This is a genomic window from Rhodococcus rhodochrous (assembly GCF_014854695.1).
Classification (GTDB): Bacteria; Actinomycetota; Actinomycetes; order Mycobacteriales; family Mycobacteriaceae; genus Rhodococcus.
On sequence record NZ_CP027557.1, the window covers coordinates 3,147,046 to 3,259,886 of the forward strand.

The 112,841-nt window shown below is 68.9% G+C and carries 112 protein-coding genes, 1 tRNA gene and 1 pseudogene (2 of these 114 only partly in view); 40 read left to right on the plus strand and 74 right to left on the minus strand.

Going from position 1 to position 112,841, the window contains the following annotated elements:
* Positions 1-1,785, minus strand: partial view of an excinuclease ABC subunit UvrB gene (gene uvrB / locus C6Y44_RS14630; protein WP_159418119.1) — the 5' portion only. Its footprint begins 375 nt before the window's first position; only the first 1,785 of its 2,160 coding nucleotides appear in the window; the start codon lies at positions 1,783-1,785; its stop codon lies off the left edge, out of view.
* A gap of 69 nt (positions 1,786-1,854) precedes the next feature.
* Here uvrB and C6Y44_RS14635 point away from each other — a divergent pair, with 69 nt between their 5' ends.
* The gene (locus C6Y44_RS14635; protein WP_159418118.1) at positions 1,855-2,373 is read left to right on the plus strand and encodes a DUF402 domain-containing protein; all 519 of its coding nucleotides are present in this window, start codon (positions 1,855-1,857) and stop codon (positions 2,371-2,373) included.
* Positions 2,374-2,427: 54 nt separating this feature from the next.
* Here the strand turns inward: C6Y44_RS14635 and C6Y44_RS14640 are convergent, their stop codons facing one another.
* A complete protein-coding gene (locus C6Y44_RS14640; RefSeq protein ID WP_159418117.1) occupies positions 2,428-3,066 on the minus strand; it encodes a response regulator in 639 nt (212 codons plus the stop codon).
* Positions 3,063-4,163 carry a sensor histidine kinase gene (locus C6Y44_RS14645; protein ID WP_225623571.1) on the minus strand — a complete coding sequence of 367 codons (1,101 nt, stop codon included), beginning with the start codon at positions 4,161-4,163 and terminating at the stop codon, positions 3,063-3,065. Before C6Y44_RS14645 ends, C6Y44_RS14640 begins: the two co-directional genes overlap by 4 nt.
* 111 nt (positions 4,164-4,274) lie before the next feature.
* Between C6Y44_RS14645 and C6Y44_RS14650 the strand changes: the two genes are divergently transcribed.
* A complete protein-coding gene (locus C6Y44_RS14650) occupies positions 4,275-5,027 on the plus strand; it encodes an ABC transporter ATP-binding protein (protein ID WP_159418116.1) in 753 nt (250 codons plus the stop codon).
* Entirely contained in the window at positions 5,024-5,794 is a 771-nt protein-coding gene (locus tag C6Y44_RS14655; protein ID WP_159418115.1) for an ABC transporter permease, read from the plus strand. The genes C6Y44_RS14650 and C6Y44_RS14655 overlap by 4 nt, the downstream gene beginning before the upstream one ends.
* A 17-nt stretch (positions 5,795-5,811) precedes the next feature.
* Here C6Y44_RS14655 and C6Y44_RS28135 read toward each other — a convergent pair.
* The 4 genes and pseudogenes from C6Y44_RS28135 to C6Y44_RS14670 form a co-directional block, all read right to left on the minus strand.
* Positions 5,812-5,954 (minus strand): annotated as a pseudogene (locus C6Y44_RS28135) (oxidoreductase); the annotation flags it as partial.
* A 13-nt stretch (positions 5,955-5,967) separates the two neighbouring features.
* Positions 5,968-7,110, minus strand: coding sequence for an LLM class flavin-dependent oxidoreductase (locus tag C6Y44_RS14660; protein ID WP_159418114.1), 1,143 nt, complete (start codon positions 7,108-7,110; stop codon positions 5,968-5,970).
* A 97-nt stretch (positions 7,111-7,207) separates the two neighbouring features.
* The gene (coaE, locus tag C6Y44_RS14665) at positions 7,208-8,425 is read right to left on the minus strand and encodes a dephospho-CoA kinase (RefSeq protein ID WP_192378477.1); all 1,218 of its coding nucleotides are present in this window, start codon (positions 8,423-8,425) and stop codon (positions 7,208-7,210) included.
* Between the two features lie 47 nt (positions 8,426-8,472).
* Positions 8,473-8,835, minus strand: a complete 363-nt coding sequence (locus C6Y44_RS14670; RefSeq protein ID WP_192378478.1) for a hypothetical protein — start codon at positions 8,833-8,835, stop codon at positions 8,473-8,475.
* A gap of 293 nt (positions 8,836-9,128) precedes the next feature.
* Here C6Y44_RS14670 and C6Y44_RS14675 point away from each other — a divergent pair, with 293 nt between their 5' ends.
* Complete coding sequence (locus tag C6Y44_RS14675) at positions 9,129-9,341, plus strand: hypothetical protein (protein ID WP_016934979.1); 213 nt, start codon at positions 9,129-9,131, stop codon at positions 9,339-9,341.
* A 174-nt stretch (positions 9,342-9,515) separates the two neighbouring features.
* Here C6Y44_RS14675 and rpsA read toward each other — a convergent pair whose 3' ends face one another.
* Positions 9,516-10,976: a 30S ribosomal protein S1 gene (gene rpsA / locus C6Y44_RS14680; protein WP_016691436.1), complete on the minus strand. Its 1,461-nt coding sequence runs from the start codon at positions 10,974-10,976 to the stop codon at positions 9,516-9,518.
* Positions 10,977-11,195: 219 nt separating this feature from the next.
* Between rpsA and C6Y44_RS14685 the strand changes: the two genes are divergently transcribed.
* Complete coding sequence (locus C6Y44_RS14685; RefSeq protein ID WP_159418112.1) at positions 11,196-12,104, plus strand: class I SAM-dependent methyltransferase; 909 nt, start codon at positions 11,196-11,198, stop codon at positions 12,102-12,104.
* A 39-nt stretch (positions 12,105-12,143) separates the two neighbouring features.
* Here C6Y44_RS14685 and C6Y44_RS14690 read toward each other — a convergent pair whose 3' ends face one another.
* From C6Y44_RS14690 to C6Y44_RS14705, 4 genes are all read right to left on the minus strand, one after another.
* On the minus strand, positions 12,144-12,917 hold the full coding sequence (locus C6Y44_RS14690) for an amino acid ABC transporter ATP-binding protein (RefSeq protein WP_159418111.1): 774 nt from the start codon (positions 12,915-12,917) through the stop codon (positions 12,144-12,146).
* Entirely contained in the window at positions 12,914-13,900 is a 987-nt protein-coding gene (locus C6Y44_RS14695) for an amino acid ABC transporter permease (protein WP_016691439.1), read from the minus strand. The genes C6Y44_RS14690 and C6Y44_RS14695 overlap by 4 nt, the downstream gene beginning before the upstream one ends.
* Positions 13,901-13,911: 11 nt before the next feature.
* Positions 13,912-14,784, minus strand: coding sequence for an ABC transporter substrate-binding protein (locus C6Y44_RS14700; RefSeq protein WP_225623832.1), 873 nt, complete (start codon positions 14,782-14,784; stop codon positions 13,912-13,914).
* 120 nt (positions 14,785-14,904) lie between these two features.
* Positions 14,905-15,972, minus strand: coding sequence for an isocitrate/isopropylmalate dehydrogenase family protein (locus C6Y44_RS14705; protein ID WP_174247137.1), 1,068 nt, complete (start codon positions 15,970-15,972; stop codon positions 14,905-14,907).
* Between the two features lie 37 nt (positions 15,973-16,009).
* Here C6Y44_RS14705 and C6Y44_RS14710 point away from each other — a divergent pair, with 37 nt between their 5' ends.
* The 3 genes from C6Y44_RS14710 to trxA all read left to right on the plus strand — a co-directional run bounded on the left by C6Y44_RS14710 (position 16,010) and on the right by trxA (position 18,327).
* Positions 16,010-16,528, plus strand: a complete 519-nt coding sequence (locus tag C6Y44_RS14710) for a 2'-5' RNA ligase family protein (protein WP_120283060.1) — start codon at positions 16,010-16,012, stop codon at positions 16,526-16,528.
* Between the two features lie 232 nt (positions 16,529-16,760).
* Positions 16,761-17,792: a GlxA family transcriptional regulator gene (locus tag C6Y44_RS14715; RefSeq protein WP_174247029.1), complete on the plus strand. Its 1,032-nt coding sequence runs from the start codon at positions 16,761-16,763 to the stop codon at positions 17,790-17,792.
* Positions 17,793-17,955: 163 nt separating this feature from the next.
* Complete coding sequence (gene trxA / locus C6Y44_RS14720; protein ID WP_016691445.1) at positions 17,956-18,327, plus strand: thioredoxin; 372 nt, start codon at positions 17,956-17,958, stop codon at positions 18,325-18,327.
* 95 nt (positions 18,328-18,422) lie between these two features.
* Here the strand turns inward: trxA and polA are convergent, their stop codons facing one another.
* A complete protein-coding gene (gene polA, locus C6Y44_RS14725; protein ID WP_192378479.1) occupies positions 18,423-21,146 on the minus strand; it encodes a DNA polymerase I in 2,724 nt (907 codons plus the stop codon).
* A gap of 255 nt (positions 21,147-21,401) precedes the next feature.
* Between polA and C6Y44_RS14730 the strand changes: the two genes are divergently transcribed.
* Genes C6Y44_RS14730 through C6Y44_RS14745 form a run of 4 tightly spaced genes read left to right on the plus strand, consistent with a single transcriptional unit; the run spans position 21,402 to position 25,613 of the window.
* A complete protein-coding gene (locus tag C6Y44_RS14730) occupies positions 21,402-22,772 on the plus strand; it encodes a branched-chain amino acid ABC transporter permease (RefSeq protein ID WP_159418109.1) in 1,371 nt (456 codons plus the stop codon).
* A gap of 3 nt (positions 22,773-22,775) precedes the next feature.
* Entirely contained in the window at positions 22,776-23,765 is a 990-nt protein-coding gene (locus tag C6Y44_RS14735; protein ID WP_159418108.1) for a branched-chain amino acid ABC transporter permease, read from the plus strand.
* Complete coding sequence (locus tag C6Y44_RS14740; RefSeq protein WP_159418107.1) at positions 23,758-24,792, plus strand: ABC transporter ATP-binding protein; 1,035 nt, start codon at positions 23,758-23,760, stop codon at positions 24,790-24,792. The genes C6Y44_RS14735 and C6Y44_RS14740 overlap by 8 nt, the downstream gene beginning before the upstream one ends.
* A complete protein-coding gene (locus tag C6Y44_RS14745) occupies positions 24,789-25,613 on the plus strand; it encodes an ABC transporter ATP-binding protein (RefSeq protein ID WP_159418106.1) in 825 nt (274 codons plus the stop codon). Before C6Y44_RS14740 ends, C6Y44_RS14745 begins: the two co-directional genes overlap by 4 nt.
* Before the next feature lie 40 nt (positions 25,614-25,653).
* Here the strand turns inward: C6Y44_RS14745 and C6Y44_RS14750 are convergent, their stop codons facing one another.
* Together C6Y44_RS14750 and C6Y44_RS14755 are read right to left on the minus strand one after the other, a co-directional pair.
* On the minus strand, positions 25,654-26,985 hold the full coding sequence (locus C6Y44_RS14750; protein ID WP_120283069.1) for an ABC transporter substrate-binding protein: 1,332 nt from the start codon (positions 26,983-26,985) through the stop codon (positions 25,654-25,656).
* 186 nt (positions 26,986-27,171) lie between these two features.
* On the minus strand, positions 27,172-27,786 hold the full coding sequence (locus tag C6Y44_RS14755) for an ANTAR domain-containing response regulator (protein ID WP_006554018.1): 615 nt from the start codon (positions 27,784-27,786) through the stop codon (positions 27,172-27,174).
* Positions 27,787-27,893: 107 nt separating this feature from the next.
* Here C6Y44_RS14755 and C6Y44_RS14760 point away from each other — a divergent pair.
* The 3 genes from C6Y44_RS14760 to lexA all read left to right on the plus strand — a co-directional run bounded on the left by C6Y44_RS14760 (position 27,894) and on the right by lexA (position 29,260).
* Positions 27,894-27,970 (plus strand) — tRNA-Leu (locus C6Y44_RS14760).
* 79 nt (positions 27,971-28,049) lie between these two features.
* Positions 28,050-28,583 (plus strand): hypothetical protein, encoded by a 534-nt coding sequence (locus tag C6Y44_RS14765; RefSeq protein WP_159418105.1) that lies wholly within the window; start codon positions 28,050-28,052, stop codon positions 28,581-28,583.
* A gap of 14 nt (positions 28,584-28,597) precedes the next feature.
* Positions 28,598-29,260 carry a transcriptional repressor LexA gene (gene lexA, locus C6Y44_RS14770; RefSeq protein ID WP_159418104.1) on the plus strand — a complete coding sequence of 221 codons (663 nt, stop codon included), beginning with the start codon at positions 28,598-28,600 and terminating at the stop codon, positions 29,258-29,260.
* 12 nt (positions 29,261-29,272) lie between these two features.
* On the opposite strand, the gene C6Y44_RS14775 is transcribed toward lexA, so the two are convergent.
* Complete coding sequence (locus tag C6Y44_RS14775; protein WP_159418103.1) at positions 29,273-30,160, minus strand: hypothetical protein; 888 nt, start codon at positions 30,158-30,160, stop codon at positions 29,273-29,275.
* Between the two features lie 185 nt (positions 30,161-30,345).
* Here C6Y44_RS14775 and C6Y44_RS14780 point away from each other — a divergent pair, with 185 nt between their 5' ends.
* Positions 30,346-30,918 carry a hypothetical protein gene (locus C6Y44_RS14780; protein ID WP_159418102.1) on the plus strand — a complete coding sequence of 191 codons (573 nt, stop codon included), beginning with the start codon at positions 30,346-30,348 and terminating at the stop codon, positions 30,916-30,918.
* Between the two features lie 199 nt (positions 30,919-31,117).
* Here C6Y44_RS14780 and C6Y44_RS14785 read toward each other — a convergent pair whose 3' ends face one another.
* Positions 31,118-31,657: a flavodoxin domain-containing protein gene (locus C6Y44_RS14785; RefSeq protein ID WP_088898391.1), complete on the minus strand. Its 540-nt coding sequence runs from the start codon at positions 31,655-31,657 to the stop codon at positions 31,118-31,120.
* A 238-nt stretch (positions 31,658-31,895) separates the two neighbouring features.
* Here C6Y44_RS14785 and C6Y44_RS14790 point away from each other — a divergent pair, with 238 nt between their 5' ends.
* Positions 31,896-32,768 carry a universal stress protein gene (locus tag C6Y44_RS14790; RefSeq protein ID WP_174247028.1) on the plus strand — a complete coding sequence of 291 codons (873 nt, stop codon included), beginning with the start codon at positions 31,896-31,898 and terminating at the stop codon, positions 32,766-32,768.
* A 34-nt stretch (positions 32,769-32,802) separates the two neighbouring features.
* Here C6Y44_RS14790 and ppsA read toward each other — a convergent pair whose 3' ends face one another.
* On the minus strand, positions 32,803-35,088 hold the full coding sequence (ppsA, locus tag C6Y44_RS14795) for a phosphoenolpyruvate synthase (protein ID WP_159418101.1): 2,286 nt from the start codon (positions 35,086-35,088) through the stop codon (positions 32,803-32,805).
* Positions 35,089-35,221: 133 nt separating this feature from the next.
* Here ppsA and C6Y44_RS14800 point away from each other — a divergent pair, with 133 nt between their 5' ends.
* The 3 genes from C6Y44_RS14800 to C6Y44_RS14810 all read left to right on the plus strand — a co-directional run bounded on the left by C6Y44_RS14800 (position 35,222) and on the right by C6Y44_RS14810 (position 38,754).
* A complete protein-coding gene (locus C6Y44_RS14800; protein ID WP_192378480.1) occupies positions 35,222-35,764 on the plus strand; it encodes a potassium channel family protein in 543 nt (180 codons plus the stop codon).
* 138 nt (positions 35,765-35,902) lie between these two features.
* On the plus strand, positions 35,903-37,696 hold the full coding sequence (locus tag C6Y44_RS14805) for an ABC transporter ATP-binding protein/permease (protein WP_159419200.1): 1,794 nt from the start codon (positions 35,903-35,905) through the stop codon (positions 37,694-37,696).
* Between the two features lie 74 nt (positions 37,697-37,770).
* Positions 37,771-38,754, plus strand: coding sequence for a TIGR00341 family protein (locus tag C6Y44_RS14810; protein ID WP_159418099.1), 984 nt, complete (start codon positions 37,771-37,773; stop codon positions 38,752-38,754).
* 7 nt (positions 38,755-38,761) lie between these two features.
* On the opposite strand, the gene C6Y44_RS28415 is transcribed toward C6Y44_RS14810, so the two are convergent.
* Complete coding sequence (locus tag C6Y44_RS28415; RefSeq protein ID WP_301951969.1) at positions 38,762-38,878, minus strand: alkyl sulfatase C-terminal domain-containing protein; 117 nt, start codon at positions 38,876-38,878, stop codon at positions 38,762-38,764.
* Positions 38,879-39,057: 179 nt separating this feature from the next.
* Between C6Y44_RS28415 and C6Y44_RS14815 the strand changes: the two genes are divergently transcribed.
* A complete protein-coding gene (locus tag C6Y44_RS14815) occupies positions 39,058-40,470 on the plus strand; it encodes a WS/DGAT/MGAT family O-acyltransferase (RefSeq protein ID WP_225623572.1) in 1,413 nt (470 codons plus the stop codon).
* A 209-nt stretch (positions 40,471-40,679) separates the two neighbouring features.
* Positions 40,680-41,555 carry a cyclopropane mycolic acid synthase family methyltransferase gene (locus tag C6Y44_RS14820; protein ID WP_159418098.1) on the plus strand — a complete coding sequence of 292 codons (876 nt, stop codon included), beginning with the start codon at positions 40,680-40,682 and terminating at the stop codon, positions 41,553-41,555.
* A 95-nt stretch (positions 41,556-41,650) separates the two neighbouring features.
* On the opposite strand, the gene C6Y44_RS14825 is transcribed toward C6Y44_RS14820, so the two are convergent.
* From C6Y44_RS14825 to C6Y44_RS14905, 17 genes are all read right to left on the minus strand, one after another.
* Complete coding sequence (locus C6Y44_RS14825; protein ID WP_174246920.1) at positions 41,651-41,791, minus strand: hypothetical protein; 141 nt, start codon at positions 41,789-41,791, stop codon at positions 41,651-41,653.
* Between the two features lie 85 nt (positions 41,792-41,876).
* On the minus strand, positions 41,877-42,398 hold the full coding sequence (gene msrA / locus C6Y44_RS14830) for a peptide-methionine (S)-S-oxide reductase MsrA (protein WP_159418097.1): 522 nt from the start codon (positions 42,396-42,398) through the stop codon (positions 41,877-41,879).
* Between the two features lie 64 nt (positions 42,399-42,462).
* Positions 42,463-44,067 (minus strand): NADH-quinone oxidoreductase subunit NuoN, encoded by a 1,605-nt coding sequence (gene nuoN, locus C6Y44_RS14835; protein WP_192378481.1) that lies wholly within the window; start codon positions 44,065-44,067, stop codon positions 42,463-42,465.
* On the minus strand, positions 44,064-45,755 hold the full coding sequence (locus C6Y44_RS14840; protein WP_159418095.1) for an NADH-quinone oxidoreductase subunit M: 1,692 nt from the start codon (positions 45,753-45,755) through the stop codon (positions 44,064-44,066). Before C6Y44_RS14840 ends, nuoN begins: the two co-directional genes overlap by 4 nt.
* A 13-nt stretch (positions 45,756-45,768) precedes the next feature.
* Entirely contained in the window at positions 45,769-47,661 is a 1,893-nt protein-coding gene (nuoL, locus tag C6Y44_RS14845) for an NADH-quinone oxidoreductase subunit L (protein ID WP_159418094.1), read from the minus strand.
* Between the two features lie 58 nt (positions 47,662-47,719).
* On the minus strand, positions 47,720-48,019 hold the full coding sequence (gene nuoK, locus C6Y44_RS14850; protein ID WP_006554035.1) for an NADH-quinone oxidoreductase subunit NuoK: 300 nt from the start codon (positions 48,017-48,019) through the stop codon (positions 47,720-47,722).
* Positions 48,016-48,807 carry an NADH-quinone oxidoreductase subunit J gene (locus tag C6Y44_RS14855; protein ID WP_159418093.1) on the minus strand — a complete coding sequence of 264 codons (792 nt, stop codon included), beginning with the start codon at positions 48,805-48,807 and terminating at the stop codon, positions 48,016-48,018. The genes nuoK and C6Y44_RS14855 overlap by 4 nt, the downstream gene beginning before the upstream one ends.
* A complete protein-coding gene (gene nuoI / locus C6Y44_RS14860; protein WP_088898402.1) occupies positions 48,804-49,349 on the minus strand; it encodes an NADH-quinone oxidoreductase subunit NuoI in 546 nt (181 codons plus the stop codon). The genes C6Y44_RS14855 and nuoI overlap by 4 nt, the downstream gene beginning before the upstream one ends.
* Entirely contained in the window at positions 49,349-50,650 is a 1,302-nt protein-coding gene (nuoH, locus tag C6Y44_RS14865; protein WP_192378482.1) for an NADH-quinone oxidoreductase subunit NuoH, read from the minus strand. Before nuoH ends, nuoI begins: the two co-directional genes overlap by 1 nt.
* Positions 50,647-53,118 carry an NADH-quinone oxidoreductase subunit G gene (locus tag C6Y44_RS14870; RefSeq protein WP_159418091.1) on the minus strand — a complete coding sequence of 824 codons (2,472 nt, stop codon included), beginning with the start codon at positions 53,116-53,118 and terminating at the stop codon, positions 50,647-50,649. Before C6Y44_RS14870 ends, nuoH begins: the two co-directional genes overlap by 4 nt.
* Positions 53,115-55,301, minus strand: coding sequence for an NADH-quinone oxidoreductase subunit NuoF (nuoF, locus tag C6Y44_RS14875; protein WP_159418090.1), 2,187 nt, complete (start codon positions 55,299-55,301; stop codon positions 53,115-53,117). Before nuoF ends, C6Y44_RS14870 begins: the two co-directional genes overlap by 4 nt.
* The gene (locus C6Y44_RS14880; protein ID WP_088898406.1) at positions 55,298-56,602 is read right to left on the minus strand and encodes an NADH-quinone oxidoreductase subunit D; all 1,305 of its coding nucleotides are present in this window, start codon (positions 56,600-56,602) and stop codon (positions 55,298-55,300) included. Before C6Y44_RS14880 ends, nuoF begins: the two co-directional genes overlap by 4 nt.
* Positions 56,599-57,315, minus strand: coding sequence for an NADH-quinone oxidoreductase subunit C (locus C6Y44_RS14885; RefSeq protein ID WP_088898407.1), 717 nt, complete (start codon positions 57,313-57,315; stop codon positions 56,599-56,601). The genes C6Y44_RS14880 and C6Y44_RS14885 overlap by 4 nt, the downstream gene beginning before the upstream one ends.
* Positions 57,312-57,866 carry a NuoB/complex I 20 kDa subunit family protein gene (locus C6Y44_RS14890; RefSeq protein ID WP_088898408.1) on the minus strand — a complete coding sequence of 185 codons (555 nt, stop codon included), beginning with the start codon at positions 57,864-57,866 and terminating at the stop codon, positions 57,312-57,314. The genes C6Y44_RS14885 and C6Y44_RS14890 overlap by 4 nt, the downstream gene beginning before the upstream one ends.
* A 100-nt stretch (positions 57,867-57,966) precedes the next feature.
* Entirely contained in the window at positions 57,967-58,326 is a 360-nt protein-coding gene (locus C6Y44_RS14895; RefSeq protein WP_016935086.1) for an NADH-quinone oxidoreductase subunit A, read from the minus strand.
* Between the two features lie 259 nt (positions 58,327-58,585).
* Positions 58,586-58,990, minus strand: coding sequence for a response regulator (locus C6Y44_RS14900; RefSeq protein WP_080678464.1), 405 nt, complete (start codon positions 58,988-58,990; stop codon positions 58,586-58,588).
* Positions 58,991-59,070: 80 nt separating this feature from the next.
* Positions 59,071-59,352, minus strand: coding sequence for a hypothetical protein (locus C6Y44_RS14905; RefSeq protein ID WP_225623573.1), 282 nt, complete (start codon positions 59,350-59,352; stop codon positions 59,071-59,073).
* A 302-nt stretch (positions 59,353-59,654) separates the two neighbouring features.
* Here C6Y44_RS14905 and C6Y44_RS14910 point away from each other — a divergent pair, with 302 nt between their 5' ends.
* On the plus strand, positions 59,655-60,686 hold the full coding sequence (locus C6Y44_RS14910) for an iron-siderophore ABC transporter substrate-binding protein (RefSeq protein ID WP_192378483.1): 1,032 nt from the start codon (positions 59,655-59,657) through the stop codon (positions 60,684-60,686).
* A gap of 36 nt (positions 60,687-60,722) precedes the next feature.
* Here C6Y44_RS14910 and C6Y44_RS14915 read toward each other — a convergent pair whose 3' ends face one another.
* Genes C6Y44_RS14915 through C6Y44_RS14930 form a run of 4 tightly spaced genes read right to left on the minus strand, consistent with a single transcriptional unit; the run spans position 60,723 to position 64,349 of the window.
* Positions 60,723-61,391 (minus strand): methionine ABC transporter permease, encoded by a 669-nt coding sequence (locus C6Y44_RS14915; RefSeq protein WP_016696053.1) that lies wholly within the window; start codon positions 61,389-61,391, stop codon positions 60,723-60,725.
* 13 nt (positions 61,392-61,404) lie between these two features.
* Positions 61,405-62,424: a methionine ABC transporter ATP-binding protein gene (locus C6Y44_RS14920; protein WP_088898412.1), complete on the minus strand. Its 1,020-nt coding sequence runs from the start codon at positions 62,422-62,424 to the stop codon at positions 61,405-61,407.
* On the minus strand, positions 62,424-63,260 hold the full coding sequence (locus tag C6Y44_RS14925; RefSeq protein ID WP_016696051.1) for a MetQ/NlpA family ABC transporter substrate-binding protein: 837 nt from the start codon (positions 63,258-63,260) through the stop codon (positions 62,424-62,426). Before C6Y44_RS14925 ends, C6Y44_RS14920 begins: the two co-directional genes overlap by 1 nt.
* Before the next feature lie 60 nt (positions 63,261-63,320).
* The gene (locus C6Y44_RS14930) at positions 63,321-64,349 is read right to left on the minus strand and encodes an isopenicillin N synthase family dioxygenase (protein ID WP_404817755.1); all 1,029 of its coding nucleotides are present in this window, start codon (positions 64,347-64,349) and stop codon (positions 63,321-63,323) included.
* A 350-nt stretch (positions 64,350-64,699) separates the two neighbouring features.
* Between C6Y44_RS14930 and C6Y44_RS14935 the strand changes: the two genes are divergently transcribed.
* Positions 64,700-65,317 carry a type 1 glutamine amidotransferase family protein gene (locus C6Y44_RS14935; protein WP_172414967.1) on the plus strand — a complete coding sequence of 206 codons (618 nt, stop codon included), beginning with the start codon at positions 64,700-64,702 and terminating at the stop codon, positions 65,315-65,317.
* A complete protein-coding gene (locus C6Y44_RS14940; RefSeq protein ID WP_120283117.1) occupies positions 65,314-65,811 on the plus strand; it encodes a MarR family winged helix-turn-helix transcriptional regulator in 498 nt (165 codons plus the stop codon). Before C6Y44_RS14935 ends, C6Y44_RS14940 begins: the two co-directional genes overlap by 4 nt.
* Here the strand turns inward: C6Y44_RS14940 and C6Y44_RS14945 are convergent.
* The 10 genes from C6Y44_RS14945 to C6Y44_RS14990 form a co-directional block, all read right to left on the minus strand.
* The gene (locus tag C6Y44_RS14945) at positions 65,778-66,662 is read right to left on the minus strand and encodes an acyl-CoA thioesterase II (protein ID WP_060652880.1); all 885 of its coding nucleotides are present in this window, start codon (positions 66,660-66,662) and stop codon (positions 65,778-65,780) included. The two genes, C6Y44_RS14940 and C6Y44_RS14945, sit on opposite strands and share 34 nt — an antisense overlap.
* A complete protein-coding gene (gene pyk, locus C6Y44_RS14950) occupies positions 66,659-68,080 on the minus strand; it encodes a pyruvate kinase (RefSeq protein WP_060652879.1) in 1,422 nt (473 codons plus the stop codon). The genes C6Y44_RS14945 and pyk overlap by 4 nt, the downstream gene beginning before the upstream one ends.
* 91 nt (positions 68,081-68,171) lie before the next feature.
* Positions 68,172-69,137, minus strand: coding sequence for a TM2 domain-containing protein (locus tag C6Y44_RS14955; protein WP_159418089.1), 966 nt, complete (start codon positions 69,135-69,137; stop codon positions 68,172-68,174).
* A complete protein-coding gene (gene lgt / locus C6Y44_RS14960; RefSeq protein ID WP_159418088.1) occupies positions 69,134-70,135 on the minus strand; it encodes a prolipoprotein diacylglyceryl transferase in 1,002 nt (333 codons plus the stop codon). The genes C6Y44_RS14955 and lgt overlap by 4 nt, the downstream gene beginning before the upstream one ends.
* Entirely contained in the window at positions 70,132-70,935 is an 804-nt protein-coding gene (gene trpA / locus C6Y44_RS14965) for a tryptophan synthase subunit alpha (protein WP_060652878.1), read from the minus strand. Before trpA ends, lgt begins: the two co-directional genes overlap by 4 nt.
* Positions 70,932-72,194 (minus strand): tryptophan synthase subunit beta, encoded by a 1,263-nt coding sequence (gene trpB, locus C6Y44_RS14970; protein ID WP_088898416.1) that lies wholly within the window; start codon positions 72,192-72,194, stop codon positions 70,932-70,934. The genes trpA and trpB overlap by 4 nt, the downstream gene beginning before the upstream one ends.
* A gap of 112 nt (positions 72,195-72,306) precedes the next feature.
* Positions 72,307-73,116 carry an indole-3-glycerol phosphate synthase TrpC gene (gene trpC / locus C6Y44_RS14975; protein ID WP_016696041.1) on the minus strand — a complete coding sequence of 270 codons (810 nt, stop codon included), beginning with the start codon at positions 73,114-73,116 and terminating at the stop codon, positions 72,307-72,309.
* A 91-nt stretch (positions 73,117-73,207) separates the two neighbouring features.
* Positions 73,208-73,873 (minus strand): TIGR02234 family membrane protein, encoded by a 666-nt coding sequence (locus C6Y44_RS14980; RefSeq protein ID WP_159418087.1) that lies wholly within the window; start codon positions 73,871-73,873, stop codon positions 73,208-73,210.
* Positions 73,870-75,453: an anthranilate synthase component I gene (locus C6Y44_RS14985; protein ID WP_024101208.1), complete on the minus strand. Its 1,584-nt coding sequence runs from the start codon at positions 75,451-75,453 to the stop codon at positions 73,870-73,872. Before C6Y44_RS14985 ends, C6Y44_RS14980 begins: the two co-directional genes overlap by 4 nt.
* A 44-nt stretch (positions 75,454-75,497) precedes the next feature.
* Entirely contained in the window at positions 75,498-76,286 is a 789-nt protein-coding gene (locus C6Y44_RS14990) for a dioxygenase family protein (RefSeq protein ID WP_159418086.1), read from the minus strand.
* A 110-nt stretch (positions 76,287-76,396) separates the two neighbouring features.
* Between C6Y44_RS14990 and C6Y44_RS14995 the strand changes: the two genes are divergently transcribed.
* On the plus strand, positions 76,397-76,882 hold the full coding sequence (locus C6Y44_RS14995) for a MarR family winged helix-turn-helix transcriptional regulator (RefSeq protein ID WP_120283125.1): 486 nt from the start codon (positions 76,397-76,399) through the stop codon (positions 76,880-76,882).
* Between the two features lie 39 nt (positions 76,883-76,921).
* Here the strand turns inward: C6Y44_RS14995 and C6Y44_RS15000 are convergent, their stop codons facing one another.
* From C6Y44_RS15000 to C6Y44_RS15035, 8 genes are all read right to left on the minus strand, one after another.
* The gene (locus C6Y44_RS15000) at positions 76,922-78,205 is read right to left on the minus strand and encodes an acyl-CoA dehydrogenase family protein (protein ID WP_159418085.1); all 1,284 of its coding nucleotides are present in this window, start codon (positions 78,203-78,205) and stop codon (positions 76,922-76,924) included.
* On the minus strand, positions 78,205-79,338 hold the full coding sequence (locus tag C6Y44_RS15005; protein WP_159418084.1) for an acyl-CoA dehydrogenase family protein: 1,134 nt from the start codon (positions 79,336-79,338) through the stop codon (positions 78,205-78,207). Before C6Y44_RS15005 ends, C6Y44_RS15000 begins: the two co-directional genes overlap by 1 nt.
* 111 nt (positions 79,339-79,449) lie before the next feature.
* The gene (locus tag C6Y44_RS15010; RefSeq protein WP_060652983.1) at positions 79,450-79,629 is read right to left on the minus strand and encodes a tautomerase family protein; all 180 of its coding nucleotides are present in this window, start codon (positions 79,627-79,629) and stop codon (positions 79,450-79,452) included.
* Between the two features lie 87 nt (positions 79,630-79,716).
* Positions 79,717-80,079 carry a phosphoribosyl-AMP cyclohydrolase gene (gene hisI / locus C6Y44_RS15015; protein WP_088898423.1) on the minus strand — a complete coding sequence of 121 codons (363 nt, stop codon included), beginning with the start codon at positions 80,077-80,079 and terminating at the stop codon, positions 79,717-79,719.
* A complete protein-coding gene (gene hisF, locus C6Y44_RS15020) occupies positions 80,076-80,849 on the minus strand; it encodes an imidazole glycerol phosphate synthase subunit HisF (RefSeq protein ID WP_024101213.1) in 774 nt (257 codons plus the stop codon). Before hisF ends, hisI begins: the two co-directional genes overlap by 4 nt.
* Positions 80,846-81,688, minus strand: a complete 843-nt coding sequence (locus C6Y44_RS15025; RefSeq protein WP_159418083.1) for an inositol monophosphatase family protein — start codon at positions 81,686-81,688, stop codon at positions 80,846-80,848. The genes hisF and C6Y44_RS15025 overlap by 4 nt, the downstream gene beginning before the upstream one ends.
* Before the next feature lie 3 nt (positions 81,689-81,691).
* Complete coding sequence (gene priA / locus C6Y44_RS15030) at positions 81,692-82,426, minus strand: bifunctional 1-(5-phosphoribosyl)-5-((5-phosphoribosylamino)methylideneamino)imidazole-4-carboxamide isomerase/phosphoribosylanthranilate isomerase PriA (protein WP_060652869.1); 735 nt, start codon at positions 82,424-82,426, stop codon at positions 81,692-81,694.
* 72 nt (positions 82,427-82,498) lie between these two features.
* Positions 82,499-84,778: an ATP-binding cassette domain-containing protein gene (locus C6Y44_RS15035; protein WP_159418082.1), complete on the minus strand. Its 2,280-nt coding sequence runs from the start codon at positions 84,776-84,778 to the stop codon at positions 82,499-82,501.
* A 62-nt stretch (positions 84,779-84,840) separates the two neighbouring features.
* Between C6Y44_RS15035 and C6Y44_RS15040 the strand changes: the two genes are divergently transcribed.
* Positions 84,841-85,827 (plus strand): helix-turn-helix transcriptional regulator, encoded by a 987-nt coding sequence (locus C6Y44_RS15040; RefSeq protein ID WP_088898426.1) that lies wholly within the window; start codon positions 84,841-84,843, stop codon positions 85,825-85,827.
* A 112-nt stretch (positions 85,828-85,939) separates the two neighbouring features.
* On the opposite strand, the gene C6Y44_RS15045 is transcribed toward C6Y44_RS15040, so the two are convergent.
* From C6Y44_RS15045 to hisD, 7 genes are read right to left on the minus strand one after another with little or no spacing between them, the layout of a single operon-like run.
* On the minus strand, positions 85,940-86,194 hold the full coding sequence (locus tag C6Y44_RS15045; RefSeq protein ID WP_120283133.1) for a hypothetical protein: 255 nt from the start codon (positions 86,192-86,194) through the stop codon (positions 85,940-85,942).
* Positions 86,191-86,826, minus strand: coding sequence for an imidazole glycerol phosphate synthase subunit HisH (hisH, locus tag C6Y44_RS15050; protein WP_088898428.1), 636 nt, complete (start codon positions 86,824-86,826; stop codon positions 86,191-86,193). Before hisH ends, C6Y44_RS15045 begins: the two co-directional genes overlap by 4 nt.
* A gap of 10 nt (positions 86,827-86,836) precedes the next feature.
* Entirely contained in the window at positions 86,837-87,994 is a 1,158-nt protein-coding gene (locus tag C6Y44_RS15055) for an MFS transporter (RefSeq protein WP_088898429.1), read from the minus strand.
* A gap of 1 nt (position 87,995) precedes the next feature.
* Entirely contained in the window at positions 87,996-88,151 is a 156-nt protein-coding gene (locus C6Y44_RS15060; RefSeq protein WP_169823833.1) for a hypothetical protein, read from the minus strand.
* 3 nt (positions 88,152-88,154) lie between these two features.
* Positions 88,155-88,769 carry an imidazoleglycerol-phosphate dehydratase HisB gene (gene hisB / locus C6Y44_RS15065; RefSeq protein WP_006554074.1) on the minus strand — a complete coding sequence of 205 codons (615 nt, stop codon included), beginning with the start codon at positions 88,767-88,769 and terminating at the stop codon, positions 88,155-88,157.
* The gene (locus tag C6Y44_RS15070) at positions 88,766-89,893 is read right to left on the minus strand and encodes a histidinol-phosphate transaminase (protein WP_159418081.1); all 1,128 of its coding nucleotides are present in this window, start codon (positions 89,891-89,893) and stop codon (positions 88,766-88,768) included. Before C6Y44_RS15070 ends, hisB begins: the two co-directional genes overlap by 4 nt.
* Positions 89,890-91,212: a histidinol dehydrogenase gene (gene hisD / locus C6Y44_RS15075; RefSeq protein ID WP_085468370.1), complete on the minus strand. Its 1,323-nt coding sequence runs from the start codon at positions 91,210-91,212 to the stop codon at positions 89,890-89,892. Before hisD ends, C6Y44_RS15070 begins: the two co-directional genes overlap by 4 nt.
* 121 nt (positions 91,213-91,333) lie before the next feature.
* On the opposite strand from hisD, the gene C6Y44_RS15080 reads away from it, so the two are divergent.
* The 4 genes from C6Y44_RS15080 to C6Y44_RS15095 all read left to right on the plus strand — a co-directional run bounded on the left by C6Y44_RS15080 (position 91,334) and on the right by C6Y44_RS15095 (position 95,302).
* A complete protein-coding gene (locus tag C6Y44_RS15080) occupies positions 91,334-91,717 on the plus strand; it encodes a helix-turn-helix domain-containing protein (RefSeq protein WP_085468371.1) in 384 nt (127 codons plus the stop codon).
* Between the two features lie 111 nt (positions 91,718-91,828).
* Entirely contained in the window at positions 91,829-93,583 is a 1,755-nt protein-coding gene (locus C6Y44_RS15085; protein WP_225623574.1) for a PHA/PHB synthase family protein, read from the plus strand.
* Between the two features lie 109 nt (positions 93,584-93,692).
* Positions 93,693-94,118: a hypothetical protein gene (locus C6Y44_RS15090; RefSeq protein ID WP_059380999.1), complete on the plus strand. Its 426-nt coding sequence runs from the start codon at positions 93,693-93,695 to the stop codon at positions 94,116-94,118.
* A 65-nt stretch (positions 94,119-94,183) separates the two neighbouring features.
* Positions 94,184-95,302, plus strand: coding sequence for an alpha/beta fold hydrolase (locus tag C6Y44_RS15095; RefSeq protein ID WP_088898476.1), 1,119 nt, complete (start codon positions 94,184-94,186; stop codon positions 95,300-95,302).
* Positions 95,303-95,339: 37 nt separating this feature from the next.
* Here the strand turns inward: C6Y44_RS15095 and C6Y44_RS15100 are convergent, their stop codons facing one another.
* From C6Y44_RS15100 to nadA, 5 genes are all read right to left on the minus strand, one after another.
* The gene (locus C6Y44_RS15100) at positions 95,340-95,633 is read right to left on the minus strand and encodes a DUF2470 domain-containing protein (protein ID WP_016696012.1); all 294 of its coding nucleotides are present in this window, start codon (positions 95,631-95,633) and stop codon (positions 95,340-95,342) included.
* A 108-nt stretch (positions 95,634-95,741) separates the two neighbouring features.
* Complete coding sequence (locus tag C6Y44_RS15105; protein ID WP_159418080.1) at positions 95,742-97,184, minus strand: WS/DGAT/MGAT family O-acyltransferase; 1,443 nt, start codon at positions 97,182-97,184, stop codon at positions 95,742-95,744.
* A gap of 198 nt (positions 97,185-97,382) precedes the next feature.
* Positions 97,383-98,249, minus strand: a complete 867-nt coding sequence (gene nadC / locus C6Y44_RS15110; protein WP_059380996.1) for a carboxylating nicotinate-nucleotide diphosphorylase — start codon at positions 98,247-98,249, stop codon at positions 97,383-97,385.
* Between the two features lies 1 nt (position 98,250).
* Positions 98,251-99,822 (minus strand): L-aspartate oxidase, encoded by a 1,572-nt coding sequence (locus tag C6Y44_RS15115; protein WP_159418079.1) that lies wholly within the window; start codon positions 99,820-99,822, stop codon positions 98,251-98,253.
* Positions 99,819-100,850, minus strand: a complete 1,032-nt coding sequence (gene nadA, locus C6Y44_RS15120) for a quinolinate synthase NadA (protein ID WP_120283148.1) — start codon at positions 100,848-100,850, stop codon at positions 99,819-99,821. Before nadA ends, C6Y44_RS15115 begins: the two co-directional genes overlap by 4 nt.
* Positions 100,851-100,932: 82 nt before the next feature.
* On the opposite strand from nadA, the gene C6Y44_RS15125 reads away from it, so the two are divergent.
* Positions 100,933-101,643 (plus strand): NUDIX hydrolase, encoded by a 711-nt coding sequence (locus C6Y44_RS15125; RefSeq protein WP_088898435.1) that lies wholly within the window; start codon positions 100,933-100,935, stop codon positions 101,641-101,643.
* Between the two features lie 15 nt (positions 101,644-101,658).
* Here C6Y44_RS15125 and C6Y44_RS15130 read toward each other — a convergent pair whose 3' ends face one another.
* Both C6Y44_RS15130 and C6Y44_RS15135 read right to left on the minus strand, forming a co-directional pair.
* Positions 101,659-101,799, minus strand: a complete 141-nt coding sequence (locus C6Y44_RS15130) for a hypothetical protein (RefSeq protein WP_174247025.1) — start codon at positions 101,797-101,799, stop codon at positions 101,659-101,661.
* A gap of 75 nt (positions 101,800-101,874) precedes the next feature.
* On the minus strand, positions 101,875-102,504 hold the full coding sequence (locus C6Y44_RS15135; RefSeq protein ID WP_159418078.1) for a TetR/AcrR family transcriptional regulator: 630 nt from the start codon (positions 102,502-102,504) through the stop codon (positions 101,875-101,877).
* Positions 102,505-102,573: 69 nt separating this feature from the next.
* Here C6Y44_RS15135 and C6Y44_RS15140 point away from each other — a divergent pair, with 69 nt between their 5' ends.
* Genes C6Y44_RS15140 through C6Y44_RS15150 form a run of 3 tightly spaced genes read left to right on the plus strand, consistent with a single transcriptional unit; the run spans position 102,574 to position 104,790 of the window.
* A complete protein-coding gene (locus tag C6Y44_RS15140) occupies positions 102,574-103,515 on the plus strand; it encodes an SDR family NAD(P)-dependent oxidoreductase (RefSeq protein WP_216850650.1) in 942 nt (313 codons plus the stop codon).
* Positions 103,516-103,559: 44 nt separating this feature from the next.
* A complete protein-coding gene (locus C6Y44_RS15145; protein WP_088898437.1) occupies positions 103,560-104,207 on the plus strand; it encodes a maleylpyruvate isomerase family mycothiol-dependent enzyme in 648 nt (215 codons plus the stop codon).
* A gap of 16 nt (positions 104,208-104,223) precedes the next feature.
* Positions 104,224-104,790 carry a DUF488 domain-containing protein gene (locus tag C6Y44_RS15150; protein WP_159418077.1) on the plus strand — a complete coding sequence of 189 codons (567 nt, stop codon included), beginning with the start codon at positions 104,224-104,226 and terminating at the stop codon, positions 104,788-104,790.
* 30 nt (positions 104,791-104,820) lie between these two features.
* On the opposite strand, the gene bsaP is transcribed toward C6Y44_RS15150, so the two are convergent.
* Both bsaP and bioB read right to left on the minus strand, forming a co-directional pair.
* On the minus strand, positions 104,821-105,021 hold the full coding sequence (bsaP, locus tag C6Y44_RS15155; protein ID WP_159418076.1) for a biotin synthase auxiliary protein BsaP: 201 nt from the start codon (positions 105,019-105,021) through the stop codon (positions 104,821-104,823).
* Positions 105,021-106,034 carry a biotin synthase BioB gene (bioB, locus tag C6Y44_RS15160; RefSeq protein WP_088898478.1) on the minus strand — a complete coding sequence of 338 codons (1,014 nt, stop codon included), beginning with the start codon at positions 106,032-106,034 and terminating at the stop codon, positions 105,021-105,023. The genes bsaP and bioB overlap by 1 nt, the downstream gene beginning before the upstream one ends.
* 161 nt (positions 106,035-106,195) lie before the next feature.
* Here bioB and C6Y44_RS15165 point away from each other — a divergent pair, with 161 nt between their 5' ends.
* The 5 genes from C6Y44_RS15165 to C6Y44_RS15185 form a co-directional block, all read left to right on the plus strand.
* Positions 106,196-106,822: a TetR/AcrR family transcriptional regulator C-terminal domain-containing protein gene (locus C6Y44_RS15165; RefSeq protein ID WP_088898440.1), complete on the plus strand. Its 627-nt coding sequence runs from the start codon at positions 106,196-106,198 to the stop codon at positions 106,820-106,822.
* Between the two features lie 42 nt (positions 106,823-106,864).
* Positions 106,865-108,154 carry an SWIM zinc finger family protein gene (locus C6Y44_RS15170; RefSeq protein ID WP_088898441.1) on the plus strand — a complete coding sequence of 430 codons (1,290 nt, stop codon included), beginning with the start codon at positions 106,865-106,867 and terminating at the stop codon, positions 108,152-108,154.
* Positions 108,151-109,551, plus strand: a complete 1,401-nt coding sequence (locus C6Y44_RS15175; protein WP_192378484.1) for a DUF5691 domain-containing protein — start codon at positions 108,151-108,153, stop codon at positions 109,549-109,551. The genes C6Y44_RS15170 and C6Y44_RS15175 overlap by 4 nt, the downstream gene beginning before the upstream one ends.
* Before the next feature lie 149 nt (positions 109,552-109,700).
* Complete coding sequence (locus tag C6Y44_RS15180; RefSeq protein ID WP_159419196.1) at positions 109,701-110,774, plus strand: ATP-binding protein; 1,074 nt, start codon at positions 109,701-109,703, stop codon at positions 110,772-110,774.
* Positions 110,771-112,841, plus strand: the 5' portion of a protein-coding gene (locus C6Y44_RS15185; RefSeq protein ID WP_159418074.1) for a DUF5682 family protein. It continues 131 nt past the right edge of the window; only the first 2,071 of its 2,202 coding nucleotides appear in the window; the start codon lies at positions 110,771-110,773; its stop codon lies beyond the right edge, outside the window. The genes C6Y44_RS15180 and C6Y44_RS15185 overlap by 4 nt, the downstream gene beginning before the upstream one ends.

The following is a 112,841-nucleotide window of genomic DNA, read 5'->3' on the forward strand; positions in this document are numbered from 1 at the left end:
CTCGCGACGCCGTTCGGTCTCCTCGATGGCCCGCGCCATCGAGTCGGTGATCTTGTCGGCGTACATGTGCACTTCGCCGGAGACGTTGCGGGCCGCGCGGCCGATGGTCTGGATCAGCGAGGTCGTCGACCGCAGGAAGCCTTCCTTGTCGGCGTCGAGGATCGCCACCAGCGACACCTCGGGGAGGTCGAGACCCTCACGAAGCAGGTTGATGCCGACGAGCACGTCGTATTCACCCAGACGCAGCTGTCGCAGCAGTTCGACCCGGCGCAGGGTGTCGATGTCGGAGTGCAGATAGCGCACCCGGATACCGAGTTCGAGCAGGTAGTCGGTGAGGTCCTCGGCCATCTTCTTGGTGAGCGTGGTGACGAGGACACGTTCGTCGCGCTCGGCGCGTTCGCGGATCTCGTGCACGAGATCGTCGATCTGACCCTTGGTGGGCTTGACGACGACCTGCGGGTCGACGAGGCCGGTGGGGCGGATGACCTGCTCGACGAACTCGCCGCCGGTCTGCCCGAGCTCGTACGGGCCGGGGGTGGCCGACAGGTAGACCGTCTGCCCGATGCGGGCGGCGAACTCCTCCCAGGTCAGGGGCCGGTTGTCGACCGCCGACGGGAGACGGAAACCGAAGTCGACGAGGTTGCGCTTGCGCGACATGTCGCCCTCGTACATCGCGCCGATCTGCGGCACGGTGACGTGCGACTCGTCGATGACCAGGAGGAAGTCCTCCGGGAAGTAGTCGATGAGCGTCGCCGGCGCGGACCCGGCGGGGCGTCCGTCGATGTGACGGGAGTAGTTCTCGATGCCGGAGCAGAAGCCGACCTGCCGGATCATCTCGATGTCGTACTGGGTGCGCATGCGCAGACGCTGAGCCTCGAGCAGCTTGCCGCGGTTCTCCAGATCGGCCAGGCGCTCCTCGAGTTCGGCCTCGATGCTCGCGACGGCGCGTTCCATGCGCTCGGGGCCGGCCACGTAGTGGGTCGCCGGGAAGATGCGCAGGGAGTCGACCTTGCGCACGACATCGCCCGTGAGTGGGTGCAGGTAGTACAGCGCGTCGATCTCGTCGCCGAAGAACTCGATCCGCACGGCGAGTTCCTCGTAGGCGGGGATGATGTCGACGGTGTCGCCCTTGACGCGGAACGATCCGCGGGTGAACGCCATGTCGTTGCGGGCGTACTGGACGTCGACGAGCAGGCGCAGCAGCGCGTCGCGCGGCACTTCCACACCGACCTCGAGCTGGATGGACCGGTCGAGATAGGACTGCGGGGTACCGAGACCGTAGATGCACGAGACGGACGCGACCACCACGACGTCGCGGCGGGACAGCAGCGACGAGGTGGCGGAGTGCCGCAGCCGCTCGACGTCGTCGTTGATCGACGAGTCCTTCTCGATGTAGGTGTCGGTCTGCGCGATGTACGCCTCGGGCTGGTAGTAGTCGTAGTACGACACGAAGTACTCGACCGCGTTGTTGGGCAACATGTCTCGCAGCTCGTTGGCGAGCTGCGCGGCGAGGGTCTTGTTGGGCGCCATCACGAGGGTGGGTCGCTGGACGCGTTCGATGAGCCACGCGGTGGTGGCGGACTTGCCGGTACCGGTGGCACCGAGCAGGACGACGTCCTTCTCCCCCGACTTCAGCCGACGCTCGAGCTCGTCGATGGCGGCGGGCTGATCGCCGGCCGGTTCGTACTCGCTGACGACCTCGAAGCGGGCCTCGGTGCGCTCGATCTCACCCACCGGCCGGAACTCGGAGTGTGCGACGACGGGATGTTCACTTGCGAACGCCATGGAATCCAGAGTAAGCGCTCCCACCGACACACATCGTGGTCCTGCGTGCGGCACGGTTCGCCCGCTAGCGTGCATCCCGTGCCCGCGACCCCGCATCCCGTGAAGACCGAGACGTTCGACGTCGCCGCGAAGACCAACATCGACCCGAAGGGCTTCGTGCGCGCGGTCGACGAGTACCGCGTCGAGGAGTGGGGGCTGTACATGGCGCGACCGTCCGACCACCCGCAGTTCCATTATCTCGAATCGTGGTTGCTGCCGGACCTGCGCCTGCGGGCCTCGATCTTCCACTTCACCCCGGGCAACGAACGCGACCAGGACCGGTACGTCGACGTCGGCGAGTTCCGGCGCGACGGCGATGTCTGGTACTCCCACGACCACTATCTCGACCTGATCGTCCGCACCGGTCGCGACACCGCCGTCGAGGACATCGACGAACTGGTCGTCGCGGTCACCGCCGGCATGATCGACGCGGCCACGGCCGAGACCGCGATCGACACGGCGCTGCGGGCGGTGGACGGCATTGCCGCGCAGGGTCACGATCTCGACGCGTGGCTCCGCGAGCGGGGCGCGCCCGTCCGCTGGCGCTGAGCACTCGCTCTTCCGCGCCGGCACCGCGACCCCGAAGATCCGATCCTCAGATCCTCAGTGCAGGATCCCCTCCCGCAACGCGCGCAGGACCGCATTCGTGCGGTCCCGCGCGCCGAGTTTGAGCAAGATCGACGACACGTGGTTCTTCACCGTGCCCTCGGCGAGGAACAGCGCTTCGGCGATCGTGCGGTTGCCGAAGCCTTCCGCCATCAATCGCAGCACTTCGACTTCGCGTGCGGTCAAGTCCTGTACGCCGACGGTGTCGTCGGGCAGCGGGGCGGACCTGATGGCGCGCAGCAGCCGGTCGGTGATCGAGGGCGCGACGAGCGTGCCTCCCTCGTCGAGGGTCCGCACTGCACGGGTGAGCTGGTCCAAGGTCACGTCCTTGAGCAGATATCCGCGAGCACCGGCCCGCAGCGCCGCGAGGACGAGTTGGTCGTCGTCGAAGGTCGTGAGCACGAGCACAGGAATCTCGATGCCCTGCTCGCGCAGGCGGTCGAGTGTCCAGATGCCGTCGGCACCGGGCATACGCAGGTCGAGGAGCACCACGTCCGGGGATGTCACGACGATGACCTCGAGCGCGACCCGCCCATCGTCCGCTTCAGCGACCACCTCGAAGCCCGCCATCTCCAGCAGGGTGCGGATACCCTGCCGTACGAGGGTCTGATCGTCGACCACCACGAGACGGGTCACGGCGCAGGCACCCGGGCCGTCACGCGGAATCCCCGACTCCCGTCGACGGTCACTTCTCCGCCAAGCGCCTCGAATCGCTCGGACAGCCCTCGCAAGCCGTTCCCGATCACCGGCGTGCGGGCACCGGATCCGTCGTCGACGGCCGACATGGCCGTCCCCCTGCCGTCACCGGTCACGGCGACCCGGAGTTCGCGGGCGTCGGCGTGGCGGAGGGTGTTGGTGACGATCTCCTGCAACGCCCGCACGAAGGCGACGACTTCCTCGTCCCCCACCCGCACTTCGGGATCGACGGCGATCGACACGTCCAGGCCGGGGAGGTCGTGCGCCACCCGGTGCAGGGCGTCCGCGAGATCGCGTGGTTCGGCGCGCAACTCCCCCACTGTGTTCCGGACGTCGGAGAGGAGTGCGCGCGCGACCCCGGCCGCACGCTCGACGTGCTCGTGTGCGCCGTCGCCGTCTCGATGGCGAGCGGCCTCGAGTTCGAGGGCGAGCACCGTGAGCTGGTGGCCGATCAGATCGTGGAGGTCGCGGGAGATCCGCAGGCGTTCGGCGGTGCGCGCCGATTCGGCCAGCAGCACCGTCGCGGCCCGTAGGTCGACGTGGGTTTCGGTGAGTTCCCGGCGCATGCGCTGTTCCCGGAGCAGCGACACCGATCCGAAGACGGTGGCGAACTGGATCAGCAGGTAGAAGCCGACCATCAGGGGGATCTCGCCGGCCGCACCCGGGATCGCGGCGGACGCGGCGAGCACGACCGTGTTCAGCGCGACGATCGTCAGCGCCACCTGCACCGGCACCAGATAGACGCTCACCGCGGCGGTGACGACCAGCAGGATCGGAAGCAGTCCCATCGCCGGGGCGGTCGCAACGACGGCCCACGACGATCCGACGGCGACCGCGAGTGCGAAACGGGCTCTCCGCGAGCGCTGTTCGATCACCGCTGCCCAGAACAACGCCGTCACGGTGACGACGAACAGCGCGGCCCACACGCCCCTGGGGATCCTCGGGGTCGCGGCTCCGAACAACACCGGAAGTCCCACGGCCACCACGATCACGAGCATCGCCAGGCCCGACAGCTCGTCTGCAGTCCATCGACGCACATCACCACTGTAGGGCTCGGTGACCTCGTGGGGGCGTGCCGAAAGTCATGGGCGCCGATCCCGACTTTCGGCACGCGCGCCGCGGAAGCGTCCACTCGTAGCGTCGAGGACATGGACGGTCTCCAGAACGAGCAGGGCACACCGGCGATCGTCGCCGAGCACCTCTGCAAGCGCTACGGCAATACGGTCGCCGTACACGATGTGAGCGTGACGGTCGGCATCGGTGAGACCGTCGGAATCGTGGGTGTGAACGGCGCCGGAAAGACGACCACGGTCGAGACGATCGCCGGATTGCGGGCACCCGACGGCGGCAGGGTGCGCGTGCTCGGTCTCGATCCACTGCGGGATCGGACGGCGCTGCGGCAGGTGCTCGGCGTCCAACTGCAACGGGCGACCCTCCACCACGCGCTGACCGCGCGGGAACTCGTCGACCTGTACCGCAGCTTCTACCCCGACCCTGTCCCGGCCGCGGAACTCCTGGACTCGGTCGAACTGTCCGATCGGGGCGACACGCGGTTCGAGAATCTCTCCGGCGGTCAGCAGCAACGATTGTCGGTGGCACTCGCTCTCGTCGGCAGGCCTCGCGTGGTCGTCCTCGACGAACTCACCACCGGTCTCGACCCGCGAGCGCGGCGCCGGATGTGGTCGGCGATCGAACGGTTGCGCGCCGACGGCGTCGCGGTTCTGCTGGTCAGCCACGCGATGGAGGAGATCGAGCATCTGTGCGACCGGGTCGTGCTGTTGGACCGCGGACGCGTCGTCGCGGTCGGCACGCCTGCGGGGATCGTCGAGAGCGCCGGGGCCGCCGACCTGGACGACGCCTTCGTCGCACTCACCGGCCGGGACCTCGGGGAGACGCGATGACCGCCTCGAGGACTCACCGCCCGGGCGCCACGGCATGGCTGATGCTGGTCCGCTGCGAAGCGAAGATGGTGATGCGGGACACCGCCGGGCTCATCGTGCCGGTCGGGTTGCCGTTGCTGATCCTGGCGATGAGTGCGTCGACAGCGAGCACCGAGACGGTGGTGAACGAGCGCACGGTGCTCGAGGTGTTCGTCCTGCCCTTGGTGATCGCGATCGTGGTCGCCACGATCGGTCTCGTCAACATGCCGAGTTTTCTCGCCTACTACCGGCTTTCGGGCATCCTACGGAGGCTGTCCGTCACGCCCGCCTCACCCGCGATGATGCTCGTCGGCCAGGTCGTGGTCGGCGCCGTGCAGACGCTGCTCGGTGTCGGTGCGGCTCTGCTCGCGGCATTCTCGTTCTTCGGTGCTCGCCCTCCCGTCGATCCGTTCGCGGCGGTCGGAGTCTTCGCTCTGGTCATGGGAGCGATGTATGCCGTGGGGATGATCGTCGCGGCGATCGCGCCGACTCCCAACGCAGCGGTGGCGATCGGACTCGTCGTCTTCTTCGCCCTGGGAGCATGCGGCGGGTTGTTCGGCAGTCCCGATGCGCTACCCGATCCGGTCGCGCAGGTCGGGGGGTGGCTGCCCTTCGGGGCCTCCGTCGAGGCGTTGTCGGCGGCATGGGCCGGCACCGCGATCGCACCCGCGAACCTCATCGGTCTCGCCGCCGCGATCGGGGTGGGCGCGGCGGTCGCCGCGACGGTCTTCCGGTGGGATCGTTCGTGACGGCGGGCCGACCGCGCAGGTGCCGCGCGTGATCTGCCGAGCAAGTTCTTTTGCAGCTCTGCCGATTCGGGTGCTCAGCGCGGCACCGGCCCCGAAGTCCTCGATCGCGGCGAACACCCCCGTGGGCACGACGAGCGCGCAGGTAGCTCAGCAGGGGACGACGATGCGGCGGGTCATCGGGCCTCCGCCTCTTCCGGCACGAGGTCGACGCGGGCCGGGATCACCTGCCGGTGCGCCGAGTCGGCTCCCTGCGCGGCGAGCGTGCTGTGTGTGGGCGGGTCGGACGGCACGTGGGCGGGGCGACGGCGTTCGAATTCCGTTCGCAGCACGGGCACGACCTCTCGCCCGAGGATCTCGATCTGCTCGAGCACGACGTCGAGCGGCAGGCCGGCGTGGTCCATGAGGAACAGCTGACGCTGATAGTCGCCGGCGTAGTCGGCGAAACCGAGCGTGCGTTCGACGACCTGCTCGGGTGTGCCGACGGTCAGCGGTGTCATCGTCGAGAAGTCCTCGAGCGACGGGCCGTGACCGTAGACGGGAGCGTTGTCGAAATAGGGACGGAAGATCCGCTTCGCCTCGGCCTCGGTCTCCGCCATGAACACCTGGCCGCCGAGCCCGACGATGGCCTGGTCTGCGGCGCCGTGACCGTACTGCTCGAACCGCTGCCGATAGAGGGCGATCATCTGCTGGATGTGTTCCTTGTTCCAGAAGATGTTGTTGTGGAAGAAGCCGTCGCCGTAGAAGGCGGCCTGCTCGGCGATCTCGGGCGAACGGATGGAGCCGTGCCAGACGAAGGGCGGGGTGTCGTCGAGCGGCCACGGGGTGGAGGTGTAGCCGTGCAGCGGTGTGCGGAACTTGCCCTCCCAGTCGACGACGCGTTCGCGCCAGAGCCGTCGCAGCAGGTGGTAGTTCTCGATGGCGAGCGGGATGCCCTGCCGGATGTCCTTGCCGAACCACGGGTAGACCGGTCCGGTGTTCCCGCGTCCCATCATGAGGTCGACGCGGCCGCCGGAGAGGTGCTGCAGCATCGCGAAGTCCTCGGCGATCTTCACCGGGTCGTTGGTGGTGATGAGGGTGGTCGCGGTCGAGAGGATGAGCTTCTCGGTCCTCGCGGCGATCCAGCCGAGCATCGTCGTCGGCGAGGACGGGACGAAGGGTGGATTGTGGTGCTCGCCGGACGCGAAGACGTCCAGACCCACCTCCTCGGCCTTCAGCGCGATCTTCGTCATCGCGACGATGCGCTCGTGTTCGGTGGGGACCCGGCCCGTCGTGGGGTCGCGCGTGACGTCGCCGATGGTGAAGATGCCGAACTGCACGGTCGAACCTCCGTCAAGTAGTTGAACTGTCAACTACTCTAACGGACGGAGCGTCCGGAAGATTCCCGGGCGGGTCTCCGCCCGGGATCCGGACTCCCTAGGCCGACCAGCCGGTGCTCTCGGCCCACTCCCACGCGCGATGATGCGCCCGGTCGAACCACGGTGCCTTGAGCGCCGCGTAGGTCGCGGCCGCCTCGGCAGGATCCGACTTCTGTGCCGCTTCAGTGGCGGCATCGGCCTTGAGGTCGGCGTACTCGCGCCTCGCGGTGTCGACCGCGGACAGCCAGTCGCGCAGCAGCAACGCGAACTGCTGGGCGGGCCAGCCGTCCACCCGGACCGCCACCCGCGCCGGACGACCGGGATCGGCGCTGCCGTGCAACCGCATCTCCCAGACCGCCGGGTCGGTCTCTCCCCCGGCACCGTAGGACGGCTTCGGTTCGTCGGTCACCACATCGTCGATGCCCGGGAAGCCCGCAGCGGCCAGCGCGGGTGCGAGCGCGTCGGCGGCCGCGAGGTCGCCGACGGTGATCTGCAGGTCGATGACGTCGACGGCGGCCAGGCCGGGCACCGCGGTGGAGCCCACGTGGTCGATGCGCTTGGCTGCGCCTCCGGCTGCGAGGGCCAGCCGGGCGATGAGCCGCTGCGCCTGTCGATGCCACTCCTCGCGCGCGGGCACGAGCACCGGATCAACCCCGACCACCGTGCCGGTGCGCAGATTCTTCTCGAACGGCACCAGGCGGTCGTTCCACAGCGTCCGGACCTGTTCGACCAGCACCTGCTGATCACCGGTGTTGTCGAGCCACACATCGGCGACCTCGCGCCGCTGTTCCTCCGTCGCCTGCGCCGCGATCCGCGCGCGGGCGTCCGCCTCGGGCATGCCGCGCAGTTCGACGAGGCGCCGGATCCGCTCCGTCTCGTCGGCATGCACGACGGCGACGAGGTGGAAGGCCGGCGCCATCCCGCCCTCGACGAGCAGCGGGATGTCCTGCACGACCACCGCGTCGTCGGGCGCAGCGGCGACCAGCTCGGCGGTACGGCGCCCGACCCGGGGATGGGTGATGGCGTTGAGAACCGCGCGGGCATCCTCGCTGGCGAACGCTTTCGCCGCCAGGGCCGGGCGGTCGAGGGTGCCGTCGGGCTGCAGGATGTCCCCACCGAAGGCGTCGACGAGCTCGGCGAGTCCCTCGGAGCCGGGAGCCACGATCTCCCGGGCGACGACATCGGAGTCGACGATCACCGCCCCGAGTTCGACAAGCTCCTTGGCGACGGTCGACTTGCCCGCGCCGATTCCTCCGGTCAACCCCATTCGCAGCACGCTGCCCAGTCTCGCATCAGCGCGTCGCCGAGGCATCTTCGCGGTCCCTACGACGCCTCGCGCATCGTCGGTCCCGACAGCGCGACGACATACTCGCCCGTCTGCTCATCGAAGTCGACCGTGTACACCGTCGGGTAGTAGCCGGTCCGCCGGTAGGACGACGGTTGTTTCAGGACCTCCCGCGGGGACGGCTTCGTCGCCGGCCACTCCCGCGTCATCATCGGCTCGATGAAGATGAACTCCCCGTCCCACGACCCGGCAGCCGCGCCGCGCGCTCCGCGAACTCGGGTGCGGCGGCCGAGGGTGGCGCGGGCCGCGACGACCGCCGCCGCCACGAGCGCCCCCTGCAGGCCGGCGACGAAGCCCTCCGGTGACCCGCCGGGCAACAGCGATTCGGCGGACAGGAACACCTCGAGGACGATCCGTGTCGAGGTGTGTGGACCTCGGACACGGTGCACCGCGTCGCTTGGGACGAACCGGGTGCACTTCTCGGACCGCTCGGGAGTCACCGACATCTCCCCGTCGGAGCGGCCAGGGATCACACGCCGATCACGGCAGGGTCACGGGGCGGTCGCAGCACCGCTCGGGAACCGGACACACCCCCTCCTACCTGGGGCAAATGCGGAGAATTCGACGTCGTGTCCGATATCGTCGTTGCGAAGCGTCCGTCCCGGCTCGTCCGGAGCATTCGAGAAGGCAGGCCATGCGATCCTCCACCTCCACCACAGGTCGGCATCGCCTCGGCATGGAAAACGGTGTTCACTGCATCCTCATCCCCGAGGTCGCTGCCGCCCTCGCCGAGCACCGGCGGAACTGGTTCACCGCGCTGCTGACGAACGCGCGCCACAGCCACGCCGCGATGCGCAAGCGGGCGACGGCCCTGCCCGCACAGTGGGCCACTCCCGCCGTGGGGTGATCTCGCCCTGAGCTGAACGCCTGCTGTCCAGAACGAACGAAGACCGGCCCCCTCCGTTGCGGAGGGGGCCGGTCTCGTCGTGTTCCGGGAGCCGCTGCGCCCGAGCACCGATGCCGCTGTAGAACGCGGACGGCCCCGCACCGAATGGTGCGGGGCCGTCCGTGGAACCCTGTGTCAGGCGTTGCCCGACAGCTTCTCGCGCAGAGCGGCGAGCTGGGCGTCGCTCGCGAGCGATCCGCCGCCGGTCTCCGGAGCAGCCTCGGCACCCGATTCGGACGAGTAGTTGCCACCGGACACGCCGGCCGCAGCCTCGGCAGCCTCGTCGGCAGCCATCTTCTCGATCTGAGCGGTGTGCATCTTGTGGCGACGCTCGGCCTCCGCGTAGCGGGACTCCCACTCCTCACGCTGCTTCTCGTAGCCCTCGAGCCATTCGTTGGTCTCGGGATCGAAGCCCTCGGGGAAGATGTAGTTGCCCTGCTCGTCGTAGCTGTCGGCCATGCCGTACTTCGACGGATCGAACTCGGCGGTGTAGTCCTCGTTCGCCTGCTTCAGCGACAGCGAGATACGACGACGCTCGAGGTCGATGTCGATGACCTTGACCATCGCGTCGTCGCCGACGGCAACGACCTGGTCCGGGACCTCGACGTGGCGCTCGGCCAGCTCGGAGATGTGGACGAGGCCTTCGATGCCCTCCTCGACGCGGACGAACGCGCCGAACGGAACGAGCTTGGTGACCTTGCCCGGCACGATCTGACCGATCGCGTGGGTGCGGGCGAACTGACGCCACGGGTCTTCCTGCGTCGCCTTGAGCGACAGGGAGACACGCTCGCGGTCGAGATCGACGTCGAGAACCTCGACGGTGACCTCGGTGCCGACCTCGACGACCTCGGACGGGTGGTCGATGTGCTTCCAGGACAGCTCGGAGACGTGCACGAGGCCGTCGACACCGCCGAGATCGACGAAGGCGCCGAAGTTGACGATGGAGGACACGACGCCCTTGCGGACCTGGCCCTTCTGGAGCTGGTGCAGGAACTCGCTGCGGACCTCGGACTGGGTCTGCTCGAGCCATGCGCGGCGCGACAGGACCACGTTGTTGCGGTTCTTGTCGAGCTCGATGATCTTGGCCTCGATCTCCTTGCCGACGTACGGCTGGAGGTCGCGGACGCGACGCATCTCGACGAGCGACGCGGGCAGGAAGCCACGCAGGCCGATGTCGAGGATCAGGCCGCCCTTGACGACCTCGATGACGGTGCCCTTGACGGCCTCGTCCTTCTCCTTGAGCTCCTCGATCGTGCCCCAGGCGCGCTCGTACTGAGCACGCTTCTTGGACAGGATCAGACGGCCTTCCTTGTCCTCCTTGGTGAGAACAAGAGCCTCGACCTCATCGCCCACCGACACGACCTCGTTGGGGTCGACATCGTGCTTGATGGAGAGCTCGCGGGACGGGATGACGCCTTCGGTCTTGTAACCGATGTCGAGCAGCACCTCGTCGCGATCGACCTTGACGATGGTGCCCTCGACGATGTCGCCATCGTTGAAGTACTTGATCGTGGCGTCGATGGCGGCGAGGAAATCCTCGGCGGAGCCGATGTCGTTGACGGCTACCTGCGGCGAGGTGACGGTGGTGGAGGCCATGTGTTGAGTTGCTCCGGACGGGTTGATAGTCGGTTGGTCAAATTCGGTCGGGCACGTGAAACACCCACTGCGATACGGCGATGTGCGAGTCACGGCGAGTTCCTCGCTCGGCCCTGAAGCCGCGCTGCGGACACTCGCGATCACCAGGCTACGCGTCTCGAGGGGACCCGGGCAAACCGATATCGGGACCGCTCCCCCGCACCCGATAGGCTCACACCCATGTCGGGCTCCGCGAACACCCCTTTTCCAGACCTTTCGGGCGCCCCGGAGGCAACCGACGAGGAGGCCGCGCGGCACGCGGACGCCGAGACGATCCTCGGCGAGACACGACCCACCCGAACCCGCCTCGGCTCCCTCGAGAGCGAACGCGCGAACCGGGTGTGGTGGGACGCCGACACCGACGACTACCACCGCACCCACGGCGAGTTCCTCGGCGTGGACTCGGCCGCGGGCGAGTTCGTGTGGTGCCCCGAGGGCCTGCACGAGGGCGATGTGCAGTTGCTCGGCCCGGTCGCCGGCCGGGACGTCCTCGAACTCGGATGCGGTTCGGCGCCGTGCGCCCGCTGGCTCGCCGGACAGGGTGCCCGCGCGGTCGGACTGGACATCTCCATGGGGATGCTGCAGCGCGGACGCGCGGCGATGGCCGCCTCCGGTCCGACGGTTCCGCTCGTGCAGGCCGGCGCCGAGAACCTGCCGTTCGCCGACGCGAGCTTCGACATCGTGTGCTCGGCGTTCGGCGCGGTGCCCTTCGTCGCCGATTCCGCCCGGGTGATGCGCGAGGTCGCGCGCGTACTGCGGCCCGGCGGACGGTGGGTGTTCTCCGTGAACCACCCGATGCGATGGATCTTCCCCGACGACCCGGGCGAACCGGGCCTGGTCGCGATGTTCCCGTACTTCGACCGGACCCCCTACGTCGAGGTCGACGCAACGGGACGGGCGACCTACGCCGAGCACCACCGCACCGTGGGCGACCGGGTGCGCGAGCTCGTCGCCGCCGGCCTCGAGGTCTACGACATCGTCGAACCCGAGTGGCCCGAGCATCTCGACCGTGAGTGGGGGCAGTGGAGCCCGCTGCGCGGGTCGATCTTCCCGGGCACCGCCATCTTCTGCAGCCGCAAACCCCACTGACCCCGACTCACAACCCGCGCCGGATTCGGGTTTCGGTGTTCACAGCAGTCGGGACAGGAACTCCCGGGTCCGGTTCTCCTTCGGGTCGGCCAGCACCTGGCGGGGATCACCGGCCTCGACGACCACGCCGCCGTCCATGAACACGAGCTGATCGGCGACCTCCCGCGCGAAGCCCATCTCGTGCGTGACGACGACCATCGTCATGCCGCCGTCCGCGAGATCGCGCATCACCGCGAGCACCTCGCCGACGAGTTCGGGGTCGAGAGCCGAGGTGGGCTCGTCGAACAGCATGAGCTTGGGATCCATGGCGAGCGCACGGGCGATCGCCACGCGCTGCTGCTGGCCGCCCGACAGCTGCGCGGGATAGGCGTCGACCTTGTCGGCCAGCCCCACCCGCGCGAGCAGATCCCGGGCCTTGTCGACCGCCTCGTTGCGCTTGGTCTTCTTCACGAGCATCGGCGCCTCGATGACGTTCTCGAGCACGGTGCGGTGCGGGAACAGGTTGAAGTGCTGGAACACCATTCCGATGTCGCGGCGCTGTTTCGCCGCGGCCCGCGGATGCAGTTCGTACAGTTTCGAACCCCGCTCGGCGTAGCCGACGAGATCGCCGTCGACGTACAGGCGACCGGCGTCGACGCGTTCGAGGTGGTTGATGCACCGCAGGAAGGTCGACTTGCCCGATCCGGACGGGCCGATCAGGCAGGTCACCTGGCCGCGTCCGACCTCGAGCGAGATGCCCTTGAGCACCTTGACGGCGCCGAAACTCTTGCAGACCCGGTCGGCCCGCACCATCGGCGTGTCGACGGACGTCATATGCGTTCCTCCCCCGGTGCGCCGGGCTTCGGCGTCGGTTTGCCGGCCTCGGTGACCGGTGCGTTCTGTGCATCGGCGAGTGCCTGCAGCTGGCGGGCGGTGAGCTGCCGGCTCAGACCCTTCGAGTAGTGCCGTTCGAGGTAGTACTGGCCGATCATGAGCAGGCTGGTGATCGCCAGGTACCAGGTCGCGGCGACGAGCAGTAGCGGGATCGGCTGGAAGTTCGCACCCGAGATGTCGCGGGCCCGGCCGTACAGCTCGAGGCTGTAGGGCACGGCGGCGACCAGCGAGGTGGTCTTGAGCATGCTGATCAGCTCGTTGCCGGTGGGCGGGATGATCACCCGCATCGCCTGCGGCAGGACGGTGCGGCGGATGGTCTGCGACCACGACATGCCGAGCGCGGTCGACGCCTCCAGCTGCCCCTCGGGCACGGAGGTGATGCCGGCGCGCACGATCTCCGCCATGTAGGCCGCCTCGTTGAGTGCCAGACCGATGACGGCGAACAGGAACGCCGCGTTCAGTCCCTGCACGTCGATATGGACGAACTGGTGGACGAACGGGATCCCGAGGTCGATCTGCTTGTAGATCGAGGGGAACAGTCCCCACAGCACGAGCTGGACGTACACGGGGGTACCGCGGAAGACCCACAGGTACAGCCAGGCGACGGAGCGCAGCACGGGATTCGGGGACAGACGCATCACGGCGAGCACCACGCCGAGGACGACGGCGATGGCCATGGCGAGCACCGTCAGCTGGACGGTCTTCCAGGCGGCTGCGGTGATGCGGGCGTCGAACAGGTACTGGGCGTAGATGTCCCAGCGGTAGGCCTCGTTGGTCGCCGCTCCCCAGGCGAACAACCCGAGCGCGATCAGGACGATCGCACCGGAGATCCATCGTCCGGGATGCCGCAGGGGTACTGCGCGTATCGGCTCCGGTTCGTCCGGTCGCGGTTCCGCGGATCTCGCGGACGTGGACTCGCTCATGGTTCCCTTTCTCAGCTCGTCGCGCCGTTGATCTGCGAGGCGGTGATCGCGCCGTCCTCCATGCCCCAGCGCGCGGTGATCTCGTCGTACGCACCGGAGTCGATGAGGTACTGCACCGCCTGCTGCAGTACGGGACCGAAGGGCGAACCCTTCGCGACGACGAATCCGTAGGGCGCGGCGTCGAAGACCTCACCGGCCGGTTCGAGTCGTCCCTCGCTGCGGGCGATGACGTACGCCGTGACCGGTGAGTCGGCGGACAGTGCGTCCACCCGGCCGAGGATCAGGGCGTTGGCGGCCTCGTCCTGGCTGTCGTACTTGACCTTGTCGATGGGCGGCAGTCCGCGGGCGACGCACTCATCGCTCTTGGCGGGGACCTCCTCGAGGTCCTCGATGGTGGTGGTCTGCACCGCCACGCGCAGTCCGCACGCGTTGTCGGGGTCGACGGATTCGCCGGTGCGCTGCGCCCACTGCACCCCGGCGCTGTAGTAGGTGACGAAGTCGACCGATTCCTCGCGTTCCTTCGTGTCGGTGAAGGACGACGAACCCATCTCGAAGGTGCCCGCCTGGACGGCCGGGATGATCCGGTCGAAGTCGGCTTCGTTGAGCACCGCCTCGAGTCCGAGTACGTCGCCGAGGGCCTGGACGAGTTCGACACCGAAGCCGACGATGGTGCCGTCGTCGTCCTTGAACTCGTTGGGGGCGTACGGGACGTTCACTCCGACCTCGAGGGTGCCGCCGTCGGCGATGTCGGGCGGCAACTGACTCGCGATGGCGTCGACCTTCTCGACGGTGACGCGATCGCCGGGCGGGACGGTCGATTCGGTGTTCACCACGCACCCGGTCGCGAGGGCGAGCACCGCTGCTCCCGCCGCCAGCCTGCTCAGGGTCCGGACGCGACGACGCCCCCACGAGGTCGCGCGCGAGGCCGCGCGGCGGGTGTGCACTGCTCGATTCACAGTCGAACAGTATCCAACCCGGGAGGGGTCCGAATGCAAACCCGAAGCTCAGGCCTCGAGGCGGGCGACGACCGCGGCGGTGAACTCGTCCGTCGACGCGGTGCCACCGAGATCGGCGGTCGCGACACCCGCCGCGACGGTCGCGCGCACCGCGTCCTCGATGCTGCGGGCGGCCGCGGAGAACTCGATGTCCGCGCGCGCCCCGAGACGGTCGAGAAGCATGGCGGCGGAGAGGATCAGCGCGATCGGGTTGGCGCGGCCCTGCCCGGCGATGTCCGGTGCGGCGCCGTGCGCGGCCTGGGCCATGGCCTTCGTGCGCGAGGCGTTGATCGACGCCGCGGTGCCGAGCGAACCGGACAGTTCGGCGGCGAGGTCGGACAGGATGTCGCCGAACATGTTCTCCGTCACGATCACGTCGAACTCGGCGCCGCGGCGCACCAGCAGCGCGGCCATCGCGTCGACGTGCTGGTCGTCGACGGTGACGCTCGGGTAGAGGCGACCCACTTCCTGGCACACGTCCCGGAAGAGGCCGGTCGTGCGGGAGAGCACGTTCGCCTTGTGCACGATGGTCACGCGTTTGCGGCGTCGCGACGCGAGATCGAAGGCGGTGTGCGCGATGCGTTCACAGGCCGCGCGGGTGATCACCCCGACCGCGAGCGCGATGTCGGGTGTGGGCATGAACTCGCCGCTGCCGACGGCCATGTTCCGGTCGGCGTAGAAACCCTCGGTGTTCTCCCGGACGACGACGAGATCCATCTTCGGCGACACCGACGGCGCTCCCGGCAGTGCGCATGCGGGCCGGATGTTCGCGTACAGGTCGAAGTGCTTGCGGATCCGTCCACCGGGCGTGAGCTGACCCCGGAACTCCGGTGGGTACGAGGCGCTGTCGTGCGGGCCGAGGATCCACGCGTCGAGCTCGGCGAGGGTGTCGAGGGTGACCTGCGGCAGCGGGCTGCCGTGTGTCTCGATCGCGGAGGCGCCGACGGGCAGCGGCACCCAGTCGACCGCGACCCCGGCTACCGCGACGGCGGTGTCGACGATCCTGCGGGTCGCCGGCACGATCTCGGGACCGATGCCGTCCCCCTCGAGAAGTCCGATGCGGTGGGTCTGGAGCATTGCGGTGTCGTCGGTCACCCGGCCATCATTGCCTACCGTGGTCCAGTCGGTGGAACTCCTCCTCGACGCCCCGCTCGACGCGGCGGTGCGCGACGAGTGGACGCGGCTGCTCGACGCCGGTCTGCACAGTCAGGGACGGGTCCGTTCCGAATCCAACCGTCCGCACGTGACGCTGTTCGTCGCCCATGCCGTGCCGGACGAACTCGAGGACGCGCTGCGGACCGCCATCGCGGTCCGGCGGATCACCCTCCGGCTCGGTGGCGTGGTGATCTTCGGTGGCCGATACGCGACGCTCGCCCGCACGGTCGTGCCGTCGATCGAGCTGCTCGAACTCCAGGCGCGGGTGTTCGAGGTGCTTTCGGACTGCCCCGGGATCCCCGCGCACATCCGGCCCGGCGAGTGGACGCCGCACGTCACCCTCGCGCGGCGGGTGCCTGCCGCGCGGGTCGGTGCGGCGGTCCTGGCGGCGCAGACGCCGGAGCGGCAGCTGACCGGGTCGAGTGCGGGTGTGCGGCGCTGGGACGGCGAGGCCAAGCGGGAGTGGCTGCTCTCCTGAGCGGGCGGCGGTGAGCGGTTCAGAAGCGGTAGTCGCCGAACTGCGTCACTTCCATATGGGTGTCGGGCGTGCGTCCGGTGAGGGCCAGCACGTCGAGCAGGAGGAAGACTGCCAGAAGTACGAGGACCAGCAGGATCATGCTTCGAGCCTGCCGCGCCGGGAACCGGCCCGACAGTGGCAGAGCCGTCGGAGAACATCGATTTTCTGCCACCGCGGTGTCACACTGGATGCCGTGTCCGGAACACCTGGAACCACCGGCCGCCTCGAGAAGGTGGTCGTCCCCGTCCTCCCCTACGTCGAGACCTTCGAACTCGGCGTGGCATGCGAGGTGTTCGGGTTCGACCGCTCCGACGACGGCCTGCCCACCTACGACTTCCACCTGGTCGCCGCGACCTCCGATCCGGTGCGCACCCGCTTCGGCTACACCATCGAGGTGCCGCACACGCTCGATCTCCTCGACGACGCCGACCTGATCCTGCTGCCGGCGGTGAACAGCGAGGGCATCGCGCTCGACGACGAACGCCTCGAACCGTTGTTCGCGAAGTTGCGCGCCGCCGTCGACCGCCGTGCGCGGGTGGCGAGCATGTGCACCGGGGCGTTCATCCTCGGCGCGGCCGGGTTGCTCGACGGGCGTCGCTGCACGACCCACTGGATGCACGCCGACCGACTCGCCCGGACCTATCCGACGGCGCAGGTCGACCGGGACGTGCTCTACGTCGACGACCATCCGGTTCTCACGGCTGCAGGCACCGCGGCCGGCATCGATCTGTGCCTGCACATCGTCCGCTCCGCCCAGGGAGCCCAGGTCGCCAACACGATTGCCCGGCGCATGGTGGTGCCACCGCACCGCGACGGCGGACAGGCTCAGTACGTCGCGATGCCGCTGCCCGAATGCAAGGACGAATCGCTCGCACCGTTGCTCGACTGGATGAGCGAGCACCTCGATCAGGAACTTCCGGTGGCCGCACTGGCGCAGAAGGCGCACATGTCGGCGCGTACTTTCGCGCGGCGGTTCGTCGCCGAGGTCGGGGTCACGCCCGCGCGCTGGCTCCGCGACCAGCGGGTTCTGGCCGCGCAGCGCCTGCTCGAGGAGACCGACCTTCCGATCGACGTGGTGGCCGACCGCGTCGGTTTCGGTACCGCGGCGGTGCTGCGCCAGCATTTCCTGCGCCTGCGGCAGACCACGCCGCAGGCCTACCGACGGACCTTCCGGCGGTCCGTCGACCCGGTCGGCGTGGGACGCCACGAGCCGGTCGGCGTGTGACGCATCCCTCGATCGACACCTCCCGACGGCGCCCCCGGAGCAGGCACGTCACGTAGCGTGGCGGAAGGAACCCCGTCACGAGGCGTGGCGGAGGGAACGAACGGGAAGAAACAGCGGCGGCCGGATGTTGGACCCGTCGACACGCCCGACCGAAAGGATTTCCGTGGCAACCAAGGCTCTCACCCAGCAGGACTTCGACGAGGTCGTCACGAGCAACGACATCGTGCTCGTGGACTTCTGGGCCGACTGGTGCGGCCCCTGCAAGCAGTTCGCCCCCACCTTCGAGGCATCGTCGGACAAGCACCCCGACGTCGTGCACGCGAAGGTCGACACCGAGGCCGAGCAGGCCATCGCGGCGGCGGCGAACATCCGCTCGATCCCCACGATCATGGCGTTCCGCGAAGGCATCCTCGTCTACAACCAGGCCGGCGCTCTTCCGCCCGCCGCTCTCGAGGATCTCGTCTCGCAGGTCAAGAACCTCGACATGGACGATGTACGCAAGCAGATTGCGGAGGCTCGCGCCGAGCAGGGCTGACCCACTCGCGTCGACGGCGCCCGTCCCCGGCATTCCGGGGGGCGGGCGCCGTCGTCTGTACAGCTCCGTGTACTTGCGGCCGGTGTGCCTGCGACTCAGTGCGCCGCGGCGTCCCAGCTGCGGCCGTAACCGACCGAGACCTCGAGCGGCACCGACAGTTCGATGACGGAGTCCATCTTGTCGCGCACGAGCGCCTCGACCTGTTCGCGCTCGGCCTCGACCACTTCGAGCACGAGTTCGTCGTGCACCTGCAGCAGCATCCGCGACCGCAGTCCGGCCTCGCTGAGCGCCTTCTGCACGTCGATCATCGCGACCTTGATGATGTCGGCGGCCGTGCCCTGGATGGGGGCGTTGAGCGCGGCGCGCTCGGCGATCTCCCGGCGCTGCCGGTTGTCGCTGTTGAGGTCGGGCAGGTACCGGCGGCGACCGTAGAGGGTGGAGGTGTAGCCGACCTTGCGGGCCTCCTCGACCACGTTGTAGAGGTAGTCGCGCACGCCGCCGAAGCGGGTGAAATAGGCCTCCATCTGCTCGCGGGCCTCGTCGGTGGAGATCTTCAGCTGCTGGGCGAGCCCGTAGGCACTCAATCCGTAGGCGAGACCGTAGGACATCGCCTTGACCCGGCGCCGCAGCTCCGGGGTGACCTCCTCGAGCGACAGCCCGAACGCCCGCGACGCCACGAAGGTGTGCAGGTCCTCGCCCGTACGGAAGGCCTCGATGAGCCCCTCGTCGGCGGACAGGTGCGCCATGATGCGCATCTCGATCTGGCTGTAGTCGGCGGTGAGCAGCACGTCGAAACCGTCGCCCACCACGAACCCGTCGCGGATCCGGCGACCGGCTTCCGTCCGCACCGGGATGTTCTGGAGGTTCGGCTCGGTCGACGAGAGCCGGCCCGTCGCCGCGACGGTCTGGTTGAAGGTGGTGTGGATGCGACCGTCGTCGGCGATGGACTTGATGAGCCCGTCGACGGTGGTCTTCATCTTGGTGTGCTCGCGGTGCGCGAGCAGATGTTCGAGGAAGGGGTGGCCCGTCTTGTCGAACAGGTTCTGCAGGGCGTCGGCGTCGGTGGTGTAGCCGGTCTTGGTCTTCTTCGTCTTCGGCATCTCGAGCTCGTCGAACAGCACCACCTGCAGCTGCTTCGGCGAACCGAGGTTGATCTGCTTGCCGATCACCTCGTAGGCGGCGTTCGCGGCGGCGGCGACCTGGGCCGCGAACTCGGACTGCAGGTCGTGCAGGTGCGTCGAGTCGACGGCGATGCCGGTCGCCTCGAGATCGGCGAGGACCTCGAGCAGGGGCAGTTCCATCTCGGTGAGCAGGCGCACCGACTCGATCTCGCCGAGTTCGGTGTCGAGGGCCGCAGCGAGGTCGACGACGGCGCGCGCCGCGAGGATCTGCGCCTCGGCCGCCTGCGCGTCGGCGGCGTCCTCGTCGTCGAGCAACGAGAGTTGTTGCGCGCCGGTGTCTTCCACCCGCAGCTCACGCTTGAGGTAGCGCAGCGACAGGTCGTCGAGCTTGAACGAGCGCTGCCCGGGCCGCACCAGATAGGCGGCGAGCGCGGTGTCGCTGGTGATGCCGGCGAGCGTCCAGCCGCGTCCGCGCAGCGCGTGGATCGCGAACTTCGCCTCGTGTACGGCCTTCTCCACGGCGGTGTTCGCGAGCCATGCGGCGAGGGCGTTCTCGTCCTCGGGCGTGAGCGCCACCGTGCTCACATAGGCGCCCTCACCGTCGGCCCCGGCGACGGCGATCGCGGTCGCGTCGCCCCCGTAAGGAGTGCCGGTGCCCACCACGGCGAGGCCGTGGCGTCGGCCCGCCGGGGCGTGTTCGGCGAGCCAGTCGCCGAGGGCACCCGGCTCGACGATCCCGCCGCGCACCTCGAAGCCCTCCTCGGCCTCGGGTTCGGCCGACGAGAGCGTCTCGAACAGCCGGTCGCGCAGCACCTTGAACTCGAGATCGTCGAACAGGCGGTGGATACGGTCGCGGTCCCACGGTGCGAGGGCGAGCTGTTCGGGGGTGTACGGCACGGCCACGTCGCGCACCATCTCGGTGAGCTGGCGGTTGAGCAGCACGTTGGACAGGTTCTCGCGCAGCGCGTCGCCGGTCTTGCCGCGCACCTCGTCGACGCGGTCGACGAGTCCGCTCAGACTTCCGTACTCGCGGATCCATTTCGCGGCGGTCTTCTCGCCGACGCCGGGGATGCCGGGCAGGTTGTCGCTCGGGTCGCCGCGCAGCGCCGCGAAGTCCGGATACTGCTCGGGGGTGAGCCCGTACTTCTCCTCCACCGCCTCGGGGGTGAAGCGCGTCAGGTCGGAGACGCCGCGCCGCGGATACAGCACCGTGATGTCGCCGTTGACGAGTTGGAGCGCGTCGCGGTCGCCGGTCACCACGAGCACCCGGAAGCCCTGGGCGTGCGCCTGCGTCGCGAGCGTGGCGATGATGTCGTCGGCCTCGTAGCCCTCGATCGCCATCACCGGGATCCCCATCGCGCCGAGGACGTCCTTGGTGAGGTCGATCTGACCCTTGAAGTCGTCGGGTGCGGCGCTGCGCTGGGCCTTGTAGGCGGCGAACAGTTCGGCGCGGAAGGTCTTGCGGCTGACGTCGAATGCCGCCGCGACGTGCGTGGGCTGCTCGTCGCGCAGCAGGTTGATGAGCATGGAGGTGAACCCGTAGACCGCGTTCGTGGTCTGCCCGCTGTGGGTCTTGAAGTTCTCGGCGGGCAGCGCGTAGAACGCGCGGAACGCGAGGGAATGGCCGTCGAGGAGCAGCAGGGTCGGGCGGTCGTCGGAGGCCGCGGTGGACGTCGCGGAAGTGGATGCACGGGTCACGCGTGCCAGTCTAGGGACCGAGGACGACAGCGTCGGCCACACCGCCCGACCAGTGCCTCTCCGGTATGTGCGAACACTCGTTGTCCGAAGAAACGAGACCGAAACGTCCGGGTGATCCAATTTTTCCCGTGGACGTGCGATCCAGCCGCTAGAGTCCCCTGTCACGACACCGTAGTCCGGCGTCATCGCAGTTGACGATGATGCCCCGGGCGCAGTGCCGCGCTCGATGACAGCGCACCAACCGGGAGGACCTGCGTGGCCCCTACCTCGGGATGTCGGCGACGACCGACCTCGACCCTCCACCGATCGGTCCGCGCCGCACTCGTCACGCTCGCGAGTGTCCTGTTCGTCCTCGTCGGCACCGGCCTCGCCTCCGCCCAGGATCCACCGGACCCACCCTCACCGCCCGCGAGCACGGCACCGGCCGCACCCGACGAGGAGTCCGCGGAGGGGGTGACCGTCCGCGGAACGCTCAACAATGCCGGCGAGCGACTCGACGGTGTCGTCGTCCGTGCGACCACCGAGGGCGGCGAGGTGGTCGCGGAAACCGAATCGGCCGACGGTGGGCGCTGGGAGCTCACCGTTCCGCCGGGTACCTACGTCTTCGAGGTCGACACCGAGAGCCTGCCCGACGACGTCACCGTCCAGACCTCGGTGACCCGCGACGTGGCGCCGGGGCGGGCGAACACCGTGATCTTCTCGTTCGGGGAGGCGCGCACCGGGTCGACGGTGGCGTGGGGCGAGACGCTGGTGCGCACCATCGTCGACGGTCTGCGGTTCGGTCTGGTCATCGCGATCGCCGGAGTGGGCCTGAGCCTCATCTTCGGCACGACGGGGCTGACGAACTTCGCCCACGGCGAGCTGGTGACCCTCGGCGCGGTCGCGGCCTGGATCTTCAACGTCACCCTCGGTGTCCAGCTGATACCGGCGACGATCCTGGCGGTGATCGTCGGCATCGTCATCGGCCTGCTCAACAACGCACTCATCTGGGCGCCGCTCCGGCGCCGCCGCACCGGCCTGATCGCCCAACTCGTGGTGTCGATCGGGCTCGCGATCTCGTTGCGCTATCTCATCCTGGCCTTCTACTCCGACCGCACCCAGCCGTTCGACGACTACCAGGCACAACAGCAGCTCGTGTGGGGGCCGATCGCGATCACCCCGGTCAATCTCGCATGCATCGTGATCAGCCTGGTGGTGCTCGTCGGCGTCGCCCTGCTGCTGCAGCGCACCCGGATCGGGAAGGCGATGCGCGCCGTGGCCGACAACCGCGACCTCGCGGCGTCGTCGGGGATCGACGTCGAACACGTCATCCGGTTCGTATGGGGGCTCGGTGGTGGGCTCGCCGCGCTCGGTGGCGTGCTGTTCGGCCTGTCGGAGCTCGGTGGACGCGTGCAGTGGGAGATGGGATTCAAGCTGCTCCTGTTGATGTTCGCCGGCATCATCCTCGGCGGCCTCGGCACCGCCTACGGCGCGCTGGTCGGCTGCGTCGTGGTGGGTCTGCTGGTCCAGCTGTCCACCCTCGTCATCAATCCGGACCTGAAGTACATCGGCGGTCTGCTCGTCCTCATCGTCATCCTGGTCATCCGCCCCCAGGGCATCCTCGGCAGTCGGACAAGGATCGGGTGACCCATGGATATCGTTGCGGTACTCCAGGTTTCCTTCGCCCAGCTCATAGGCCCGTCGGCGATCTTCTACGCGCTGCTCGCGATCGGCCTGAACCTGCACTACGGCTACGCCGGTCTGCTGAACTTCGGCCAGATCGGGTTCGCGCTGCTGGGCGGTTACGGCGTGGGCATCATGACCGTCACCTACGACCAGCCGTTGTGGGTGGGCATCCTCGTCGGCCTCGCACTGGCAGGTCTGCTCGCGCTCGTCCTCGGCATCCCCACCCTGCGGTTGCGGGCCGACTATCTCGCCATCGCGACGATCGCCGCGGCGGAGATCCTGCGGCTGGTGTTCCGCTCGACCGCGTCCGACTCGGTGACCGGATCCACCCGCGGCCTGTGGGGATTCGCCGACCCGTTCACCTCGCTGAGCCCGTTCGATTCGAGTCGCCAGTACAACCTGCTCGGCATGCGGTTCTACGGCGACGACCTGTGGGCGATGGTCGTCGGCTGGACGCTCGTGCTGTTGCTGTGCGGACTGATCTACCTCCTCTCCCACAGCCCGTGGGGGCGGGTCCTCGAGGCGGTGCGCGAGGACGAGGACGCCGCCCGCGCGCTCGGCAAGAACGTCTTCGCCTACAAGATGCAGGCCCTGGTGCTCGGCGGCATGATCGGCGGTCTCGGCGGCATCTTCAACGCCCTGCAGACCAAGTCGATCAACCCCGACTTCTACTCGACCGCGCAGACCTTCTTCGCGTTCGGCGCACTGATCCTCGGGGGTGCGGGAACGGTCTTCGGACCGGTGCTCGGCGCCATGGTGTTCTGGTTCCTGCTCACCCTCCCGGACGCCTTCCTCCGCCAGGCGATCGCCGGACCCGACCCGCTGCTCCCCCTCACCGAACAGCAGGTCGGCGCGATGCGGTACGTGCTGCTCGGCATCCTCATCGCGGTGATGATGGTCTTCCGGCCACAAGGCATCCTGGGAAGCAAGCGGAAGGTGCAACTCGATGCCTGACACGATCCGACCCGACCCGACACCGCCGCGCACGGTCCTCGGCGCGGACGAACGCGCCGCACTGTTCGCCGGCGTCGACCGCACTCCCGGCGCCGCCAAACCCGACCCGATCCTCGTCGTCGACGATCTGTGCCGCACGTTCGGAGGCCTCAAGGCCGTGGACGTGGCCCACCTCGAGATCCAGCGCTCGTGCATCACCGGCCTGATCGGCCCGAACGGCGCCGGCAAGACCACCCTGTTCAATCTCCTCACGGGCTTCGACCGGCCCGACACCGGCACCTGGGCGATGGACGGCGTCCCGCTCGGCCGGCTCCATCCCCATCAGGTGGCGCGGCGCGGGATCGTGCGCACCTTCCAGCTCACCAAGGCGCTGTCGAAGATGACGGTCCTCGACAACGTCCGTCTCGGCGCCCGGCACCAGACGGGCGAGCGCATGGTCGGTGCACTTCTGCCGTGGACATGGCGCCGGCAGGAACGCGAGATCACCGAGCGCGCATACGAACTGCTCGACCGCTTCGGTCTGGCCGCGAAGTCCGACGACTTCGCCGGTTCACTGTCCGGCGGTCAACGCAAACTGCTCGAGATGGCCCGTGCCCTGATGACCGAACCGACCGTCGTCATGCTCGACGAGCCGATGGCCGGTGTCAATCCGGCGCTCACCCAGAATCTGCTGGGACACATCAAGACCCTGCGCGACGACGGGACGACGGTGGTGTTCGTCGAGCACGACATGGACGTCATCCGCGACATCTCCGACTGGGTGGTGGTGATGGCACAGGGTTCGGTGATCGCGGAAGCACCGCCGGACGCGCTGTCGTCCGATCCCGCCGTGGTCGACGCCTATCTCGGCAGTCACCACGACCAGGCACTCGAGTTCGACGACGAGGGCAATCCCGTGGGTGCGACCGCCGAACTCGCCGACGCCCTCGCGGACGCGGAAGCGCAGACCCTCGAGGCCGGAGGCGACCTGTCCGATCCCGATGCGACGTCGACGGACGCGACGGCCACGACACTGGAGAAGCCTTGAGCGACAACATCACTCCTGTGCCCACCGGGACGACGCCGGCGGAACGTGCCGCTACCCCGGAGGAACATGCCCGCCTCGCGACCGGCGCCCTCCTGCGCGCCGACGATCTCGTGGCCGGTTACTTCCCCGGGGTCGACATCCTGCGCGGCTGCAATTTCTACCTGCGCGACGGTGAGATCGTGGGCATCATCGGCCCGAACGGAGCCGGCAAGTCGACCCTGCTCAAGGCGTTGTTCGGTCTCATCCCCATCCGCAGCGGCACCGTCACACTCGGCGGAGACGAGATCACCTCGGCACCCGCACACATCCTGGTGCGCAAGGGCATCGGCTACGTGCCACAGACGCAGAACGTGTTCCCCTCACTGACCATCGAGGAGAACCTCGAGATGGGGATCTATCTGCGTCCGAAGGACTTCGAGAAGCAGTTCGAGCGGGTGGCGTCGTTGTTCCCGCTGCTGGCCGAGCGTCGGAAGGTCAAGGCGGGAGCGCTCTCCGGTGGCGAGCGGCAGATGGTCGCGATGGGCCGCGCGCTGATGATGGAACCGTCGGTACTGCTCCTCGACGAGCCGTCGGCGGGACTGTCGCCGATGTTCCAGGACGAGGTCTTCATCCGCTGCAAGAAGATCAACGCGGCGGGGGTGTCGATCATCATGGTCGAGCAGAACGCGCGTCGCTGCCTGCAGATCTGCGATCGCGGATACGTCCTCGACCAGGGCCGCAACGCGTACACCGACACCGGCAGCACTCTCATGCACGACCCGAAGGTCGTGGAACTGTATCTCGGTACGCTCGCGGGCAGCCGGGAGAAGCGGAAGGGGTGACCGCCCACCGGCGATCACCCCTTCGCTCACGACCTGCAGGTCACTCCCCCACCACGATGTAGTCCTCGGTGGTCAGGGTGTTGTCGGGGCCGAACACGAGCCGGCCGTACGAGCCCACGCCGGGTTCGCCCGCGTCCACGAAGGTGAGTTCGCCGGTGGCACCGTCGTAGTCGATGTCCTCACCCGCACCGAGAAGGTCGAGGCACTGCTGGTAGCTGGTGCACTTCTCCCCGTCACGGGTCACCGAGTTGATGTTCGCAGCGATGTCCACACCTGCCGTCGACCCCGCCTGTTCGGCGGCCAGCGCCGAGACGATCACGGCGTCGTAGGACTCACCGGCGTAGTTGAAGTCGATCAGACCCGGATCGACACCGAGCAGTCGCTGCTGGAACTCCTCACCGGTGTCGGTCAGCGGCGTGGTCCCGGCCATGCCGTCGAGCAGTCCTTCGGCGACGTTCTCGCCCAGCGCGTTCCCCATGTTGCCGTCGACACCGAAGACCGCCATGCCGTCGGACGGGCCGATGCCCACCTCGTGCATGCGGGTGATGATCTTCGCCGACTCCTCGAAGCCGATGAGCGCCACCGCGTCCGGTGCGAAGTTGGCCACCTGGTCGACCTCCGCGTTGAACGACTGCGCGTTGGGGTCGTAGATGATCTTCTGGATCTGATCCTCCGGGATACCGGCGTCGACGAGGTTGGTCACGGTGTTCTCCGCGAGACCGGTGCCGTACGGGTCGTTCAGCGCCAGGATCGACACACGCTGCGCCCCGTCCTCGGCGATCAGCTGCGCGAGCGCCTGCGCCTGGAGCACGTCGGTCGGGGCGGTGCGGAAGTACAACCCGCGGTCGGCGTAGCAGACGAACTGATCGGAGGTGTTCGCCGGCGAGAACTGCACCACGCCGGCACTGACGATCTTGTCGATCACCTTGAGCGAGACCGAGGACGAGGCGGCACCGACGATCACCTGGGTGCCGTTGGCGAGATGTCGGTCCACGGTGGTGTTCGCGGTGTCGGTCGTCGTGTCCCCGGAATCGCCCGGGAACAGTTCGACCGGCTGGTCGAGAACACCGCCCGCGGCGTTGATCTCGTCGACGGCGAGCCGGACGGCAGCGACCTCGGGCGGTCCGAGGAAGGCGAGGCTGCCGGTCTCGGGAAGGATGGTGCCGATCTTCAGCGGTCCCGTGGCGGGAGTCGCCCCTGCTGTGGCCTGCTGCGGTTCGCAGTCGGTCTCGACGGTCGTCGCGGCCGCCGACCCCTCGTCGCCGGCCGACGTACCGGATGCCGAATCGTCGCCGTCCGAACCACACCCGGCGAGGGCGAGCGTCGCAGCACCGAGTACCGCTACGGCGCGGACCAGAGTCCGTCTTGCCATTCAACTCTCCTTCGAACGCCTGACACCGCATCCGGCGGATTCCGGATGTGGTCGAAACATAGCGGTCGGAAGCACCCCGCGAACCGGGCCGAAATCCTTGTGATACGACCGTTATCTGCGGGGCGGAGATTTGATGTGGCGGTAACGCGTCGGGGCGCCGTGAGCACCCGAAACCGGTTCGCGCGGCTAGCCGGCGGTGTCGCTTCCGAGGGTCTCGAGGACGACCACCGCGACCTGCTTCATGGTGGTGCGGCGGTCCATCGCGGCGCGCTGGATCCAGCGGAACGCCTCCGGTTCGGTCATCGCATGCTTCTCCATGAGCAGCCCCTTGGCCCGGTCGACGAGCTTGCGGGTCTCGAATCGCTCGTTGAGCCCTTGCACCTCGCGCTCGAGTTCGCGCAGCTCGGAGAAGCGGCTGACGGCCACCTCGATAGCGGGCACGAGGTCGCTCTTGGAGAACGGCTTGACGAGATATGCCATGGCGCCTGCGTCGCGGGCGCGTTCGACGAGTTCGCGCTGACTGAAGGCTGTGAGAATAACCACAGGGGCGATGCGTCGTTGCGCGATCTCGGAGGCGGCGTCGATGCCGTCGCGGCGCGGCATCTTGACGTCCATGATCACCAGGTCGGGCCGGAGTTCCTCGGCGAGTTCGACGGCACGCTGTCCGTCGCCGGCCTCACCGACCACCTCGTAGCCCTCCTCGCGCAGCATTTCGACGAGATCGAGCCTGATCAGGGCCTCGTCTTCCGCTACGACGACCCGACGAGGAGTTGGTGTGCTGTCGTGCGGCGCGGAGGTCATGGTCGGGCCTTCCCCTCGGTACTGGCGGTCCCCGGTGCAGGGTGGAACGTAAGAAGGGTACCGGTGCGCGCCCGCTTCGCCCGATCCTCTACAGTGGTGTCCGCAACGCCCCCGTATCCCAATTGGCAGAGGAAACGGATTCAAAACCCGTCCAGTGTGAGTTCGAGTCTCACCGGGGGCACCACTTTTCGGCCCGCGCCACACGGTCGGAGCACGCGTTCCGCATCCCGCCGATTCCCGCTCCGCTGTCGTAATGTTCCGGCGTGAGCATCTGGGTTCCTGTCGTCGTTGCACTCGTCACCGGTGTGGTGTCGTGGGCAGTCGTTCGCCTGTCGCGCGAGCTGTCCCGCCGAAACCTCCGGACCCGGATCGCAGCCGATCTGGCCATCTACAACGGACTCGGCGACGAGTTCCGGAAGCGTCCCCTGCGGGAGAGCGTCGATGCCCGGCTGTGGCAGCTCGCGGCCCAGTCGATGCCGTTACCTCCGGGACCACGCCCGAAGCCCCGGATCCGCCGGATCCTGGCCCTGATCGCAGTGGTGCTCGTCGCCGTCGGAGCGCTCGTCTTCCTCGAACTCGTCCTGGACATCCGGGAGGGCGACTCGGCGCGGGTGGCTCTCGCGCTGGTGGCAGGTGCGCTGGTCGGATTCTCGATTCCCGGCCTGGCCGCCGATCCGGCGGAGTTGCAGGAGCGGCAGCTCATCCGGGCATTGCGGGAGCGGCGGGCCATGGAACAGCTGCAGAACGGGCAGAGCTCCTCCGCAGGTACTCCCCCGGACCTTGCGGAGACCGCGTAGCTACGATTCTCCGGGTGACCGGTTACGACGAGTTCGACATGTTCGGGGGCCTCGATCCCGCGTCCCTGCCGCTGCGCCAGCAGCAGATCCTGGCCGCGATCCGCGATTGGATCGTTGCGCAGGGATCGTCCCCGAGCACTCGGCAGATCGCCGAGTCGGTGGGTCTGCGGTCGACGTCGACGGTCTCGAAGCATCTGAAGAGCCTCGAGGACAAGGGTTTCCTCCGCCGCGGCGCCGCTGTGGCGCGCCAGCTCGATGTGCGCCCCTTCCTCGGCTCGTCCGGCGGTGAACGGGCGTCCGACGACACCGTGACGGTGCCGATCGTGGGCGACATCGCCGCGGGCGCACCGATTCTCGCCGAGGAGCACACCGACGACCTGCTCACCCTCCCCCGCGATCTGGTCGGCTCCGGCACCGTTTTCGCGCTGCGCGTGCGCGGCGACTCGATGGTCGACGCGGCGATCTGCGACGGCGACACCGTGGTGGTGCGGCGGCAGCACGAGGCCCACTCCGGTCAGATCGTCGCGGCGATGATCGACGGCGAGGCGACGGTCAAGGTGTACCGGCGCCGAGGCGGCCACGTCTACCTCGAACCCCGGAATTCCGCCTATCCCGTCCTCGACGGCGACGAGGCGGTGGTGCTGGGCACCGTCGTGTCCGTCATGCGCCGCATCTGATCCCTGCCGAGATCAGCGGCAGATCGGATCGGTGACGACCGGCGGTAGTCCGTCGAGGAGATCCTGCGCGGGCGGCCCGAGGAGCGGATCGCCGGCGAGCCGGCCCAGCGGCGGGCAGTCCTGCAGGAGCGGGCCGGTCTCCGGTCCGGGTCGAAGAGGACCGGTCTCCGGTCCGGGTCGAAAAGGACCGGTCTCCGGTCCGGGCGGCATCCCTTCGGTGAACGCGCCGAGGACGTGTTCGGAGAGCTGCCCTGCCGATCCGTAGGTCGACGCCGCGACGGAGAAATCGGGACCGAACGAGGCGGAGGCGTGGAACGAGCGGTCGTCGCTCCATCCCCACTTCGTCCCGATGACACCGGCGATCAGCGCCGTCCCGTAGTTCTGCGGATATCCGTCGGCTGCGGTGTCGTAGGCCCTGGCCATCGCAGCGAGCACCGGCGAACCGGGATCGGTGCGCTTCTTCGTCTCGAGATAGGTGACCATGTCGTGCGTCGACGTGGTGCCGACACCCCAGTAGCCGGGCACGTAGGTGTCGGTGAGCCCGAACTCCGCCGCGGTCGACGAGATCGCCTGCGGGTATTTCGCGTGCAGGCGGTCGGCGATCGCGTCGTTCGACGACCGGATCATCTCGGTCGCGTCGGCGTGGTCCGCGGGGTCGCCGTAGGTGAGGACGTACTCGGCCAGATACATCTTGACGATCGACACACCGGCACGGGACTCGTGTTCGTTCGCGGTGCCGGCGCGCACACCGGTCGGGGTGTGCGCGAACGAGATCTGGGTACTGCTCGGAGCAGCGATCGCGCCGGTGTCGTCCACGATCGGCGCGGGTGCTGCGGAGGCGATGTGACCGCCGAGGGCGGTGAAGGTGGCTACGGCGAGGGCTGTCGCAATCGGGCGCATGCGGACGGTTACCCCGAACCGGACGCGCGTAACGGCCGCGACCTGCACCCGACCGTTCCTGTCGGTGCTCGCCACTACAGTTCGGCCGTCCGGGGATCGCTCCGGACCCAGCGACACGAAACGGATCCACCATGTCGATGCCCGCCACTCCGCCCACTCGTCGACCGTGCCGATCTTCCGTCCCGGTGCGTCCCGCTCGCGGACCGAGCGGCCGGGCCGTCGCGTGCCGGACGACGATCCCGTTCGGGCGCGACAACGACGGCACGCCCGTCTCGTGGGATCTGTCCGCCGGCCGACACCTGTTGATCCGACGCGACGAGCGCCGCTCGTCGCCCAGCGTGTCGCTCGACCTGATCGCGATGACGACCCTGACCGGCGGCACCCACGACCTGGTGGTCGTCGATCCGCATCGTCGGCATCGCTGGCTCGGCGGATCCGCCTCGCTCCCCACGGGGCCGTGCTGTTGGGCCACCACCGCCGAACAGATCACCGGCGTGGTCGCCGAACTCGACTCCCCGGTCGTCGGACCCCCGCGCGTGCTGCTCGTCGCCGATCTCGCCGCGACCGTCGCAGCGCTCGACGACGAGGGGCGCACCCGGCTCGCCCGGGTCGCCGCGGACGCACGCGAGCACCAGTTGCTGCTAGTCGCCACCACCGCCGACACGAATCCCCGCTGGTATCCCGAGGGGCTGATCGACGCGTTCGACGACATCGTCGCGCGACGGCACGAGGAGAGACCGTCCTTCGGCCTCCGATGATCGCTCGATCGGCCGAGGGAGTACTCGATCGACACCCGGCAGTACTCGATCGACACCCGGCAGTGCTCGATCGACGCCGAAAAAACTGATCGAACCGCCGCGATTGGCGCATTCGTCCTGGGGTGGTTCTTCGTCGTCCAACGCGCCGCCGGTTTCATCACCGATCCCGAGGGGACCCTCCGGACTCGGACGCACGCGATCAACCCTGATCACGCGGTGTTTCGACGAGACCTTCCCGGATCCGTTCCGTCCACGCGTCGACGTCGACCCAGTCCCGGGCATCGCCGTAGTGTCCGCCCATCAGCCGGAAGACGATCCGCCCGATTCCGGCCCAGTCGCCCGAAGCGATGACACCGGCGAAGAAACGGTGATCACGCACGTCGGCGACCGAACGGAGGTTCTGCACCGCCCGAGGTTCCGGGGTGACCCGCCGCAGATATGCGGCCACCCGGGGCGAGAGGATCGTGCTGGTCGCTCCGACCGACGAGACGGAGAACGCCCACACCGGTCGTCCTACCGGCTCGGCGCATAGCCGATGGATCGCATCGGAAGCCTCGGGGAGCCACTGGCCGTTGTGGATCGCGCTTCCGACGACCAGCGCCTCGTACGTTCGCACCGACGCGATATCGCCGAGCGCGCGGAGTTCCACGGCACCGCGGCTTTCCAGTCCCGCAGCGATGCGTTCGGCGATTCCCCGCGTCGACCCTCGGGCGGTCGCGTAGCCGATCAGGACGGACATGGCGGAGCCTTTCGGCAGTGGGTGACGGCGCCGGGTGCAGTCTCCAGTGTGAGGAGCGGCGTGCGCGGCACACGAGAGTCTTCGGTCACTTCCTGCGGGCAGGTCGGGACCGTCGACTCTTGTGCGACCGACCGGTCCGAGCGTGTACTGGCAGGGTCCCGGAACGGCAGGATCCCGGAAACAGCAGTGTCCCGAAACGGCCGTGCCCGCAGCTCGGACAGGCAGCGAGGTGATCGTGATGACAGCACACCACCCCATCGTCGCCGGAGTGGACGGATCGAGAGCGTCCCTGCAGGCCGTGGGCTGGGCAGCTCGCGAAGCGGAACGTCGCCGGCTCCCGTTGTCGTTGGTCACCATAGTGTCGGTCCGCAACACCTTCGGTGTCCCGATCGGCATGCCCGCAGGATTCTTCGAGCAGGAGGAGTCCGAGGGACGCGACATGCTCCTCGACGCCGCCGAATACGCGCGCCGCGCGGCGCCCGAGGGTGAGCTGGACATCGAGACCCACCTGTGCACCGGTTCCCCGTCGCTCGAACTGGTGGACCGGTCGAAGTCGGCGTCGATGGTGGTGGTCGGAGCCGGAGACAACCGGTTCGGCTGGGAGCGATTCGGTTCGGTCAGCCGAGCGGTGGTGACGCACACGCACGCCCCTGCCGTGGTGGTCCGCAAACTGCCGCACGTCGACGTCAACGACATCTCCGGTCCTGTGGTCGTCGGCGTCGACGGTTCGGAGCACAGTGTGCGCGCGGTGTCCGCGGCGTTCGAGGAGGCTTCGCTGCGCGGCACCGACGTGGTGGCCGTCCACGCGTGGTCGGACCTCGATGTGCGCGGCCCGTTCCGATTCCGGATCGACTGGGACAGCGTGGAGAACAAGGAGCGGGCGTTGTTGTCGGAGAGTCTCGCCGGGCACGGCGAGGCGTTCCCGGATGTGCGGGTGTACCCGGTGGTGGTGCTGGACCAGCCCTCCCACTATCTTGCGTCGCACGCTGCCGATGCGCAGTTGCTCGTTCTCGGCCGTCGCGGTCGAGGCGGGTTTCCGAGCCTGATGCTGGGATCCACCACATGGGCGCTGCTGCACACGGTGACCTGCCCCGTGATGGTCGTCCCGTAGTGCGCGACCTACAGTCGGCGGTGATCCCCGCCGGTCACGTCCCGTCGCTCCGGGCGCGGTCGAGCAGGATGCGTTGTTCCGCTCGCGCCACCGTCCGTCTCGTCTGCGCCGCGGCGTCGGGCGCGACCGACACGGAGGTGATACCGCGCCGGACGAGATGTTCCGCGAGTTCGGTGCTCGTCGACACGGCCTGACCGCACAGCGACGTCGTCAGTCCCGCGGCCGAGGCCCGCTCGATGATGTGATCGATCGCGTCGAGCACCGCGGGGTCGAGGGTGTCGAACAGGTCCTTGCACACCTCCGAGTCCCGGTCCACCCCGAGCATCAACTGCGTGAGGTCATTGGTTCCGATGGACACACCGTGGATGCCGAGCTTCGCGTATTCCGGCAACCAGTAGACGACCGACGGGACTTCGGCCATGATCCAGCGCTGCAAGCGCTGGTCGGAGCCGAGCGGATGCCGGTCGAGTTGGGCGAGGCAGTCCCGCAGTTCCCAGCGGGTGCGCACGAACGGGATCATCAGGTGCACGTTCGGGTGCGCGCTCCGAACCCGGTGCAGCACATCGAGATCCAGGGAGAACAGTTCCGGATCCCGAATGTACCGGAAGCATCCGCGGTAGCCGATCATCGGGTTCTCTTCGTGGGGTTCGACCTCACCGCCCTCGAGGTCGGCGAACTCGTTGCTGCGCAGGTCGATCGCGCGGTACACGACCGGACGCGGTGCGAACGCCGCCGCGATCCGCGCGAGGCCACCCGCCATCTTCTCCACATATTCGTTGCGACGGCCCTGCGCGATCATGTGCGAGGGATGTTCCCCCGCGAGCGCTTCGGTGATCATGAACTCGGCGCGCAGCAGACCGACGCCGTCGACATCGGTCGCGGCGACCGCCTCCGCGGCGTCGGGGGTGGCGAGATTGACGTAGACCGCTGTGGCCGTGACAGTCTCGGCGGAGAGAGTCGATGTCGCCGGCGCGGAGGTCGTCGCCGCGGGCCGCTCGGCGGTGTGGACCGCCCCGTCGAACACCACACCGACGTTGCCGTCCACGGTGATCAGCTGCCCGTCGTGCAGATCGGTGGTGGCGGTACGTGCACCGACCACGACGGGCTTGCCGAGTTCCCGTCCGACGATGGCCGCGTGGCAGGTGATGCCACCGCCGTCGGTGACGATGCCGCCGGCGCGGCGCAGGATCGGCAGCCAGTCCGGCCGGGTCATCGGTGCCACGATGATCTCGCCGTCGCTCAGGCGCTTCCCGTCGACGAGTTCGTGCAGCACCCGCACGCGGCCGGTCACCGTCCCGGGGCCCGCGCCGAGACCGGTCAGCAACGGTCGTGCCTCGCCGTTGCCGGACGGGGCGGGAGCCGCCGGTTGGTCGAGTGTGGTGATGGGGCGGGTCTGCACGATCCACAACTCGTCGTCGGCGAACGCGAACTCGAGGTCCTGGGGATGCCCGTAGTGTTCTTCGACTCCGGCGGCCAGCCGTGCGACGCGCAGGAGTTGCTCGTCGTCGAGGACCCGGGTGCGGCGCTCGGGGTCGAGGGCGACACGGCTGTCCCCGCTGTCGGTGGAGGTGATGCGGAATTCCTGATGACCGAGGTGCACGTCGAGCACCTCGAAGCCGTCCTTCGCCACGACGTACGTGTCGGGTTCGACCTGCCCGCCGACGACGACCTCACCGAGACCGAGCGCTGCTTCGACGACGATCCGATCGAGTTCGCCCGTGCGCGGGTCGGCCGTGAACGCCACGCCCGACGACTCGGACTTCACCATCACCTGGACCACCACCGCGATGGACGGTTCGTCGGTCACCCCGCGCAGCCCTCGGTAGGTGCGGGCGCGTTCGGACCACAACGAGGCCCAGCACGCCTGCACCGCGCGGATCACCGCGTCGGCGCCGATGATGTTCGTGTACGACTCGTGGATACCCGCGAACGAGGTATCCGCGGCGTCCTCCGCGGGAGCGGACGACCGCACCGCGACCGGCACATCGGGACCGAGGCTCTCGTAGGCGGAGACGATCGCCGCGCGCATCCCGGCCGGCACGGTCGAATCCGTCACCAGGGCGGCGAGCTCGGCGGAGGTGCGTATCAGGGTGGCGTCGTCGATGTCGGCGGCAGGTGCCGCCTCGGCTGCCAGCCGGGATCGGACACCGGCTGCGTCCATCGCGTCGAGATACGCATCGGTGGTGACGGCGAACGCCGGCGGTACCGGAAAGCCTGCGCAGGTGAGTTCACCCAGATTGGCGGACTTGCCACCGACCGTCGGCGCGTCGGCGGCGCCGACCTCCGCGATCGGTCGTACCCACAGTTCGTGTTCGGTCATCGACGACTCCCCACACTCCCCGCCCCGCGTCGACCTTTCGGGCAGGGGGGCGGATACTCGATCTTCCCATCGTCACCCCCGGCCCGATCGATACCCTAGGGGCAAAAGTCATCATTCCGGGACGGGGACGACCGTGGCCGATCCTCCGCGCACACCCGATCCGCGGGAGCGGAGACGGTTGATCGTGTCTGCGGTCGCGCGACCCGCACTCACCGCGCTCGTCCTGGTCAGCGTGTATTTCGTCGTTCCCCTGGATCAGGTCACCGGCGTGTCCGACGTGTTGTTCCTCGTCGGGGGTGGCGTAGTGGTCCTGCTCGTCGGAGGGTGGCAGGTCCACAGAATTCTCGCCGCGGAGTATCCGGCGGTGCAGGCGATCGAGGCGCTCATCAGCGTCGTGTCCCTGCATCTCGTGCTGTTCGCGACCGTCTATCTGCGGATGTCCGTCGTCGCCCCGGACGACTTCTCCGAATCGCTGTCCCGGATCGATGCGATCTATTTCTGTCTGACGGTTTTCGCCACGGTGGGCTTCGGGGACATTTCCGCCGAGTCCGAGCCTGCGCGCGCCGTGGTGTCGGTGCAGATGGTTGCGAACCTGATCTTCTTCGCGGTCGGGGTCCGGTTGCTCGCGGCCGCGGTGCAGTGGCGTCGGCGCAGCCGCGGTGACGACGAGGCGTGAAAGATCCGGGTTCGGTCCACCGGATTCCACGACTTCGCATTCCCACTGCAGGCTGCGGGGTGATCCTTGTAGGGATGCGACTGTAGGGATGCGACTGTAGGGATGCGACTCCACTGACGCCTGTCGGAGGCCGACATGTTGGATTGGGGAACCGTCGTCGTCGACAGCATCGTGTGGACGGCGAAAGCGTTTGCGATCACTGCCCTGGTCTTCGTCGCCGTGATCGCCGCGCTCGTGCGGTTCACGCGTTGGGGTCGCCAGTGGTGGCGCATCGCCGCGTCCTTCTTCGACCCGCGCAACGGCGCCGGCGGCCTCGCCCTCGCCGCGATCGTGTTGCTGCTGACGGTGTTCGCCGTGCGGATGAGCGTGCTGTTCTCCTACTGGTACAACGACTTCTATACGGCGATCCAGAATCTGGACGAGTCGGCCTTCTGGCGGTTCATGCGGGTCTTCGCGATCCTGGCGACGGTCCATGTGGTGCGTGCGCTCGTCGACTACCTGCTCGCGCAGACCCTCGACATCCGGTGGCGGACACATCTGAACGAACGCCTCGTGGACGACTGGCTCGAGTCGGGGTCCTTCTACAAGGATCGGTTCGTCTCGTCGCCGGTCGACAATCCGGATCAGCGCATCCAGGTGGACATCACGAGTTTCGTCACTACCACACGGGTGCTGTCGATGGGGGCGGTGACGGCGGTGCTGTCGATCGTCAGTTTCACGGGAATCCTGTGGGATCTGTCGGGACCGATCACGATCTTCGGCACCGAGATCCCCCGCGCGATGGTCTTTCTCGTGATCGTCTACGTGCTCGTCACCACGGCGGTCGCCTTCTGGATCGGCCGTCCCCTGATCATGCTCAACTTCCTGAACGAGAAGCTCGGCGCGACCTACCGGTACGCGCTCGTGCGGGTGCGCGAGTACGGCGAATCGATCGCGTTCTACCGGGGTGAGGGCGTCGAGCGGGGTGGGCTGCTCGCGCGGTTCGCCGCGGTGATCCGCAACTGGTGGCACATCGTGTTCCGGACGCTGAAGTTCAACGGTTTCAACCTGGCGGTCAACCAGACCGCGGTGATCTTCCCGTTCCTCGTGCAGGGGCCCCGTCTGTTCGCCGGCCAGGTGACCCTCGGCGACGTGATGCAGACGAGCAACGCGTTCGGGCAGGTGCACGACTCGCTGTCGTTCTTCCGCGAGTCGTACGACGAGTTCGCGGCGTTCCGCGCGACCACGATCCGCTTGAACGGATTGCTCGACACCACGCATCAGGCCGCCGAACTGCCCTCGGTCTCGGTCCGGGTGCAGGAGGATCGGCTGGAACTGGCGGATCTGTCGGTGGAGACCCCAGCGGGTGACCCGCTCGTCACCGACCTGTCGCTGGGTGTCGATGCGGGCGAGGCGCTTCTGGTGCGCGGAGTGTCGGGCAGCGGGAAGACCACCCTGCTCCGCACGATCGCGGGACTGTGGCCGTATGCGCGCGGTGAGGTCGACCGGCCGGCCGGTGACGGATTGTTCCTGTCCCAGCACCCTTACCTCCCGCTGGGCACCCTGCGCGATGCCGTCACCTATCCCCGCGCGGCGGACCACGACGACGCGGCGATCCGCACGGCGCTCGAGACGGTTGCGCTCGGGCATCTCGCCGAACGGCTCGACGTGGAGACCGACTGGGCGCGCACCCTCTCCCCGGGCGAACAGCAACGGCTCGGGTTCGCGCGCATCCTGTTGTCGTCCCCGGCGATCGTGTTCCTGGACGAGGCCACCGCCGCGGTCGACGAAGGTCTCGAACACGCGCTGTACCGGACGATGCGGGAAGCGCTGCCGGACGCCGTGATCGTGAGCGTCGGGCATCGGAGCACTCTCGACGCCTTTCACGACCGCGTCCTGGAACTCCGCGGCGAAGGACGCTGGGTGGTCTCCGACCTGCAGAAGTCGCGATGATCCCCGCCCACCACCCGCCGGTACCGCGGTGTCGGGTCCGGCCGGACCCGACGACTCTTCCGGGAGGTGCTTGAATGTTCGACACTCTTGTGCCCGATTCCCAGCGACGCAGCCTGACGGAACTCGACGAGCGTCTGGATCTGTCGGTCGGTGACCGGCAGGCGAAGCGGTCGGCGTTCTGGACGATGCTCACGCTCTCGGCGGTCATCGCCGTGGCGGGGGTGGTCAGTGATTCGACGGCCACCGTGATCGGGGCGATGATCGTCGCGCCGTTGTCCACTCCGATCCTGGGCGTCGGTCTGGGAATCGCGGTCGGACGCGGTGTGTTGATCGCGCGCAGCGTCGCCCGGATCCTCGGCGGCATCGTCCTGGTGGTCGTCCTCGGGGTCGTCTTCGCCCAGGTGCTCGCGAATCCGGGCAATGTCCTGTCGAACTCGCAGGTCCTCGGTCGCACGTCGCCGACGTTGATGGATCTGACGGCGGCCATCGCGACCGGACTGGTCGGGGCGATCGCGGTGACACGCCGCGATGTCGGAGACGTCCTGCCCGGGGTCGCCATCGCGATCTCGCTGGTGCCTCCGCTCGCGGTGGTCGGTGTCTGCCTCGGCTCCGGCGCACCGACCCTCGCGCTCGGCGCCTTCGTGCTGTTCGCATCCAACGTGGTCGCGCTGATCATCACGGCCACAGTGGTTCTCGTCGCCGCAGGTTACTCCCGGGAGGCGGCGGAGACGGTCCGAACCCGGTGGCGACGGGCCTATGCCGTGCTGGCGGTGGCGCTGGTCGTCGTCGCGGTGCCGATGGTCGTCAACTCGATGGCGTCGTTGTGGGCACGGCAGATCTCCGCGCAGGCCACGCAGTGGCTCGACGGGACACCCGGCGCGGAGGTCACCGGGGTGGACTGGCACGGCACCACGGTGGTCGTGTCCGTGCTCGGTCCGGCCGAGCTACCACCCCTGGACGAGCTCGACGCCGCGGTCGATGCGGTCCTGCCCTGGGATCCCACCCTGCAGGTCGTCCATACCGTGGGCGCGAACATCGAACGGGTCGACTCGGAGTGAGGGAAGGTCAGGGGGTGGCGATCGCGAAGTCCGGATCGGGTTCGTCCAGCACACTCACCAGTGTGGCGAGCACGCCGGCCGTCCCGTCGACATCGAGCCCCCTCGGAGTTCGCAAATCGGACAACAATTCTCGTTTCGGCCGGAAATCGGACGTCCGGACTTGGCGATACGGCCCGGCATCGCGTATTAGTTGTGTCGCGTCATAAACCTGTGACGGGGGTCATGGTTTGACGCACATGTCGGCGGGGCAGCAGGGGGCCTCGCCACGAACTGCCCGGCGATCCGGGCGGAGGAAATGTGCCGATGCGTCCACCCATGTCGCCCACCGATTCGATGTTTCTCCTCGGGGAGTCCCGTGATCATCCGATGCATGTGGGCGGACTGATCCTTCTCCGGCCTCGCGAAGGCACGACCGCCGCGGATCTGGGAGCACTGTTCACTGCCGCCGCGGCGGACGGCGAGGTCGCCCCGCTGTGGCGCAAGCGTGCGGCCCGTTCCCTGGGCAGCTTCGGTCAGTGGGCCTGGGAGGAGGATGCGAACTTCGACCTGAGCTACCACGTGCGACGCAACGCATTGCCGCAGCCCGGCGGGCTCGACGAACTGTGGGATCTCGTCTCCCGGCTGCACAGCACGCTGCTCGACCGGAGCCGGCCGTTGTGGCAGATACACGTCATCGAGGGTCTCGCGGACGGCCGTCTCGCCGTCTACACGAAGATCCATCACGCTCTCGCCGACGGCGTGGGGGCGATGAAATTGCTGCGTCGCGCCCTGAGCCCGGACTCCGAGCGGACCGACATGCCGGCGCCGTGGGCGCCCTTCGACACGCCGAGCCGTCCTCATTCGCCCGGGACCGCGCTCGATCTTCCCGAGGCCGCGATGCAGGCGGTGCGGACCGCGACGGCCGAGGTCACCGGCTTCGTGCCCGCGCTGGCGGGCACCGTGAACAGGGCACTGCGCGGTGGAGGCGGATCGTTGTCGCTCGCCGCACCGAACACCGTGATCAACGTGCCCATCTCGGGTACGCGCCGGTTCGCCGCGCGCTCGTGGCCGCTGGCCCGCCTGCGCGCGGTGGCCAGGGCGGCCGACACCACCGTCAACGATGTCGTGCTGGCCATGTCGTCAGGAGCACTGCGCGCCTTCCTGATCGAGCAGGAGGCGTTGCCCGACAGGTCGCTCGTGGCCATGGTCCCGGTGTGCCTTCTACCCGACAAGGACTGTGCCGGAAACGAACTCGGTGTTCTGATGGCGGATCTGGGTACGGATATCGCCGATCCGGCCGACCGGCTGTCCAGGGTGTCTGCGTCGACGACGGAGGGCAAGAGCTCCATGCAGGGGATGTCCTCCCTGTCCCGGCTGGCGGCCAGCGCACTCGGCGTCGCGCCGCTGGCGGTAGGGATCCTCACCCGCAATCGTGCGCTCCCGCGACCGCCCTTCAACGTCATCGTCTCGAACGTGCCGGGATCGCCGGATCCGTTGTACTGGAACGGCGCTCGTGTGGATGCGGTGTATCCGCTGTCCGTGCCGGTCGATGGTCAGGCACTGAACATCACGTGCACGAGCACCGACGACGCCATCGCTTTCGGTCTCACTTCATGCAGTCGCAGCCTGCCGCAACTCCAGCCGCTGCTCGACCACTTCGACGCGGCCCTCGAAGCACTCGAGGACGCCTTCGACCTCGCTCCCGTCGACCGGCAGGAAGCCGTGCGCGCGGGCTGACGCCACCGGGTAGCCGTCCGTGCGGCCTGACGCATGGGATAGTCGCAGTGCACTCGTGTGCCCGAGTCGGACAACTGCCCCAGGAATCGCCGTTCTCGTGTGAGAAAGCACTCCGCCGGAGCACTATCGACCGATAGCGGTGTGCCCCCGGGATGCGTCGACGCCGACACGGCAACTCGCGTCCCACTCCTCGCGGAGAGCAGGTCCGAATGCAGAAGCTGACGCCGTTCTACGAGCAGGTGCAAACCCACTACGACCTGTCCGACGACTTCTTCGAACTGTTCCTCGACCCCACGCGCACGTACAGTTGCGCCTACTTCGAGCGCGACGACATGAGCCTCGAGGAAGCCCAGATCGCGAAAGTCGATCTTTCTCTCCGCAAGTGCGATCTCCGACCCGGGATGACACTGCTGGACATCGGCTGCGGTTGGGGCTCGACGATGATGCGGGCGGCGGAGCGATACGACGTGCACGTCATCGGTCTGACGTTGAGCCGCAACCAGTACGAACACGTGTCCGGTCTGCTCTCGGCGATGTCGTCCGGCGGCCGTACCGCGGAAGTGCGTCTACAAGGCTGGGAGGAATTCGACGAGCCGGTGGACCGCATCGTCAGCATCGGTGCGTTCGAGCATTTCCGCCGACAGCGGTACGACAGCTTCTTCGACCGCGCCTCCCGCATCCTGCCCGACGACGGCAGGATGTTGCTGCACACCATCGTCGGTCATTCCCGCGCCCAGCTCGAGGCGATGAAGGTGCCGGTCACCCGCGAGGACGCACTGTTCCTGCGTTTCATCATGAGGGAAATCTTCCCCGGAGGGCAGCTCCCCGACCGGGACCTGGTCATCACCGGCGCACAACGCAACAGTTTCTGGGTGCAGAACATCGAGTCCCTGCAACCCCATTACGCCCGCACGCTCGACCTGTGGGCGCGAGCCCTCGAGGCGCGTCGCGACGACGCGGTGCGGATGGCCTCGGAGGAGGTCTACCAGCGATACATCAGATACCTCACCGGGTGCGCAGCGAATTTCCGGCGTCGCCTCATCGACGTCCAGCAGTTCACCCTCGTGAAGCAGCCGCACCGCTGAGGCTCGGTCCCGAGCGGGACCGGAGGCAGAACGAATCCGGTGAGCCTGCACGCCGATCCGCTGCCCGGGTGGACAACGGATCGGCGAGAGGCAGATCAGTGCGAGCCGCGGCGCTTCTGCTGCAGCTTGGTGAGCATCTCCTTGGCCTTGCGCTGATTCTCCGGCTTGGCCGCTTCGCGTCGGACGACCTGGATCGCCTTGACCACGGCGGCGCTCTTCATAGCCTTGCCGAACATTCCCATCGAGCACTCCTCCGCAGTGGCGTCACAACCTGTACCTCCACGATACGGATCCGCGGAAGGAACCACCCGTGCGCGTGATTCAGTTCGTCGCGTCGGCGATGCGACTGTTCGGCAGCTTCCAGCCCGGCCGCGGGAAGTGGCAGGTGTACCCGTTCGGGTAGTGCTGGAGATAGTCCTGGTGCTCGGGTTCGGCCTCCCAGAAGGTGCTCGCGGGAGTCACCTCGGTGACCACCGTGCCGGGCCACAGGCCCGATGCCTCGACGTCTGCGATCGTGTCCACCGCGACCTGCTTCTGCTCGTCGTCGAGGTAGAAGATCGCAGAGCGGTAGGACGCCCCGACGTCGTTGCCCTGCCGGTTCAGGGTGGTCGGGTCGTGGATCTGGAAGAAGAACTCGAGCAGTGCCCGGTAGCCGGTGCGTGCGGGGTCGTAGACGATCTCGACGGACTCCGCGTGCCCCGGATGGTTGCGATAGGTGGGGTGATCGTTCTGCCCACCGGTGTAGCCGACCCGTGTCGACACCACCCCGGGCTGCCTCCGGATCAGCTCCTCCATACCCCAGAAGCATCCGCCTGCCAGAATCGCCTTGCGTGTATCGGTCATTACGCCTCCTCGGGAGGTGGAACCGATACGAGGGCCGCGGCATTCCCACCGCGCACGTTCGTGGTCAGAGCACGAACACCGCCGCCCGCTCGGCGAGGTCGAGGACGGGTTGCGGCAGGATGCCGAGCAGCACCGTCGCCACCGCCGCGAACGCGATCGCCGCGCTCGTCGCCACGGTCGAGGTCGCGAGCCGCGGGGCGTCGTCGGTCGGGTCGGTGAAGAACATCAGCACGATCACCCGCACGTAGAAGTACGCGGCGATCGCGCTGATCAGCACGCCGACGATCACGAGCGGAGCCGCACCGCCCTCGATCGCCGCGCCGAAGACCGCGAACTTCGCGATGAACCCGCTGGTGAGCGGAATGCCCGCCAGCGACAGCAGGAACAGCGCGAACGCCCCGCCGAGCAACGGGGAGCGTCGCCCGACACCGGCCCAGCGCGACAGCTCCCATGCCTCGCCGTCCGGGTCGCGCACCAGAGTCACCACGGCGAACACACCGACCGTCCCGATCCCGTAGACGAGCAGATAGAACAGCGTCGACGAGATCCCGGACGCGGTGCCGGCCACGACGCCGGTGAGCACGAATCCGGTGTGGCTGATCGCCGAGTACGCGAGCATGCGCTTGATGTCGTTCTGCGTCACCGCGAGGACCGCGCCGACGACCATCGTCGCGATCGCGACGGCCCACAGGATCGGCCGCCACTGGTCGGCGGAACCGGGGACCGCGACGTAGAGCACGCGCAGCAGTGCACCGAAGGCGGCGATCTTCGTGGCGGCGGCCATGAACGCCGTCACGGGGGTCGGTGCGCCCTGGTAGACGTCCGGCGTCCACGAATGGAAGGGCACCGCCCCGATCTTGAAGAGCAACCCGACGGCCAGCAGACCCACCCCGACGAGCGCGGTGGTCTCGCTGCCCGCACCGGTGTCGATCGCCAGGGCGATACCGCCGAAATGGACGGTCCCGGCATAGCCGTAGAGCATCGCCACCCCGTACAGGAAGAACGCCGACGAGAACGCGCCCAGCAGGAAGTACTTCAGTGCCGCTTCCTGGGAAAGCAACCGGCGGCGCCGCGCCAGACCGCACAGCAGATACAGGGGCAGCGACAGCACTTCGAGCGCGACGAACATCGTCAGCAGGTCGTTCGAGGCCGGGAAGACGAGCATCCCGCCCACCGCGAACAGCATGAGCGGGAAGACCTCGGTGCGCGCGCCACCCGCCGCGAGCGCCTGCCGTTCGGCCGCGGTGCCCGGAATCGCCGACGCCTGGGGCGCGAAAGCGTCGAGATGCGCACCGACCGCGGCGCGGGAAACCGATTGCGTGCGAACCTGTTCGATACTCCGTTCCGCGACGAGCGCAACCGACAGCACCGCCACGATCAGGACCGATCCCTGCAGGAACAGCGCCGGTCCGTCGATCACGACCGCCCCCGACAGGGTGGTCGCACGGGTTCCCGCGAGCATCACGACGGCAACGAACGCCGCCACGAGCGCGCCCGTCGTCAGGAGCACGTGGGCGAGATAGCGTGCCGAGGCCGGCGCGAAGGACTCGACCAGCACACCGACGACGGCCGCGGCGAAGACGATGAGGATCGGTGCGATCAGTCCGTAGTCGATCGCCGGGGCGGGAATCGACGCGGCAAGAACGACGATGCCCTCGGAGGGGTTCATTCGGCTTCACCTTCCTCGGAACCGTGGGCGGGAACACCACTCTCGGCGACGGGTCGCTCGGCGGGCACCACCGGTTCCGGCCGGGAGATCTCGATCGAGACGAGCGTGTCGTCGACCGCGGGGGTGATGACGTCGAGCGCGGGTTTCGGGTAGATCCCCAGGATGAGCAGCAATGCGATCAGCGGCGCGACCACCGCGACCTCACGAGGCACGAGATCGGAGAGCCTGCGGGCGTGTTCGGCACCGTCGTTCCCGTCGTCACCGTCGTCCCCACCGGGCAGGCGCACGGGTCCGCCCATCATGCGCTGGTAGAGCCACAGCACGTAGAGCGCGGACAGCACGAGCGCGAGTGTCGCGATCACCGCGGCCACCTGGTAGCGCGGATAGGTGCCGACGAAGACGAGGAACTCGCTGACGAACGGCGCGAGCCCGGGCAGGGACAGGGTCGCCAGTCCGGCGACGAGGAAGGTCCCGGCGAGGACCGGAGCGACCTTCTGCACCCCGCCGTAGGCGGCGATGGTGCGGTCTCCGCGCCGCGAGACGAGGAAACCGGCGATGAGGAACAGTGCGGCCGTGGAGATCCCGTGGTTGACCATGTACAGCGTCGAGCCGGCCTGCCCCTGCGAGGTCAGGGCGAAGATGCCGAGGACGATGAACCCGAAGTGCGAGATCGAGGTGTAGGCGATCAGGCGCATCACGTCGGTCTGACCGATCGCGAGCACGGCGCCGTAGACGATGCCGATGACGGCGAGGGTCACCACGACCGGTGCGAAGGTCACCGAGGCGTCGGGGAAGAGCTGCAGGCAGTAGCGCAGCATGCCGAAGGTGCCGACCTTGTCGACCACGGCCATCATGAGCACCGCCGCGACCGGCGTGGTCCGCACCGCCGCGTCGGGTAGCCACCCGTGCAGCGGCCACAGCGGGGCCTTCACCGCGAAGGCGACGAGGAAACCGAAACACAGTGCACCGAGCACGGCGGGGGTCGCGTCGAGGTCCCCCGAGACGGCGGCGGCGGTGACGGTCCGGACGTCGAAGGTGCCCACACCCGCGGTCTCCCCCAGCCCGGATCGGGCAGTGACCACGTACAGCCCGATCAACGCGGCGAGCATCACCAGTCCGCCGAGCAGGTTGTACAGCAGGAACTTCACGGCGGCGCGTGCCCGGTCGGCGCGCGGTGTCCTCGGCGAACCGAACCCGCCGATGAGGAAGTACATCGGGACGAGCATCGCCTCGAAGAAGACGTAGAACAGCAGGATGTCGAGGGCGGTGAACGACACGAGCACCATCGACTCGACGAGCAGGATCAGCGCCACGTAGGTGTGCGCGGAACGCGGGCGGGCCGCGCCGGCCTCCTCGTCGGCGGCGCGGTGATCGTGCCACCCGGCGGCCAGGAGCAACGGCACGAGCGCGGCGGTCAACAGGACCAGCACCAGGGCGATGCCGTCGACGCCGAGCCGGTAGCCTGCGCCGAACGAGGGGATCCAGTCGTGCGATTCGACGAACTGGAAACGCTCTCCCCCGCGGTCGAATCCGACGGCGACGATCACCGCGACCACGAGAACGGCGATCGACACCGCGAGGGCGATCGACCGGACGGCGGAACCGAAGCGTGCGGGCAGAGCCATGATCGCGGCGGCGCCGAGCAGCGGGAGCACCCACAGGATCGTCAACCAGGGAACGGTGGTCATCAGTACACCCCCATCACAGCGTCACCAGGACGAGCGCACCGACCACGACGGTCGCGCCGGCGAACATGTACAACGCGTACGAACGGACGAAGCCGGTCTGCAGCAGGCGCAGTCCGCGCGAGAGCGCACCGATCCCGGTGGCGGCACCGGTGACGGAGCCGTCGATGCCGGTGGATTCCACGGCGCCGAGGGCGCGCACCAGACCCTGACCGGGACGCATGAACACCGCTTCGTTCACGGCGTCGCCGTAGAGGTCGCGACGTGCGGCGACGGTGAGCACCGACACCGCCTCGGGGGCCGTCTCCGGGACCGGTGCGCGCACGTACTGCCGGTACGCGACGGCGACACCGGCGAGCACGACCGCCAGCGTGAGGGTGGTGACGAGCCAGACGGGCAGACCACCTTCGTGATGGTCGTAGCCGACGACGGGTTCGAGCCAGTGCTGCAACGCGCCACCGAGCACCAGCAACCCGCCGGCACCGACCGAGCCCACGGCGAGAGCGATCATCGGCCAGGTCATCGAGGCCGGCGACTCGTGTGGGGTGGCGTCGGGCGCCCATCGCCGGTCGCCGAAGAAGGTCAGGATCATCACGCGGGTCATGTAGAAGGCGGTCAGCCCCGCACCGAGCAGCGCGACGAGACCGAGCACGATGCCTTCGACACCGCCGGCGGCGAAGGCCACTTCGATGATCTTGTCCTTGGAGAAGAACCCGGCGAACGGCGGGATGCCGATGATCGCGAGGTAGCCCAGCCCGAAGGTGGCGAAGGTGATCGGCATGACCGCGCGCAGTCCGCCGTAGCGGCGCATGTCGGTCTCGTCGTTCATCGCGTGCATCACCGAGCCGGCGCCGAGGAACAGTCCGGCCTTGAAGAAGCCGTGGGTGAGCAGGTGCAGGATCGCGAAGGCGTACCCGGCGGGGCCGAGTCCGGCGGCGAGCACCATGTAGCCGATCTGGCTCATGGTCGACGCGGCGAGCGCCTTCTTGATGTCGTCCTTGGCGCAGCCGATGATCGCGCCGAAGAGCAGTGTCGCGGCGCCGACGATCACCACCGCGAGTCGTGCGGCCGGTGCGGCGTCGAAGATCGCGTTCGCGCGGACGACGAGGTAGACACCGGCGGTGACCATCGTGGCGGCGTGGATGAGCGCGGAGACCGGGGTGGGGCCCTCCATGGCGTCGCCGAGCCACGACTGCAGTGGCAGCTGGGCGGATTTCGCGCACGCGGCCAGGAGCAGGCACAGGCCGATCGCGGTCACGGTGCCCTCACTCGCCGCGGGTACCGCGGTGAAGACCGTGTCGTAGTCGAGGCTGCCGAAGGTCGCGAACATGATCATGAGGGCGACGAGCAGCCCCATGTCGCCGACGCGGTTGACGACGAACGCCTTCTTCGCGGCGGTCGCGGCGGTGGGCTTGTACTGCCAGAATCCGATGAGCAGGTACGAAGCGAGACCGACGCCCTCCCATCCGAGGTACAGGACGAGGAAGTTGTCGGCGAGGACGAGCACCAGCATCGCCGCGAGGAACAGGTTCAGATAGGCGAAGAACTTCCGGCGCTCCGGATCGTGTGCCATGTAGCCGACCGAATAGAGGTGGATCAGCGAGCCCACGCCGGTGATGAGCAGTACGAAGCAGATCGACAGCGCGTCGAGCCGCAGTCCGAGATCGACCTGCAGTTCTCCGACCGGCACCCAGGTGAACACGGTCTGCTGCGCGAGTCTCTCGCTCGCGTCGAGTCCGCGCAGTCCGGCGAACATGACGACGCCGACGACGAACGAGGCGATCGCCGTGGCGCATCCGAGCAGATGTCCCCAGCGGTCGCTGCGACGCCCGAAGAGCAGCAGAACGAACGCGCCGGCCAGGGGCAGTGCCGGTATCGTCCACAGCGCCGAGTTCAGGAACGAAGTCATGCCGCGTGTCCTCTCGGTTCGTCGTGGGCTCTCACACTCACCGTCCTCGTAGGGGTCGTCAGTACTTGAGCAGGTCGGCGTTGTCGACGGAGGCGGATCGCCTCGTCCGGAAGATGGTCACGATGATCGCGAGGCCGACGACGACCTCGGCGGCCGCGACGACCATCGTGAAGAAGGCGAAGACCTGTCCGTGGAGGTTGCCGTGCATCCGCGCGAAGGTGACGAAGGCCAGGTTGGCGGCGTTGAGCATCAACTCGACGCACATGAACACGACGATGGCGTTGCGGCGCAGGAGGACTCCCACAGCGCCGATGGTGAACAGCAGTGCCGACAGGTAGAGATAGTTCTCGGGGTTCATCGCCGGTCCTTCCTCGCGTCGTCGTCGGGTTCGCGCAGGCCGAGTTCGGTGTGGTCCCAGTCGCGTCCGATGCGGCCGAGCAGCTCACCGACCGACAGTTCGGAGAACGATCCGTCCGGGAGCAGGGCCGGGACGTCGGCGGCGTTGTGGCGGGCATAGACGCCCGCGGCCGGCAGCGGTGTGACCCGCTCTCCTTCGCGGAATCTGCGTGCGGCGAGTTCGCGTTGGGTCTGCCTCGGCTGCAGTCGTTCCCGGTGGGCGAGCACCATCGCACCGACGGTGGCGGTGATGAGCAGCGCTCCGGTGAGTTCGAACGCCCAGACGTAGTCGATGAACAGCAGCACCGCCAGGCCCTCGACGTTGCCGCCGGCGTTGGCGGCGTCGAGTCCCGCGAAGCCGGAGACCGCGGTGTTCCCGATGCCACCGATGAGCATCACCGCGAAGCCGATCGCCACGACGATCGCGAGAACGCGCTGTCCCTTGATGGTTTCGACGAGGGAGTCGGCGGAATCGATACCGACGAGCATGAGCACGAACAGGAACAGCATCATCACGGCGCCGGTGTAGACGACGACCTGCACCACACCGAGGAACAATGCGTCCTGCGCGATGTAGAAGACGGCGAGCACGATCATCGTCATCGCGAGGAACAGCGCCGAGTACACGGCCTTCGGGGCGATGACGACACCGAGCGCCCCGAGTACCGCGACGGCACCGAGGATCCAGAACTGCACGGCCTCCCCGGTGGAGGTCGTGGTGAGTTCGGCGGCGAGCAGCGCGGTGGTCACCGGTGTTCCTCCCCGTCGGCGGCGGACGCGTATTCCGGGACGGGGATCGTGCCCCGGTAGTAGTCCTCGTCGGTGGCGCCGGGTGCCATGGGATGCGGGGGTGGCTGCATCCCGGGTTCGAGCGGCGCGAGCAGGCGGTCCTTCTCGTAGATCATGTCGGTGCGGTTGTCGGCAGCCATCTCGTACTCGTTCGTCATCGTCAGCGCGCGGGTCGGGCACGCCTCGATGCACAATCCGCAGCCGATGCACCGCAGGTAGTTGATCTGGTAGACGCGCCCGTACCGTTCGCCGGGCGAGTACCGCTCCTCGTCGGTGTTGTCGGCGCCCTCGACGTGGATGGCGTCGGCGGGGCAGGCCCACGCGCACAGTTCGCAGCCGATGCACTTCTCGAGTCCGTCCGGATACCGGTTGAGCTGGTGGCGTCCGTGATAGCGGGGGGCGGTGGGTCTCTTCTGCTCCGGATACTGCTCAGTGTTGGGCTTCTTGAACATCGTCGTGAGCGTCACACCGAAACCGGCGAGCGGGCCGCGGAATTCGACCATCACGATCCTCCTGGGAGACGACCCGCCGGGGCGGGCGGACTCGATCGGGTGCTCGACCGAGCAGGTAGTGGCGGCACGGGGAAGCCCCCGGCCATGGCGTCGAACTCCTCGTCGACGCCGGCGGGTGGTTCCGTCGCCTGTGCGATGCGCCGGGTCCGCCGCCCCTGCAGGGTGAGGTAGGCGAACAGCAGAGCGGTGGACAGCACCCCGGCGACGATGAGGCTCGCGGTGCCGGGCAGGACGTCGTCGGTGTCGAGGATGCGCAGCGCGGCCACGATCATCACCCACACCACCGAAACGGGGATGAGCAGTTTCCAGCCCAGGGCCATGAACTGGTCGTAGCGCAGTCGCGGCAGGGTGCTGCGCAGCCACACGAAGACGAACAGCACGACCCACACCTTGATCACGAACCACAGCAGCGGCCACCAGCCCGAGTTCGCGCCGCTCCACAGCGTCAGCGGCCACGGCGCGTGCCAGCCACCGAGGAACAGGGTGGTCGCGAGCGCGGAGACGGTGACCATGTTGACGTACTCCGCGAGCATGAACATCGCGAACCGCAGCGACGAGTACTCCGTGTGGAAACCGCCCACGAGTTCGCCCTCGGCCTCGGGCAGGTCGAAGGGAGCGCGGTTGGTCTCCCCCACCATCGACACCGAGTACACCAGGAAGGACGGCAGCAGCAGCACGACGAACCACAGGTCGTTCTGCGCGGCGACGATGCCCGAGGTCGACATCGTGCCCGCCTGCAGGAAGACCGCGGCGAACGCGAGTCCCATCGCGATCTCGTAGGAGATGACCTGCGCGGTCGAGCGGAGACCACCGAGCAGCGGATAGGTCGAACCCGAGGCCCAGCCGGCGAGCACGATCCCGTAGACGCCGACGGAGGTGATCGCCAGGACGTAGAGCACCGCGACGGGAAGATCGGTCAGCTGCAACGGCGTCCGGTTCCCGAGGATCGACACCTCCGGCCCGAAGGGAATGACCGCGAACGCCATGAACGCCGGGGCCGTCGCGATGATCGGGGCGAGCATGTAGATCGGCTTGTCGACCCCGGTCGGGATGATGCCTTCCTTGAGCGCGAGTTTCAGACCGTCGACGACGGTCTGGAACAGTCCCTTCGGTCCCACCCGGTCGGGTCCGACCCGCATCTGCATCCAGGCCATGATCTTGCGTTCGGCGAGGATCATCACGAGGGTCGTCAGGACGAGGAACGCGAAGATCGCCACGGCCTTGACGACGACGAGCCACCAGGGGTCGATGCCGAACATCGACAGGTCCACGGGCTGGGCGGTGACGCTCATCGCGGATCCTCCTCGGCCGATCCGGAGCCCGTCGTGGCGGTGGCCCGGATCCGCACCACGTCACCGGCGGTGACACCGAGATCGACGTGCACCATCGATCCCGGCGAGGCGGTGGGCAGCCAGACGACACGGTCGGGCAGGTCGTCGACCACCAGCGGCAGCGTGATCGAGCCGCGCTCGGTGGAGACGGTGAGCGAATGATGGTCGGCGGCGCCGATCTCCGCAGCAGTTGCGGCCGACAGACGGGCGACGGGTTCGTGCGCGGTTCCGGCGAGGTGCGGTTCGTCGTCCTGCAACCGGCCCGCGTCGAGGAGCATCCGCCAGGTGGCGAGGACCGCTTCCCCGAGAACGGGACGTCGTGGGGGTCGCGGGGACACTCCCGGCGATTCGGGAACGGTGCCCATCCATCGTCCGAGTTCCGCGAGTTCGTGACGCAGGGTCTCGACGTCGTGGGGGCCGGGATCGTCGAGGCCTCCGTCGAGGTCCATCGCGTCGGTGATCGCCGCGAGCACCCGGTGGTCGGGCAGTGCTCCGGTGTCGCGGAGGGCGATCGGGAAGGCACGTTCGCGTCCCTCCCAGTCGAGGAAGCTCCCGGCCTTCTCGACCACCGGCGCGACGGGGAAGACGACGTCGGCGCGGTCGGTCACCGCGCTGCGTCGCACTTCCAGACTCACGACGAAGCCGGCACCGTCGAGACCCGCGAGTGCGGCATCGGGGTCGGGCAGGTCGGCGGGGTCGACGCCGGCGACCACGAGCGCAGCCACATCACCTTCGGCGGCCGCGGAGAGGATGGCGTCGGTGTCGCGGCCCGCCTCCGACGGCAGGGTGTCGGCCGGTAGACCCCACGCCGACTCGATGTCGCGCCGGGCCTGCGGGTCGCCGATCGGGCGACCACCGGGCAGCAGGGTCGGGAAGGCGCCGGCTTCGAGTGCTCCGCGATCACCGGCGCGGCGCGGGATCCACGCGAGGCGGGCTCCGGTCTCGTCGGCGAGGGCCGCAGCGGCGGACAGCGTGCCGGGCGATGCTGCGGCCCGCTCCCCCACCAGCACGATCGCACCGGGAGTCCCGAGCGCCGCCGCGGCATCGGCGGATGCGCCGGTGCGGATCGCGTCGAGCGCGCGTGCCTCGTCGCCCGGGACGCACTGTTCGACCCGGCCCGACAGCTTGTGGACACCGCGCGAGGCGAACGGTGCGATCGTGAAGACCTGCAGCCTGTTCCGCCGGACCGCCTTGCGCAGCCGCAGGAAGACGATCGGCGACTCCTCCTCCGGCTCGAATCCGACGAGGAGCACCGCCGGCGCGCGGTCGAGGTCGCGGTAGGTGACGTCGAGGCGCCGTCCGGCGACCCGCGAGGTGAGGAAGTCCGTCTCCTCCCCCGACAGGGCTCGACTGCGGAAGTCGATGTCGTTGGTGCCGAGCGTCGTTCGCGCAAACTTCGCGTACGCGTAGGCGTCCTCGACGGTGAGCCGGCCACCGGTGAGGACCCCGGCCCTACCGCGCGCCGCAGCCAAGCCGCGGGCGGCGACGCCGAGCGCCTCGATCCACGATGCGGGAACGAGCGCTCCGGTGTCGTCGCGGACGAGCGGCGTCGTGAGGCGGTCGTCGGCGGTGGCATAGGTGAACGCCCACCGCCCCTTGTCGCAGTTCCATTCCTCGTTGACCTCGGGGTCGTCCCCGGCGAGGCGGCGCAGCACGACTCCGCGACGGTGGTCGGTGCGTTGGGCGCAGCCGCTCGCGCAGTGTTCGCACACACTCGGTGTGGAGACCAGATCGAACGGGCGGGCGCGGAACCGGTAGGCGGCGCCGGTGAGCGCACCGACCGGGCAGATCTGGACGGTGTTGCCGGAGAAGTACGACTCGAACGGTTCCTCGGTGTAGATGCCGACCTGCTGCAGCGCCCCGCGGTCGAGCATGTCGACGAACCGGTCGCCCGCGACCTGGTCGGCGAAGCGGGTGCAGCGCGCGCACAGCACGCAGCGTTCGCGGTCGAGGAGCACCTGCGAGGAGATCGCGATGGGTTTCGGGTAGGTGCGTTTGGTGTCCTCGAAACGGGATTCTGCGCGTCCGTTGGACATCGCCTGGTTCTGCAACGGGCACTCGCCGCCCTTGTCGCACACCGGGCAGTCGAGCGGATGGTTGATGAGCAGCAGTTCCATCACGCCGCGCTGGGCCTTGTCGGCCACGGGTGAGGTGAACTGGGTGCGCACGACCATCCCGTCGGTGACCACCGAGGTGCAGGAGGCGAGCGGTTTGCGCTGCCCCTCGACCTCGACGAGGCATTGGCGGCACGCGCCGACCGGTTCGAGCAGCGGGTGGTCGCAGAACCGCGGGATCTGGACCCCGATCAGTTCGGCGGCGCGGATCACGAGAGTGCCCTTGGGCACGGCGATCTCGGTATCGTCGATGGTGACGTTCACGAGGTCGGTGGTCTCGGATTTCTCCGCTCCGGCACCGGACACGGCGGTCATCGCTCGCCTCCTTCCGCGGGGGTGTCGGCGGCGAGCGTCGACAGGTGCGGGTCGAACGGGCAGCCGCCGTGCTCGAAGTGGGCGACGTATTCGTCGCGGAAGTACTTCAGCGACGAGGTGATCGGGCTGGTGGCGCCGTCCCCGAGGGCGCAGAATGCCCGGCCGAGGATGTTGTCGGAGATGTCGAGCAGCTTCTCCAGGTCGGCTTCGGTGCCCCGCCCGTGTTCGAGCCGCTCGAGGATCTGCACGAGCCACCAGGTGCCCTCGCGACACGGGGTGCACTTGCCGCAGGATTCGTGGGCGTAGAACTCGGTCCAGCGCAGCACCGTGCGGACGACGCAGGTGGTCTCGTCGAAGATCTGCAGGGCCCGGGTCCCGAGCATCGACCCGGCGGTGGCGACGTTCTCGTAGTCCAGGGGGACGTCGAGGTGTTCGTCGGTGAAGATCGGGGTCGACGAGCCACCGGGTGTCCAGAACTTGAGCCGGTGGCCGGCGCGCACACCTCCGGCGTAGCCGAGCAACTCCCGCAGCGTGATGCCGAGCGGGGCCTCGTACTGGCCGGGGGTGGTGACGTGCCCGGAGAGCGAGAACATCGCGAATCCCGGTGATTTCTCGGTGCCCATCGAGCGGTACCAGTCCACACCGTTGCGGATGACGAGCGGGACGTTCGCGATGGACTCGACGTTGTTGACGACGGTCGGGCACGCGTACAGGCCGGCGACGGCGGGAAAGGGTGGACGTAGGCGTGGTTGGCCGCGGCGTCCCTCGAGGGAGTCGAGCAGCGCCGTCTCCTCACCGCAGATGTACGCGCCCGCACCGGCGTGGACGACGAGTTCGAGGTCGTATCCGGAGCCGAGGATGTCGCGTCCGAGATAGCCGGCCTCGTAGGCCTCCGCGACCGCGGCGTGCAGGCGCCGCAGCACCGGGACGGCCTCCCCCCGCAGGTAGATGAACGCGTGCCGGGCGCGGATCGCGTAGGCGGCGATGATCACGCCTTCGACGAGGGCGTGCGGGGTGGCCAGCATGAACGGGATGTCCTTGCAGGTGCCCGGTTCGGATTCGTCGGCGTTGACGACGAGATAGTGCGGCTTGTCGTCGCCCTGGGGGATGAACGACCACTTGGTGCCGGTGGAGAATCCGGCGCCGCCGCGACCGCGGATCCCGGAGTCCTTCACCGCGGCGATGACCGTATCCGGGTCCATCCCGAGGGCGATGGGCAGGGCTTCGTATCCGCCGTGCCGCCGGTAGGCGTCGAGGGTCCACGCCTGGTCCTCGTCCCAGTAGCGGGTGAGTACGGGGGTCAGACCCGTCGGTGATTTCCCGACGGCGACGACGACCTCGTCCTTCTCCGGTGGTTCCGGTGCCCGCATGTCGTGCTTGCGGGCGACCTCGAGCCCGGCGAGGGAGGCCGGTCCGGCGGTACCGGCGGCCTCGAGCGCACCGGGCCGGTCGTCGGGGATCCCCGCGAGCAGGCGCGCGGTGTCGCGGAAGTTACGCAGCGGGGCGCCGCGCGTCGGTGTGGGTGTGCCGCCGGCGAGCAGGTCGTCGACGAGTTCGATCGCGGAGTCGACGGTGCGGTTGTCGAACAGTTCCCAGTCGACGGTCATCACCGGGGCGTAGTCGCACGCCGCGTTGCATTCGATGTGTTCGAGGGTGATCGCGCCGTCGGCGGTGGTTTCGTCGTGTCCGATGCCGAGCCGGGTGCACAGGGCGGAGAAGATCTCGTCGCCGCCCATCGTCGCGCACAGCGCGTTCGTGCACACCCCGACGTGGTGGCGGCCGGTCGGCGAGCGGCGGTACATGGTGTAGAAGGTCGAGACGGCGGCGACCTCGGCGCCGGTGAGTCCGAGCCGCCGGGCGCAGAACTCGATGCCGGCCGGCGTGATGTACCCGTCCTCCGCCTGCACGAGGTGCAGCAGCGGCAGCAGCGCCGATCGGGGCTGCGGGTAGCGCGCGACGATCCGGTCGGCGTCGGCGTCGAGGCGGGCACGCACGTCGTCGGGATAGCGGCGCGGTGCGTCGGGTGGGGTGAGATAGGTGTCCTCGTCGGGTCGCGGCCCGAGCGGGACGAGGACGGGTTCGCGTCCGGCCGGTTCGGTCATCGGCACGGCGGCGGTGGTCTCGCTCGTGGCCGCGGTGCCGGTGGTCTCCGCACCCGCGGCGCGCACGAATTCGGTGCTCATCGGTCCACTCCCCCCATCACCGGGTCGATGCTGGCGACGGCGGCGATCACGTCGGAGACCATGCCGCCTTCGCACATCGCCGCGACGGCCTGCAGATTCGTGAACGACGGGTCGCGGTAGTGCACGCGGTAGGGGCGTGTGCCGCCGTCGCTGACCATGTGGACGCCGAGTTCGCCGCGTGGCGATTCGACGCCGATGTAGACCTGTCCCGCCGGGACGCGGATGCCCTCGGTGACGAGCTTGAAGTGGTGGATCAGGCCCTCCATCGACTCGCCCATGATGTGACGGATGTGGTCGGGCGAGTTGCCGAGTCCGTCCGGTCCGAGCTGCAGTTTCGACGGCCAGGCGATCTTGCCGTCCTGCACCATCACCGGTCCGGGACGGAGCCGGTCGAGGCACTGTTCGACGATCTTCAACGATTCGCGCATCTCCCCGATCCGGACGAGATAGCGGGCGTAGCAGTCGGATCCCTCGGCGGTGACGACGTCGAACTCGTAGGTCTCGTAGCCACAGTAGGGTTCGGCGCGACGCAGGTCGTAGGGCAGGCCGGTGGATCGCAGGATCGGTCCGGTGACGCCGAGGGCCATGCAACCGGTGAGATCGAGGCAGCCGATGTCGCGGGTACGCGAGATGAAGATGGGGTTGTCGGTGAACAGGGCTTCGAGGTCGGCGAGGCGGCCGGGCAGCAGGGCGAGCAGGTCGCGGATCATCGGCACGGCCTCGTCGGGCAGGTCCTGGGACAGTCCGCCGGGCCGGATGTAGGAGTGGTTCATCCGCAGTCCGGTGATCGTCTCGAAGACGTCGAGGATCAGTTCGCGTTCGCGGAAGCCGAACAGCATGGGCGTGGTCGCACCGAGTTCCATGCCGCCGGTGGCCAGCGCCACCAGGTGTGAGGAGATGCGGTTGAGTTCCATGAGCATCACCCGCACGACCTGCGCGCGGTCGGGGACGAGATCCTCGATGCCGAGCAGTTTCTCGACGCCGAGGCAGTAGGCCGTCTCGTTGTGGAACGGGGCGAGGTAGTCCATGCGGGTGACGAAGGTGACGCCCTGGGTCCAGTTGCGGAATTCGAGGTTCTTCTCGATTCCGGTGTGGAGATAGCCGATTCCGCAGCGGGCCTCGGTGACGGTCTCGCCGTCGATCTCGAGGATCAGGCGCAGTACTCCGTGGGTGGACGGGTGCTGGGGTCCCATGTTGACGACGATGTGGTCCTCACCGCTGTCGCGTACGGCAGCGGTGATGTCGTCCCAGTCGCGTCCGACGGCGTCGAAGACGGTCTCGGTCGCGGGTTCGCTCGTCACGTGTACGCCCTCCGTTCGTCGGGTGGTGGGATCCGGGCGCCCTTGTACTCCACCGGGATTCCGCCGAGAGGGTAGTCCTTGCGTTGGGGATGTCCGCGCCAGTCGTCGGGCATCTCGATGCGGGTGAGCGCGGGGTGCCCGTCGAAGACGATCCCGAAGAAGTCGTAGGTCTCGCGCTCGTGCCAGTCGTTCGTCGGGTAGATGCGGTAGAGCGACGGGACGTGCGGGTCGCTGTCGGGGATCGCCACCTCGAGCCGCATCCGGCGGTTGTGGGTGATCGAGACGAGCGGATACACCGCGTGCAGTTCGCGGCCCGTCTCCTGCGGATAGTGCACCCCGCTGACCCCGAGGCACAGCTCGAATCGGAGGTCCGCATGGTCGCGCAGGGTGCGGGCCACGAGCGGCAGATGTTCGCGGCGGACGAAGACGGTCAGCTGGTGCCGGTGCACGACGACCTTCTCGACCGCCTGCGCGTAGCCCGTCCCGGTGTCGCCGGACCGCTCGTCGAGGACGTCCTCGAGCGTGTCGACGAGGTCGTCGAGGTACCCCCCGTAGGGACGTTCGGTGCTGCCGGGCAGCGTCACCCGGCGCACGAGACGGCCGTAGCCGCTTGTGTCGCCGGATCCGCGCACACCGAACATGCCGCGCCGCACGGCGATCACCTCGTCGGCGCGGTCGTCGTGGTCGGATCCTGTCCGTTCGAGATCGGTCATCGCGGCGGCACCGTCAGTTCGATGAGGGGGCGTTGGGCCAGGGCTGCTTCCTCGGCGGCGCGGATCGCCTCGACCCGGTTCACACCCAGGGGCATCTGCGCGATCTTCTCGTGCAGGGCGAGGATGGCGTGCAGGAGCATCTCGGGCCGGGGCGGGCAGCCCGGGAGGTAGATGTCGACGGGGACGACGTGGTCGACCCCCTGGACGATCGCGTAGTTGTTGAACATCCCGCCCGACGAGGCGCACACGCCCATCGCCAGCACCCACTTCGGTTCGACCATCTGGTCGTAGACGCGGCGCAGTGCGGGAGCCATCTTCTGGCTGACGCGGCCGGCGACGATCATCACGTCGGCCTGTCGCGGCGAGGCCCGGAAGGCCTCCATGCCGAAGCGAGCGATGTCGTAGCGGCCGCCGGCGGTTGCCATCATCTCGATGGCGCAGCACGCGAGCCCGAAGGACGCCGGCCACAACGAGCCCTTCCGTGCGAAACCGGCGAGGGTCTCGACGGTACTGAGCAGGAAACCGCTGGGGACCTTCTCCTCGATGCCCATCGTCCTCACCTCCCCCGGAATCGGACCGGGCACCCGATGCCCGGCCGTCCGCTCGCGGAACCCCTTCGTATGCAGGACATCCCGCTGTGCATGCGGGTCGTCAGTCCCATGTCAGGCCTCCTCGTTTCCACTCGTAGGCGTAGGCGACGAAGACGTTGAACATGAACAGCGCCATCGCTGCCAGACCGAAGACGCCGAGTGCGTCGAAATGGACCGCCCACGGGTACAGGAAGACGATCTCGATGTCGAAGATGATGAACAGCATCGCGGTGAGGTAGTACTTCACCGGGAAGCGGCCACCTCCCACCGGCTGGGGTGTGGGGTCGATACCGCACTCGTACGCATCGAGCTTGGCGCGGTTGTACCGGCTCGGGCCCGCGAGGCTCGCCACCGCGACGGAGAAGACGGCGAAGGCAAGCGCGATGCCACCGAGTACCAGGATCGGTACGTAAGCGTTCATGCGACCTCCGGTTGCTCGCGCGAATCCGGCCGCGGGTCTGCTCGTCGCCCGCGAACCCACCCCCGCCGTGCACCGGGCGGTTCCACCCCGGCTCCGGGTTGTGAGTTACGGCACACACTAGTGCTGTTCGCGTCGGACTTGTCGCGATTTCACGCCCTCGATTCGGGGCGGCGTGTCGGGCTGCTCCACAACCGGAAGGAGAGTAGATTCTCCGGCCCCGCATACGAGTTCGCGGCCGGGCGGTCGCGCGCCGGAAGGGTCAGGAGGGGCGGGAGCGAGGGGTGAGCAGAGCGAGGACCTGGCGGCCGAGCCGGATCGGGTCGACGGGATGACGCAGCGCCACCTCGGCGCCGGACCAGCGGGCCAGCCATTCGTCGTCGGCCCGGGCGATCAACACGATGATCGGTGGGCACGAGTCGAGTTCGTCCTCGAGTTGCTTCGCGAGACCCATGCCGCCGGCGGGGGCGGCCTCACCGTCGAGCACGGCGAGTGCGATGTCGCCGGCGTGCATGCGTTCGACGACGACCGGCGGTGTCGCGACCTCGACGTAGTCGAGGGGAGGCAGATCCGGGTGCAGGCGGGTACCGAGGGCATCACGAACCTGTTGCCGCACGGTCGCATCGTCGCTGTAGACGAGGATGCGCAGCGAGTCGGTCACGGGCAAGATGCTAACCGAGCACACCCGCCCGTCCGGGGAACCCGCGTGTCGCGGTGGCGCCGCGACATCGGCGGGCCGGGACGAGCTCAGGATCCGCTACCGAGCGGATGCCACCGCTCGCGGATCTCGGGACGGATGGCCGTCTCCGTCTCGTCGTCGTGGATGATCGAGGCGGGCGCGATCATCAGGTGCGCCAGCACGATGCACGCGCCGGTGAGCATGGCGAATGCGGCACCGATCAGATACGACCCGGTGAACACCGCAGCCAGGAATCCGATCGTGAGCATTCCCGTGAGCGCGATGATCGCGAGAATCCGCCGATTCGAGCGTGGCACCGAATCGGACTTCTTGTCCGTGGATGCAACCATGAGCATCTCCGTTCCTCCCCGGAACGACGCATCCCGTACCCCCGCATCCACTCATCGTTCCCGGTCGACGAATCGTCGGTGATGAGCGAACCCCCGCGGTGGCCGAGTGCGGCCGTCCCCCCTCCCGCTCGGGCCGTGAGCGGTTTCGATAACAGAATACTATCAAATGTGACATCCGTCTCGTGATCTGTTTGTGGGACATCACGAAGTTGGGGACCGCCCCGAAATCTGTCGGTAACCCGCCGCCCGGCCGGAAGGTTAGGCTCACCTCTCGACATGGCCCCCATCACTGAGAGGTACTCATGAAATTCCGATCCCAGCGCCGCGGGCCGCGCGCGGTAGTCGTACTCGTCGCCGCCGCCGTCGCGCTCACCGCGTGCTCGGCCGGCAGTGGCGACGACTCGAACGGCTCTCCGACAGGCGACTTCGAACCCGTCGCGACCGAGCACGCACTGGGCACCGCCGAGATCGACGCGCAGCCCCAGAGGGTCGTGACGCTCGGGATGGGCTCGGCCGAGACGGCGATCGCCCTCGGCGTCACCCCGGTGGGGATGGAGGAATATCCCTGGGGCAGCGACGAAACGGGATACCTGCCCTGGATCCACGAGGAACTGACCGAACGCGGCGAGCCGCTGCCCGAGCAGTTCACCGGCGGCACCGAGGTGGACGTCGAGGCGATCGCCCGACTCGCCCCGGATGTCATCCTCGCGCCGTGGTCCGGGATCACGCAGGAGCAGTACGACCTGCTGTCGGCGATCGCTCCGACCGTCGCCTATCCCGAACTGCCGTGGACGATCACCTGGCAGGACCAGATCGAGACCATCGGCACCGCGCTCGGCAAGCACGACGAATCACTGGATCTGATCACCGGGATCGAGGACGCCTTCGAACGCACTGCGGCCGCGCACCCCGAATACGCCGGCGTGACGTTCTCCTATATCTACAACACCGGCCCCGGCACGCTGGGCGTGTTCATGCCCGACGAGCAGCGCGTGGCGATGGTTCGCGGACTGGGGCTGACGGTCGACCCGGTCGCGAACACTCTCGAGGAGACCGAGGGCACCGACTCGGCGGTCATCGGGCTCGAGAACGCCGGACTGCTGAAGGACTCGGATCTGATCTTCACGTTCTATTCCGACCCGGCGAACCGCGCGGAGATCGAATCGCAGCCCGTCTACCAGCAGATTCCGGCGATTGCGCGCGGGTCGCTCGTCGCGCCGGAGGAACAGCCGTTCGTCACGGGATCGTCGATGATCAATCCGCTCACCGTGCCGTGGTCGATCGACCGCTACGTCCCGCTCGTCGACGAGGCGATCGCGAAGCTCGACCGCTGAGCCGGACGCACCGGTGGTGCGCCCGGCTCTCGGGCGTCACCGCCGGTGCGCGAGCCTGCGGACCATCAGATCACCGATCGACTGCATGATCTGCACCATCACGATGAGGACGACCACCGCGAGCAACAGCACCGGCGTGTTGAACCGCTGGTAGCCGTAGACGATCGCGAAGTCGCCGAGACCGCCACCACCGATGACACCGGCCATGGCCGAATAGCCCACCAGCAGCACGAGGGTGAGGGTGGCACCGGCGATCAGCGGGGACAGCGCTTCGGGCAACAGCACCTTGCGCACGATCTGCGCGTTGGTGGCTCCCATCGCCTGGGCCGCCTCGACCCGGCCCCGGGGCACCTCCCGCAGAGCGGATTCGACGATCCGGCCGAAGAACGGGATGGCACCGATGGTCAACGGCACGATCGCCGCGGTCGGCCCGATCGCGGTACCCACGATGAAGCGGGTGAACCCGATCAGCGCGATCAGCAGGATGAGGAAGGGAAGCGACCGGAACAGGTTGACGATCACGCCGAGGACGGTGTTGAGCGTCCTGCGGGGCCACAGCCCGGACGGTGACGTCAACTGCAACACGATCCCGACCAACACACCACCGACGACGGTGAGCACGAAGGACACCGCAACCATGTAGAGCGTCTCGAGGGTGGCTTCCCACACCTCCGGGAAGGCGTCGTACCACTGCAGTTTGTTCATCGCGCCTGCACCGTCATTCCGTGAGTCCCTCCAGTTCGGCTTCCGTCCCCCACGCCAGGCTCAGATACGGGCGTTCGGCCACGAAGCCCTCGATGAGTGCCCGATCGGTGCCCGCCGTGAACCGCAGGCGCATCCGGCCCACGGTGACGCTGCCGACCTGTTCGACCCGGCCACCGACCACAGCGATGTCGGCGTCGATCGCGCGGATCATCTCCGCGAGCCACGGACCGTGCGCGGCATCACCGATCGCGGTGACCAGAGCCGTGTCGGCACCCGAACCCGTCGACGGGTCGGTGCCGACCGGGACGAGCGCGTGCCCGAGCGCCGACTCGGGATCGGCGACGAGATCGACGATCCGGCCCGTCTCGACCACCTGTCCGGCATCGAGCCGAGCAGCCGAGCTGCAGATCCGGCGCAGCACCCCGAGTTCGTGGGTGATCACCACGACCGTGACACCGAGTCGTCTGTTCACCTCGGCGACCAGATCGAGGACCTGATCGGTGGTGTCCGGGTCCAGGGCGCTCGTCGCCTCGTCGCACAGCAGCACCTCGGGTTCTGCGGCGAGTGCGCGAGCGATGCCCACGCGCTGCTGCTGACCACCGGACAACTGCGAGGGGTAGCTCTCCCCCTTGCCGGCCAGGCCGACGAGATCGAGCAGCTCGAGCGCCCGCGTGCGGCGCTGTTCCTTGCCGATCCCGGCCACTTCGAGGGGGAACTCGACGTTCCGGATCACGGTGCGCGAGTGCAGCAGGTTGAACTGCTGGAAGACCGTCCCGATCCGTCGACGGGCCGCGCGCAGTTCCGCACCGGACAGGGTCGACAGGTCGTCCTTACCGAGCAGGATCCGTCCCGAGGTGGGCCGCTCGAGCAGGTTCAGGCAGCGCAGCAGCGTGGACTTGCCGGATCCGGACGGACCCACGATGCCGTAGATCTCGCCGTCCGGGATCTCGAGCGACACCCCTCGCAGCGCCGCGACCTCCCCGGAGCGTCCGGCTCCGGGGAAGGTCTTGACGAGGTTCTCGACGACGATCATCAGTTCGTCGGGTGGACCGGCAGCACGGCGCCGGAGTAGGTCTCCTCGATCCAGGCAGCCGTCTCGGGCGACTCGAGGGCCTCGGCCAGGGCGGTCACGGCCGGGTCGTTCTCGTTCTCGGCCCGCACGACGAGCAGGTTGGAGAAGGGGTTGTCCTCGACCTCTTCGGTGACGATGGCGTCCTCGGCCGGGTTCAGTCCGGCTTCGAGCGCGTAGTTGGAATTGATCACGGCGGCGGTGATCTGTGCGTCGTCGAGCTGACGGGCGAGCTGCGGACGCTCGATGCCGACCAGGTTGAGGTTCTTCGGGTTGGCGGTGATGTTCGATTCGGTGACCACCGACAGGTCGGCCTCCTCGAACGGCACGTCCATCTCGAGCAGACCGGCCGATTCGAGCAGGTACAGCGCGCGAGCGTAGTTGGTGGTGTCGCGCGGCACGGCGACGGTGTCGCCGTCCTTCAACTCGTCGAGCGAGGCGATCTTGTTCGAGTAGAGCCCGATGGGCTCGAGATGCACGTCGGCGACGGCGACGAGGTCGTCGACACCCTTCTGTTTCTGCCAGTCCGTCAGGTAGGGCTCGTGCTGGAAGAAGTTCGCGTCGACGTCGCCGGCCTCGAGCAGTTCGTTGGGATCGACCTCACCGGTGATCTCGACGATGTCGAGTTCGTAGTCGCCCAGCGCCCCGGTGCTCACGATCTGGTCGAGGATCTCGACGTGCGGGGTGGACGACGCCGAGATCCGGAGGGTGGTGTCGTCCCCTTCGGACGACGAGCAGGCCGCGAGGCCCGCAGCGAGGGTGAGCGCGGCGGACGCGACGACGATACGACGCAGTGACATCGGGTGGATACCTTCCGTTGGAAATGCGGGGACGTTGGACATGCGGGACGGACAGATCGATTATCGGGGTGCGGCGAAGCGGGCGAGGAGATCCGCGTGAAAACGCTCCGCCACGTTCGGGTGTGCCCGGAGGCGGGACTTGAGTGCGTTGAGGCCGTAGACGGCGTGCAGCGTGCCGCCGTGCGCGTCGGGGCCCACGCCACGGGCGACCGCGGCGAGGTCCGCGGGCAGCTCCACCGGTGGGAGTTCGCGGTCGAGACCGGGATTGAGGAAGAAGGGCAGCGACACGCGGTCGGTGCCCGCCGGGGGCGGCAGCACGCGGTGGACGGTCGCCTGGAGGTAACCGCCGGTGGCGACCTCGAGGAGTTCGCCGATGTTGACGATGAAATGCCCTGGGAGCGGGTCGATGTCGACCCACCGGCCGTCGCCTTCGACCTGGAATCCGGTGCTGCCGGGTTCGGGGTAGAGCAACGTCAGCGCGCCGACGTCCTTGTGGCTGCCGACTCCCTGATCGGTGACCGAGCGGTCGTGGCCGGGATACCGTGCGATCTTCAGCAGCGGGTCGGGATCGGCGAAGGCATCCTCGAAGTGATCGGCGGGGGCGCCGAGGGACTCGGCCCATGCGCCGAGCAGTCGGCGCCCGACGTCGCCGGCCTCGTCGATCCAGCGCAGGGCCAGTTCACGCAGTCGGGGGACCTGCTCGGGCCACAGATTGGGGCCGTGCAGCACCTCCCAGGGGCGGTCGGGGTCGATCTCGGCGACGGCGTCGCGTTCCGGGCCGATGTCGAGTTGTTCGCGCCAGTCGACGTAGCCCTGGGTGCGTTCGCCGCCGACACGGGTGTAGCCGCGGAAGTGGGGTGAGCGGATGTTCTCGATCGCGAGCTTGTCCGCCTCGGGGAGGGCGAAGAACTCGCGGGCCGCCGCGACCAGTTCGTCGGCGAGCGCGGGATCGATCCCGTGACCGGCGAGATGGAAGAACCCGGTCTCGTGGGTGGCCTCCCGGAGACGATCGAGCAGGGCGTTGCGCGTTGTTTCGTCGCCGTCGAGATCGGACAGATCGATGACGGGCAATACCGCCGAATCGGACATGATGTGCCTTTCGAACCGCATCGGATGCGAGGAATTCCCGGTCACCGCCGGATCGTCGGTCACAGCGGACTCAGGGGAATCGTGAGAGCAGTGCGAGAAGCCCCGGACAGGGGGCGATCAGCGGCAACGACAACACGCAGGAGCCACGGCGCGTCGAGCGCGTGTGCTCACAGTCTGCGTGTGGGTGTTGCCCATGTTCTCCTCCGATGAGGTCGCATGCGACCTTCGACGACAGTGCCACGACGTGGTCCTGATCAAGGCTAATCGCCTCCGCGACCACCCGGCAAATCACCCTGGATCGACGATTCGACACCATTGACAGCATGCTGCTTTTTTGCCAGCATGCTGTCATGACCGAAACAGTTCACGTCGCCGTGTACGACACCCTGGCGGACTGGGAGATCGGATACGTCACGCCGCACATCGCAGATCCGGAATGGCAGCGCAGTCCCGGCCGGTATCGCGTCCGCACGGTCGGAGCCACGCCGGAACCGGTCACGACGAAGGGCGGACTCCGCATCCTCCCCGACACCGTGCTCGCGGACGTGACGCCGGAGAACAGCGCGATGCTGATCCTCGCGGGCAACGACATCTGGCCGACCGACGCCTACGCCCCCTTCGTCGACAAGACCCGGCAGTTCCTCGACGCCGGCGTTCCGGTGGCTGCGATCTGCGGCGCGACCGGGGCGCTCGCGGCAGTCGGCCTGCTCGACGAGCGACCGCACACGAGCAACGCTCTCGAATTCCTGCAGGGCATCGGCTACGGGGGCGCCGATCTGTATCGGGACGAACCTGCGGTCACGGACGGCGATCTCATCACCGCGAGCGGCATCGCCCCCGTCGACTTCGCCCGCGCGATCCTCGCCCGCCTCGACATCTACGAACCGCGCGTGCTCGACGCCTGGTACGCCCTCTACGGCGAGCGCGACCCGCGCGGCTACTACGAGCTCATGTCCTCCGGCTCGTGACAGAACCGAACGCGGCCGAGCAGCACCCGGCCGAGGCCGAACTGCTCAGCGCGGCCGCACTGACGGCCTTCCGGCTCAACGGCCAGTTTCTCGCGCTGGCCGAGACCCTGGCGCGTCCGGTGGGCCTGACCGCGGCCTGGTGGCAGGTCCTCGGCGCGGTCTCCCCCGCTCCGCTGCCGGTGTCCGCGATCGCCCGCGAGATGGGCATCACCCGGCAGAGCGTGCAGCGCATCGCCGATCTCCTCGTCGACAAGGGCCTGGCGGAGTACCGCCCCAATCCGGCGCACCGTCGCGCCAAGCTCGTCGCGATGACACCGGCCGGCCGCGACGCGATCCGTGCCATCGGCCCCGCCCACACCGACGCCGCGCGGGCACTGTGCGAGGAGACCGGATCCGAGAACCTGGCGCGGATCGTGGAGGGCATGCGCGCGTTGTCGGCCGCCCTCGACCGATCGGCCGATCAGCTCCCCGACGGACGACGCGGCGGGAAGTGACGGATGAGCCCTTCCTGCACGACGGTGGCGACGAGTTCGCCCTCGATGGTGAAGTAGCGGCCCGTCGCCATCCCGCGAGAACCGGCCGCCACCGGGGATTCCGTGGCGTACAGGTGCCATTCGTCGAAGCGGAGCGGACGGTGGAACCAGATCGAATGGTTGACCGTCGCAGCTACGATCCGGTCGAGTCCCCACGAGAGGCCGTGCGTGGTGAGGATCGAGTCGAGGACGGTCGTGTCGGACGCGTAGGCCAGCGTGGCGACGTGGAGCAGCGGAGCGTCGGGTAGTTGCCCGTCGGCGCGCATCCACACGCGGTTGTGGCCGAGCTTCTCCCCCGTTCCCCGCAACACCCAAGCGGGGTCGTTGGCGTACCGCATGTCGATCGGTTTGAGTGCGCCGACGAAATGCGGCAACTGCTCCTCGAAGCCACGCAGACGTTCGCCGATCGGCGGAAGTGCTTCGGGCAGCGGAACATCGGGAACGGTCACCGAGTGCTCGAGGCCCTTGCCCCACCGCTGGAAGGCGGCGAGCATGACGAACAGTTCCTGGTCGTCCTGGTACGCGGTGACCATCCTGTTCGCGAAGTCGCGGCCGTCGCGGTGGGTGACGACGTGGTAGTCGATGGGCCGCTTGACGTCGCCGCCCCGGATGAAATGGGCGTTGATCGCGTGCACGGGTCGATCACCGACGGTGCGCCCGGCCGCGATGAGCGCCTGCGCGACGAGTTGACCGCCGAAGGTGCGGCTGCCGACCTGTGCGGGATGACCGCCACGGAAGACGTTCTCCTCGACCTGCTCCAGGTCGAGCAGTCCGAGGAGAACGTCGAGATCCGTTGTGTCCGACAGTGTCACCGGGTGTCTTTCTCACCCAACCGGTGCACGTGGATGAGGTTGGTCGAACCCGAGCGTCCCGGAGGCGCTCCGGCGACGATCACCACGAGGTCGCCGCGCTGGTACCGGCCCAGCGACAGCAACGCCGCGTCGACCTGTTCGACCATCTGGTCGGTGGTGTCGACCGGCTCGACCGAGAAGGTCTCGGTGCCCCACGTCAGCGCCAGCTGGTTGCGGATGTGCGGGACGGGCGTGAACGCGAGCAGCGGCAGCGGGGTGTGCAGCCGTGCGAGTCGTCGCACGGTGTCGCCCGACTGGGTGAACGCGACGAGCGCCTTGGCGTCGAGACGCTCGCCGATGTCGCGGGCGGCGTACGAGATGACACCGCGCTTGGTGCGCGGAACGTGCGTCAGCGCAGGTACTTCCGTCGAATCCGACTCGACGGCGGCGATGATGCGCGCCATCGTGCGGACCGTTTCGACGGGGAACTTGCCGACGGAGGTCTCACCCGAGAGCATCACGGCGTCGGTGCCGTCGAGCACGGCGTTGGCCACGTCGGAGGCCTCGGCGCGGGTGGGACGCGAGTTCTCGATCATCGATTCGAGCATCTGCGTCGCGACGATGACGGGCTTGGCGTTCTCGCGTGCGATCTGGATCGCGCGCTTCTGCACGAGTGGTACTTCCTCGAGCGGAAGTTCGACGCCGAGGTCGCCGCGCGCCACCATGACCGCGTCGAAGGCGAGGACCACGGCCTCGAGATTCTCGACGGCCTCGGGCTTCTCGAGCTTGGCGATCACCGGCACGTGCCGCCCGACGCGGTCCATGACCTCGTGAACGAGTTCGACGTCGGCCGGTGACCGCACGAACGACAGGGCGATGAAGTCGACACCGAGGCGCAGGGCGAACTCGAGATCCTCGATGTCCTTCTCCGACATGGCCGGAACGGAGACGTTCATCCCCGGCAGGGAGACACCCTTGTTGTTGCTGACGGGTCCACCCTCGATGACGCGGCAGACGACGTCGTTGCCCTCGACCGCCTCGACGACGAGACCGACCTTGCCGTCGTCGACGAGCAACCGGTCGCCGGCGACGGCGTCCTGGGCGAGTTCCTTGTAGGTGGTCGAGACGCGGTCGTGGTCTCCGACCACGTCGTCGACGGTGATGCGGACCACTTCACCGTGTTCCCACACGGTGCGGTCCTCGGCGAATCGTCCGAGCCGGATCTTCGGCCCCTGGAGATCGGCGAGGATGCCGACGGCGTGCCCGGAGGCCTCCGACGCAGCGCGGACCCGGTTGTAGTGGCCCTCGTGGTCGGCGTGTTCACCGTGGCTGAAATTCAGGCGGGCGACGTCCATTCCGGCGTCGACGAGATTCCGCAGGACATCGGGGTCGGCGGTGGCCGGCCCCATAGTGCAAACGATCTTGGTGCGTCGGGTCACGCTTCGAGCCTAGCCTCCGAGCCTGCGACCCTCCATCCCAGCACCCCGGTGCGTGTCGCCGGGGTGCCGATGGGACGGAGACGTCGGGATGTCACGGACGGAGCTGGCGTCCGTTCTTGTCGCGGACCTTGCCGGTGAGCATGAGGATGCCGTCGATCAGCGGCCAGATGCCCCCGATACCGCAGGTGAGCCACGTGACGGCGATCTGCGCGACCGCCGTACCCGGCTGGTCGAGATAGAAACGTCCGGCACCGAAGGCGCCGAGCAGGATCTCCAGCACACCTGCGGTGACCTTGCTCTTGTCGGAGTACGGCTCGCCGGTGTAGGGATCGCGCCCGAAGGGCGCTGCGGCGTCGCGACCGTACGGGTTCGACGGGTCGGGGTAGCCGTAGGCGGGCATCACCCCGTAGCCGGGCGGCGGACCGTATCCCTGTCCGCTCTGCGGCGGCGGACCGTATCCCTGTCCGCTCTGCGGCGGCGGGCCGTAACCCTGCCCGCCCTGCGGCGGCGGACCGTAACCCGGCTGCTGCGATCCCTGCGGACCGGTGTACCGGCCCTGCGACGGGTCCTGCTGCGGGGACCCGATCGGGTAGTGCGGATCGGGTGTCCCGTAGACCGGTCCGGTGCCGGTCTCGGGCCGGCCCTGATGCTCGCCGTAAGGGTAGTCGCCCGGGGACGGATAGTCGGACTCGTGCTCGGCCGGTGGCGGGTAGCTGGGCGTGGTCCCCCAACCCGGTCCGTTGCCGACACCCGAGTAGGTGTCCCATCCCGGTCCCGGAGTGCCGGTGGAACCACCGAGGGAGTCGAGGGTGGGCGGTTGAGCGGACAACGAGGCCTGCGCGGTGGCGTCGTAATCGAACGCGCGTCCGAGATCGGGAGGCGGGGTGTGCTCGCTCTCCGAGGACCGCTCCGGCGTGTCGGCGCCGGAGGCGGACTCGCTCCGCTTCGTCAGGTCGGGCTTGGCAGGCTCCGTCGTGTCGGGCTCCGGCTTGGCAGGCTCCGGCTTGGCAGGCTCCGAATCGGATGCTCCCGAAGTTCCCGGGTCCTGTGTGGTCACGAGTGATCCCCTTTGCTGTCTCCGGACGTCGCTTCGTCGACTCTACCGGCGGCGGACGACGAGCTGTCCGACTCGACGCCCGTCCCGCCCTCGCCCTGTGCGGCCGGCTCTCCCCCGGCGCCCGCGGCGGCGGGGTTCAGCGACGCGGGGTCCTCGCGGCCCTTGCGGGCGAGGACGAAGTAGGCGACCGCGAGCACGAACACGATGCCCGAGGTGAACGAGTTGATCCGGATACCCGCGATCTGGGTCGCCGCGTCGGTGCGCATGAGCTCGATCCAGAACCGGCCCGCGCAGTACCCGGCCACGTAGAGGGCGAACAGGCGTCCGTGGCCGATCGTGAACTTCCGGTCGACGAACACCAGCAGCAGCACGACGGCGAGGTTCCACAGCAGCTCGTAGAGGAAGGTCGGGTGCACGACGAAGGCCACCTCGCCGGTGGACACGCCGTCGACCAACCCGGGCGCGACCTGCCCCGCGTCGTTGCGCCGTTCGTAGATCTCGAGTCCCCACGCCACCGTGGTCTCGCGACCGTAGAGTTCCTGGTTGAACCAGTTGCCGAGGCGTCCGATGGCCTGCGCCAGCAGGATCGCCGGGGCGAGGGCGTCCCCGAAGGCCGGCAGCGGGATCCCCCGCCGACGGCACCCGATCCACGCACCGAGCGCACCGAAGGCGACCGCACCCCAGATGCCGAGGCCGCCCTCCCAGATCTTCAGGGCGTCGACGGGGTCGTTGCCGTCTCCGAAGTACTTCTGCCAGTCGGTGGCGACGTGGTAGAGCCGCCCACCGATCAGGCCGAAGGGCACCGCCCACACGGCGATGTCGAGGACGGTGCCGGCCTGTCCGCCGCGTGCGACCCAGCGGCGGTCGCCCCACCAGATCGCCACGACGATCCCGACGATGATGCACAGGGCGTAGGCGCGGAGGGCGAAGGGTCCGAGATACCAGACGCCCTGCGGCGGACTCGGCAGATAGGCCAGAACAGAGGCAGTGGATGTCACGAGTGCACGTTAGCGGAGCGAACGCCCTTCGCGAGATCCCGAGTCAGTGCGAGCAACGCGTCGTGTCCCTCGGCCACGGCGGAGACCAGCGCGGAGCCGACGATCACGCCGTCTGCGTAGCCCGCGATCTCCGCGGCCTGGGCACCGTTGCGCACACCGAGACCGACACCGACCGGGATCTCGGAGTGCGTGCGCACCCGGGCGACGATCTCCGGTGCGCGGTTGTCGACGCTGTCGCGGGCGCCGGTGACACCCATGGTCGAGGTGGCGTAGACGAAGCCGCGGCACTTGTCGAGGGTGGTCGCGAGGCGCTCGTTGGTCGACGACGGTGCGACCAGGAAGATCCTGCCGAGTCCGTACTTGTCGGCCGCGGCGATCCATTCCTCCGCTTCGTCCGGGACGAGGTCGGGGGTGATGATGCCGAGTCCACCCGCGGCCGCGAGGTCACGGGCGAAGTTCTCGACGCCGTACTTGAGCACGAGGTTCCAGTAGGTCATCACGACCGCGGCGCCACCGGCGGCGGTGATCGCCTCGACGGCCGGGAAGACGTCGCGAACCCGGACGCCGTTGGCGATCGCCTCGAACGCCGCGTTCTGGATGGTGGTGCCGTCCATGACCGGGTCGCTGTAGGGGATGCCGACCTCGATGAGATCGCAGCCGCCCTCGACGAGGGTCTTCATCGCCTCGACGGAACGCTCGACGGTGGGATAGCCGACCGGCAGGTAGCCGACCAGTGCGGCGCGGTTCTCGGCGCGGCAGGTCGCGAAGATCTCGGTCAGGCGTTCGTGCGGGGCGCTCACTGGGCTGCTCCTTCGGTGCCGGTCCGGTCGGCGGACTCGTCGGTCGGCAGGTAGCCGAACCACTTGGCGGCGGTGTCGACGTCCTTGTCCCCGCGGCCGGAGAGGTTGACCAGGACGATGGCGCCCTTTCCGAGCTCGGGGCCGAGCCTGACGGCACCGGCGACGGCGTGTGCCGACTCGATGGCGGGGATGATGCCCTCGGTGCGGCACAGCAGCGCGAAGGCCTCCATGGCCTCGCTGTCGGTGACGGCGCGGTACTCGGCCCGGCCGGTGTCGGCGAGCCAGGCATGTTCGGGGCCGACGCCGGGATAGTCGAGACCGGCGGAGATCGAATGCGATTCGATGGTCTGGCCGTCCTCGTTCTGCAGCAGATACGAGAACGCGCCGTGCAGGGCACCGTGGGTGCCGCCGCCGATGGTGGCGGCGTGCCGTCCGGTCTCCACCCCGTCTCCCCCGGCCTCGCAGCCGACGAGCTTGACGGACGGGTCGTCGATGAACGGGTGGAAGATGCCGATCGCGTTCGATCCGCCACCGACGCAGGCGACGACGGCATCGGGCAGACGACCTGTGAGCTCGCGGATCTGGGCGCGCGCTTCGAGGCCGATGATGCGCTGGAAGTCGCGGACCATCGCCGGGAAGGGATGCGGGCCGGCGGCGGTGCCGAAGCAGTAGTAGGTGTTGTCGGCGTTGGTGACCCAGTCGCGCATCGCCTCGTTGATCGCGTCCTTGAGGGTGCGCGATCCGGTCTTGGCGGCGATGACCTCGGAGCCGAGCAGACGCATGCGCGCGACGTTGAGGGCCTGCCGTTCGGTATCGACCTCGCCCATGTAGACGCGGCATTCGAGACCGAGCAGCGCGCATGCGGTGGCGGTGGCGACGCCGTGCTGGCCGGCGCCGGTCTCGGCGATCACGCGGGTCTTACCCATGCGCTTGGCGAGCAGTACCTGCCCGAGCACGTTGTTGATCTTGTGTGAGCCGGTGTGGTTGAGATCCTCGCGCTTGAGGAAGATGCGCGCTCCGCCGGCGTGTTCGCTCAGGCGGGTGGCCTCGTAGACCGGAGACGGGCGTCCGGTGTAGTCGCGCTGCAGGCGGTCGAGTTCGGCCAGGAAGCCGGGATCGACGCGTTCCTTCTCGTAGGCAGCGGTGACCTCCTCGATCACCGCCATGAGCGCCTCGGGCACATAGCGGCCACCGAAGACTCCGAAATGGCCGCGGACGTCGGGTTCGTGCGCGGTCGGAGTGGCGAGGGCTTCGCTCATCGAAGGAAGCCCTCGGCCCTTGGCGGAAAGTGCGGAATCGTCTGCAGTCACGCGTCCAGTCTGCCCCACCACGCGACGCGGATCACGTGGGGGTCCGGACCGGCCGGGACGGTCAGCGTGCCGGCTTGGGGCACGACGGATGCGTGCCCACCGTCACCAGTTCGGCGACTGCCTGGCGCGGATCCCCACTGGTCACCAGTCCCTCTCCGACGAGCACCGCGTCGGCGCCCGCGCCCGCGTACGCGAGCAGATCGGCCGGGCCGCGAACACCCGACTCGGCGATCTTGAGCACGTTGCTGGGCAGGCCCGGCGCGATGCGCGAGAAGGTCGTCTTGTCGACCTCGAGGGTCTTGAGGTTGCGGGCGTTGATCCCGATGACGGTGGCACCGGCTTCGAGGGCGCGGTCGGCCTCCTCTTCGGTGTGCGCCTCGACCAGCGCGGTCATGCCGAGCGACTCGACGCGGTCGATCAGCGCCGTCAGCACGGTCTGCTCGAGTGCCGCGACGATGAGGAGCACGATGTCGGCTCCGTGTGCCCTCGCCTCGTGGATCTGGTAGGGACCGACCACGAAGTCCTTGCGCAGCACGGGAATGCGGACAGCGCGACGGACTGCGTCGAGATCGGCGAGGCTGCCGTGGAATCGGCGTTCCTCGGTGAGAACGCTGATGGCGCGAGCGCCTCCGGACTCGTACGCTGCAGCGAGCTCGGCGGGATCGGCGATGTCGGCGAGAGCACCCTTCGAGGGGCTGGCGCGCTTGACCTCGGCGATGACCGCGATGCCCGGTTCGCGCAGCGCGGCCTTGGCGTCGATCGGCGGGGGCGCGGCCGCGGCCGCAGCCTTGACGGAGGCGAGATCGAGGGCCGCCTCACGGGCGGCGACGTCTGCTCGCACTCCTTCGAGAATCGAATCGAGAACTGTCATCGTGGCTCGAGTCCTTTCCCACCCTGCTCAATCCCGATGTGATCAAGCTCATCGGATCTGTCTAGAAGAGTAGTGAAGTGGTTTACAGCGGTCACCGGCGGGTGTCCGTATCACCCTCGTCACCGTCGTCCGTGGGATCCTCACCTGCATCCAGCGCGTCCCACAGACCGCGTTCGGACAGGGGTTCGTCGTTCTCGGCGCGCCGGGCGACCGCCTCGCGACGTGCTGCCGGGGCGTCGTACTTCGACGACAGTCCGGCCGCCTCGCGCGGGGTGCGCCACAGCGTCACCGCCGCAGCGAGGGCCGCGACGGCGCCGACGATCGCGAGGACGGCCGGCAGCGGATAGGTCTGGACGGCGGTCACGGTCGCGCGGTCGGGCAGCGCGGCGACACCGGCCGCGGTCTCGGGGTCTGCGTCGACGGTGAGCAACCGGACGGCGGGGATCGCGGCCGCGACGGCGACGACCGCGACCACGAGCGAGACGAGACGCAGCGCGAGTCCGCGCACCGCGAAGACGGCGGCGACCGCCGCGAGCAGCACGAGAGCGAGCGGGGTCAGTGCCGCCGCCCAGCGGCCACCCTCGAGGTCGTCGACGCGGTCGATCCCGAGTCCGTCGGACGAGACGGCGGTGACCCACGTCATCCGGCTCGATGCCCACAACAGGGCTGCACCGACCCCGAGCAGCAGGGCGGCGATCACGGTCGGCCGGCGCCGGCGTCCGGTGGTGGGGCCGGCGTCCGGCGTCTCCGCGGTCACCGTGCGTCACCGCCGTAGGTGGTGAGGGTGGACGCGGCGGCCACTGCGGCGAGGGCGGACATGGCCTTGTTGCGGGCCTCGGTGTCCTCGGCCTCCGGATCGGAGTCGGCGACGATGCCGGCACCCGCCTGCACGTAGGCGACGCCGTCCTTGACGAGCGCGGAGCGGATCGCGATGGCGGTGTCGGCGTCGCCCGCGAAATCGAGATAGCCGACGATGCCGCCGTAGATGCCGCGGCGGGTGGGTTCGAGTTCCTCGATCAGTTCCATCGCGCGCACCTTCGGCGCCCCCGACAGGGTCCCGGCGGGGAAACACGCCGTGACGGCGTCGAGGGCGTGCTTGCCCTCCGCGAGTCGCCCGGTGACCGTGGAGACGAGGTGCATCACGTGGCTGTACCGCTCGATGTGGCGGTAGTCGTGCACCTCGACGGTGCCCGGCGTGCACACCCGGCCGAGATCGTTGCGGCCGAGATCGACGAGCATGAGGTGCTCGGCGTTCTCCTTCTCGTCGTGGACGAGGTCCTTCTCGAGCAGGATGTCCTCCTCCTCGTTCGCGCCGCGCCACCGGGTCCCGGCGATGGGATGGGTGGTGGCCACCCCGTCCGAGACCGTCACGAGCGCCTCCGGGCTCGATCCGACGATCGAGAAGGCCGTCTCGCCGTCCGGGCCGGGGATGTGGAGCAGGAACATGTACGGGCTGGGGTTGGAGGCGCGGAGCATCCGGTAGACGTCGATCGGCTCTGCGTCGCAGTCGATCTCGAAACGCTGCGAGAGCACCACCTGGAAGGCCTCACCGGCCTCGATGTCGCCGATCAGTTTGCGGACGTCCGTGCAGAACGACTCGGTGGTGCGCTGACGGCGGTAGTCGGGTTCGGGCCGCGAGTAGGTCGCGACGGTGGCCGGCGCGGGCGCGGCGAGCGCCGCGGTCATCCGGTCGAGGCGGGCGACGGCGTCGTCGTAGGCCTCGTCGACGCGCTCGTCGGAGCCGTCCCAGTTCACGGCGTTGGCGATGAGCCAGATCATGCCCTCGTGGTGGTCGACGGCCGCGAGGTCGGTGGCCAGCAGCATCACCATCTCGGGGATCTGCAGATCGTCCTCGGCGAGCGTCGGCAGCTTCTCGAGATGACGGACGACGTCGTAGCCGAGATAACCGACCATGCCGCTGGTGAGGGGCGGCAGTCCGTGGATGCGATCGGTGTGGAGCAACTGGAGGGTCTCCCCGAGGACGTCGACGGGGTTGCCACCCGTGGGCGCGCCGGCCGGGACGTTGCCGTACCAGGCGGCGTCGCCGTCGACGACGGTCAGCGCTGCCGGGCTCCCGGCGCCGATGAACGACCACCGCGACCACGACCGGCCGTTCTCCGCCGACTCGAGCAGGAAGGTCCCGGGGCGGTCGGCCGCGAGCTTGCGGTAGGCCGACAGCGGGGTCTCCGCGTCCGCGAGCACCTTGCGGGTCACCGGGACCACGCGGTGCTCGGCGGCCAGCTGGCGGAACTGCTCGCGGGTGGTCGTCGAATCGGAACGGCCGCCACCCGAGGAGTCGGTGGTGGCTGCGGGAATGGTGGTGGGCTCGCCGGACATGGGCCCCATCATCCCAGGGACCTCGTCCGGCTCTGCAGCCGCCGTCAGGCGACCTGGAACGAGCGCTTGGCCAGGCCCATCCAGAAGCCGTCGACGACCTGGTCGATGCCGCGGCCGGGAGCGTCGGAGGCACCGAGGGTGACGAACAGTGGGGCGAAGTGCTCGACCGTCGGATGCGCGTAGGGCATGCCCGGTGCGCGGTGCCGGAAGTCGAGCAGCGCGTCGACGTCGCCGCGCGCGAGCTGCTCGGCGGTCCAGTGGTCGAACTCCGCGGACCAGCCCGGTGCGGGCGCCTCGGGGCGCGGGTCGCGCAGGAAGGGCAGACCGTGCGTGGTGAATCCGGAACCGATGATGAGCACACCCTGCTCGCGCAGCGGCCGCAGTCGTGTGCCCAGGTGCAGCAGGCGTTCCGGATCCAGTGTAGGTAAGGAGATCTGCAGCACCGGGATGTCGGCATCCGGGTACATGACGGTCAGCGGCACGTAGGCACCGTGGTCGAGTCCGCGGTGGGGTTGCTGCACGACCGGTTCGTCGTCGGGCATCAGTGCCGCGACCTGCCGGGCCAGTTCGGGCGCGCCGGGGCTGGTGTAGGTCACCTCGTAGAAACGGCGCGGGAATCCCCCGAAGTCGTACACGAGCGGGGTGCCGGTGGTCGTCGAACCGATGGTCAGCGGAGCGGATTCCCAGTGCGCCGAGACCACGAGGATCGCTGTGGGTCGCGGCAGGTCGGCCGCCCAGCGCTGCAGCTGTGACACCCACAGTTCGCTGTCGACGAGCGGCGGGGCGCCGTGACTGAGGTACAGGGCGGGCGTGGTCGCGGAATCGATGGTCATGACATCCCCTCAAGTTGAAGCTTCAAGTATCATAGAGGAGAACCCGTCGCGCGGCCATGTTCATTCCCCGGCCGGGTGCGACAGCGAGACCGAACGAGCGAGGAGCAGGCATGAGCAACGAGGACCCGCGGTGGCTCGATCCGACGCAGCAGAACGCCTGGCGGGCGCTCGTCTCCGTCGTCACGCGACTGCCGGCCGCGCTCGACACCCAGATGCAACGCGACTCCGACATGACGCACTTCGAGTACTTCGTCCTCGCACTGCTCTCCGAGAACCCCGAGCGCCGACTGCGTCTCAACGCCCTCGCCGCCGAGGCCAACGCGTCGCTGTCGCGGCTCTCGCACGTCGTCACGCGCCTCGAGAAGCGCGGCTGGGTTCGACGCGAACCGGTTCCGGGCAGTCGCGGTTCGTACGCCGTGCTCACCGATGCCGGTTACGACACCGTCGTCGAGGCGGCACCGAGCCACGTCGAGGCGGTGCGCAGGCTCGTGTTCGACGGCCTCGACGACGACCAGGTGCGCGCGCTCGCGCGCCTGGGCTCCGCCCTGGTCGAGCAGATCGACGAGGGGATCGCCGGCGGTATCGGCAAGGCGTGAGCCGCCGCCTCACCCGGCCCACGACCCTCCCGCGCCCCGTCACGTGGCGGGGCGGCTCCGTGGCACGTCCCGGAACGGGATGTTCGGGTCGTGGCTGCGCTCACGCGGCATGCCGAGCACGCGTTCGCTGATGGCGTTGCGCGCCATCTCCGTCGTCCCGCCCGCGATGCACCACACCTGCCGCATCAGATGGTCGACGCCACGTTGCGCGACCGCTCCGTCGGCCTCGTCCCAGGCGGCACCGTTGGCATCGGTGAACTCGTAGCCGATGGTGACGAGCCGGCTCTCCACGACACCGGACATCAGGCGGGCGATGCTCGCGGCCTGGTCCGACATGGTCCGCGTGGCCACGCCCGTGGACACCCGCTGTTCGAGGGACTGCTTGACCAGTTCGAGCATCCGCGCCTCCCCGAGCAGGTCGCGGGCGAGCGGGTCGTCGAGCCGGCCGGCGTCGCGGGCCACGGCGAACAGCTCGGGCATCCGCGAGGCGCCGCGCGAGACCCCCGCCGGGATCGTCGTGTACGGCGAGTTCCGGTACATGCGTTCGTGGAACATCCAGCGGGTGCCCACGGTCCAGCCGTCGTCGACCTCGCCGAGCCGGTCACTGTCGGGGACACGCACGTCGGTCAGGAATTCCTGGCAGAACTCCTTCGAGCCGCTGAGCATCTCGATGCGATGCACCTCGACCGACGGTTGTTTCAGCGGCACCATGAAGACGGTCAGACCCCGGTTCTTCGGGACGTCCCAGTTGGTGCGGGCCAGGCACAGCGCCCAATCCGACCACCATGCACCGGTGGTCCAGATCTTCGATCCGTTGAGGATCCAGTCCTCACCGTCGCGGACCGCGGTGGTGACGGCGGCGGCCACGTCGGATCCGCCGCTGGGTTCGGAGAGCATCTGCATCCACAGTTCCTCGCCCTTCAGGATGGCGGGGATGTGGCGGCGCTTCTGTTCCTCGGTCCCGAATTCGAGCAGCACCGCGGCGCACGGCACGAAGGTGGGTACCTGCAGGCGGGACGGATATTCGTAGCCGGCGAGTTCCTCGTCGAACACCTGCTGATAGGCGCGCGGCAGCCCCTGCCCGCCGTACTCGCGGGGAAAGCAGATGCCGGCGAAGCCCGCGTCGAACATCGCCCGCTGGATGTCGCGCTCGCGCCGGACGAGGGCCAGTTCCTCCTCGTCGGACGCTTCGGGGCGGAGCACCCCGATGTAGGCCGCGGAGTCGGAGCGTTCCAGGTTGGCGTCGATCCACGCCCGTGCCCGCGCCCGGAACTCGTCGAGCGTCTCGGTCACGTCGGCCCTGTCCGAGGTGTCGAGGGTCATCAGGATGCCTCCCGGAGTTCGACGATGTCGGCGAGACGGGCACGATGTTCGGCCGGGGTGCCGAAGCCGGAGCGGTTCGCGGCCGCGCGTCGCGCATAGAGGTGCAGATCGTGTTCGTAGGTCACGCCGATCCCGCCGTGGATCTGGATGCAGTCCTGTACCAGCTCGCTGCCGTACTGCCCTATGTAGGCCTTTGCGGCGCAGAGGAGTTCGTCCGCATCGGGGCTCGATGTCGCGACCGCTCCGGCCGCCCGGTCGGCGATGGCATGACTCGCCTCGAGCCAGGTCTTCATGTCGGCGAACCGGTGCTTGAGTTCCTGATAGGACGCGAGCGGGCGACCGAAGGCATAGCGGTCGAACACCCACGCGACGGTGAGGTCGAAGACCGCTTGCAGCGCTCCGACGGATTCGGCGGCGGAGATGACGAGCGCGGTCCGCCGCGCGCGGGCGGCGTCGTCCGCTCCCCCGCCGGGTTCGCCGACGACGGAGCTCCGCGGCACGCGCACCTCGTCGAAGTGGACCGCGGCGTAGCGCCGCGTGACGTCGATCGACTGCAGTGGTGTGACCGTCACTCCGTCCGTGTGGCGGGGCACGAGCACGTTCGTCACGTCCTGCCCGGTCCGACCGGTCACGAGCAGGAGCTCGGCGGTGGCACCGGCTTCGACGGGGCGTTTGGTGCCGGTGACGACCACCTCGTCGCCGTCGATCCGGATCTCGACGGGCGCGGTGGCGGTCCGGCTGCCGGCGTGCGGTTCGTCCAGGCACCAGGCTGCGGTGGCGCTGCCGGCGAGCAGCGCCACCAGCGCTTCCTCGTGGTCGTTCCCGTATCGGCCGAGCATCTCCGCGGCGACGTTCGTCGGACACAGCGGGCCGGGGGCGGCGTGACGCCCGAACTCATGCGCGACCAGCGTGAGATCGACGAGACCGAGACCGCTCAGCGATCCTCCGCCGTGGTCCTCGTCGACGAGCAGACCGGTCCATCCGAGTTCGGCTCCGGCGCGCCAGTAGTCGGCTGCGAAGCCGTCCGGATCGTCGCGGAGGCGGCGGATCCCGTCCGGCGGCACCTTCTCTGCGAGGAACCGTGCCGTGGTGTCGCGGAAGAACTCCTGATCCGGATTCGGATCCAACAGCATGCGTGCCCCTTCACCCCGTCGTCAGAACATAGCGCTCTCGATACAGAGAACACTATTCTCATCGGATGCGGAAGGGGTACGCGAGGACGGACTCGGGTGGACCGAGTCGGTTCAGCCGAGCGGAGTTCCGCCCACACCCCAATTCTCGCGGGGCACCTCGGTGATCGTCACCCACACCGACGACGGATTCTTGCCCGATGCCTCGGCGTACGCGCGGGTGACCGCGGCGATCACCTCGGCCTTCTGCTCGTCGGACAGGCCCGGCGTCTGACTGATCTGGATGAGAGGCATGCGGGCATTCTCGCAGCCCGTCGCACGGCCCGCCGATCGGTCCTGCCGTCCGCCCCACGAGATGTCGTGCGAACGGACGACCTCGGGTTACTCGGCGATCTGCGGTGCCTCGAGCAGGATGTCGGTGTCGAAGCAGGTGTGCGTGCCGGTGTGGCAGGCGGCGCCGACCTGGTCGACGACGAGCAGCACCGTGTCGCCGTCGCAGTCGAGGCGCACCTCGTGCACGTACTGGGTGTGCCCGGACGTCTCGCCCTTGACCCAGTACTGCTGCCGCGACCGCGAGTAGTAGGTGGCCTTGCGAGTCGCGAGGGTGCGGGCGAGCGCCTCGTCGTCCATCCACGCCATCATCAGCACGGCGCCGGTGGCCCGCTCCTGCACGACGGCGGCGAACAGGCCGTCGTCGTTGCGCTTGAGCCGGGCGGCGATCGCCGGATTCAGGATGCCGCTCATCGGACCGTGATCCCTTCCACGCGCATCGCGTCCTTGACCTGACCGATGGTCAGCTCCCGGAAGTGGAAGACGCTCGCGGCGAGCACCGCGTCGGCGCCGGCCTGCACGGCGGGTGCGAAGTGCTCGACGGCACCGGCACCACCGGAGGCGATGACGGGCACGTGCACATCCTTGCGCACGGCCTCGATCATCTTCAGGTCGAAACCGTTCTTGGTGCCGTCGGCGTCCATCGAGTTGAGCAGGATCTCGCCGACGCCGAGTTCCTCGCCGCGCCGGGCCCACTCGACCGCGTCGATGCCCGTCCCGCGACGACCACCGTGCGTGGTGACCTCCCAGCCGCTCGGCGTGGGTTCCTGTCCTGCGGGCACGGTGCGCGCGTCGACCGACAGCACGATGCACTGCGACCCGAACCGCTCGGACATCTCGCGCAGCACCTCGGGCCGGGCGATGGCCGCGGTGTTCACCGAAACCTTGTCGGCGCCGGCGCGCAGCAGACGATCGACGTCCTCGACGGTGCGGACGCCGCCTCCGACCGTGAGCGGGATGAACACCTGCTCGGCGGTGCGCGTGACGACGTCGAGCATGGTGCCGCGGTCGCCGCTCGACGCCGTGACGTCGAGGAAGGTCAGTTCGTCGGCGCCCTGTTCGTTGTAGAGGGCGGCGAGCTCGACCGGATCACCCGCATCGCGCAGGTTCTCGAAGTTGACACCCTTGACCACCCGCCCCGCATCCACGTCGAGGCACGGGATGACCCGCACGGCCAGCGTCATGTTCGATCTCCTTCGGAACCCAACTGCTCGGCCACGGACTGTTCCGTCGCCGACTGCACAATCTCCAGTATCTCGCCGTGCACTCCGGGCGCTGCAGCGACCACCGATCCGGACCCGATCCGCCAGGGCCGGCCCGCGAAGTCGGTGGCGATGCCCCCGGCGGCCCGCACGAGTGCGACACCGGCGGCGTTGTCCCAGGGGTGGTGGCCGAACACGACGGCACCGCCGATCGCGCCTCCCGCGGTGAACGCGAGGTCGGCGCCGGTGGAGCCGTGCATCCGCAACCGGGCGACGCGCCGGCTCAGCTCGGTGATGACGGCGAGACGCCGGGTGCCGGGCACCCGACCGCGACTGTCGATGTCGAAACTGCCGACCGCGATCATCACGTCCTCGAGCCGCGCCGGCTGCAGCGGTGCGGTGGGCTCGCCGTTCACGAGCAGCGGCCCGTTGGCGATTCCCGCGAAGCGCTGATTCGTCAGCGGCAGCCACGTGAGGCCGAGGATCGGTTCGCCGTCCTCGACGAGAGCGAGGAGGATCCCGGCCATCGGCAGCCCGGCGGAGTAGTTGATGGTGCCGTCGATCGGGTCGAGCAACCAGACGGTGCCCTCCCCCGCGGACGGGCCGCCGAACTCCTCACCGTGCACGGGGATACCGGTGCGCTCGGCGAGGGCACCGGAGATCCGCCGTTCGAGTTCGAGATCGAGATCGGTCGCGAAGTCGTTCGGTCCCTTGTCGACGGAGCGCGGCGCACCGTGCCCGGCGACGAACCGTTCCGCGACCTCGTCGAGTACACCGCTCGCGACGGCGAGCAGCCGGTTCAGGTCTGCGGGATCGGCCATGGGTCAGCGCGAGACGGCGTCGAGCGCCTCGGTCAGCGTGAATCGGCCCGCGTAGAGCGCCTTTCCGATGATGGCGCCTTCGACGCCCTCGTCGGTGAGCGTCGCGATGGCACGCAGGTCGTCGACGGTCGAGACGCCGCCGGAGGCGACGACCGGAGAGTCGGTGGCCGCGCACACCTCGCGGAGCAGGTCGAGGTTGGGGCCCGAGAGGGTGCCGTCCTTGGTGACGTCGGTGACGACGTAGCGCGAGCAGCCGTCGCGTTCGAGGCGCTCGAGCACCTCCCACAGATCGCCGCCGTCGGAGACCCAGCCGCGGCCGCGCAGCCGCCACTGGCCGTCGAGAAGCTTGACGTCGAGCCCCACGGCGATCCGGTCGCCGAACTCGCCGATGACGCGCGAGCACCACTCGGGATTCTCGATCGCGGCGGTGCCGAGGTTGACGCGGGCACAGCCGGTCGCGAGGGCCGCGGCGAGGGTCTCGTCGTCGCGAATGCCGCCCGACAGCTCGACCTTCACGTCGAGTTCGCCGACGACGTCGGCGAGAAGCGCACGGTTGTCGCCGCGGCCGAACGCCGCGTCGAGATCGACCATGTGCACCCATTCGGCGCCGGCGTTCTGCCATTCGAGGGCGGCGTCACGGGGCGAACCGTAGCCGGTCTCGCTGCCCGCCTCTCCCTGAACGAGGCGAACTGCTTCACCGTTGACGACGTCGACTGCGGGCAAAAGGACCAGGCTCACTGCGTACACATTAGTGCCTGTACCTGTGACATCACCAAACGCGTGGCCGGGGCGTCAGGAAAGCGCCGTGCGTCATGCCGACCGTGCCGCGTCGAGGGCCCGGCAGGTCGGGGTCGGACGGCCGGCGTACTCGTCGACGGGACCCTCGTACAGCACGGTTCCGCCGTGCCGTCCCGGTCCCGGTCCGAGGTCGACGATGTGGTCGGCGTGCCGGATCACGTCGAGGTGGTGCTCGATGACGACGACGGTGTGCCCTCGGTCGACGAGGTCGTCGAAGACGTGCAGGAGGGTGCCGACGTCCTCGGCGTGCAGGCCGGTGGTCGGCTCGTCGAGGACGTAGAGGGTCGGCGTCTTCGCTCGTCCGAGTTCCTTGGCGATCTTCACCCGTTGACACTCGCCACCGGAGAGCGTGTCGAGCGACTGTCCGAGGCGGAGGTAGTCGAGGCCCACCCCGGCGAGCGCACTCAGTCGACGCGCGATCTCCGGGTGCGGCAGTTCCTCGAGGGCGCGACCGACGGTGAGGTCGTCGACATCGGCGATCGACAGGCCGTTCACGGTGTGCCCGAGCACCTCGGCGGTGAACCGGCGGCCGTGGCAGGTGTCGCAGACGACCTCGCGTCCGTCCATGAAGGCGAGGTCGATGTACACGACACCGGCCCCCGTGCAGGTCGGGCACGCACCCGCCGAGTTCGCGCTGAACAGGCTCGCCGGCACACCGCTGTGTTCGGCGAACATCCGCCGCAGGGTGGGTGCGATTCCGGTGTAGGTGATCGGGGTGGAGCGGCGATTGGCGCTCACCGGCCGCTGGTCGATCACCGTGGCGTCGTACTGATCGACGAGTTCGGCTGCGAGACTGGACTTTCCCGACCCAGCGACGCCGGTGAACACGGTGAGCACGCCGGTGGGGATCCGCACCGTCAGGTCGCGGAGGTTGTTGCGACACGCATCGGCGATCGTGAGACGACCGGTCGCCTCGCGGGCGGGGTGACCGCGGCCGATGGCGCGCCGCAGCGATCGGCCGGTGGGAGTGTCGGCCGTTCGGAGCCGGTCGAAAGTGCCCTGGAAGACGAGGCGACCACCGGACGAGCCCGCACCGGGACCGATCTCGATCACCTGGTCGGCCCGGGCCATCACGCTCGGGTCGTGTTCGACGACGAGGACGGTGTTGCCGCTGTCGCGGAGCCGTTCGAGGAGGTCGATCATCGTCTCCACGTCGGCTGGATGCAGACCGACCGTCGGTTCGTCGACGACATAGGTCATCTCCGTCAGGCTCGACCCGAGGTGCCGGACCAACTTGATCCGTTGCGATTCGCCGCCCGAGAGCGTGGTGGTCGCCCGGGCGAGCGCGAGATAGCCGAGGCCGATCGTCACCATCGCCTCGAGACGGCCCACCAGTGCGGACACCACAGGTGCGGCGCGCGAGTCGTCGATCGTGCGCACGAATTCGAGCAGCTCGATGATCTCGAGGCGGGACAGCTCCCCGATCGTGCGGCCGCGAAGGGTGACCGCCCGCGCGGCCGCGTTCAGCCGTTCTCCGGCGCAGTCCGGGCACGTCTCGGCGCGGGTGAAACGTCGGATGACGTCCTGTTTGCGTTCGGAGAGGTTGTCGGAGGTGTGCAGGTGGATGCGCTCGAATCTCTCGACGACGCCCTCGTATCCGTCCGGCGGTTTGTGGCCCAGCGCCGCTGCGGCCTCGCCGCCGTAGAGCAGTGCCTCCCGCTCGGCGGGCTTCCACTCGCGCAGGTGTGTGTCCGCGTCGAAGGAACCGATGTCGGCGTACTGGGAGTACCAGTACCCACCGTTGCCGAAGCCGGGCACCAGGATCGCGCCCTCGGCGAGGGACCTGTCGAGATCGAGGAACCGCTCGACGGCACTGACGACGATCTCGCCGAGCCCGGAGCAGGTCGGGCACATCCCGGTGGGGTCGTTGAACGAGAAGCGGTTCGACTCCCCGAGGACGGGTGTGCCCACCCGGGAATACAGCAGCCGCAGATAGGTCCAGGTGTCGGTGATGGTGCCGACCGTCGAGCGGGCGTTGCCGCCGAGGCGGCGCTGGTCGACGACGATCACCGGCGTCAGACCGTCGATGTGGTCGACGTCGGGTCGTGTCCACTTCGGCAACCGATTGCGCGTGAACGGCGGGTACGTCTCGTTGAGCTGGTAGCCGGCCTCCGCGGCGATCGTGTCGAAGACGAGCGACGACTTCCCGGAGCCGGACACCCCGACGATCACCACGAGCCGGTTGCGCGGAACGGTCAGATCGACGTCGGCCAGGTTGTGGGTGCGGGCGCGACGGATCGTGATGGCGCGGCCTCGCACTGCCGCCTCGGTGGTCGTGACGGTGGTGGTCATGGATTCGACGCTACGACCGGTTGCGGCCGGATCCTGACCGCAACCGGTGGGAGGATGACGGCATGGCGGACGTCACCGAGCGGATGCTCGCGTTGTTGTCGATCCTGCAGACCGGACGCGCGATCGGCGGGGACGAGCTGGCCCGGCGGCTGCAGGTGAGCCGCCGGACGCTCCGCCGCGACGTCGACCGGCTGCGCGGCTACGGATATCCCGTCGAAACCCGCTCCGGGCCCGGCGGTTTCTACCGTCTCGCGTCGGGACGTTCGATGCCGCCGCTGGTGCTCGACGACGACGAGGCCGTCGCGGTGCTGCTGGGGCTCGGCGCTCTCGCCGCGACCGGGCCGGCCGAAGGCGGACTGGACGACGCTGCCACCCGCGCCTACGGCAAGCTCGACCAGTTCCTGCCCGCGCGGCTGCGCCCGCGGGTCGCGGCCGTCCGCAGCGCGGTGGAGACGAGTGCGCTGCAGGCGCCCAGCGTGTCGGCGGAGCTGCTCGGCTCCGTGGCGGAGGCGATCGCGCGGTGCGACACGTTCACCTTCGACTACGTCGACGCGCAGGGCTCGCCGACCTCGCGCAGGGTCGAGCCGTACCGGCAGGTCCACCACCTGCTGCGGTGGTACCTCCTCGGATGGGACGTCGATCGCGAGGACTGGCGGGTCTTCCGCCTCGATCGTGTGCGCGACCTGCTCCGCACCGGCCGACGGTTCGCACCCCGCCGACTTCCCGCCGGGTCCGCCACGGAATACCTGCGGCAAGGACTCCGGCAGGGGCGGACACCGGTGCACCTGGACGTGGCGGCCTCGGCCACGCACGTCGCCGACGCGCTGAAGTACCAGGACGCCGAGATCCGGCCGACGGGTGACGGCCGGACCGAGGTGCACCTCGCGGTCGAGTCGTGGCAGTGGCTCGTCCTCACGCTCGCCACCCTCGACGCCGACGTCCGGATGCGCGCGGACCCGGAGATCGTCCGGGCCTGCGCGGTGTTCGCCGATCGTCTGCGCGCGGCGGCGCAGGACGTCGTCGTCCCCTCCGAGGAGCGCGCGAGGTGAATCAGGGCGCGGCAGATCGATTTCGAGTCCGCACAGCTGCGTTACGAAGCTCCTCGCGCGCCCGACTGGGGTTCGCTACCGCAACACGCCGGGCGAAGCCCGGTTCGGCGCGTCAGCTTCCGGGACGGTCGTCCTCGGCGGGACCGAAGGCCCGGCGGGCCGACCGCGTCGATACGACACCCATGGCCACGACGGCCGCCACGATGCCGACCAACGCGATGACGAGCCCGACGACGGGCGTGGGCCGGACCGCCACCACGATGATGGCGGTGACGAGCAGGACGACGGTCGCCGTACCGACGGACAGCAGCGCGTGACGGCCGAAGGAGAACTCTCCGCTCGGCCGTCCGCGCCGCGGCCCGGTCACAACGAGTTGACCCAGTTCTGCAGCAACTGTGCGCCGGCGTCGCCGGACTTCTCCGGGTGGAACTGGGTGGCCGAGAGCGGACCGTTCTCGACGGCAGCGACGAAGCGGCTGCCGTGCTCGGCCCAGGTCACCTTCGGCGGCGCGAGACGCTCGGGAGCGTCGAGTTCCCACTTGCGGGCGGCGTAGGTGTGGACGAAGTAGAAGCGGGTGTCGGCGTCCATGCCGGCGAAGAGCACCGAATCGGCGGGGGCCTCGACGGTGTTCCAGCCCATGTGCGGCAGCACCGGCGCGTCCAGACGCTCGACCGTGCCCGGCCACTCGCCGCAGCCCTCGGTCTCGATGCCGTGTTCGACGCCGCGTTCGAACAGGATCTGCATGCCGACGCAGATGCCGAGCACCGGACGACCGCCTGCGAGGCGGGTGCCGATGATCTTGTCTCCGCCGACGCTGCGCAGGCCCTTCATGCACGCATCGAAGGCACCGACGCCGGGGACGACGAGTCCGTCGGCGGCGAGCGCGATCTTCGGGTCGGCAGTGACCTCCACATGCACGCCGGTACGGGCGACTGCCCGCGTGGCGGAGTGGAGATTGCCCGAGCCGTAGTCGAGGACGGCGACCGTGGTTGCGCTCATGATGTCGATTCTATGTGGTGGGACGGGGACGTTCCGACGGCCCGGCCAGTCGGGCCAGCAACGGCAGCGCCGGGACCAGGACCGCGGCGGCGGCGAAGGCCGCCGGGTATCCGGCCGCGGCGGCCACCGCGCCGAGGGCGAACGAACCGGCGCCGGTGCCGGCGTCGAAGCCGATGTTCCAGGCGGCGCTCGCCGACCCGGTGTTGCCCGCGCCGGCGCGACGGAACGCGACGAGCAGCGCCTCGTTCTGCACGACACCGAAGCCGAAGCCGAAGGCGATCGCGGCGACGATCAGCAGCACCGCTCCCCCTCGGTCGTCGGCGACGAGCGCGAAGGGAATCATCGCCAGGCCCGCGAGCCCGAGACCGACCGGCAGCAATTTGCCGGCGCCGATCCGGTCCGCGACGGAACCGGCCGCGTACCGCCCGATCAGCGAGGACGCGCTGAGCACGGCCAATGCCGCCGCGACGGGCAGGCCGGCGACCGCGATGCGCAACAGCGAGGTGAGACCGCCGTAGGCGATCGCACCCGCGCCCACCGCGACCAGCGGGAACAACAGCACGACCGGAGGCACCCGTCGCGCCGTCCGGGATTGTTTCGCGGTCAGCCGCGGCAGACGGATCGCGGCGAGCAGACCGGCGGACGAGATGATCGCGCCGAGCACGAACACCGGCGTGGTGGAGAACCGCTCGGCGATCGCCAGGCCGGCGGGCAGGCCGATCGTCTGGGACGCGGCGATGGCGATGCCGAGCATGCCGGTGGCCCGGCCGAGCAATCGCGGCGGCGCGAGTTCGCCGACGAGGGCGGCCGCCGCCACGGTGATCATGCCGAAACCGATACCGCGCAGCGCGGAGATGCCGAGCACCGGCGCCGGAGCCATCGATACGAGGAACAACAGCGACGGCGGCCCGAGGAACAGGCAGCCGGCCGCGAGCGTCGCGCGGTGACCGAACGCGCGCAGCAGTCGCGGCATCGCGAGCTGGGTGAGGACGGTGGTGAACATGAACACCGCCGTCACCGACCCGGCGAGCGTGTCGCTGCCGCCGGCCTCGGCGATCGCCCAGGGCACGACCGGCAGCAGCAACGAGAAGCCGCCGAAGGCCGCCGCGGACGTCGACCACGCCGGGATCAGACCACGAACGGTGAACAGTCCTTGTTGTTCCGCCACGTCAGAGCAGCCGGAAGACGCCCGCGGCGACGGCCAGCACGGTCAGAGCCAGCAGCACACCCGCGAACAACGTGTTGCGCGCCTTCCACATCGACCACGTTCCGCCCGCGGCGAATCCGGCCACGATGAAGCACAGGTAGGTGAGGACGACATCCATATGTCAGAGACTGCCCTTCGTCGACGGGATGCCGGTCACACGCGGGTCGGGTTCGACGGCCTCACGCAGCGCGCGGGCGACCGCTTTGAACTCGGCCTCGGTGATGTGATGCGGGTCGCGGCCGTAGAGCACCCGCACGTGCAGTGCGATGCGGGCGTGGAAGGCGAACGACTCGAACACGTGCCGGTTGATCACCGTCGAGTAGGGCACGCCCGGATATCCCCCGATCACCGAGTGCACCATGTAGTCGGGCTCACCGGTGAACACGCAGTAGGGACGGCCGGAGACGTCGACCGAGGCGTGCGCGAGGGTCTCGTCCATCGGGATGAAGCAGTCGCCGAAGCGCCGGATGCCACGCTTGTCGCCGAGGGCCTGACCGAAGGCCTGGCCGAGGACGATGGCGGTGTCCTCGACGGTGTGGTGGGCCTCGATCTCGATGTCGCCCTGCGCCTGCACGGTGAGGTCGAACGAACCGTGCTGGCCGAGCGCGGTGAGCATGTGGTCGTAGAACGGGATCCCCGTGGAGATCTCGGTGCGACCGGTGCCGTCGAGGTCGATCTCGACGGTGATGCTCGATTCCTTGGTGGTGCGTTCGACGCGCGCGATGCGGTCGCTCATCGGGTTTCCTCGATTTCCGTGGCCGCGAGCTTCTCGCTCACTCGCAGCAACTCGTCGTTCTCGTGGGTCAGGCCGATCGTGGTGCGCAGGTAGCCGGGGATCCCGACGTCGCGGATGAGCACACCCTCGTCGAGATACCGCTGCCAGGTGGCAGGGGCGTCCGCGAAGCGGCCGAAGAGGATGAAGTTGGCGTCGGAGGGAATCACGTCGTAGCCGAACCGGGCGAGTTCGGCGGCGACGCGGTCGCGCTGGGCGGCCAGTTCCGCAACCGACGCGAGAGTTTCGTCGGCGTGCCGCAGGGCCGCACGCGCGGCGGCCTGGGTGACGACCGACAGGTGGTAGGGCAGGCGCACGAGCAGCAGCGCCTCGATCACCGCGGGGGCGGCGGCGAGATAACCGAGCCGTCCGCCGGCGAAGGCGAACGCCTTGCTCATCGTCCGCGAGACGACGATCTTCGTCGGGTACTCGTCGATCAGCGACAGAGCGCTCGGCTGCGAGGAGAACTCGACGTACGCCTCGTCGACGATCACGATGCCGGGGGCGGCGTCGAGGATCACCCGCAACTGGTCGAGCGGGATGCTGTGTCCCGTCGGGTTGTTGGGGCTGGTGACGAAGACGACGTCGGGCCGCCGCTCCCGCACGGCGGCGACGGATGCCTCGACGTCGAGGGTGAAGTCGTCGCGCCGGTAGGTGGACAGCCACTCGGTCTGGGTGCCGTCGGCGATGATCGGGTGCATCGAGTACGACGGCACGAAGCCCATCGACGTGCGCCCGGGGCCACCGAAGGCCTGCAGGAGCTGCTGCAGGATCTCGTTGGAACCGTTCGCGGCCCAGACGTTCTCGACGCCGAGGGGAACACCGGACGCCTTCGTCAGATAGGCGGCGAGGTCGGTGCGCAGCGCGACCGCGTCGCGGTCGGGATAGCGGTGCAGCTGCGTCGCCGCCTCACGCACGGCCTCGGCGACGTCGTCGACGAGCGCCTGCGTGGGCGGGTGCGGGTTCTCGTTGGTGTTGAGCTGGACGGGCACCGTCAGCTGGGGTGCACCGTAGGGCGACTTGCCGCGCAGGTTCTCGCGCAGCGGCAGGTCGGCGAGGGTGATGCGGGAGCCGGGGATCTGGGTCACTTCAGCGCCTCGAATCGCAGACGGACGGCTTCACCGTGGGCGGGCAGGTCCTCGGCGTTCGCGAGGGTGATGACGTGACCGGAGACGTCCTTCAGGGCCGCCTCGGTGTACTCGACGACGTGGATGCCGCGAAGGAAGGTCTGCACGCTCAGGCCCGACGAGTGCCGGGCGCAGCCGGCGGTGGGCAGCACGTGGTTCGATCCGGCGCAGTAGTCGCCGAGGGAGACCGGCGCCCACGGCCCGACGAAGATCGCACCCGCCGAACGGACACGCGCGGCGACCTCGGAGGCGTTCTCGGTCTGGATCTCGAGGTGCTCGGCGGCGTAGGCGTTGACGACCTTCAGGCCCTGGTCGATGTCGTCGACGAGGACGATGCCGGACTGGCTGCCGGACAGTGCGGTGGTGACGCGCTCGCGGTGCTTGGTGAGCTCGAGTTGCGCGGCGAGCGCGGTGTCGACGGCGTCGGCGAGGTCGGTGCTGGTGGTGACGAGCACCGAAGCGGCCATGACGTCGTGCTCGGCCTGACTGATCAGGTCGGCGGCGACGTGCACCGCGTCGGCGGTGTGGTCGGCGAGGATCGCGATCTCGGTGGGACCGGCCTCGGCGTCGATGCCGACGACCGCGCGGCACAGCCGCTTGGCGGCGGTGACGTAGATGTTGCCGGGGCCGGTGATCATGTCGACCGGGGCGAGTTCGGCGCCGTCGGTGTCGGTGCCGCCGTAGGACAGCAGTGCGACGCCCTGGGCGCCGCCGACGGCCCACACCTCGTCGACGCCGAGCAGGGCCGCGGCGGCGAGGATCGTCGGGTGCGGCAGTCCGCCGAAGTTCTTCTGCGGCGGCGAGGCGATGACGAGCGATTCGACGCCGGCGGCCTGCGCCGGGACGACGTTCATCACGACCGACGACGGATAGACCGCGTTGCCACCGGGCACGTAGAGGCCGACGCGTTCGACCGGCACCCAGCGTTCGGTGACGGTACCGCCGGGGACGACCTCGGTGGTGACGTCGGTGCGACGCTGAGCCGCGTGCACGACGCGCGTGCGCGCGATGGCCTCCTCGAGGGCGGCACGGACGGCGGGGTCGAGTTCGGCGAGCGCTCGGTCGAGTTCTGCGGCGGGAACACGCACGGACGCCGGGCGGACCCCGTCGAACTTCTCGCAGTAGTCGAGCGCAGCCTCGGCGCCGCGGTCGCGGATGTCGTCGACGACGGGACGGACCTGATGGAGCACCGCGTCCACATCCACTCCGCCGCGGGGCAGTGCGCCCCTGAGCTCCGCAGTGGTGGGAGTACGACCGCGCAGGTCGGTGCGGGCAAGCATGAGGTGTCCTCTCTCGTCGAACAGGGATCACCCTCTACTATCCCGCATCCCCCGACGACGTTCGAAGTCGCGCCCGCGTGAGGATGCTCTCGGCACGGATCACCGTGCTTATGCTGTCGGCATGGACGAGGACGAGTCGCGCCCGAGCACGTTGGGCGAGTTGATCCGCCGCCAGCGTGAACTCGCAGAACTGCCCATGCGTCAGCTCGCGGCGATGGTGGGCATCTCGAATCCGTACCTGTCGCAGATCGAACGGAACCTGCGGGCGCCGAGCGAGCGTGTGCTGCAAGCGATCGCCGAACAGTTGCACCTGTCCGCGGACACCCTCGCGGCCCACGCGCAGGCCGACGACGGAGCGGAGTCCGCCGTGCTGCGGGCGATTCGCGAGGATCCCGACCTGACCAATCCCCAGCGGCGTTCGCTCGAGGAGATGTACGAGGCGTTCCGGGAGGTCACCGTCGCGCGTCGTCGGCGTGGCGGAGGGCGCGAACCCGGCGAGGAGTGAGCATTCTCACAATCGCCACCAGGCGGGTTCGTGCGTCACGCAGCAGCCGAGGTCAGCCCGATTTCGTCACGTCGTCGGCGAACATGCAGGTAGCACGTACCTGGGGGTAAGGTGCGCGCCTCCGTCGGCGGCGTCAACATCGGCTCCGGACCATTCACCCAGTTCTGGAGTTGCTCGGTGCTCAACCATCTGCAGAAGAAGCTCACCTCCTCCCTCGACCCGATCGGGTGGGGACCGGCCGTCGCATCCGTCGCCGGCCGTGCAGTGAAGAATCCGCGGGCCGTGGCCGGCGCGACCACGGAGTACGCCGGTCGTCTGGCGAACATCCCGGCGGCGGCGACACGCGTGTGGAACGCCGCCGATCCGCAGCCCCCGGTGCCGCTGGATCCGAAGGACCGCCGGTTCTCCGATGCCGCCTGGAAGGAGAATCCGGCCTACTTCTCGCTGCTGCAGAGCTATCTCGCCACCCGCGAGTACGTCGAGGACCTCGCCGACGCCGGCTCGGGCGATCCCGTGCAGGACGGCAAGGCCCGTCAGTTCGCGAACCTGATGTTCGACGCGCTCGCCCCGTCGAACTTCCTCATCAACCCGGGTGTGCTCGTGCGCGCACTCGACACCGGTGGCGCTAGCCTGTTCCGCGGCGCGAAGTACGCCATCGAGGACGTCGTGCACCGGAAGGGCCTGCCGCTCAAGGTCGATCGCGAGGCGTTCACCCTCGGCGAGAACATGGCCGCGACCCCCGGCAAGGTCGTCTTCCGCAACGACCTCATCGAGGTCATCCAGTACGCCCCGCAGACCGGTGAGGTGCACGAGATCCCGATCCTGGCGGCGCCGCCGTGGATCAACAAGTACTACATCCTCGATCTCGCGCCGCAGCGCAGCCTCATCGAGTGGGCCGTGCAGCACAACCGCACCGTGTTCGCGATCTCGTACCGCAACCCGGACGAGTCGATGCACGAGATCACGATGGACGACTACTACCGCCAGGGAGTCTCCGCGGCGCTCGACGTCGTCGAGGAGGTCACCGGCTCGTCGCGCATCGAGGTGCTGTCGATCTGCCTGGGCGGCGCGATGGCAGCCATGGCCGCGGCGCGCATGGGCAAGCTGGGCGACAAGCGCATCAGCGCGTTCACGATGCTCAACACGCTCCTGGACTACAGCGAGGTCGGCGAGCTCGCGCTGCTGACCGACCCGGCGACGCTCGACCGTGTCGAGTTCCGGATGAGCAAGCAGGGCTTCCTCTCGGGCAACGAGATGGCCGGCAGCTTCGACATGATCCGTGCACGCGATCTGATCTTCAACTACTGGGTGTCGCGGTGGATGAAGGGCGAGAAGCCCGCCGCCTTCGACATCCTGGCGTGGAACGAGGACAGCACCCGCATGCCGGCGAAGATGCACTCGCACTACCTGCGGTCGCTGTACGGCCGCAACGAGCTCGCGCGCGGCGTGTACGAACTCGACGGCGAGGTCCTCGACCTGTCGGACATCACGTGCGACACCTACGTGGTGGGCGCCATCAACGACCACATCGTGCCGTGGACCTCGTCGTACAAGGCGACGGGCCTGCTCGGCGGGTCGGTCCGGTACGTCCTGACCAGCGGTGGCCACGTGGCCGGCGCGGTCAATCCCCCCAACCCGAAGGCCTGGTTCGAGGCCGTCGGAGCGCCCGACTCCGAGAAGCTCCCGAAGCTGCCCGAGGACCCGAAGGCGTGGTCGGAGAAGGCCACTCGCACCGCAGGGTCGTGGTGGGAGGACTGGACCGCATGGTCGACGAAGCGGGCCGGTGAGCTCGTCGCTCCCCCGGCGATGGGCAGCGCGCAGCATCCGCCGCTGTGCGATGCCCCGGGAACGTATGTCTTCGGGTGACATTGCGTGTTAGCTATCATTTTGCTAACTTGCTAACAGCGCTGATCCGAGCGCACCCCCACAGGGGAAGCCCCGCTCCTGTCACGAGCGCCCACGGAAGGTACACACCATGACCGCACCGACCAAGACCACCGCCGCCAACGCCAAGGCCACCGATGCCGCGGCCAAGGCGACCGAAGCCGCCACGAAGGCCGCCGCCGAGGCCACCGCAACGGCCCAGCAGTCGGCCGAGAAGCTGACCTCGACGGCCGCTGCGGTTGCCGACAAGGCCGCGACCGAGTTCACCAAGACCGTCGACGAGGCCACCGAGCGCTTCCAGGAGTTCAACGCGAAGTTCGTCGACGCCGCGAAGCAGAGCGGAAACCTCGGTGTCGACACCTACGAGAAGGCCGTCTCGAGCCTCCTGGATCTGCAGGAGAAGGTCGCCGACGCCACCCCCGTCGAGTGGGTCGCCGATCTCGCCAAGGCGCAGGTCTCCTTCGCTCGCGAGCTCACCACCACCGTCACGAGCACCGCTCGCGACCTGCTGAAGTAATCGTCGACTCACTCGATGCAGTCGATACCGAACACCGCATCAGCGGACGTTCTCCGGTGCAGTGCATGCTGACACCGACACCAGCCCGGATCGCCGCGGCCCCGTTTCGTCTCGGGACCGCGGCGATCGCGGGCTGGAGCGGCTATCTCGCCGGCCTCGTACGACGCGGCGCCACGCCGTGCACGCTGGTCTCCGACGCGAACCGGTACAGCCGCGCCCTGACCTCGGCCACGCCGCCGCGCTGGACCACGGACTGGCCGGTGGAGTGCCGGTGGTCCCTCGGAGCTCTGCGTGATTGCAGCACCCCCGATCCCGCACGCGACGAGATCCCCACGCTGTTGCTGCCGCCGCAGGCCGGCACCCACTCGTGCATCGTCGACCATTCCGCCGACCGCAGCCAGGTCGAAGCCCTCAGGGCCGGTGGTCTTACCCGCCTGCACTGCCTCGACTGGGCACCCGCGACTCCCGCGACGGACGACTGCTCGATCGATGAGCACCTGGCGGTCGTCACCGAGGCCGTCGACCATCTCGGTGGCCGGGTGAACCTGATCGGCGACAGCCAGGGCGGGTGGCTCGGCACGATCTACACGGCACTGCATCCCGAGCGCGTGCACTCGCTGACCGTGGCGGGAGCACCCATCGACTTCCACGTCGACCAGCCGGCGCTGTCGGTGCTCGCCCACGCGCCCCGCGGGGCCGCGGCCACGACGATCGACTTCTGGTACGGGGCGGCGCGGGCCGTCGGAGTGCCGACCACCGATCCGATCGGTGAGATCGAACGAGCGATGACACTGCTCGGCCTGCTCCACGATCCCGACGAAGTGGCGCGCTGGGAGGCCGAACGGCACTGGTTCACCTGGAAGCAGGAGATCCCTTCGGCCTTCCGCGAATGGATCATGCGGCACCTGTTCGTGGGCAACGAACTCGTCGCCGGCACACTGAAGGCCGAAGGACGCGTCGTCGACCTCTCGGCCGTCGAGTGCCCGGTCCACCTCATCGCCGGGTCCGCCGATCCGATCGCAACTCCCCGGCAGGTCACCGCGCTGGCCGAGCACGTGTCGACCCCGCCGGAGAGGATCACCACCACGATCGCCGATGCCGGCCACATCGGGCTGTTCATCGGCCGCCGTGCGCTCACGGAGGTGTGGACGCCGCACGCCCGTCGCGTCGCGGCGTCGGCGTGATCGTGCTGTCCCGGCCGCAGCGCGGTCGGGACAGCGATCAGGACGGGGTGTCGACCCCGAGGCGCGTACACGCCGCCTTGTAGAGGTCGACGACGGCCGTGCGGAGTCCCGCCCGGTCGGTCACCGGCTCGAGCCACGGGATACGCACGGTGTGATCGCGACCGTCGATGACGACGACCCACTCCCCCGCCTCGCGGTCGACGCCGGTCATCCGAGCCTCGACGGCACCGGGCTCGGCGAAGGCACGCACGATGAGCAGGCTGTCGGCCGCGTGGTCGTCGTTCATGTGGGCAGTCACAGCCGCCACCACCTGGCTGTCGAAGTCGGTCACGGGCGCTCAGCGTAGCCAATCGGGGCGGGCGACGGGCGTGTCGGTCCCGGTCGCGACCCCGCCCTGTCCGTTCGGTGATGCGGCGCAACGATTCTCGAAACGACGCGGTCAGCCGTGTTCGGCGTCGCTCTCGCCGCTCACCTCGTCGTCGATCTCCACCCGGACGCCGAGGGCGGATTCCAGCGCCTCGAGTTCCTCGTCGAAGTGATCGAGCAGCCGGACGAGATCCGGGACCGTGCGACCGCAGGCCGTGAGACCGAAGGCGATCTCGTCGTCGGTGCTCGTGCACGTGATGTTCAGCGCCTGCCCGTCGACGGGCACCGACAGCGGATACAACGCGTCGACGCGCGCACCGTTCCAGTACAACGGCGCATCAGGGCCCGGCACGTTCGAGACGATCACGTTGAACGGCGGCCGCGGCAGCGCCCGGTTGCCGGTGAGTACTCCCACCGCCAGGGGCGCCACACCCACCGCGCTCGTCGCGAGACGACCGAGCTTCGACATCGAGTTCATCGCGTGCTTGCCCTCGATCATCGAACCGCGCACGCGCGCAAGACGTTCCACCGGGTCGGCGCACTGCGTCCCGAGTGTGCACATGAGGATGCCGATCTCGTTGCCCGACGAGCTCCCGCTCCGACGCAACGAGACCGGGACCATCGCCACCAGCGAATCCTCCGGCAGCGCATCGTGTTCGGAGAGATACGTCCGCAGCGCCCCACCGGACAGTTCGAGGACGACGTCGTTGAGCGTCGCGTCGGCCGCCTTGGACACCATCCGCAGTCGCTCGATCGGCCAGGACCGGGCCGCGAATCTGCGCGATCCGGAGATCTGCCGGTTGAGGATCGTGTTCGGAGCGCCCAGCGACAACGAACCACCGCGATTGTGCAAAGCACGGTCGACGGTGCCGACGAGCGCCGGAACCAGAGCGACCGCCTCGGACACGACGTTCACTGCATCGTTCACCGCACCGGTCGCCGCGCGGACGACGGCGCCGGGGAACCCGATCGCGGTACCCATCGCCGAGCGGCTCGACGACTGCGCGTCGGCGACCGCCCACGGGGCCGGCATGTCGGTGCGGTCCGGGTCGGTGCTGAGCGCACGGCGCAGCAGGCGCATCGCCCCCACCCCGTCGGCGACCGCGTGGTGGATCTTCACGTAGAGGGCGTAGCGACCGTCGGACAGCCCTTCGATCAGGTGCATCTCCCACAACGGGCGGGTGCGGTCGAGCAGCGACGCGTGCAGGCGGGAGACGAGTTCCCACAGATCGTCCATCGTGCCCGGGGACGGCAGCGCGTTGAACCGGACGTGGTAGTCGATCGAGAAGCGCGGATCGTCCTCCCATGCCCACTGCCCGAGGGTGAACAGCGAGCGGGTGGGCCGCTTGCGCCACAGCGGCCCGGCGGGTTCCTCCCGGGCGAGCGCCTCGGCGAACATCGACTTCAGGTCGCTCGCGTCCTTGCCCTCCGGCGGCTGGAACAGCAGGAGACCGCCGACATGCATCGGGTGGTCGCGCGACTCGCCGAGCAGGAACATCGAGTCGGTCGGTGACATCGGTAACCGCATCGTGTTCTGTCTTCCTCCCCCACCCGGCACCGGCGACAACCGGAGCACCGCCCCTACGTGACCGGTACCGGCACGTCGATGTGCTGTCAGTTCTACCCCAGAAAGCGCACGTGCGGGATCGTCTCACCGACGGATGTTCCGGTGGCGCGTCCGATTCGTCCCTGCCGTGACCTGCGACCTACACGCTCACATGTCGAGGCCGAAGTCCAGGACGGTCACAGAGTGGGTGAGCGCACCCACCGCGAGGAAGTCGACGCCCGTGCGCGCGTAGTCGGCGGCGACGTCGAGGGACAGGCCGCCGGAGGATTCGAGTCGTGTCTGCGGCGCATGGGTGTTGCGCCGCTGCACCGCGATCTGAGTCTGCCACAGCGGGAAGTTGTCGAGCAGGATCAATTCCACGTTCTCGGCGAGCACCTCGTCGAACTGCTCGAGGGTGTCGACCTCCACCTCGCACGCGATATCGGGAGCGTGTTCCCGGACGGCGCGCAGCGCCGCGACCACCGAACCGGCCGCGGCGACGTGATTGTCCTTGATCAGCGCCTCGTCGCCGAGTCCCATGCGGTGGTTGACGCCGCCGCCCATCCGCACCGCGTACTTCTGCAGTGCGCGCATCCCCGGCAGGGTCTTGCGGCTGTCGCGGATCTTCGCCTCGGTGCCGGTCACGGCGTCGACCCAGTGCGAGGTCGCCGTGGCGATGCCCGACAGATGGCACAGCAGGTTGAGCATCGTGCGCTCGGCGGTGAGCAGGCCGCGGGTCGGCGCCTCGACGGTCAGGACCGAATCCCCGGGCAGCACGCGCGTGCCGTCGGACCTGCGATCGAGCACGCGGTAGTGATCAGCACCGATGACCTCGTCGAGGACGAGCAGACCGACATCGAGACCGGCGAGGGTGCCGGCCTGCCGCGCGACCACCGAGGCAGTGGCGACGGCGTCGGCGGGCACGGTGGCGTCGGTGGTGACGTCCGGTCCGTAGCGCAGGTCCTCGTCGAGCGCCTTCCGGACCAGCTCGCGGGTCTCGGCGAGGTCGAGTCCGTCGGGCAGCGCGGTGGTCATCTCAGTTGACTCCTGTCAGTTCCGGGGTGGTGAAGGACAACTCGCCGTCGTCGTCGATGCGCAGTTCGAGGCTGCGTGCCTGCGTCGGGTCGGTGTCCGGACGGTCGCTGCGGGTGTGGCATCCCCGCGATTCGGTGCGGCGCTGCGCCGCGAGCAGCAGGGCCCGCGCGGTGACGGTGAGGGCCGAGTCCTCGAGCCGATCGGCGTCGGTACAGGTTGCGACGACGCTCATCCTGCCGAGTTCGACTGCGGCAGCGGCCAGTCCGTCCGCGTCGCGCACGACCAGCGCGTGCCGGGTCATGAGCTGCTGCAGCACCGTCCGATCACAGACGGTCGAGGCGACGGCGGGAATGCCGTCCGTCCCGACACGCGTTCCGGCCCGTTCGATCGCCGCGGCCGTCCCCGCGCGCTCGCCGAGGACGAGCCCTTCGAGAAGACTGTTGGAGGCGAGCCGGTTCGCGCCGTGCAGGCCGGTACGTGCCACCTCACCTGCCGCGTACAGACCGGGGATGCGGGTGCGGCCGTGCACATCGGTGACGACACCGCCGCACGAATAGTGCGCGGCGGGAGCAACCGGCAGCAGATCACGGGCCGGATCGAGACCGGCGTCGGCACACATCGCCGTGATGGTCGGAAAACGCGTGGCGAAGCCGTCGAGGTGGCGGGCGTCGAGGTACACGTGATCCTCACCGAGTGCAGTGAGTCGCTCGGCGATGGCCCGCGAGACGACGTCGCGGGGTGCGAGGTCGCCGAGCGGATGCACACCCTCGGTGATCGATCGGCCGCGGGAGTCGACCAGTCGTGCTCCCTCCCCGCGCACCGCTTCGCTGATGAGCGGCCGACGTCCGGTGCCGCCTTCCGCGAACAGCACGGTCGGGTGGAACTGGACGAATTCGAGGTCGGCGACACCGGCGCCGGCGGCCAGGGCCAGCGCGATGCCGTCGGCCGTGGCGCCGGGCGGATTCGTGCTGCACGCGTACAGCTGCCCGAGGCCACCGGTCGCGAGCAACACGGCCGGGGTGTGGACGACGCCGAACCCGCGCTCGTCGAGGACGAGCAGTCCGGTGACGCCCCGCGCATCGGTGAGGATCCGGGCGGCAGCGGCGCCGAACAGGACGGGCAGACCCGCCGCGCCGAGGGCTCGCTGAACCTCGGCGCCGGTCGCGTCGCCACCGGCGTGGATGATGCGGCGGGTACTGTGCCCGCCCTCGCGGGTGCGGGCGATGTCGCCGTCTCCGGCGGTGTCGAACACCGCGCCGAGATCGCGCAGGGCGGTGACGGCGTCGGGGCCGGCCGTGACGATCGAGCGCACCGCGTCCTCGTCGCACAATCCCCCGCCTGCGGCAAGTGTGTCGGTGACGTGGGCGTCGACGCTGTCGCCCACCGGGGCCACCACCGCGATACCGCCCTGGGCGTACTGGGTGGCCGTGTCGGTGGGGCCGCCCTTGCTCACCGTGAGCACCCGCGCGCCGCGCCGGGAGGCGGCGCGCGCGGCCGTGAGACCGGCGACGCCACCCCCGACGACCACCAGGTCGGCGTGGTCCTCCCACGCGACCGTGATGGCGGTGGTCACTCGCCGCTGCCCGGGTTGCCGATGGCGATCATGCGCTGCACCGACAGGCGGGCCCGCTCGGCGACGTCGGCGGCGACGTGGACCTCGTCGTGTCCCTCCTGCAGGCAGCGGAGCAGGGCGGCGGGGGTGATCATCTTCATGTAGGGGCACGATGCGCGGTCGTTGACCGCCTGGAAGTCGATGCCGGGCGCAGCCTTGCGGAGCTGGTGCAGCATGCCGACCTCGGTGGCGACGAGGACCTGCTTCGCGCCGGTCTCCCGCGCGGCGTCGATCATGCCGCCGGTGGACAGGATCCTGACCTTGTCGTCGGGCACGAAGCCCTCCCCGGCGAGGTAGAGCGCCGAGGTGGCGCAGCCGCACTCGGGGTGGACGAACAGGTCGGCGTCGGGGTGCGCCTTGGCCTGCGCGGCGAGCTCGTCGCCGTTGATACCGGCGTGCACGTGGCACTCCCCCGCCCAGATGTGCATGTTCTCGCGGCCGGTCACGCGCTTGACGTGGGCGCCGAGGAACTGGTCGGGCAGGAACAGCACCTCACGGTCGGGGTCGATGGACGCGACGACGTCGACGGCGTTCGACGAGGTGCAGCAGATGTCGGTCAGGCCTTTGACCTCGGCGGTCGTGTTGACGTACGAGACGACCACGGCGTCGGGGTGGTCGGCCTTCCACTCGCGCAGCTGGTCGGCGGTGATCGAATCGGCGAGCGAGCAGCCGGCGCGCTCGTCGGGGATGAGCACCGTCTTGTTCGGGCTGAGGATCTTCGCGGTCTCGGCCATGAAGTGCACGCCGCAGAAGACGATGGTGTCCTCCTCGGCCTCGGCGGCGATACGCGAGAGCGCGAGCGAGTCGCCGACGTGGTCGGCGACGTCCTGGATCGCGGGAAGCTGGTAGTTGTGCGCGAGCAGCGTGGCGTTGCGCTCACGGGCCAGCCGACGGACCTCCTCGGCCCATTCCGGCGTCGCCTCGACGCCCGTGTATCCGCCGGGGCCGTCGACGATGGTGGCGGCTCCCGCCCACTCGGTCGTGGTCATGGCCTAGCTCCTTCGAGGGTGTCATCCCGGCGGGTTGTACCGGAATTGCCGTGTTCGAGGTTTTCGACTTAGGATCGAAAACATGCCACATGGTAACACCCGTCACGAAGTGCTCATCGCCGTGTTCCAGGTTCGCCGCTTTCCGGACACCTCGGGAACCCTCCGCGAAGAACCCGAACTCGGGGTGCTGCTGTGGCAACGGGCCCTCGATCCGCAGGTCGGCACGTGGTCGCTCCCCGGCGGGCAACTACGCAACGACGAGGACCTCACGACGTCGGCGAGGCGGCAACTCGCGGAGAAGGTCGACGTCCGCAAGGTCGCACATCTCGAACAGCTGTCGGTCTTCTCCGACCCGGATCGGGTGCCGGGTCCACGCACGATCGCGGCGACCTATCTCGGCCTGATCCCCCTGACCTCGGATCCCCAGCTGCCGGCCGATACGGCCTGGCATCCGGTCTCGGACCTTCCCGAGATGTCCTTCGACCACGGGGTCATGGTGGCGAACGCCCATGCACGCCTGGCCGCGAAGCTGTCGTACACGAACATCGCGTTCGGCCTCGCGCCGGCGGAGTTCTCCATGTCGACTCTGCGCGACATCTATTGCGCTGCACTGGGATACGAGGTGGACGCTACCAATCTTCAAAGAGTGCTGGCGCGCCGGAACGTACTCACCCGCACCGGCAACACCGCACCGTCCGGAAAAGCGGGAGGCCGCCCCCCGGCGCTCTACCGCTTCACCGATTCCCGGCTGCGCGTGACGGACGAATTCGCCGCCCTGCGACCGCCGGTGTGAACCTCCCCGAGGAGGTCAGAAGGGCCGACCCATGATGACCTCGAGCAACTGCAGCGGCATCGTCAGGAAGGCCGAGCCGACGAACAGCGCCGAGCGCAGCGGATCGCCTGCCAGATAGCCCTCGCTGATCCATTCCAGAATGTCGACCGAAACCATGCCGCCCCTCCCCGTTCGTCGTGCACAGATCGTCATGCGATTCCGATGTGTGTGTCGGACACGAGGAGTCGCGCGTTACATGCTCGCGGACCGAACGCCCTCGGCCGAGCGCGTCAGGCCGTCGAGGACGGTCTCGACCAGCGTGCGGACGTAGTCGTCCGACGGGGGTTCGCCCGTGGCCGACCACTTCTGGGCGACCGGTGCGAACAGCAAGTCCACGGCGACATCGAGATCGAGGTCGTCCGGCAGTTGCCCCGCATTCTGCGCGGCCCGGAGTCGGGCCTTCTTCATCTCCCGCATCGGTGTGTCGAGCCGGTGTTCGTATTCCGCTGCGAGTTCGGGGTCTTCGAGTACCGCCACGGTCAACGCGCGCAGCGGGACGGCGAACGTCGGATCACGCAGCTCCGCCACGGTGGCCTGCAGCACCGCGATGAGGTCCGCGCGCAGGTCGCCGCTGTCGGGTAGTGCGGCCTCGCCCCCGGCGTCGCCCTGCGTGCGCGCCAGGTACGCATCGAGGAGCACGGCTCCCTTCGACGGCCACCAGCGATAGATCGTCTGCTTCCCCACGCCGGCCCGGGCGGCGATCGCCTCGATACCGAGTTTCGAGTAGCCGACCTCGGCGACCAGTTCGAAAGCGGCATCGAGGATCGCTTTCCGCGAGGCAGGGTTCCGCCGGGAGTGTCCGGTTTCGGGGCGTGCGGGCATGAGACGACGATACCGCACCGAGACGAGACGTTGCGTCTTGACAGACAGTCCTCCGTGGATCATTCTCGAATGAGCGAGACGGACCGTCTCGTCTCATCCAGGAGGTGTCCATTGAAGACCCAACCGACAATCCCATCCTCTGTCACCCCCGGCGCGCGTCCCCGCACCTGGTTGATCACCGGCGCGAGCCGCGGCCTGGGCAGGGAGTTCGTCCGTGCCGCGCTGTCGAGAGGTGACAACGTCGTGGCCGTCTCACGATCGATCGAATCGGCCGATCTCCCCCGGGATCCGGAGCGTCTCCTCCGACTCCCGGCCGACGTCACCGACCGCACGGCGGTGTTCGCCGCTTTCGACAGGGCACGCGAACATTTCGGAGACCTCGACATCGTCGTCGACAACGCGGGCACCATGACCTACGGATTCGTCGAGGAGTTCACCGAGGAGCAGGCGCGTGCACAGTTCGAGACGAACTTCTTCGGAGCGATGTGGGTCAGCCAGGCCGCCATGGCGGCCTTCCGGAGCCGAGGACGCGGGCATCTCGTGCAGCTCTCGAGCATCGGGGGCGTACTGAGCGGGGCCGGCACAGGGCTGTACAGCGCGAGCAAGTTCGCCCTCGAAGGACTCAGTGAAGCACTGGCCGTCGAGGCCGCGCATTTCGGCATCGACGTCACGATCGTCGAGCCGGGCGGCTACTGGACCGATCTCTACACCACCATGACGGTGAGCACTCCGCAATCGGACTACGACTCACTGCGAGCCGAGATCGAGGAGCAGAGCGCGTCCACGAGCATCGACAGCCACCCCACCCTGGCCGCGCGGGCACTCCTCGAGGTCGTCGATGCCGACCGACCGCCGCGACGCATCGTCCTGGGCAACGCCGTGCTGGATGCGGCCGTCGCCGCCACCCGGGAGAAGATCGACATCTGGCTCGAGTGGGAGTCGGTGAGCCGTGCCGCGGAGGATGCCGTACCGGCGCCGGAATCCGTGGGTGGGGAGCGATCCGCGATCTAGAATGAGCGGATCGCGTGTCCGGCGGACCCAGGTCAGGTGATCCCATGAACGTCGACGACATCTGGAACACGATCGACGAGCAGCGCGCACGAACCGCCGACCTGCTGGAACAACTGACCGACGACGAGTGGCGTCGGCCGTCGCTGTGCGAGGGCTGGACCGTGCGCGACGTCGCCGCGCACCTCACGCTGCAGCAGCTCACCGTGGTCGATTTCGTCCGCATGGTCGTGCGTCATCGCGGCGGGGTCAACACGATCATCCGCGAGTCCTCTCGCGACCGTGCCCGGCGACCGACACAGGAGTTGATCGCGGACCTTCGGGGAATGATCGGCTCCCGGCGGCACAACGTGGGCATCACCCCGCTCGAGGCCATGATCGATCTGCTCGTCCACGGCCAGGACATCGCGGTACCGCTGCAGCGCGACCTGCCGATGCCACCGGATGCCGCCGCGGCCGGCGCCACTCGGATGTGGTCCACCCGCGGCACCGGCAAGGCCCGGGTCTTCGCCGACGTCCCGCTCGACGGATTCCGTTTCAGTGCAACCGATACCGAGTGGTCCTCCGGTTCCGGACCCGAGGTGCGGGGACCGATCTCCGCGATCCTGTTGCTGCTCGCCGGCCGTCGTGCGGGGTTGTCCCGGTTGGAGGGCGACGGCGCCGAGGAACTACGCCGACGGGTGGCGCCCGCGTGATGGGACGATGGGTGCCATGAGTGCCGACTCCCGCGTCCTGTGGACCATCGGCCACTGGACGTGTCCGCAGTCCGTCCTGCTCGACACGCTGACCTCGGCCGACATCGAACTCGTCGTCGACGTACGGAAGATGCCCGGTTCGCGCCGCAGCCCGCAGTTCGACGCCGACGAGATGCCGTCCTGGCTCGACAGTGCCGGGATCGGCTATCTGCACCTCACCGAACTCGGTGGCAGGCGGCCGAAACAGAAGGGTATCGATCCGGCCCTCAACGCGGGCTGGAAGAACGCGAGTTTCAAGAACTACGCCGATTACACCCTCACCGACGACTTCGAGGCCGGATTGGAGCGCCTCACCGAACTGGCCGAGCACCGGCACGTCGCGATCATGTGCGGTGAGCCGATGCCGTGGCGCTGTCACCGGCTGTTGATCGCGAACATCCTCGCCGCACGGGGATGGACCGTCGTGCATCTCGTCAACAACGCGAAGCCTCGACAGCACGTGCTGGGACAGTGGGGCGCGACGCCGTCGGTGGATTCCGACGGGGTCGTGACCTATCCGGGCGATCCCGACGACGATGGGTAGAACCCGCCGGCCGTCGAATCGGGTCGGTGCTCAGCGCTGTTCGCTCATCAGCGAATCGACGGTCCCGTGGCGCGAACACCGTGCCCACCACCCGTCCGGCGCGATCTGGACGATCATCCGCCGACCGCACCGAGCGCAGAACCGTGGCGGTTCGAGTCCGAGTTGCACTGCTGCGGAATGGGTCCGGACCGTCCCGTCGACGATCGCTTCGCCGGTGAACGGATCGAACATCAGATCGTCTCGCCGAGGGCCTTGATCGGCATCTTCAGTTCGCCGAGCAGATCGAGGTCGGTCTCCGCCGGCCGGCCGAGCGTGGTGAGATAGTTGCCGACGATGACGGCGTTGATCCCGCCGAGGATCCCCTTTTGTGCGCCGAGATCGCCGAGCGTGATCTCGCGGCCGCCGGCGAACCGGAGGATGGTGCGCGGCAACGCCAATCGGAAGGCCGCCACGGCCTTGAGCGCCTCGGTGGCGGGCAGCACCTCGAGGTCACCGAAAGGGGTGCCGGGGCGCGGGTTGAGGAAGTTGAGCGGCACCTCGTCGGGCTCGAGCGCCGCGAGGTCGGCTGCGAATTCGGCTCGCTGCTCGACGGTTTCACCCATCCCGAGGATGCCTCCGCAGCACACCTCCATACCTGCCTCGCGGACCATGCGCAGCGTCTCGAAGCGCTCCTCCCAGGTGTGGGTGGTGACGACCTTCGGGAAGTGCGAGCGGGCGGTCTCGAGGTTGTGGTTGTAGCGGTGCACGCCCATCGCGACGAGCCGGTCGACCTGGTCCTGGGTGAGCATGCCGAGCGAGCACGCGATCTGGATGTCGACCTCGTTGCGGATCGCCTCGATACCGGCCGCGACCTGCGAGAGGAGGCGCTCGTCGGGTCCGCGTACGGCCGCGACGATGCAGAACTCGGTGGCTCCGGTCTTGGCGGTCTGCTTCGCGGCCTCGACGAGCGACGGGATGTCGAGCCGGGCGGCACGCACCGGCGAGGCGAACAGGCCGGACTGCGAGCAGAAGTGGCAGTCCTCGGGGCAGCCGCCGGTCTTGAGGCTGATGATCCCCTCGACCTCGACCTCCGGTCCGCACCATGCCATGCGCACGTCATGGGCGACCGCCAGCAGGTCGTCGATGCGGTCGTCCGGCAGCTGCAGGACCTCGAGGGTCTGGTCACGGTCGAAGCCGATTCCGCGACCCAGCACCTGGTCGCGAGCGATTTCGAGGATGTCGGTGCGGGCGGGCGCCTGGGTCACTGCCGTCTCCTGGGGTGGCGAGAACTTGAACATCGTTCAATTGAACAGCGTTCAGGTTAGGGCGAAGCGTCCGATAGTGTCAAAGGCACGAATCCTTCGGTTCGGATCCCCCGTGGCGTGGTACCGCCGCGGGCAGCAGGAGAAGCGGGAGCGAAGAAGCAGTGCAGTTGCGACGCGGCGACGTCCTCGACGGCGCCATGGCGATCCTCGACGAGTACGGGCTCGGCGACCTGACGATGCGCAAGCTCGCGTCGTCGCTCGGCGTCCAGCCCGGCGCGTTGTACTGGCACTTCCCGAACAAGCAGACCCTGCTCGGCGCCATGGCCGACCGCATCCTCGACGGTGTCGACGAACCGCCCGCGAGCGACGCCTGGGACGAGGCCCTTTCAGAGCTCGCGCACCGTTTCCGTGCCGCACTGCTCGCCCACCGCGACGGCGCCGAACTCGTCGCCTCGAGCTACGCCTCCCGGCTGACCACCTCGTCGGCCCGCGACGCCTTCGTCGGCACCGCGGAACGCGCGGGTCTGTCGCGGGCGTACGCCGAACTCACCGGCTACGCGCTGTTGCACTACGTGCTCGGCCACACCGTCGACGAGCAGTCCCGCGCGCAGCTCGAGGAACTCGGCGCGCTCACGCGCGCACCGCTGTCCCCCGAGGTCGCGACCGAGCAGCCGGCCGAGGCCGACGACGACCTGCTCGACGGCGACCCCGCCGTCCGGTTCGAATTCGGTCTGCGGTTGTTCGTCGACGGCATCCGCGCACGTCTGGAGACCCGTGCGACATCCTGATCCCACCGTTCCTGTCGGACCCGCCTCGTACCTTCGACGCTCGTGACCGCCCCCTGGACCCTCCAGCAGATCAACGCCGTCGCGCCCGATCCGTCCTCGATGACGGCTGCGCGCGGCGTCGCCTCCGCATGGCTCGAGACCGGTCACGACATCACCGCCCTGTGGGGACTGTGCCGCGGACGCGGCACCACGCCGTACCGCACGGCGATCGACCCGAGCGCTCCCGCCTACACGTGCACGTGCCCGAGCCGGAAACTGCCCTGCAAGCACGCCCTGTCACTGCTCGTGCGCTGGTCCGAGGGTGCCGTGCCGGCCGCGCAGGCACCCGACTTCGTCACCGGATGGCTCGCCGCCCGCGTCGCGTCCACCACACTTCCCGCCCCGGTGGACGAGCCGGTCAAGGCGCCCGATCCGGTGACCGCCCAGCGCCGCGCCGAGCGGGTCGCGGCAGGACTCGACGACCTCGACCGCTGGCTGACTGACCGCATCCGGCACGGCCTCGGGGCGGTGGATCACGGCTACGACACCTACGAGACGATCGCCGCCCGCATGGTCGACGCCCAGGCTCCCGGCGCGGCGTCGGCACTGCGCACCCTGGCCACCGTCGTGAACGACGAAACCGATTGGCCTGCCAGGCTGCTCGCCGAGTACGCGCGCCTGCACCTGATGACCGTGGCGTACCGACAGCGCGACGATCTGCCGAGGCCGCTCCTGCGTTCGCTGCAGACCCATCTCGGTTTCAGCACCCGTAGCGAGGAGGTCCGCGCCGAACCGGCTGTGCGCGACCGCTGGCAGGTCCTCGCCGTGCGCGTCACCGAGGAGAGCCGGATGTTCACCCGCAAGACGTGGCTTCGGGGGCGGTCGAGCGGACGCTGGGCGATCCTGCTCGACTTCGCTCACGGAACAGCACGTTTCACCACGCCGCTCCCCTTCCCCGGTTCGCTGGTCGACGCCGATCTGCACTTCTACCCCGGCGCGGCCCCACTGCGAGCCGTGCTCGGCCGACAGCACGGGGAGACGGAGCCGTTCACGACCCTGCCCGCCACCGGACTCGACGCTGCGCTGGACGAATACGCCCGCATGCGCGGAGCAGATCCGTGGTTGCGCACCTGGCCCGTCCTGCTCGACGCGGTCACCCCCACCGACAGCGAGGACGGCTGGTACGTCGTCGACCCGTCCGGACGGGCACTGCCGCTGGCCGGTGACGACGACAGCCGCTGGCGGCTGCACGCCGTCGCGGGAGGTCGTCCCGTCACGGTCTGCGGCGACTGGGACGGAACCGCTCTCGCTCCCGTCTCACTGTTCACCGAAGGACAGGTGATGACCTGGTGACCGCCCTGCCCGAATCGCTTACGACCGCAGCACTTCTCGGCACGGCACGCTCCGCGCCGGAGTTCGACACGCTGCACACGGCCGACGCTGCGCGCGAACTCGCCGGAGACCCCGCCGCGACGCTGCTCGCCGCCGCCGCACTGGAGACGACCTTCCTCACCGCCGCGACCGTGCCCGTGGTCCGCGAACTGCCGTCGCCGGCCCCGGACGACGACCGTCCCGTCCTCCCCGGCGCGGCTGCCGAACGCCTGCGCGCGCTGCTCGCCGTCCGCTCCCCGCTGCTCGACGAGTGGTTCGAGGTGGCGGCCCGATTCCGCGCGTCGCACGACATCGTGGTCGACCTGCTGACGGTCGCGACCACCGACGCGGTGCACCGCGACCGGCTGGTCGCGCTCACCGGTTCCCGCGGACGCTGGGTGGCAGCGCGCAACCCGGAATGGGCCGATCTGCTGCCGCCCGACCCGCTCGACGACACGCCCTGGCACGCCGGTCCGCCCGCCCGGCTACGCCGATGGTTCGAGGCGCTGCGCGCGCACGACCCGGCCGCGGCGACGGCGACACTCGCGGCGTCGTGGGGTGCGCAGACCGCGGCCCAGCGGGCCGAGCTCGTCGCCCTGCTCGCGGTCGGTCTCGGTCCGCACGACGAAGACCTGCTCGAACGCGCCCTCGACGACCGCAGCCGCAAGGTCCGTGCCGTGGCACTCGACCTTCTCCCCCGCCTGCCGGACTCCACGTTCGCGCGGCGCATGGCCGAGCGGGTGCGGCAGTGGTTGCTCGTCGACGGCTCGACCGTTACGCTCGCTGTTCCCGACCGGCCGGACGAGGGCGCACTCCGCGACGGTCTCGTCGACGATCCGGCCCGCGATCTGCTGGTGGCGGCGGTCGCGGCGGCTCCGCTGTCGATGTGGCGCGAGCACGCCGGAGACACGGTGCTACCGGAGTTCGACGTCGACGACACCGTCCGCACGGCACTGACGGAGGGGTGGGGCCGCGCGGCGGTCCGGCAGCGCGACGGCGACTGGGCTGCGGCGTTGCTACGACGCGACGGCACCGTCGACGCGGCGGTCGCGCAGGTCGTGCCCCGCGACATCCTGCTCACGCACCTGCGCGATGTGTCGCCGTCCGCGGTTCTCGACGACACGCTGCTCGCCGCGCTCCCGGCGCCGTGGCCGCGCGATGTCGCCGAGAAGGTGCTCACCGCGCTGTACACGAAGCTGACGACCACCCGCGTGGTGCGCGACGTGCTGACGTTGCTCGCCCACCGGGCACCCTTCGAGTTGGCCGACCTGCTGGCCGACGCCGCGAACCGCACCGACGATCTCGGTCGCCTGCACCTGTTCGCGAGCGCAGCCGACACCCTGACCCTCCGCAAGACGATCCACGAGGAGCTGAGTTGACCGACTTCGAGTCGACCCCTGCAGTTGTCGGCACCGATGAGGCCGAGGCGTCCGATACCGGCACGTTCGAGACCGGCGGGCCCGACGAATCCGGCGCATCCGACACCGCCGGGCCCGACGTATCCGACACTGCCGGGTCCGGCACCGACCTGCTGCGCCCGCACGCCGAACAGCAGTACGCGGACGAACTCGCAGCACTCGCGCGACTCGACGACCGGCCGCGCCCGCCGTCGTGGCAGCTGTCGCCGTGGGCCGTGGTGACCTACCTGCTCGGCGGCGAACTGTCCGACGGCACCGTCATCACCCCGAAGTACGTCGGCCCGCGCCGATTGATGGAGGTCGCCGTCGCGACCCTGGCAACCGACCGGGCACTGCTGCTGCTCGGTGTGCCGGGTACCGCGAAGACCTGGGTGTCGGAGCATCTCGCCGCCGCGATCAGCGGTTCGTCGACCCGGCTCGTACAGGGAACGGCGGGCACGACCGAAGAGTCGGTGCGGTACGGCTGGAACTACGCGCGGCTGCTCGCCGAAGGGCCGAGCGCCGCCGCGCTGGTCGCCTCCCCGGTCATGACCGCGATGCGCGACGGCGCCGTGGCCCGTATCGAGGAACTCACCCGCATCCCCGCCGACGTGCAGGACGCGCTGATCACCATCCTGTCGGAAAAGATGCTTCCCGTCCCCGAACTCGGCATCGAGGTGCAGGCGACGAAGGGGTTCAACGTCATTGCCACCGCCAACGACCGCGACCGCGGGGTCAACGACCTGTCGTCCGCGCTGCGTCGACGGTTCAACACCGTCGTGTTGCCGTTGCCGGCGAGCGAGGAGGACGAGGTCTCGATCGTCACCCGCCGCGTCGAACAACTCGGCGCCGCACTCGAACTGCCGGCCGTGCCCGCGGCCGCGGAGGAGATCCGCCGCGTCGTCACGGTGTTCCGGGAGCTGCGCAGCGGTGTCACGACCGATGGCCGGACCAAGCTGAAGTCCCCGTCGGGCACGTTGTCCACCGCCGAGGCGATCTCGGTGGTCACGGGCGGTCTGGCCCTGTCAGCGCACTTCGGCGACGGGGTGCTGCGGCCCTCCGACGTCGCGGCCGGAATCCTCGGATCGGTGGTCAAGGACCCCGTCTCCGATCGCGTGGTCTGGAACGAATATCTCGAGGCCGTCGTCCGGGAACGCGGCGACTGGACCGATTTCTACCGGGCGTGCCGGGAGATCACCGGGTGACCGACGTTCTCTTCGACCGCGCGGCTGCGCCCGCGGAGATCCGGGTCTTCGGAATCCGGCACCACGGGCCGGGTTCGGCGCGCGCGGTCCTGCAGGCACTCGCGGAGTTCGAACCCGACACCGTCCTCATCGAGGGTCCGTCGGACGCCGATCCGGTGCTCGCGCTCGCCGCGGCCGACGACATGGTTCCGCCGGTCGCATTGCTGGCCTACGCCCGCGACGAACCGGCGCAGGCCGCGTTCTGGCCGTTCGCGGCCTTCTCGCCCGAGTGGCAGGCCCTGCGGTGGGCGTACCTGCACGACGCCGACGTGCGGTTCTGCGATCTTCCGGCGGCGATGTCGCTCGCCGCCGAACGCGAGGTCGGCGACCGCGCGACCGACGATCTGCTCGGCATGCTCGCCCGCGCCGGCGGCTACGCCGATTTCGAGCAGTGGTGGGATGCGGTGGTCGAGCACGGCACCGCACAGGCCTTCGACGAGATCACCGACGCGATGCGGGCGCTGCGCGAAGATGTCGGGATCGACGACCACACCGCGCGACGCGAGGCGCACATGCGGCAGGTGCTGCGCGCGACGGTCAAGGCCGGGGCCCGCGCGATCGCCGTGGTGTGCGGGGCGATGCACGCGCCCGCACTGACCGGCCGACTCGGACCGGCCGCCCCCGACGCGCGTCTGCTCAAGGGCATGCCCAAGGTCAAGACCACTCTCACGTGGGTGCCGTGGAGCCACTCCCGGTTGTCGCTGTCGTCGGGCTACGGCGCCGGCATCACCTCGCCAGGCTGGTACCACCACCTGTTCACACAGCCCACGGACACGACCGCACGCTGGTTCACCCGCGTGGCCCGTGTCCTGCGCAAGGAGGATCTGCCCGTCTCGAGCGCCCACGTCATCGAGGCGACGCGCCTCGCCGACACGCTCGCGGCACTGCGCGGTCGCGCGGTGGCCGGACTCGACGAGGTCGTCGAAGCGACCCGATCGGTGCTGTGCGACGGCGACGACGTCCTGCTCGACCTCGTCACACGGCGGCTCGTCGTCGGCGAGGCACTCGGTTCGGTCTCCGAGGACACCCCCACCGTCCCGCTCGACACCGACCTGCAGCGGAATGCGAAGTCGTTGCGTCTCAAGCGGTCCGCCGAAGCGAAGAACCTCGATCTGGACCTGCGCCGCGAGATCGACGTCGCGCGGTCGCGACTGCTGCACCGCCTGGCGCTGCTCGGGATCGACTGGGGCACGCCCACGGAGAGCGAGGTGCGCTCGACCGGCACGTTCCGCGAGACCTGGACGCTGCGGTGGGAACCCGAGTTGTCGGTGGCGATCGTCGAGGCGTCCCGGTGGGGCACGACGGTGGAATCCGCGGCGGGTGCCACGGTGGGCGACCGTGCCGCACGCTCCGGGATCGCGCTCGCCGACCTCACCGAACTCCTCGAACGGGCGTTGCTCGCCGACCTGCGGACCACGATCCCGTCGCTGGTGACGGCGATCGATGCGGCGGCCGCTCTCGATCACGATGTGCTGCACCTGATGAGCGCACTGCCGACCCTCGTGCGCACCGTCCGGTACGGCGATGTGCGAGGCACCGATCTGTCCTCCCTGGAACACGTCTGCGACGCCCTCCTCGCGCGGGTGTGCGCCGGTCTCCCGGCGGCGGTCACCGGCCTCGACCACGACGCCGCCGATGCGCTGCGCACCGCGATCGACGATGTGCACCTCGCTCTCGCACTGCGCGAGGACCCGAGCGCGACCGGTCGATGGCTCGACACACTGACGTCGGTGAGCGAGCGCGACGACGTCGACGGGCTGCTCGTCGGCCGCACCACCCGGATGCTGCGCGACACCGGCCGACTCGGCGAACACGACGCGGCCGTGCGGGTCGCGCGAGCGTTGTCGGTGGGGTCACCCGCACCCGCGAAGGCGCGCTGGATCGACGGTTTCCTCGGCGGGGGCGGGCTCCTGCTCGTCCACGACAGCGCACTGTTCGACCTCGTCGACGAATGGATCAGCGGCCTCACCGACGACGATTTCGTCGACGTCCTACCCGTCCTCCGACGCACCTTCGGGTCGTTCGCCT

Excerpts from the sequence above, each read along its gene's own strand:
- C6Y44_RS14650 (WP_159418116.1), top strand. The coding sequence starts at position 4,275 with ATGGACGGTCTCCAGAACGAGCAGGGCACACCGGCGATCGTCGCCGAG.
- C6Y44_RS14655 (WP_159418115.1), top strand. The coding sequence starts at position 5,024 with ATGACCGCCTCGAGGACTCACCGCCCGGGCGCCACGGCATGGCTGATG.
- C6Y44_RS14675 (WP_016934979.1), top strand. The coding sequence starts at position 9,129 with ATGCGATCCTCCACCTCCACCACAGGTCGGCATCGCCTCGGCATGGAA.
- rpsA (WP_016691436.1), bottom strand. The coding sequence starts at position 10,976 with ATGGCCTCCACCACCGTCACCTCGCCGCAGGTAGCCGTCAACGACATC.
- C6Y44_RS14685 (WP_159418112.1), top strand. The coding sequence starts at position 11,196 with ATGTCGGGCTCCGCGAACACCCCTTTTCCAGACCTTTCGGGCGCCCCG.
- C6Y44_RS14690 (WP_159418111.1), bottom strand. The coding sequence starts at position 12,917 with ATGACGTCCGTCGACACGCCGATGGTGCGGGCCGACCGGGTCTGCAAG.
- C6Y44_RS14695 (WP_016691439.1), bottom strand. The coding sequence starts at position 13,900 with ATGAGCGAGTCCACGTCCGCGAGATCCGCGGAACCGCGACCGGACGAA.
- C6Y44_RS14705 (WP_174247137.1), bottom strand. The coding sequence starts at position 15,972 with ATGCTCCAGACCCACCGCATCGGACTTCTCGAGGGGGACGGCATCGGT.
- C6Y44_RS14735 (WP_159418108.1), top strand. The coding sequence starts at position 22,776 with ATGGATATCGTTGCGGTACTCCAGGTTTCCTTCGCCCAGCTCATAGGC.
- C6Y44_RS14740 (WP_159418107.1), top strand. The coding sequence starts at position 23,758 with ATGCCTGACACGATCCGACCCGACCCGACACCGCCGCGCACGGTCCTC.
- C6Y44_RS14750 (WP_120283069.1), bottom strand. The coding sequence starts at position 26,985 with ATGGCAAGACGGACTCTGGTCCGCGCCGTAGCGGTACTCGGTGCTGCG.
- C6Y44_RS14755 (WP_006554018.1), bottom strand. The coding sequence starts at position 27,786 with ATGACCTCCGCGCCGCACGACAGCACACCAACTCCTCGTCGGGTCGTC.
- C6Y44_RS14775 (WP_159418103.1), bottom strand. The coding sequence starts at position 30,160 with ATGCGCCCGATTGCGACAGCCCTCGCCGTAGCCACCTTCACCGCCCTC.
- C6Y44_RS14785 (WP_088898391.1), bottom strand. The coding sequence starts at position 31,657 with ATGTCCGTCCTGATCGGCTACGCGACCGCCCGAGGGTCGACGCGGGGA.
- C6Y44_RS14790 (WP_174247028.1), top strand. The coding sequence starts at position 31,896 with ATGACAGCACACCACCCCATCGTCGCCGGAGTGGACGGATCGAGAGCG.
- ppsA (WP_159418101.1), bottom strand. The coding sequence starts at position 35,088 with ATGACCGAACACGAACTGTGGGTACGACCGATCGCGGAGGTCGGCGCC.
- C6Y44_RS14810 (WP_159418099.1), top strand. The coding sequence starts at position 37,771 with ATGTTCGACACTCTTGTGCCCGATTCCCAGCGACGCAGCCTGACGGAA.
- C6Y44_RS14815 (WP_225623572.1), top strand. The coding sequence starts at position 39,058 with ATGCGTCCACCCATGTCGCCCACCGATTCGATGTTTCTCCTCGGGGAG.
- C6Y44_RS14820 (WP_159418098.1), top strand. The coding sequence starts at position 40,680 with ATGCAGAAGCTGACGCCGTTCTACGAGCAGGTGCAAACCCACTACGAC.
- C6Y44_RS14825 (WP_174246920.1), bottom strand. The coding sequence starts at position 41,791 with ATGTTCGGCAAGGCTATGAAGAGCGCCGCCGTGGTCAAGGCGATCCAG.
- msrA (WP_159418097.1), bottom strand. The coding sequence starts at position 42,398 with ATGACCGATACACGCAAGGCGATTCTGGCAGGCGGATGCTTCTGGGGT.
- nuoN (WP_192378481.1), bottom strand. The coding sequence starts at position 44,067 with ATGAACCCCTCCGAGGGCATCGTCGTTCTTGCCGCGTCGATTCCCGCC.
- C6Y44_RS14840 (WP_159418095.1), bottom strand. The coding sequence starts at position 45,755 with ATGACCACCGTTCCCTGGTTGACGATCCTGTGGGTGCTCCCGCTGCTC.
- nuoL (WP_159418094.1), bottom strand. The coding sequence starts at position 47,661 with ATGACTTCGTTCCTGAACTCGGCGCTGTGGACGATACCGGCACTGCCC.
- nuoK (WP_006554035.1), bottom strand. The coding sequence starts at position 48,019 with ATGAACCCCGAGAACTATCTCTACCTGTCGGCACTGCTGTTCACCATC.
- nuoI (WP_088898402.1), bottom strand. The coding sequence starts at position 49,349 with ATGGTCGAATTCCGCGGCCCGCTCGCCGGTTTCGGTGTGACGCTCACG.
- nuoH (WP_192378482.1), bottom strand. The coding sequence starts at position 50,650 with ATGAGCGTCACCGCCCAGCCCGTGGACCTGTCGATGTTCGGCATCGAC.
- C6Y44_RS14870 (WP_159418091.1), bottom strand. The coding sequence starts at position 53,118 with ATGACCGCCGTGTCCGGTGCCGGAGCGGAGAAATCCGAGACCACCGAC.
- nuoF (WP_159418090.1), bottom strand. The coding sequence starts at position 55,301 with ATGAGCACCGAATTCGTGCGCGCCGCGGGTGCGGAGACCACCGGCACC.
- C6Y44_RS14885 (WP_088898407.1), bottom strand. The coding sequence starts at position 57,315 with ATGACCGATCTCGAACGGACAGGATCCGACCACGACGACCGCGCCGAC.
- C6Y44_RS14890 (WP_088898408.1), bottom strand. The coding sequence starts at position 57,866 with ATGGGCATCGAGGAGAAGGTCCCCAGCGGTTTCCTGCTCAGTACCGTC.
- C6Y44_RS14895 (WP_016935086.1), bottom strand. The coding sequence starts at position 58,326 with ATGAACGCTTACGTACCGATCCTGGTACTCGGTGGCATCGCGCTTGCC.
- C6Y44_RS14905 (WP_225623573.1), bottom strand. The coding sequence starts at position 59,352 with ATGGTTGCATCCACGGACAAGAAGTCCGATTCGGTGCCACGCTCGAAT.
- C6Y44_RS14910 (WP_192378483.1), top strand. The coding sequence starts at position 59,655 with ATGAAATTCCGATCCCAGCGCCGCGGGCCGCGCGCGGTAGTCGTACTC.
- C6Y44_RS14915 (WP_016696053.1), bottom strand. The coding sequence starts at position 61,391 with ATGAACAAACTGCAGTGGTACGACGCCTTCCCGGAGGTGTGGGAAGCC.
- C6Y44_RS14920 (WP_088898412.1), bottom strand. The coding sequence starts at position 62,424 with ATGATCGTCGTCGAGAACCTCGTCAAGACCTTCCCCGGAGCCGGACGC.
- C6Y44_RS14925 (WP_016696051.1), bottom strand. The coding sequence starts at position 63,260 with ATGTCACTGCGTCGTATCGTCGTCGCGTCCGCCGCGCTCACCCTCGCT.
- C6Y44_RS14930 (WP_404817755.1), bottom strand. The coding sequence starts at position 64,349 with ATGTCCGATTCGGCGGTATTGCCCGTCATCGATCTGTCCGATCTCGAC.
- C6Y44_RS14935 (WP_172414967.1), top strand. The coding sequence starts at position 64,700 with ATGACCGAAACAGTTCACGTCGCCGTGTACGACACCCTGGCGGACTGG.
- trpB (WP_088898416.1), bottom strand. The coding sequence starts at position 72,194 with ATGAGCGAAGCCCTCGCCACTCCGACCGCGCACGAACCCGACGTCCGC.
- trpC (WP_016696041.1), bottom strand. The coding sequence starts at position 73,116 with ATGACAGTTCTCGATTCGATTCTCGAAGGAGTGCGAGCAGACGTCGCC.
- C6Y44_RS14985 (WP_024101208.1), bottom strand. The coding sequence starts at position 75,453 with ATGTCCGGCGAGCCCACCACCATTCCCGCAGCCACCACCGACTCCTCG.
- C6Y44_RS14990 (WP_159418086.1), bottom strand. The coding sequence starts at position 76,286 with ATGACCATCGATTCCGCGACCACGCCCGCCCTGTACCTCAGTCACGGC.
- C6Y44_RS14995 (WP_120283125.1), top strand. The coding sequence starts at position 76,397 with ATGAGCAACGAGGACCCGCGGTGGCTCGATCCGACGCAGCAGAACGCC.
- C6Y44_RS15000 (WP_159418085.1), bottom strand. The coding sequence starts at position 78,205 with ATGACCCTCGACACCTCGGACAGGGCCGACGTGACCGAGACGCTCGAC.
- C6Y44_RS15005 (WP_159418084.1), bottom strand. The coding sequence starts at position 79,338 with ATGCTGTTGGATCCGAATCCGGATCAGGAGTTCTTCCGCGACACCACG.
- C6Y44_RS15010 (WP_060652983.1), bottom strand. The coding sequence starts at position 79,629 with ATGCCTCTCATCCAGATCAGTCAGACGCCGGGCCTGTCCGACGAGCAG.
- hisI (WP_088898423.1), bottom strand. The coding sequence starts at position 80,079 with ATGAGCGGCATCCTGAATCCGGCGATCGCCGCCCGGCTCAAGCGCAAC.
- hisF (WP_024101213.1), bottom strand. The coding sequence starts at position 80,849 with ATGACGCTGGCCGTGCGGGTCATCCCGTGCCTCGACGTGGATGCGGGG.
- C6Y44_RS15025 (WP_159418083.1), bottom strand. The coding sequence starts at position 81,688 with ATGGCCGATCCCGCAGACCTGAACCGGCTGCTCGCCGTCGCGAGCGGT.
- C6Y44_RS15035 (WP_159418082.1), bottom strand. The coding sequence starts at position 84,778 with ATGACCACCACCGTCACGACCACCGAGGCGGCAGTGCGAGGCCGCGCC.
- C6Y44_RS15040 (WP_088898426.1), top strand. The coding sequence starts at position 84,841 with ATGGCGGACGTCACCGAGCGGATGCTCGCGTTGTTGTCGATCCTGCAG.
- hisH (WP_088898428.1), bottom strand. The coding sequence starts at position 86,826 with ATGAGCGCAACCACGGTCGCCGTCCTCGACTACGGCTCGGGCAATCTC.
- C6Y44_RS15060 (WP_169823833.1), bottom strand. The coding sequence starts at position 88,151 with ATGGATGTCGTCCTCACCTACCTGTGCTTCATCGTGGCCGGATTCGCC.
- hisB (WP_006554074.1), bottom strand. The coding sequence starts at position 88,769 with ATGAGCGACCGCATCGCGCGCGTCGAACGCACCACCAAGGAATCGAGC.
- hisD (WP_085468370.1), bottom strand. The coding sequence starts at position 91,212 with ATGCTTGCCCGCACCGACCTGCGCGGTCGTACTCCCACCACTGCGGAG.
- C6Y44_RS15080 (WP_085468371.1), top strand. The coding sequence starts at position 91,334 with ATGGACGAGGACGAGTCGCGCCCGAGCACGTTGGGCGAGTTGATCCGC.
- C6Y44_RS15090 (WP_059380999.1), top strand. The coding sequence starts at position 93,693 with ATGACCGCACCGACCAAGACCACCGCCGCCAACGCCAAGGCCACCGAT.
- C6Y44_RS15095 (WP_088898476.1), top strand. The coding sequence starts at position 94,184 with ATGCTGACACCGACACCAGCCCGGATCGCCGCGGCCCCGTTTCGTCTC.
- C6Y44_RS15105 (WP_159418080.1), bottom strand. The coding sequence starts at position 97,184 with ATGTCACCGACCGACTCGATGTTCCTGCTCGGCGAGTCGCGCGACCAC.
- nadC (WP_059380996.1), bottom strand. The coding sequence starts at position 98,249 with ATGACCACCGCGCTGCCCGACGGACTCGACCTCGCCGAGACCCGCGAG.
- nadA (WP_120283148.1), bottom strand. The coding sequence starts at position 100,850 with ATGACCACGACCGAGTGGGCGGGAGCCGCCACCATCGTCGACGGCCCC.
- C6Y44_RS15125 (WP_088898435.1), top strand. The coding sequence starts at position 100,933 with ATGCCACATGGTAACACCCGTCACGAAGTGCTCATCGCCGTGTTCCAG.
- C6Y44_RS15130 (WP_174247025.1), bottom strand. The coding sequence starts at position 101,799 with ATGGTTTCGGTCGACATTCTGGAATGGATCAGCGAGGGCTATCTGGCA.
- C6Y44_RS15135 (WP_159418078.1), bottom strand. The coding sequence starts at position 102,504 with ATGCCCGCACGCCCCGAAACCGGACACTCCCGGCGGAACCCTGCCTCG.
- C6Y44_RS15140 (WP_216850650.1), top strand. The coding sequence starts at position 102,574 with ATGAGCGAGACGGACCGTCTCGTCTCATCCAGGAGGTGTCCATTGAAG.
- C6Y44_RS15145 (WP_088898437.1), top strand. The coding sequence starts at position 103,560 with ATGAACGTCGACGACATCTGGAACACGATCGACGAGCAGCGCGCACGA.
- C6Y44_RS15150 (WP_159418077.1), top strand. The coding sequence starts at position 104,224 with ATGAGTGCCGACTCCCGCGTCCTGTGGACCATCGGCCACTGGACGTGT.
- bsaP (WP_159418076.1), bottom strand. The coding sequence starts at position 105,021 with ATGTTCGATCCGTTCACCGGCGAAGCGATCGTCGACGGGACGGTCCGG.